The 113584-nt window shown below is 58.2% G+C and carries 111 protein-coding genes, 3 tRNA genes and 1 other RNA gene; 61 read left to right on the top strand and 54 right to left on the bottom strand.

The window, feature by feature from the left end; genetic code table 11:
* Positions 1-165: 165 nt before the first annotated feature.
* The 4 genes from HGT1_RS06780 to HGT1_RS06765 form a co-directional block, all read right to left on the bottom strand.
* Complete coding sequence (locus HGT1_RS06780; protein WP_176249179.1) at positions 166-942, bottom strand: DUF502 domain-containing protein; 777 nt, start codon at positions 940-942, stop codon at positions 166-168.
* Between the two features lie 87 nt (positions 943-1029).
* Positions 1030-1944, bottom strand: coding sequence for a pseudouridine-5'-phosphate glycosidase (locus HGT1_RS06775; RefSeq protein ID WP_176249178.1), 915 nt, complete (start codon positions 1942-1944; stop codon positions 1030-1032).
* A complete protein-coding gene (locus HGT1_RS06770) occupies positions 1941-2825 on the bottom strand; it encodes a PfkB family carbohydrate kinase (protein WP_176249177.1) in 885 nt (294 codons plus the stop codon). The genes HGT1_RS06775 and HGT1_RS06770 overlap by 4 nt, the downstream gene beginning before the upstream one ends.
* Before the next feature lie 69 nt (positions 2826-2894).
* Positions 2895-3710: a DUF4198 domain-containing protein gene (locus tag HGT1_RS06765; protein WP_176249176.1), complete on the bottom strand. Its 816-nt coding sequence runs from the start codon at positions 3708-3710 to the stop codon at positions 2895-2897.
* Here HGT1_RS06765 and HGT1_RS06760 point away from each other — a divergent pair.
* Positions 3709-5034: a HupE/UreJ family protein gene (locus HGT1_RS06760; protein WP_176249175.1), complete on the top strand. Its 1326-nt coding sequence runs from the start codon at positions 3709-3711 to the stop codon at positions 5032-5034. The genes HGT1_RS06765 and HGT1_RS06760 overlap by 2 nt on opposite strands.
* A 13-nt stretch (positions 5035-5047) precedes the next feature.
* Here the strand turns inward: HGT1_RS06760 and HGT1_RS06755 are convergent, their stop codons facing one another.
* Positions 5048-5668 carry a thiamine phosphate synthase gene (locus tag HGT1_RS06755; protein ID WP_176249174.1) on the bottom strand — a complete coding sequence of 207 codons (621 nt, stop codon included), beginning with the start codon at positions 5666-5668 and terminating at the stop codon, positions 5048-5050.
* A gap of 144 nt (positions 5669-5812) precedes the next feature.
* Here HGT1_RS06755 and HGT1_RS06750 point away from each other — a divergent pair, with 144 nt between their 5' ends.
* The 4 genes from HGT1_RS06750 (at position 5813) to HGT1_RS06735 (ending at position 9837) form a co-directional block, all read left to right on the top strand.
* On the top strand, positions 5813-6565 hold the full coding sequence (locus HGT1_RS06750; RefSeq protein ID WP_176249173.1) for an RNA methyltransferase: 753 nt from the start codon (positions 5813-5815) through the stop codon (positions 6563-6565).
* Between the two features lie 55 nt (positions 6566-6620).
* Complete coding sequence (ctaA, locus tag HGT1_RS06745; RefSeq protein ID WP_176249172.1) at positions 6621-7775, top strand: heme A synthase; 1155 nt, start codon at positions 6621-6623, stop codon at positions 7773-7775.
* Complete coding sequence (locus HGT1_RS06740) at positions 7772-9247, top strand: carboxypeptidase M32 (protein WP_176249171.1); 1476 nt, start codon at positions 7772-7774, stop codon at positions 9245-9247. Before ctaA ends, HGT1_RS06740 begins: the two co-directional genes overlap by 4 nt.
* A 266-nt stretch (positions 9248-9513) precedes the next feature.
* Complete coding sequence (locus HGT1_RS06735; RefSeq protein WP_176249170.1) at positions 9514-9837, top strand: hypothetical protein; 324 nt, start codon at positions 9514-9516, stop codon at positions 9835-9837.
* 196 nt (positions 9838-10033) lie between these two features.
* Here the strand turns inward: HGT1_RS06735 and gyrA are convergent, their stop codons facing one another.
* On the bottom strand, positions 10034-12805 hold the full coding sequence (gene gyrA, locus HGT1_RS06730; RefSeq protein ID WP_176249169.1) for a DNA gyrase subunit A: 2772 nt from the start codon (positions 12803-12805) through the stop codon (positions 10034-10036).
* A gap of 242 nt (positions 12806-13047) precedes the next feature.
* On the opposite strand from gyrA, the gene HGT1_RS06725 reads away from it, so the two are divergent.
* Positions 13048-14109, top strand: coding sequence for a DUF2855 family protein (locus tag HGT1_RS06725; RefSeq protein ID WP_176249168.1), 1062 nt, complete (start codon positions 13048-13050; stop codon positions 14107-14109).
* Positions 14110-14112: 3 nt separating this feature from the next.
* Here the strand turns inward: HGT1_RS06725 and HGT1_RS06720 are convergent, their stop codons facing one another.
* A complete protein-coding gene (locus tag HGT1_RS06720; RefSeq protein ID WP_176249167.1) occupies positions 14113-15060 on the bottom strand; it encodes a radical SAM protein in 948 nt (315 codons plus the stop codon).
* 177 nt (positions 15061-15237) lie between these two features.
* On the opposite strand from HGT1_RS06720, the gene zwf reads away from it, so the two are divergent.
* The 3 genes from zwf to pgi are packed head-to-tail and all read left to right on the top strand — an operon-like array spanning position 15238 to position 18961.
* Complete coding sequence (gene zwf, locus HGT1_RS06715; RefSeq protein ID WP_176249166.1) at positions 15238-16707, top strand: glucose-6-phosphate dehydrogenase; 1470 nt, start codon at positions 15238-15240, stop codon at positions 16705-16707.
* A complete protein-coding gene (gene pgl / locus HGT1_RS06710; protein ID WP_176249165.1) occupies positions 16704-17375 on the top strand; it encodes a 6-phosphogluconolactonase in 672 nt (223 codons plus the stop codon). Before zwf ends, pgl begins: the two co-directional genes overlap by 4 nt.
* Positions 17372-18961 (top strand): glucose-6-phosphate isomerase, encoded by a 1590-nt coding sequence (gene pgi, locus HGT1_RS06705; RefSeq protein ID WP_176249164.1) that lies wholly within the window; start codon positions 17372-17374, stop codon positions 18959-18961. Before pgl ends, pgi begins: the two co-directional genes overlap by 4 nt.
* An 86-nt stretch (positions 18962-19047) precedes the next feature.
* Here pgi and HGT1_RS06700 read toward each other — a convergent pair whose 3' ends face one another.
* From HGT1_RS06700 to HGT1_RS06690, 3 genes are read right to left on the bottom strand one after another with little or no spacing between them, the layout of a single operon-like run.
* On the bottom strand, positions 19048-20304 hold the full coding sequence (locus tag HGT1_RS06700; RefSeq protein ID WP_176249163.1) for a sodium:proton antiporter: 1257 nt from the start codon (positions 20302-20304) through the stop codon (positions 19048-19050).
* Positions 20305-20324: 20 nt separating this feature from the next.
* Positions 20325-20771: a GNAT family N-acetyltransferase gene (locus HGT1_RS06695; protein ID WP_176249162.1), complete on the bottom strand. Its 447-nt coding sequence runs from the start codon at positions 20769-20771 to the stop codon at positions 20325-20327.
* Positions 20772-20794: 23 nt separating this feature from the next.
* On the bottom strand, positions 20795-21274 hold the full coding sequence (locus HGT1_RS06690; protein ID WP_176249161.1) for a thioesterase family protein: 480 nt from the start codon (positions 21272-21274) through the stop codon (positions 20795-20797).
* 89 nt (positions 21275-21363) lie between these two features.
* On the opposite strand from HGT1_RS06690, the gene HGT1_RS06685 reads away from it, so the two are divergent.
* Positions 21364-22989 (top strand): long-chain fatty acid--CoA ligase, encoded by a 1626-nt coding sequence (locus HGT1_RS06685; RefSeq protein WP_176249160.1) that lies wholly within the window; start codon positions 21364-21366, stop codon positions 22987-22989.
* A 755-nt stretch (positions 22990-23744) separates the two neighbouring features.
* Here HGT1_RS06685 and HGT1_RS06680 read toward each other — a convergent pair.
* Positions 23745-23821, bottom strand: a tRNA-Ile gene (locus tag HGT1_RS06680).
* 136 nt (positions 23822-23957) lie between these two features.
* Between HGT1_RS06680 and purM the strand changes: the two genes are divergently transcribed.
* The 3 genes from purM to rnd all read left to right on the top strand — a co-directional run bounded on the left by purM (position 23958) and on the right by rnd (position 26829).
* Positions 23958-25004, top strand: a complete 1047-nt coding sequence (gene purM, locus HGT1_RS06675; protein WP_176249159.1) for a phosphoribosylformylglycinamidine cyclo-ligase — start codon at positions 23958-23960, stop codon at positions 25002-25004.
* A complete protein-coding gene (gene purN / locus HGT1_RS06670; RefSeq protein WP_176249158.1) occupies positions 25001-25597 on the top strand; it encodes a phosphoribosylglycinamide formyltransferase in 597 nt (198 codons plus the stop codon). The genes purM and purN overlap by 4 nt, the downstream gene beginning before the upstream one ends.
* 74 nt (positions 25598-25671) lie before the next feature.
* Positions 25672-26829, top strand: coding sequence for a ribonuclease D (gene rnd / locus HGT1_RS06665; protein WP_176249157.1), 1158 nt, complete (start codon positions 25672-25674; stop codon positions 26827-26829).
* A gap of 31 nt (positions 26830-26860) precedes the next feature.
* Here rnd and HGT1_RS06660 read toward each other — a convergent pair whose 3' ends face one another.
* The gene (locus HGT1_RS06660) at positions 26861-27382 is read right to left on the bottom strand and encodes a hypothetical protein (protein ID WP_176249156.1); all 522 of its coding nucleotides are present in this window, start codon (positions 27380-27382) and stop codon (positions 26861-26863) included.
* Positions 27383-27500: 118 nt separating this feature from the next.
* Between HGT1_RS06660 and HGT1_RS06655 the strand changes: the two genes are divergently transcribed.
* Positions 27501-27911: a SufE family protein gene (locus HGT1_RS06655; protein WP_176249155.1), complete on the top strand. Its 411-nt coding sequence runs from the start codon at positions 27501-27503 to the stop codon at positions 27909-27911.
* 68 nt (positions 27912-27979) lie between these two features.
* Here the strand turns inward: HGT1_RS06655 and HGT1_RS06650 are convergent, their stop codons facing one another.
* Both HGT1_RS06650 and HGT1_RS06645 read right to left on the bottom strand, forming a co-directional pair.
* Positions 27980-28618, bottom strand: a complete 639-nt coding sequence (locus tag HGT1_RS06650) for a DUF1638 domain-containing protein (RefSeq protein ID WP_176249154.1) — start codon at positions 28616-28618, stop codon at positions 27980-27982.
* 65 nt (positions 28619-28683) lie between these two features.
* Positions 28684-29382: a B12-binding domain-containing protein gene (locus HGT1_RS06645; RefSeq protein WP_176249153.1), complete on the bottom strand. Its 699-nt coding sequence runs from the start codon at positions 29380-29382 to the stop codon at positions 28684-28686.
* A gap of 216 nt (positions 29383-29598) precedes the next feature.
* Between HGT1_RS06645 and HGT1_RS06640 the strand changes: the two genes are divergently transcribed.
* Positions 29599-30678, top strand: coding sequence for a PA0069 family radical SAM protein (locus HGT1_RS06640; protein ID WP_176249152.1), 1080 nt, complete (start codon positions 29599-29601; stop codon positions 30676-30678).
* Here HGT1_RS06640 and bmt read toward each other — a convergent pair.
* The 3 genes from bmt to HGT1_RS06625 all read right to left on the bottom strand — a co-directional run bounded on the left by bmt (position 30675) and on the right by HGT1_RS06625 (position 34047).
* The gene (gene bmt, locus HGT1_RS06635; RefSeq protein WP_176249151.1) at positions 30675-31697 is read right to left on the bottom strand and encodes a betaine--homocysteine S-methyltransferase; all 1023 of its coding nucleotides are present in this window, start codon (positions 31695-31697) and stop codon (positions 30675-30677) included. The genes HGT1_RS06640 and bmt overlap by 4 nt on opposite strands.
* Positions 31698-31733: 36 nt before the next feature.
* Complete coding sequence (locus HGT1_RS06630; protein ID WP_176249150.1) at positions 31734-33596, bottom strand: phosphatidylglycerol lysyltransferase domain-containing protein; 1863 nt, start codon at positions 33594-33596, stop codon at positions 31734-31736.
* A gap of 133 nt (positions 33597-33729) precedes the next feature.
* Complete coding sequence (locus tag HGT1_RS06625) at positions 33730-34047, bottom strand: DUF1476 domain-containing protein (RefSeq protein WP_176249149.1); 318 nt, start codon at positions 34045-34047, stop codon at positions 33730-33732.
* Positions 34048-34230: 183 nt separating this feature from the next.
* Here HGT1_RS06625 and purC point away from each other — a divergent pair, with 183 nt between their 5' ends.
* The 5 genes from purC to HGT1_RS06600 are packed head-to-tail and all read left to right on the top strand — an operon-like array spanning position 34231 to position 39078.
* Positions 34231-34992, top strand: a complete 762-nt coding sequence (gene purC / locus HGT1_RS06620) for a phosphoribosylaminoimidazolesuccinocarboxamide synthase (RefSeq protein ID WP_176249148.1) — start codon at positions 34231-34233, stop codon at positions 34990-34992.
* A gap of 52 nt (positions 34993-35044) precedes the next feature.
* Positions 35045-35275 carry a phosphoribosylformylglycinamidine synthase subunit PurS gene (purS, locus tag HGT1_RS06615; protein WP_176249147.1) on the top strand — a complete coding sequence of 77 codons (231 nt, stop codon included), beginning with the start codon at positions 35045-35047 and terminating at the stop codon, positions 35273-35275.
* Positions 35275-35943 (top strand): phosphoribosylformylglycinamidine synthase subunit PurQ, encoded by a 669-nt coding sequence (gene purQ / locus HGT1_RS06610; protein WP_176249146.1) that lies wholly within the window; start codon positions 35275-35277, stop codon positions 35941-35943. Before purS ends, purQ begins: the two co-directional genes overlap by 1 nt.
* Positions 35944-35979: 36 nt before the next feature.
* Positions 35980-37740, top strand: coding sequence for an ATP-binding protein (locus HGT1_RS06605; RefSeq protein ID WP_176249145.1), 1761 nt, complete (start codon positions 35980-35982; stop codon positions 37738-37740).
* A gap of 3 nt (positions 37741-37743) precedes the next feature.
* Positions 37744-39078, top strand: a complete 1335-nt coding sequence (locus tag HGT1_RS06600; RefSeq protein WP_176249144.1) for a sigma-54 dependent transcriptional regulator — start codon at positions 37744-37746, stop codon at positions 39076-39078.
* A gap of 30 nt (positions 39079-39108) precedes the next feature.
* Here HGT1_RS06600 and HGT1_RS06595 read toward each other — a convergent pair whose 3' ends face one another.
* Positions 39109-39396, bottom strand: coding sequence for a hypothetical protein (locus HGT1_RS06595; protein ID WP_176249143.1), 288 nt, complete (start codon positions 39394-39396; stop codon positions 39109-39111).
* 578 nt (positions 39397-39974) lie between these two features.
* On the opposite strand from HGT1_RS06595, the gene HGT1_RS06590 reads away from it, so the two are divergent.
* Positions 39975-42791 carry a ribonuclease E/G gene (locus HGT1_RS06590; RefSeq protein ID WP_176249142.1) on the top strand — a complete coding sequence of 939 codons (2817 nt, stop codon included), beginning with the start codon at positions 39975-39977 and terminating at the stop codon, positions 42789-42791.
* 59 nt (positions 42792-42850) lie between these two features.
* Here HGT1_RS06590 and HGT1_RS06585 read toward each other — a convergent pair whose 3' ends face one another.
* On the bottom strand, positions 42851-43078 hold the full coding sequence (locus HGT1_RS06585; RefSeq protein WP_176249716.1) for a sulfurtransferase TusA family protein: 228 nt from the start codon (positions 43076-43078) through the stop codon (positions 42851-42853).
* Between the two features lie 102 nt (positions 43079-43180).
* Here HGT1_RS06585 and HGT1_RS06580 point away from each other — a divergent pair, with 102 nt between their 5' ends.
* From HGT1_RS06580 to HGT1_RS06565, 4 genes are all read left to right on the top strand, one after another.
* Entirely contained in the window at positions 43181-43933 is a 753-nt protein-coding gene (locus tag HGT1_RS06580) for a cytochrome c biogenesis CcdA family protein (protein WP_176249141.1), read from the top strand.
* Positions 43934-43988: 55 nt separating this feature from the next.
* Positions 43989-45215 (top strand): hypothetical protein, encoded by a 1227-nt coding sequence (locus HGT1_RS06575; RefSeq protein ID WP_176249140.1) that lies wholly within the window; start codon positions 43989-43991, stop codon positions 45213-45215.
* Positions 45212-46564 (top strand): cytochrome P450, encoded by a 1353-nt coding sequence (locus HGT1_RS06570; RefSeq protein ID WP_176249139.1) that lies wholly within the window; start codon positions 45212-45214, stop codon positions 46562-46564. The genes HGT1_RS06575 and HGT1_RS06570 overlap by 4 nt, the downstream gene beginning before the upstream one ends.
* A 68-nt stretch (positions 46565-46632) precedes the next feature.
* Positions 46633-47526, top strand: a complete 894-nt coding sequence (locus tag HGT1_RS06565) for a fructose bisphosphate aldolase (RefSeq protein WP_176249138.1) — start codon at positions 46633-46635, stop codon at positions 47524-47526.
* 284 nt (positions 47527-47810) lie between these two features.
* Here HGT1_RS06565 and HGT1_RS06560 read toward each other — a convergent pair whose 3' ends face one another.
* From HGT1_RS06560 to HGT1_RS06525, 8 genes are all read right to left on the bottom strand, one after another.
* Complete coding sequence (locus HGT1_RS06560; protein ID WP_176249137.1) at positions 47811-48044, bottom strand: ribbon-helix-helix domain-containing protein; 234 nt, start codon at positions 48042-48044, stop codon at positions 47811-47813.
* The gene (locus tag HGT1_RS06555) at positions 48041-48217 is read right to left on the bottom strand and encodes a DUF4169 family protein (RefSeq protein WP_176249136.1); all 177 of its coding nucleotides are present in this window, start codon (positions 48215-48217) and stop codon (positions 48041-48043) included. Before HGT1_RS06555 ends, HGT1_RS06560 begins: the two co-directional genes overlap by 4 nt.
* Positions 48214-49608, bottom strand: a complete 1395-nt coding sequence (fumC, locus tag HGT1_RS06550) for a class II fumarate hydratase (RefSeq protein ID WP_176249135.1) — start codon at positions 49606-49608, stop codon at positions 48214-48216. Before fumC ends, HGT1_RS06555 begins: the two co-directional genes overlap by 4 nt.
* A gap of 102 nt (positions 49609-49710) precedes the next feature.
* The gene (locus HGT1_RS06545; protein WP_176249134.1) at positions 49711-50178 is read right to left on the bottom strand and encodes an SspB family protein; all 468 of its coding nucleotides are present in this window, start codon (positions 50176-50178) and stop codon (positions 49711-49713) included.
* Positions 50179-50253: 75 nt separating this feature from the next.
* The gene (gene chrA / locus HGT1_RS06540) at positions 50254-51504 is read right to left on the bottom strand and encodes a chromate efflux transporter (protein ID WP_375708106.1); all 1251 of its coding nucleotides are present in this window, start codon (positions 51502-51504) and stop codon (positions 50254-50256) included.
* Positions 51501-51662 (bottom strand): hypothetical protein, encoded by a 162-nt coding sequence (locus HGT1_RS06535; RefSeq protein WP_176249132.1) that lies wholly within the window; start codon positions 51660-51662, stop codon positions 51501-51503. The genes chrA and HGT1_RS06535 overlap by 4 nt, the downstream gene beginning before the upstream one ends.
* A gap of 236 nt (positions 51663-51898) precedes the next feature.
* Positions 51899-52245: a transfer-messenger RNA gene (gene ssrA / locus HGT1_RS06530) on the bottom strand.
* Between the two features lie 41 nt (positions 52246-52286).
* Positions 52287-53021, bottom strand: coding sequence for a FadR/GntR family transcriptional regulator (locus tag HGT1_RS06525; protein WP_176249131.1), 735 nt, complete (start codon positions 53019-53021; stop codon positions 52287-52289).
* 91 nt (positions 53022-53112) lie between these two features.
* Between HGT1_RS06525 and HGT1_RS06520 the strand changes: the two genes are divergently transcribed.
* From HGT1_RS06520 to HGT1_RS06455, 14 genes are all read left to right on the top strand, one after another.
* Entirely contained in the window at positions 53113-53901 is a 789-nt protein-coding gene (locus HGT1_RS06520; RefSeq protein ID WP_176249130.1) for a DUF2182 domain-containing protein, read from the top strand.
* Between the two features lies 1 nt (position 53902).
* Positions 53903-54610 (top strand): DUF1326 domain-containing protein, encoded by a 708-nt coding sequence (locus HGT1_RS06515; protein ID WP_176249129.1) that lies wholly within the window; start codon positions 53903-53905, stop codon positions 54608-54610.
* The gene (locus tag HGT1_RS06510; RefSeq protein WP_176249128.1) at positions 54607-55116 is read left to right on the top strand and encodes a DinB family protein; all 510 of its coding nucleotides are present in this window, start codon (positions 54607-54609) and stop codon (positions 55114-55116) included. Before HGT1_RS06515 ends, HGT1_RS06510 begins: the two co-directional genes overlap by 4 nt.
* Entirely contained in the window at positions 55117-56220 is a 1104-nt protein-coding gene (locus HGT1_RS06505) for a dimethylsulfoniopropionate demethylase (protein ID WP_176249127.1), read from the top strand. It abuts the gene before it with no gap.
* 106 nt (positions 56221-56326) lie between these two features.
* Positions 56327-57319 (top strand): acryloyl-CoA reductase, encoded by a 993-nt coding sequence (acuI, locus tag HGT1_RS06500; protein ID WP_176249126.1) that lies wholly within the window; start codon positions 56327-56329, stop codon positions 57317-57319.
* A 174-nt stretch (positions 57320-57493) separates the two neighbouring features.
* Positions 57494-58915: a deoxyribodipyrimidine photo-lyase gene (locus tag HGT1_RS06495; RefSeq protein WP_176249125.1), complete on the top strand. Its 1422-nt coding sequence runs from the start codon at positions 57494-57496 to the stop codon at positions 58913-58915.
* A 70-nt stretch (positions 58916-58985) separates the two neighbouring features.
* Positions 58986-60194, top strand: a complete 1209-nt coding sequence (locus tag HGT1_RS06490) for a cyclopropane-fatty-acyl-phospholipid synthase family protein (protein WP_176249124.1) — start codon at positions 58986-58988, stop codon at positions 60192-60194.
* Positions 60195-60225: 31 nt separating this feature from the next.
* A complete protein-coding gene (locus HGT1_RS06485; RefSeq protein ID WP_176249123.1) occupies positions 60226-60666 on the top strand; it encodes a TrgA family protein in 441 nt (146 codons plus the stop codon).
* Between the two features lie 4 nt (positions 60667-60670).
* Complete coding sequence (locus HGT1_RS06480; RefSeq protein WP_176249122.1) at positions 60671-61804, top strand: NUDIX domain-containing protein; 1134 nt, start codon at positions 60671-60673, stop codon at positions 61802-61804.
* A 14-nt stretch (positions 61805-61818) separates the two neighbouring features.
* The gene (locus HGT1_RS06475) at positions 61819-62853 is read left to right on the top strand and encodes a cysteine synthase A (RefSeq protein WP_176249121.1); all 1035 of its coding nucleotides are present in this window, start codon (positions 61819-61821) and stop codon (positions 62851-62853) included.
* Complete coding sequence (locus HGT1_RS06470; protein ID WP_255200117.1) at positions 62850-65183, top strand: DUF3772 domain-containing protein; 2334 nt, start codon at positions 62850-62852, stop codon at positions 65181-65183. Before HGT1_RS06475 ends, HGT1_RS06470 begins: the two co-directional genes overlap by 4 nt.
* A complete protein-coding gene (locus HGT1_RS06465; RefSeq protein ID WP_176249120.1) occupies positions 65180-65899 on the top strand; it encodes an alanyl-tRNA editing protein in 720 nt (239 codons plus the stop codon). The genes HGT1_RS06470 and HGT1_RS06465 overlap by 4 nt, the downstream gene beginning before the upstream one ends.
* Positions 65900-65969: 70 nt before the next feature.
* Positions 65970-66059: transfer RNA gene (locus HGT1_RS06460), tRNA-Ser, on the top strand.
* 523 nt (positions 66060-66582) lie between these two features.
* On the top strand, positions 66583-67026 hold the full coding sequence (locus tag HGT1_RS06455) for a YqaA family protein (protein ID WP_176249119.1): 444 nt from the start codon (positions 66583-66585) through the stop codon (positions 67024-67026).
* A gap of 101 nt (positions 67027-67127) precedes the next feature.
* Here the strand turns inward: HGT1_RS06455 and HGT1_RS06450 are convergent, their stop codons facing one another.
* Positions 67128-67697 carry a DUF882 domain-containing protein gene (locus HGT1_RS06450; protein ID WP_176249118.1) on the bottom strand — a complete coding sequence of 190 codons (570 nt, stop codon included), beginning with the start codon at positions 67695-67697 and terminating at the stop codon, positions 67128-67130.
* 358 nt (positions 67698-68055) lie between these two features.
* On the opposite strand from HGT1_RS06450, the gene HGT1_RS06445 reads away from it, so the two are divergent.
* The 4 genes from HGT1_RS06445 to HGT1_RS06430 are packed head-to-tail and all read left to right on the top strand — an operon-like array spanning position 68056 to position 72267.
* Complete coding sequence (locus tag HGT1_RS06445) at positions 68056-69642, top strand: murein L,D-transpeptidase (RefSeq protein ID WP_176249714.1); 1587 nt, start codon at positions 68056-68058, stop codon at positions 69640-69642.
* A 26-nt stretch (positions 69643-69668) separates the two neighbouring features.
* Positions 69669-70760, top strand: coding sequence for a UDP-3-O-(3-hydroxymyristoyl)glucosamine N-acyltransferase (lpxD, locus tag HGT1_RS06440; protein WP_176249117.1), 1092 nt, complete (start codon positions 69669-69671; stop codon positions 70758-70760).
* Positions 70761-70795: 35 nt separating this feature from the next.
* Positions 70796-71053 (top strand): acyl carrier protein, encoded by a 258-nt coding sequence (locus HGT1_RS06435; protein ID WP_176249116.1) that lies wholly within the window; start codon positions 70796-70798, stop codon positions 71051-71053.
* Between the two features lie 5 nt (positions 71054-71058).
* Entirely contained in the window at positions 71059-72267 is a 1209-nt protein-coding gene (locus HGT1_RS06430) for a beta-ketoacyl synthase (protein ID WP_176249115.1), read from the top strand.
* 81 nt (positions 72268-72348) lie between these two features.
* Here the strand turns inward: HGT1_RS06430 and HGT1_RS06425 are convergent, their stop codons facing one another.
* Positions 72349-72993 carry an invasion associated locus B family protein gene (locus tag HGT1_RS06425; protein ID WP_176249114.1) on the bottom strand — a complete coding sequence of 215 codons (645 nt, stop codon included), beginning with the start codon at positions 72991-72993 and terminating at the stop codon, positions 72349-72351.
* Between the two features lie 448 nt (positions 72994-73441).
* On the opposite strand from HGT1_RS06425, the gene HGT1_RS06420 reads away from it, so the two are divergent.
* Positions 73442-74983, top strand: coding sequence for a helicase HerA-like domain-containing protein (locus tag HGT1_RS06420; RefSeq protein ID WP_176249113.1), 1542 nt, complete (start codon positions 73442-73444; stop codon positions 74981-74983).
* Between the two features lie 88 nt (positions 74984-75071).
* On the opposite strand, the gene HGT1_RS06415 is transcribed toward HGT1_RS06420, so the two are convergent.
* From HGT1_RS06415 to HGT1_RS06380, 8 genes are all read right to left on the bottom strand, one after another.
* Positions 75072-76376, bottom strand: coding sequence for a branched-chain amino acid ABC transporter permease (locus HGT1_RS06415; protein WP_176249112.1), 1305 nt, complete (start codon positions 76374-76376; stop codon positions 75072-75074).
* On the bottom strand, positions 76373-77383 hold the full coding sequence (locus HGT1_RS06410; protein WP_176249111.1) for a branched-chain amino acid ABC transporter permease: 1011 nt from the start codon (positions 77381-77383) through the stop codon (positions 76373-76375). The genes HGT1_RS06415 and HGT1_RS06410 overlap by 4 nt, the downstream gene beginning before the upstream one ends.
* Positions 77383-77829 carry a hypothetical protein gene (locus HGT1_RS06405; RefSeq protein WP_176249110.1) on the bottom strand — a complete coding sequence of 149 codons (447 nt, stop codon included), beginning with the start codon at positions 77827-77829 and terminating at the stop codon, positions 77383-77385. Before HGT1_RS06405 ends, HGT1_RS06410 begins: the two co-directional genes overlap by 1 nt.
* A 2-nt stretch (positions 77830-77831) precedes the next feature.
* A complete protein-coding gene (locus tag HGT1_RS06400; protein ID WP_176249109.1) occupies positions 77832-78653 on the bottom strand; it encodes an ABC transporter ATP-binding protein in 822 nt (273 codons plus the stop codon).
* A gap of 11 nt (positions 78654-78664) precedes the next feature.
* Positions 78665-79231, bottom strand: a complete 567-nt coding sequence (locus HGT1_RS06395) for a hypothetical protein (protein WP_176249108.1) — start codon at positions 79229-79231, stop codon at positions 78665-78667.
* Entirely contained in the window at positions 79228-80001 is a 774-nt protein-coding gene (locus HGT1_RS06390; RefSeq protein ID WP_176249107.1) for an ABC transporter ATP-binding protein, read from the bottom strand. Before HGT1_RS06390 ends, HGT1_RS06395 begins: the two co-directional genes overlap by 4 nt.
* 95 nt (positions 80002-80096) lie before the next feature.
* Positions 80097-81290, bottom strand: coding sequence for an ABC transporter substrate-binding protein (locus tag HGT1_RS06385; RefSeq protein WP_176249106.1), 1194 nt, complete (start codon positions 81288-81290; stop codon positions 80097-80099).
* 195 nt (positions 81291-81485) lie between these two features.
* On the bottom strand, positions 81486-82490 hold the full coding sequence (locus HGT1_RS06380; protein WP_176249105.1) for a GlxA family transcriptional regulator: 1005 nt from the start codon (positions 82488-82490) through the stop codon (positions 81486-81488).
* A 199-nt stretch (positions 82491-82689) separates the two neighbouring features.
* Here HGT1_RS06380 and HGT1_RS06375 point away from each other — a divergent pair, with 199 nt between their 5' ends.
* Complete coding sequence (locus HGT1_RS06375) at positions 82690-84060, top strand: class II 3-deoxy-7-phosphoheptulonate synthase (protein WP_176249104.1); 1371 nt, start codon at positions 82690-82692, stop codon at positions 84058-84060.
* Positions 84061-84165: 105 nt separating this feature from the next.
* Here HGT1_RS06375 and HGT1_RS06370 read toward each other — a convergent pair whose 3' ends face one another.
* On the bottom strand, positions 84166-84822 hold the full coding sequence (locus HGT1_RS06370; protein ID WP_176249103.1) for a PAS domain-containing protein: 657 nt from the start codon (positions 84820-84822) through the stop codon (positions 84166-84168).
* Between the two features lie 260 nt (positions 84823-85082).
* On the opposite strand from HGT1_RS06370, the gene HGT1_RS06365 reads away from it, so the two are divergent.
* From HGT1_RS06365 to phoB, 10 genes are all read left to right on the top strand, one after another.
* Positions 85083-85973: a YicC/YloC family endoribonuclease gene (locus HGT1_RS06365; RefSeq protein WP_176249102.1), complete on the top strand. Its 891-nt coding sequence runs from the start codon at positions 85083-85085 to the stop codon at positions 85971-85973.
* Positions 85974-85976: 3 nt separating this feature from the next.
* Positions 85977-86618, top strand: a complete 642-nt coding sequence (gmk, locus tag HGT1_RS06360) for a guanylate kinase (RefSeq protein ID WP_176249101.1) — start codon at positions 85977-85979, stop codon at positions 86616-86618.
* Positions 86615-87136 (top strand): gamma carbonic anhydrase family protein, encoded by a 522-nt coding sequence (locus tag HGT1_RS06355; protein WP_176249100.1) that lies wholly within the window; start codon positions 86615-86617, stop codon positions 87134-87136. The genes gmk and HGT1_RS06355 overlap by 4 nt, the downstream gene beginning before the upstream one ends.
* Before the next feature lie 3 nt (positions 87137-87139).
* Complete coding sequence (locus HGT1_RS06350) at positions 87140-88195, top strand: ATP-binding protein (protein WP_176249099.1); 1056 nt, start codon at positions 87140-87142, stop codon at positions 88193-88195.
* Between the two features lie 157 nt (positions 88196-88352).
* Positions 88353-89393: a substrate-binding domain-containing protein gene (locus tag HGT1_RS06345; RefSeq protein ID WP_176249098.1), complete on the top strand. Its 1041-nt coding sequence runs from the start codon at positions 88353-88355 to the stop codon at positions 89391-89393.
* Between the two features lie 115 nt (positions 89394-89508).
* Positions 89509-91005, top strand: a complete 1497-nt coding sequence (pstC, locus tag HGT1_RS06340) for a phosphate ABC transporter permease subunit PstC (RefSeq protein ID WP_255200116.1) — start codon at positions 89509-89511, stop codon at positions 91003-91005.
* Positions 91002-92339 carry a phosphate ABC transporter permease PstA gene (gene pstA, locus HGT1_RS06335; RefSeq protein WP_176249097.1) on the top strand — a complete coding sequence of 446 codons (1338 nt, stop codon included), beginning with the start codon at positions 91002-91004 and terminating at the stop codon, positions 92337-92339. The genes pstC and pstA overlap by 4 nt, the downstream gene beginning before the upstream one ends.
* A gap of 16 nt (positions 92340-92355) precedes the next feature.
* A complete protein-coding gene (gene pstB, locus HGT1_RS06330; RefSeq protein ID WP_176249096.1) occupies positions 92356-93153 on the top strand; it encodes a phosphate ABC transporter ATP-binding protein PstB in 798 nt (265 codons plus the stop codon).
* Between the two features lie 4 nt (positions 93154-93157).
* Positions 93158-93865 carry a phosphate signaling complex protein PhoU gene (gene phoU, locus HGT1_RS06325; protein WP_176249095.1) on the top strand — a complete coding sequence of 236 codons (708 nt, stop codon included), beginning with the start codon at positions 93158-93160 and terminating at the stop codon, positions 93863-93865.
* Between the two features lie 3 nt (positions 93866-93868).
* Positions 93869-94558: a phosphate regulon transcriptional regulator PhoB gene (phoB, locus tag HGT1_RS06320; RefSeq protein ID WP_176249094.1), complete on the top strand. Its 690-nt coding sequence runs from the start codon at positions 93869-93871 to the stop codon at positions 94556-94558.
* A 175-nt stretch (positions 94559-94733) separates the two neighbouring features.
* Here phoB and HGT1_RS06315 read toward each other — a convergent pair whose 3' ends face one another.
* Positions 94734-95558: an FkbM family methyltransferase gene (locus tag HGT1_RS06315; RefSeq protein WP_176249093.1), complete on the bottom strand. Its 825-nt coding sequence runs from the start codon at positions 95556-95558 to the stop codon at positions 94734-94736.
* Between the two features lie 131 nt (positions 95559-95689).
* Between HGT1_RS06315 and HGT1_RS06310 the strand changes: the two genes are divergently transcribed.
* Together HGT1_RS06310 and aroQ are read left to right on the top strand one after the other, a co-directional pair.
* On the top strand, positions 95690-96091 hold the full coding sequence (locus tag HGT1_RS06310; protein ID WP_176249092.1) for a rhodanese-like domain-containing protein: 402 nt from the start codon (positions 95690-95692) through the stop codon (positions 96089-96091).
* 54 nt (positions 96092-96145) lie between these two features.
* Positions 96146-96583, top strand: coding sequence for a type II 3-dehydroquinate dehydratase (aroQ, locus tag HGT1_RS06305; RefSeq protein WP_176249091.1), 438 nt, complete (start codon positions 96146-96148; stop codon positions 96581-96583).
* Positions 96584-96670: 87 nt separating this feature from the next.
* Here aroQ and tsf read toward each other — a convergent pair whose 3' ends face one another.
* Together tsf and rpsB are read right to left on the bottom strand one after the other, a co-directional pair.
* Positions 96671-97546, bottom strand: coding sequence for a translation elongation factor Ts (gene tsf / locus HGT1_RS06300; RefSeq protein ID WP_176249090.1), 876 nt, complete (start codon positions 97544-97546; stop codon positions 96671-96673).
* Positions 97547-97671: 125 nt separating this feature from the next.
* On the bottom strand, positions 97672-98541 hold the full coding sequence (gene rpsB, locus HGT1_RS06295; protein ID WP_176249089.1) for a 30S ribosomal protein S2: 870 nt from the start codon (positions 98539-98541) through the stop codon (positions 97672-97674).
* 323 nt (positions 98542-98864) lie between these two features.
* Between rpsB and HGT1_RS06290 the strand changes: the two genes are divergently transcribed.
* Positions 98865-99398 (top strand): GAF domain-containing protein, encoded by a 534-nt coding sequence (locus tag HGT1_RS06290; RefSeq protein ID WP_176249088.1) that lies wholly within the window; start codon positions 98865-98867, stop codon positions 99396-99398.
* Between the two features lie 2 nt (positions 99399-99400).
* Here HGT1_RS06290 and HGT1_RS06285 read toward each other — a convergent pair whose 3' ends face one another.
* The 3 genes from HGT1_RS06285 to HGT1_RS06275 all read right to left on the bottom strand — a co-directional run bounded on the left by HGT1_RS06285 (position 99401) and on the right by HGT1_RS06275 (position 101262).
* Positions 99401-100234: a 1-acyl-sn-glycerol-3-phosphate acyltransferase gene (locus tag HGT1_RS06285; RefSeq protein WP_176249087.1), complete on the bottom strand. Its 834-nt coding sequence runs from the start codon at positions 100232-100234 to the stop codon at positions 99401-99403.
* On the bottom strand, positions 100231-100995 hold the full coding sequence (locus HGT1_RS06280; protein ID WP_176249086.1) for a GNAT family N-acetyltransferase: 765 nt from the start codon (positions 100993-100995) through the stop codon (positions 100231-100233). The genes HGT1_RS06285 and HGT1_RS06280 overlap by 4 nt, the downstream gene beginning before the upstream one ends.
* 63 nt (positions 100996-101058) lie before the next feature.
* Positions 101059-101262, bottom strand: coding sequence for a DUF3553 domain-containing protein (locus HGT1_RS06275; protein WP_176249085.1), 204 nt, complete (start codon positions 101260-101262; stop codon positions 101059-101061).
* A 29-nt stretch (positions 101263-101291) separates the two neighbouring features.
* On the opposite strand from HGT1_RS06275, the gene HGT1_RS06270 reads away from it, so the two are divergent.
* Positions 101292-101888, top strand: a complete 597-nt coding sequence (locus HGT1_RS06270; RefSeq protein ID WP_176249084.1) for a histidine phosphotransferase family protein — start codon at positions 101292-101294, stop codon at positions 101886-101888.
* A 6-nt stretch (positions 101889-101894) separates the two neighbouring features.
* Here HGT1_RS06270 and HGT1_RS06265 read toward each other — a convergent pair whose 3' ends face one another.
* The 9 genes from HGT1_RS06265 to HGT1_RS06225 all read right to left on the bottom strand — a co-directional run bounded on the left by HGT1_RS06265 (position 101895) and on the right by HGT1_RS06225 (position 109586).
* Positions 101895-103172, bottom strand: coding sequence for a glutamate-5-semialdehyde dehydrogenase (locus tag HGT1_RS06265; protein ID WP_176249083.1), 1278 nt, complete (start codon positions 103170-103172; stop codon positions 101895-101897).
* Positions 103173-103250: 78 nt separating this feature from the next.
* Positions 103251-104360: a glutamate 5-kinase gene (proB, locus tag HGT1_RS06260; protein ID WP_176249082.1), complete on the bottom strand. Its 1110-nt coding sequence runs from the start codon at positions 104358-104360 to the stop codon at positions 103251-103253.
* On the bottom strand, positions 104348-105382 hold the full coding sequence (obgE, locus tag HGT1_RS06255; RefSeq protein ID WP_176249081.1) for a GTPase ObgE: 1035 nt from the start codon (positions 105380-105382) through the stop codon (positions 104348-104350). The genes proB and obgE overlap by 13 nt, the downstream gene beginning before the upstream one ends.
* A 28-nt stretch (positions 105383-105410) precedes the next feature.
* On the bottom strand, positions 105411-105953 hold the full coding sequence (locus tag HGT1_RS06250) for a GNAT family N-acetyltransferase (RefSeq protein WP_176249080.1): 543 nt from the start codon (positions 105951-105953) through the stop codon (positions 105411-105413).
* Complete coding sequence (locus HGT1_RS06245; RefSeq protein ID WP_176249079.1) at positions 105950-106552, bottom strand: LysE family translocator; 603 nt, start codon at positions 106550-106552, stop codon at positions 105950-105952. The genes HGT1_RS06250 and HGT1_RS06245 overlap by 4 nt, the downstream gene beginning before the upstream one ends.
* Before the next feature lie 186 nt (positions 106553-106738).
* The gene (gene rpmA / locus HGT1_RS06240) at positions 106739-107008 is read right to left on the bottom strand and encodes a 50S ribosomal protein L27 (RefSeq protein WP_008225807.1); all 270 of its coding nucleotides are present in this window, start codon (positions 107006-107008) and stop codon (positions 106739-106741) included.
* A 12-nt stretch (positions 107009-107020) separates the two neighbouring features.
* A complete protein-coding gene (locus HGT1_RS06235) occupies positions 107021-107737 on the bottom strand; it encodes a 50S ribosomal protein L21 (protein WP_176249078.1) in 717 nt (238 codons plus the stop codon).
* 197 nt (positions 107738-107934) lie between these two features.
* The gene (locus tag HGT1_RS06230; protein WP_176249077.1) at positions 107935-108744 is read right to left on the bottom strand and encodes a hypothetical protein; all 810 of its coding nucleotides are present in this window, start codon (positions 108742-108744) and stop codon (positions 107935-107937) included.
* Positions 108744-109586: a DUF2059 domain-containing protein gene (locus tag HGT1_RS06225; RefSeq protein ID WP_176249076.1), complete on the bottom strand. Its 843-nt coding sequence runs from the start codon at positions 109584-109586 to the stop codon at positions 108744-108746. The genes HGT1_RS06230 and HGT1_RS06225 overlap by 1 nt, the downstream gene beginning before the upstream one ends.
* A gap of 146 nt (positions 109587-109732) precedes the next feature.
* Here HGT1_RS06225 and HGT1_RS06220 point away from each other — a divergent pair.
* Positions 109733-109823: transfer RNA gene (locus HGT1_RS06220), tRNA-Ser, on the top strand.
* 99 nt (positions 109824-109922) lie between these two features.
* Entirely contained in the window at positions 109923-111275 is a 1353-nt protein-coding gene (locus HGT1_RS06215; protein WP_176249075.1) for a DUF6538 domain-containing protein, read from the top strand.
* Between the two features lie 472 nt (positions 111276-111747).
* Here HGT1_RS06215 and HGT1_RS06210 read toward each other — a convergent pair whose 3' ends face one another.
* Positions 111748-112908: a hypothetical protein gene (locus tag HGT1_RS06210; protein WP_176249074.1), complete on the bottom strand. Its 1161-nt coding sequence runs from the start codon at positions 112906-112908 to the stop codon at positions 111748-111750.
* Positions 112909-113584: the final 676 nt, after the last annotated feature.

The raw sequence follows: 113584 nt of genomic DNA, 5'->3' as shown, positions 1-113584 counted from the left end.
AGTTTTTCGCCTTCGGCGAGGATATTTAGGAGCCAGAGAAGGGACTGCGCCGGTCCTTCATTCTCTGGCTTTAAAATATCCCCGCCGGAGGCATCTGCCCTTTATTCCGGATCATAAGCTAAAGGTGGTCAGCGCGTGATTTGCCTTTTGGGCGATGCCGCGTCGTCAGGGTGCGGGCGATGAGTTCAGGGCGGTTTTGGACGGTTTTTGATCCGCTGTATCGATTTGCGCGCCTTCGACGGGCAGGGGCCGTTCGGCCGGATAGACAAGGCCTGCGGAGATGACCAGCTTGGCGGCATCCTCGACCGTCATAGCCAGTTCAATCACGTCTTCACGCGGGAAAAACAGCAAGAATCCGGAAGTGGGGTTTGGCGTCGTGGGGATGAACACGCCGACCAGTTCCTTGTCGACGCCAACGTGGCGGGCCACTTCGCCTTTGGCTGCGATCGAGATAAACCCGAGCGCCCATGCCCCGGGACGGGGATATTCCACCATGCAGGCGGTCTCGAAGCTGCGTTCGCCTTGCGCGAAAATCGTTTCGGAAATCTGTTTGATACCCGAATAAATGGTGCGCACGACGGGGGTGCGTTGCACCAGCCCTTCGGCAAAGCGGATGAAGGACCGCCCGATGATGCCTTTGGCCAGCCAGCCGACGATGATGGTGAACAGCAAAAAGATGATCACGCCGATCCCGCGGACGTTGATTTGCGCCGAAGGATCAAGCCCGAAATAGGTCTGGATCAACCGGTCGGGATGGTAGTTCAAGGGCACCATGGGCAGCACGATGCCATCGATCCAGCCGATGACCGACCAGATCAGCCAGATCGTCAGGCCCACCGGTGCAATCACAACCAGGCCCGTTAAAAACGATCCCCGCAGCCGGGCGAAAACCGTGCGTTTTGGCAAAGGAGGCGGGCTATGGGGCGTGAAAGGCGTGTTCATCGGCGTTTATGTCTTCCAAATAAGTGTCCAGCCAGAGCTAAGTGCTTTGATGTTAGCCTACAATGGACGGTGGATGGATTTCGGGCATCAATTGACTTTCAGGGCCAGTGCTGCCGCTATTCTGGACGCCAGACGTGCGTTATTGCGGACCAGTGCGATGTTTGCGCTCAGGGATTTGCCTTCGGTCAGTTCGAAAATCCGTTGCAGCAAATAGGGGGTGACGGCTTTGCCGGTGATCCCGTGGGTATTGGCGTCATTTTGTGCGGTGGCGATGATCGGGGCAAGGTCGGCGGCCGGGATTTCGTCGGCGGACGGGATCGGGTTGGCGACAAGTTGACCACCGGGCAGGCCCAATTGCGCCCGGGTCACGTGTGCTGCTGCGATCTGGGCGGGGTCATCCATGCGCAGCGGGGATCGCAGGGCCGAGGTGCTGCTCCAGAACGCGGGAAAGCTGTCCTGACCCACGGTGATCACAGGCACGCCTTGGGTTTCCAGCACTTCGAGGGTTTTGGCTACGTCGAGGATGGCCTTGGCACCGGCAGCAACCACGGTAACGGGGGTTTGGGCCAGTTCCAGCAGGTCGGCCGAGATGTCGAACGAGGTTTCGGCACCTTTATGCACGCCGCCGATGCCGCCGGTGGCAAACACACAGATGTCTGCCAGATGTGCCGCAATCATGGTGGCGGCCACGGTGGTGGCCCCTGTGCCACCTGTGGCGATACAGGCGGCCATATCGGCGCGCGACAGTTTTGCGACGCCTTTGGCCTGGGCCAGTTTCTCCAGCTCGGCGTCCTCGAGCCCGATGTGAAGCTGCCCGTTGATCACGGCGATGGTCGCAGGGGTGGCACCGGCTGCGCGCACGTCGGCTTCGACCTGGCGAGCGACCTCGAGGTTTTGCGGATAGGGCATGCCGTGGGTGATGATCGTGCTTTCGAGGGCGACGATCGGCGTGCCGTCACGGTGGGCTTTGGCAACTTCGGCGCAGCGGTGCAGGGGGATCATATTTTGGTCTCTCCGGAAACATATTGTGCAGCGGCTTCAAGGGCATGGGTCAAGGCAGCATCGGCTGTGGCCCCCTGGATCTCGGCCGCGATATGGGCCGCCATAAAGGTATCGCCAGCGCCGGTCACGCGGGTGACGGATACGGCGGGCGGGATCTGGGTGATCAGGCCGCTTGACTGGCCAACGGTCGCGGGGTTGCCGCCATCGGTGACAACGGCCCTGACAGCGCCGCGGTCCAGCAGGGAGGTGGCCGCATCGCGCGAATTGTCAAAGGTGGTCTGGCACAGCAGTCCGGCTTCCTCGAGGTTGACATAAAGCGTGCCGCGTTTGGCCTGGATAAAGGGGCTCAGGCGCATGGCCTTGCCGGGGCTGGCAGGTGCCACGCGCAGATCGGCATTTGCCAACAGCGGGCTGCGCGCCATTTCGGCCAGCAGATCAAGGGTCAGGTTGCCATCAAGGGCGACGGCCCCTGTGTAGGGCGTTGCCAGTGACCCGTCGGCAAAGGGGCGCAGGATTTTATCGCCGGCGGCCTCGAGCGAATGGGCGTCGGCAATGGCGGCGATCAGGCCGTTCGTGCCTTCGACCGCCATATATTGATCGGTAGGCAGATCGTCGGACCGGTAGACGTAATCGGTGTTCAGCCCGCGCAGCTTGCACGCCGCGATCAACTCGTCGCCTTCTGCGTCGCGGCCCACAGCGCTGATCAGCGCAGGCGACAGGCCAAAGCGGGCCAGGGCCATCGCAATGTTCAGGGCGACGCCGCCGGGCAGGCGCGTGATGCGGCCCGGCATATCCGAGCCCTGCCGCATTTGGGTTTCAGCGCGCCCGATGATGTCCCACAGGACCGAGCCGATGCAAAGAATTTCAGGTGTATCTGTCATGGGGTCCGTATTGCCCAGACCAGCGCCAAGGCGCAAGCCCGGTTGAATGTGTCAGGGAACAGACTGCGATCACTTTGGCACGGCAAAGGTCAAGGATGCCCAGAGGCTTTCCCAATGGGGGCTGGTGGCGGTTTTGCCTGCATCCGCTGCGGGGCGCAGGACCACTGAATCCACCAGATAGGTCATGCCGGCGGTCACCGGAAAGGTCAGATGGCCCGCGTCGTCACTGCGATACACGGTGACTGTCGGTTCGGTTTCGGCGGATTTCGCATAGACTTCGATCTGCACATCGCTGCGCGGTTCCCCTTGATAGGTCAGCGCGACCGTCATGTTTCCGTCGAAATCCGGGTCATAGGGGTTCGTCAACGCGGTCAGTTCGGTCTGGAGCCCGAGATTTATGTCGCTGCCGTGGCCGTCGCCAATGGCAATCAAAGCCTTGGAATGGCGGGTATAGCGTTCGCGCACCCTGTCTTGGGGGTAACCGGCGGCGCGGTGTTCGGCCACTGCAGTTTTGAAATCCTTGTGTTCGGTAAAGCCGACAAAGGTGTCCCAGTCTTTATACGTCAGCGAGGACGGCGATGCCTCGTGGGCGACGATCAGCAAACCGTCACGGGGGGGTGCTTTGGTCTGCAACGCGGGGGAATCGCCCATGCGGCTTTGGATCGGGAGGGTTTCCCCCTCGAACGTCAGGTCAAAACGATCTGTCCGGTTCGAGAAATAGGCGATATCGGTGCCTTCAAAAATCTGGCCGTTCTTTATGCTGGTTGTCAATTCCGCGCCGGGCTTTACTTGATATGTCGGCGCTTCGAGCCAGAATTCATGGGCAACGGCCGGAAATGCGGCAAAACCGACAGACATCACAAGCGCAAGACGGGACAGAAACATGATAGACACCTTATATAAAGTAATGCTCAAGCTGGTCTATGCGGTGCTTTTGTCAAGTGCTGTGACGGGGGCGGTGCGTGCACATGAGGTGGTCCCGACCATTGCGGATTTGACCGTGGCGGATGGCATCGCTGATCTGTCGTTGCGGGTCAACCTTGAGGCGCTGTTGTCTGGGATTGATCTGGATGCGGTCGCAGACACCAATGATGCCGAAAATGCAGGGGATTATGACAGTTTGCGCGCCTTGCCGGCCGAACAGATTGCTGCGCGAGTGCCGGAACTGCTGGCCGCATGGAACGCGGGCCCCTTGCTGCGCGTCGACGGGCAGGCGGTAGATCTGGAAACCGTGTCGGTCAGTGTTCCCGAAAATGTGAACGAAGAGCTGCCGCGGATTTCGCAAGTGCTGCTGCAAGCCCGGATCCCTGCGGAGGCGCGGGCCGTCGTGGTGGCCTGGCCTGCCGGATCGGGCGCGATGGTCTTGCGGCAACAAGGGGTCCAGGACCCCTATACCGGCTATCTGGAGGGCGGCGCGCAAAGCCCCGAGATCGTTCTGACGGGCGGCGGGCAGGAAACCGCATGGCAGGCGTTTTTGACCTATATTCCCGTGGGGTTTGACCACATCCTGCCCAAAGGTCTGGATCACATCTTGTTCGTGCTGGGCCTGTTCTTTTTGTCGACACAGCTGAAACCGCTGATCTGGCAGGTGTCGGCCTTTACGGCGGCGCATACGGTGACGCTGGCGCTTGGGGCGCTTGGGGTGGTGACGGTGCCGGGGTCGATCGTGGAGCCGCTGATCGCTGCATCCATTGTTTATGTCGCTGTCGAAAACATCTTTACCTCGGGGCTAAGCCGTTGGCGGCCCTTTGTGATTTTCGGGTTCGGGCTGCTGCACGGGCTGGGCTTTGCGTCGGTTCTGGGGGAATTCGGCCTGCCTGAAGACCAGTTCATTCCGGCGCTGATCGGGTTTAACATTGGGGTCGAGATCGGCCAGCTGACAGTGATCGCAATCATGGCGCTGTGCGTCTGGCAAGCCTTGCGCGTGGCGCGGGGTGCCGGCGGGGCGCAGGGGGCAAAGCTGCTTTATACCGGGCTGGCGATTGCCGCTTTGGCTCTGTGCTTTGTGCCGATGCCGGATGTTGCCGCCGCGCTGGAGGCCCCTGTGCCGTTGTTCCTGGTACCCTTTGCGCTGGTCTTTACGGCGTGCTTTCTGTCGGTTCAATTTCGCCAGACAGCCGCGCCATACCGGCGGTTTGTGGCGGTCCCGGCCTCTGTCGGGATCGCGGCCGTGGGGGCCTATTGGTTCATCGAGCGGGTGTTTTTATAACACCCGCCTGATCTCACTTCATCGCGGCGACGAGGGTGGCCAGTGCTTGGGCCGGATTGTCTGATGCCCAGATTTCATCGCCGATGCCAAAGAAATCGGTAAAGGGGGTGAGGGTGCGGATCAGCGCCTCGTCCAGACCACCTTCGGCGACGCAGGGCACTTCGATCACTTCGGACCACCACTGAAACAGATCAAGTTCAGCATAGGATCCGTCATCCAGCGCACTGGGGCGCACGGGGCCAAAGCTGATGTAATCGGCGCCGGCCTCGCCTGCGGCCATGCCGTCATGGCGCGATCCTGCGCAATAGCTGCCGACGATGGCGTCTTCTCCAAGGGTTTTGCGGGCATGGCGCACGGAACGCGCGGCATCCGTCAGGTGGACACCGTCCAACCCGATGCGTTCGGCCAGCAATGTGTGGTCGGCAATCACCATCGCAATGTCGCGCGCATCGGTGATTTCACGCACCGCATCTGCGGCGCGCAGCACCACATCTTCGTCGCGGGTGCTGAGCGCGAGGCGCACGCAGGCGAAGGGTTGGGTGTCAAGAACGCGGGCCAATGTCTGGGGAAAGGTTTCCAGCTCGAATTCGGGCGGGGTGATCAGGTAAAGCTGCGGCTGTTCGGGCGTTGTCATGGCAAGCGGTCCTTTGCTGTGTTGGTGCCAATTAACGGATCGCGCAGGGAAAGAAAAACTTTTATGCCTCCGGCGGGGATTTTTTACCATTTGGAAGCAGGGGGCGTTCTTGTGAGAGTAGCGTTGCGCGGGTAAGAGGCAGGCATGAATGATACTGTAGAGAACCCCAAGATACCGGCTTTTGTGTTGGTACGCCCGCAAATGGGCGAGAATATCGGTGCCGCCGCGCGCGCGATGTGGAATTTCGGTCTGGACCGGATGCGGATTGTCGCGCCGCGTGACGGCTGGCCGAACCCTGCTGCCGATGCCATGGCGTCGGGTGCGGGGCGGTTGCTGGACGAGGCGGTCGTTTATGACGATCTGGCGGGATCGTTGGGGGATGCGGCCTTTGTCTTTGCCACCACCGCGCGCGAGCGGGATTTGACCAAGCCGGTGTACAGCCCCGAAGCCGCGATGGCCAAGGCGGCTGAACTGATTGCCCAGGGCCAGCGGGTCGCGGTGATGTTCGGGCCGGAGCGGGCAGGGCTTGAGAATGACGATATTGCAAGGGCCAATGCGATTGTATCGGTGCCGGTGAATCCGCAGTTTGCATCGCTTAATCTGGCGCAATGTGTGCTGTTGATGGGCTATGAATGGATGCGCGCCCAATCCGAGGTGGTGCCCCAGCAGGTCGAGATGGCAGGCACCGATTGGGCCGACAACAGCGAGATCGAGCATCTGGCGCGGCATTTCGAGGAACGGCTGGATGTGGCAGGATTCTTTTATCCCGAACACAAGGCCACCAGCATGAAGGTCAATCTGCGCAACATGTGGTCGCGCCTGCCGTTGACCCGTGCGGATGTGCAGATGTTGCATGGCACCCTGCGACAGATGGTACGCTGGAAAGAGCGCGGCTAGACCTTTGGGCCTACGTGACCTATTTCTGCAACAAACCTAGCAGACAAGAGGCACCATGGCCGAGAAACGTAAGCTTTTTGAGGAAGTGGGCGATGCACAAGCGGCGCGCCCTGTTGCACATACCGGCGGGATTGATCGGGGGCGGGGCGGCGCACGCGGTGCCATTCGCATCTGGCTGTTCATGCTGTTCGCGCTGGTCTTTGTCATGATCGCCGTTGGTGGTCTGACGCGGTTGACCGATAGCGGGCTCAGCATCACCGAATGGCGGCCCTTTACCGGGGCGATGCCACCGCTGAACGAGGCGGACTGGCAATCGGAATTTGCCAAATACCAGGAGATCGACGAATTCCTCGTGCAAAATTCCTGGATGCAACTGAGCGATTTCAAACTGATTTACTGGTGGGAATGGGGCCATCGTCAACTGGGCCGCGTGATCGGGCTGGTTTGGGCGATCGGGTTCTTGTGGTTCTTGCTGCGCCGCCAAATTCCGACCGGCTGGACGGGGCGTTTGCTGTTGCTGGGCGGGCTTGGGGGCCTGCAAGGCGCGATTGGCTGGTGGATGGTATCCTCGGGCGTCACCACGGGCGAGGCGGTTTTGGATGTGGCCAGCTACAGGCTTGCCACGCATCTGGGGCTGGCGTTTGTGATCCTGGGGTTCATCACCTGGTACGCCTTGATGCTGGGCCGTCCCGAGAAGGACCTGATGCAGGCGCGTCGGGCTAAGGAAAGCAAACTGTTTGGCATGTCCACCGGGCTGCTGCATTTCGCATTCCTGCAGATTTTGCTGGGTGCTTTGGTCGCTGGCATTGATGCGGGGCGCTATTTCGTCGATTGGCCGTTGATGCAGGGGCAGTTCTTTCCACCCGATGCATTCAGCATCACGCCGGTCTGGCGGAATTTCTTTGAAAATCCGGGGCTTGTGCAGTTCATGCACCGCATGGCCGGCTATTTGTTGCTTGCTTTTGCCGTGGTCGTATGGCTGCGCGGGCGCACATCGGCACATCCAAACACGCGCAGCGCCTTCAATCTGATGATGCTGGCCATGGCGGGGCAGGTTGTGCTGGGCATCGTCACTGTTTTGAACGCGGCCCCGGTGCATATCGCCATTTGGCATCAGGTACTCGCTGTGGTCTTGTGGGTCCTTATTCTGCGGGCGCGGTTCCTAAGCGGCTATCCCATTCCAACTTCCCTGAGAGGAAAAACCAAATGAGTGCTTTTGATGATCTGATGGCGTTTCAACGCGAAACAGAGGCGCTTTCCCAGATTGCGGGGCGTTTGGGGTGGGACCAGGAAACCATGATGCCACGCGGTGCGGCCCCCCAACGGGGCGAAGAAATGGCCGCCATCGAAGGGGTCTTGCATGCACGGCGGGTGGATTCGCGCATTGCGGACTGGCTGGGGATGATCGACGAAGGCCATCTGGATGAGGCCGGAAGCGCGCAATTGCGCCATATCCGGCGGTCCCATGCGCGGGCCAGCAAGGTGCCTGCCGCATTGGCCGCCCGTCTGGCGCGGGTCACCTCTGAGGCGCAAGGCATCTGGGCCGAGGCGCGCGAAGCAGATGATTTCAAGGCGTTTGCATCGACCCTGTCCGAAGTGATCACGTTGAAACGTGAGGAGGGCATGGCGCTGGCCGCCGGTGGCGACGTCTATGATGCGATGCTGGACGATTATGAACCGGGTGCCACGGGGGCCGAGCTTGAGGCGATGTTTGGTGCATTGCGCCCCGAATTGACCCGCCTGCGCGAAGCTGTGCGCGCGGCAGAGGCACCGCCGAAACTGGAAGGCAAATTTGACGAATCCGCACAGATGAAGCTGACGCGGCAATTGGCCAAGACCTTTGGCTATGACATGAGCATGGGCCGTGTGGACAAGGCAGTGCATCCGTTTTCAAGCGGATCGGGCCTTGATGTGCGGATCACCACGCGCACCAACGAGACGGACCCGTTCAATTGCTTTTATTCGACCATCCACGAGGTCGGTCATGCCTGCTATGAGCAAGGGATCGACCGCGACCATTTGCTGACCCCTTTGGGGGCCGGTGTGTCGATGGGGGTCCATGAAAGCCAAAGCCGCATTTACGAAAACCAGCTGGGCCGCAGCCGCGCCTTTACGGAATGGCTGTTTGGCCAGATGAAAGATGCCTTTGGCGATTTCGGCGTCGCGGATGCGGATATGTTCTACCGGATCGTGAACCGGGTGTCTGACGGCTTTATCCGCACCGAAGCGGATGAGTTGCAATATAACCTGCATGTCATGATGCGTTTTGATCTCGAGCGGGCTTTGATGGGCGGCGATCTTCAGGTCGATGGCCTTGAGGCCGCGTGGAATGACCGTTTCAAGGCCGATTTCGGCTATGAGGTTGATAAGCCGTCCAACGGTGTCTTGCAGGATGTGCATTGGTCGGTGGGGCTGTTTGGCTATTTCCCGACCTATTCCTTGGGCAATGTCTATGCGGGCTGCCTGAACGCGGCGTTGCGCAAGGATGTTCCGGATCTGGACAGCCAGTTGGCCAAAGGGGAAACCGGATCTGCCACGGCTTGGTTGAAAGATAATGTGCAGACCCACGGTGGCCTTTATGAGCCCAAAGACCTGATCACCCGCGCCACGGGCACGGCCCCGACCGAGGCACCTTTGCTGGATTATCTGAAGACCAAATTCGGCGAATTATACAAGGTCTGACCATAAAATCAGGCTTTCCAAGGTGGGCGGAACGCGATTCGCTCACCTTTAGGTAAAGTTCGGCGGTATCATTAAACGGTCTGGTTTTAGGCGCGGGGATTGGGACGCTTTGGTAGAAACAGCCAATGGGCAGGCTGGAATTACCGGCCAAGCCATAAAATTGGGTGTTCAAGGGGCGTTTTGGCACTTAAACCCGTTTGCAATGGCAGGCAAATTATGCGAGAAAAAGCACGATGAATTCTTTTTCGAGATTTGGAGATCGACGAATGACACGTTTCACAGCAATCACAGCAGCACTTCTTTTGACTGCAGGCATGGCATCCGCCCAAGATACAACCGCAGTAGCAGTTGGTGGTGAAACAGGCATTCCTGGTTACCCAACAAGCGTTATCGGTGCAAATGGCGTTGCCTATGCATGTGGTCCGCTCATCGGCGGCGTATATAACTGCGTTACAGCAGCAGGCGCAGGTGCCGGTGCTGGTGCAGGCTTTGGTGGTATCGGCGCAGGTGGCATTGCCGGTATGGTAGCAGCTGTCGTAGCAGTCGCCGCGATTGCCAACAGCAGCAACGGTACAAACGGCACCAACTAAACAATAGTTTAGTTTCAGCTTAGAAAAAGCGTCCCGATCCGGGGCGCTTTTTTTCGTTTGTGCAACGGTTTTTCAGACCTGTGAAATTGCCAGACCTGTAAAATTCACTGCCCAGCGAAAGATGCCGCATCAAAGAAAAAAGCCACCCGGTATCAGACCGGGTGGCTTTTTCATGTTCTGTGCAGATATCGGCGAATTAGGATTCTTCGGTCGCCTCGCCCTCAATCTCGCCATCAATCTCGTCATCACCCTGATCGGCGATCCATGCGACGCTCACGACCACTTCGCCCTTGCCGGTATCGAACACTTTCACACCGCCGGCACTGCGCGACCGGAAGGAAATGCCCTCGACGGGGACGCGGATGGATTGGCCTTTGGACGTGGCCAACATGATCTGGTCGTCCATCTCGACAGGGAAGGAGGCGACGATATCGCCACCGCGCATGGCCTTGTCCATGGCTGTCACACCCAGACCACCACGCCCGCGCACCGGATAATCATGGCTGGACGACAATTTGCCCGAGCCTTTTTCGGTGATCGTCAGCAGCAGGTTCTCGGCGGCTGACATTTCGGCATAGCGTTCCTGGCTGATGGTCGCGTTTGCGTCTACTTCTTCTTCGTCCGAAACAACATCTGCATCATCGGCCAGACCCGCCATCGCGCGGCGCATCTTGAGGTAGGCCGACCGTTCTTCGGATGTCGCATCAAAGTGGCGGATGATCGACATGGAGACCACCTTGTCGTCGCCGCTTAGCTTGATGCCACGGACACCAACCGACGCGCGGCTGTTGAACACGCGCACATCTGTGGCAGGGAAACGGATCGCCCGGCCTGAATTGGTGACCAGCATCACATCGTCATCATTCGATGCAATGCGCGCATTGATCAGCGTGGTGTCGGCGTGATCGTCCTCGAACTTCATCGCGATCTTGCCGTTGCGCATGACGTTGGTGAAATCCGACAGCTTGTTGCGGCGCACGGTGCCTGCCGAGGTGGCGAATACCACCTGCAAATCGGCCCATTCGGCCTCGTCGCGGTCAACGGGCATGATGGCCGCGATGGATACACCAACCGGGATCGGCAGAATGTTAACGATCGCCTTGCCTTTCGATGTGCGGCTGCCCTGCGGCAAACGCCATGTCTTGAGCTTGTACACCATGCCATCGGTCGTAAAGAACAGCAGCTGCGTGTGGGTGTTGGCGACGAAAAGCGTGGTGACCACGTCTTCTTCTTTGGTCTGCATCCCCGACACGCCTTTGCCACCGCGGCGCTGGCTGCGGAAATCCACCAAAGGTGTGCGTTTGATATAGCCGCCGGAAGTCACGGTCACGACCATGTCTTCGCGCGCGATCAGGTCTTCGTCATCCATGTCACCGGACCAATCGACGATCTCGGTCCGACGTGGCACGGCAAACTGGTCTTTCACTTCGGCCAGTTCATCCGAGATGATGCTCATGATCCGCTCGCGGCTGCCCAGAATTTCAAGGTATTCCTGGATCTTCTTGGCCAGCTCTTCCAGCTCGTCGGTAACTTCCTTGACGCCAATCTGGGTCAGGCGCTGCAACCGCAGTTCCAGAATGGCGCGGGCTTGGGCCTCGGACAGGTTATAGGTGCCGTCATCATTGGCGGTATGGGTCGGATCGTCGATCAGCGCGATGTATGGCAAAATCGATTCCGCAGGCCAACGGCGCGTCATCAGTTTTTCACGCGCTTCGGATGCATCGGCAGAAGACCGGATGGTCGCGACGATTTCGTCGATATTGGTGACGGCCACGGCCAGACCACACAGGATATGGCTGCGTTCACGGGCCTTGCGCAGCAGGAATGCTGTGCGGCGGGCAACCACATCTTCGCGGAAATCAATGAAATAGGTCAGGAACTTGCGTAGCGTCAACTGTTCGGGGCGGCCGCCGTTCAGCGCCAGCATGTTACAGCCGAAATAGGTTTGCATCGGCGTATAACGGAACAGTTGGTTCATCACGACTTCGGCTGTCGCATCGCGTTTCAGCTCGATCACGACGCGCACACCGTTGCGGTCGGATTCATCCTGAACGTGGGCGATGCCTTCGATCTTTTTCTCGCGGACCTGTTCGGCGATCTTTTCGATCATGGTGGATTTGTTCACCTGATAGCAGATCTCGTCGATGACGATGGCAAAACGGTCTTTGCGGATCTCTTCAACACGGGTTTTGGCGCGCATGATGACGCTGCCACGACCCTCAAGATACGCTTTGCGCGCACCGGAGCGGCCCAGCATGATACCACCGGTCGGGAAATCGGGGCCGGGGATATATTCGATCAGGTCTTCGGAGGTCAGATCGGGGTTCACGATCAGCGCCTGACAGGCATCGATGACCTCGCCCAGGTTATGGGGCGGAATGTTGGTCGCCATACCGACGGCAATACCGCCCGCACCATTGACCAGCATGTTCGGGAACCGCGCGGGCAGAACCGTGGGTTCACGTTCCTTGCCATCGTAGTTGTCGATAAAGTTAACGGTGTCTTTGTCCAGATCGCTGGTCATGAACGACGCGACCTTGTCCAGACGCGATTCAGTATAGCGCATCGCCGCTGCGCTATCGCCGTCCATCGAGCCAAAGTTGCCCTGGCCATCAATCAGCGGCAAGGACATCGAGAAATCCTGCGCCATCCGCACCAAGGCGTCATAAATCGCGCTGTCGCCATGCGGGTGGTACGAACCCATCACATCGCCCACGGATTTCGCGGATTTGCGATAGGTCTTGTCGTGGGTGATGCCTTTTTCATACATCGAATAGATGATGCGGCGGTGAACGGGTTTCAGACCGTCCCGCAGGTCGGGGATGGCGCGGCTGACGATGACAGACATGGCGTAATCCAGATAGGATGTGCGCATCTCGTGTTCGATGGTGACCGAAGGGCCATCGTAAACGGGGCGCTCTGCCGGGATTTTGTCATCGTTTTCAGGTGTTTCTGGCGTGTCGTTCACGTGATCTGCCTAGCTCTTGCTGGTTCTATATATTGGGGTTTTGTATAGCAGACGGGGTATATAGGGTGCAATGCCTGTGGGCTTACTGGGTCGATTTGAATCGGAGAGAACAGCTAAGTCATTGAAAAACAAGCAGACTAATTCGTGCCCATTTCAGGTGGCGTAACGTCAATTTATTACGCTGCCCACAAGTGGCGAAATCGCGGCTAGGATGCGTGCAATTGTCAGAGGGAGAGCCGGAAATGCAGCGAATATTGGTGAATCAGACGTCTATCGCCCAAACCCGGCATCAGGACGTCGCCAGCGCGCCGCTTGAGGCGGGGCAGGCACGGCTTGTGCTCGAAAGCTTTGCGCTGACCTCCAACAACGTGACCTATGCGGCAGCGGGGTTTGACATCGGCTATTGGCAGTTTTTCCCAAGCGGAAGCGAAGGTTGGGGCATCGTCCCGGTCTGGGGCACGGCCAAAGTTGTGGAAAGCCGCAGCGATGCTTTGGCGGTCGGCACGCGGCTTTACGGCTTTTACCCGATGGCGGAGGAGATGGTGATAACGCCAAAATCTGCGCAGGGCGGGTTTGTGGACGCAGCAGAGCACCGCGCGAAACTGCCGTTGATCTACAACCAATACACGCCGGTACGATCCGGCAGCGATGCTGACGACCATCTGCGGGCGATTTTACAGCCTTTGCTGGCCACATCGTTTTTGCTGTTCGACTGGTTGCAGGACAATGACTGTTTCGGCGCGCGGCAGATCATCATCGGCAGCGCATCGTCGAAAACCGGTCTGGGGCTGTGCAAATATCTGGCTGAACCTGCGGATCGCGCCTATCGGATTGTCGGTCTGACATCTGCGAAAAACCGTGAGTTTGTGGAAAGCCTTGGCGCATGCGACAGCGTGCTGACCTATGACCAGATCGACGATATTGCGCAGGTGCCTTCGGTCTATGTGGATATGTCCGGCAACAGCGCGGTCAAGGCCGCGTTGCATGCGCATTTGGGCGCCGCGCTCAAGCATTCCTCGGCTGTGGGGCTGAGCCATTGGGATCACTTTGCGCCCGCGCAAAAGCTGGCAGGGCCAAAGCCCGAATTCTTTTTCGCGCCGTCGCAGGTGGCCAAACGGCGCGCCGAATGGGGGCCGGGCGAGATCGAGAAACAGATCACCGCGGCATGGAAGCGGATCGCGGCGGATGCATCAACCTGGATGAAAGTGCAGGTCCATCAGGGCATCGCGGCAGCCGAGGCCCCGTATCACGCGCTGGTCACAGGGCAGGCGGACCCGACGACAGGCGTGATTATCCGGCCCTAGAGGTCAGGCCGAACAGCTGGCACCGCCCAAAACGCAGAACTTGGCGCAATGGGGGTGGTTGAGCGCGACATCTTTTTCGGCTTCTTCAAGGCTGTTGCCCAGTTCGAATTCCGCGCTGTAGGGCAGCAGGGTGCAGGCCAGCACGGCAGGCTTTTCAGCGCCCTTGCGTTTGACCACCATCCGCGAAGATGAACACATGATCACATCAGGAGACTTGTTTAAGATACCCCAGCAAGCCGTTGTAATCTCAGGAACTTCTACGGTTTCGTCCATCTCGGGGAACAGCACGGTCATGCCCGGATCATTGGCGTCGATGTCAAACCCGTGTTCGGCGTAAAACGCGCCATATCCGGCGCGGCTGTCTTCGTCACTGGCCCCGAAAACCGACCTGCCGGCAACCGCCATGCGAAGGCCGTTGTCGCGCAACCATTCCATGCCGGTGACCGTCTTGGCCAGCGCGCCTTGGCCACGTTCAGCATCATGCAGATCAGCGCGATAGTGATCGACCGAAATCCGCAGGGTCAGCTTGCCGGGGTAGGCGGCGTTCAACCGTTTCAGCCCTGCCAGCACCGGTTTGCGCATCATCGGACGCATCGCGTTGGTCAGGATCAGCACATCATAGCCGGCGGCCAAGGACGCCTCGGTCATTTCGATCATTTGCGGGTTCATAAAGGGTTCACCGCCGGTAAAGGCGATTTCCGTCACGGGCCAGTTGCGCGCCGTGATCTGCCCCAGATAATCGCGGACCTCGTCAGCCGTGATATAGACCAGCGCATCATTGGTGGGGCTCGACGCGATATAGCAATTCACGCATTCGATATTGCACAGCGTACCTGTGTTAAACCACAAGGTCTGCGGATGGGTCAGACTGACGGTCGCGCGGGTTTCGCCCTTGGCAGTCACCAGGGGGTTTTCGAATTTTCCGGCGTTGGCCTGTGCAATATCTTTCATCGACAATGCGCCCCTTAATGGTTTGTGCAATTTCTTTGTCTAGGCGAATGGTAAATTCAAGAAAACCCTGTGTATTCTTTCGCACATACTTGTGAAGTGCAGAAAATCCTGTATGTTTGCGCTAACATTGAATGAACCGCCCATAAATGCTGTGCCCGTGCAGCAAGGAGTTGCCCCATGGTCTCACGCGTTATTCCGGTCGATCCGTTCGATCTGGTGATTTTCGGCGGTACCGGTGATTTGGCCCGACGCAAGATCTTGCCCGGTCTGTTCCGGCGTTTCTGTTCCGGTCAAATGCCTGAGAACGCCCGGATTATCGGTGCTGCGCGCACAGATATGGATGCCGATGGCTACCGGGTGATGATTGCCGAGGCGATTGCTGAATTCAACGCGGATTTCGAGCATGAAAAGGGCCAGCTTGAAGGGTTTTTGACCCGTCTGGAATACGTCACCATTGATGCCAAGGGCACGGATGGCTGGGCCGATCTGCAAAAGCTGATGTCGGGCAAGGACCGGGTCGAGGCATATTATTTCTCGGTTTCTCCGGCGCTTTTCGGTGATCTGGCAGAGCGGTTGCAGCAATGGGGCATGGCCGATGCGAACAGTCGCATCGTGGTTGAAAAACCCTTTGGCCGCGATCTGCAAACCGCACGCGCCTTGAACGCCACGCTGGCCAAATATTTCGACGAAAGCCAGATTTACCGGATCGACCATTATCTGGGCAAGGAAACCGTCCAAAACCTCATGGCTGTCCGCTTTGGCAACATGCTGTTCGAGCCGCTTTGGAACAGCCAGTATGTCGATCACATCCAGATCACTGTGGCCGAAACCGTGGGCGTCGGGGGCAGGGGTGAATATTACGACAAATCCGGTGCCATGCGCGATATGGTGCAAAACCACCTGATGCAATTGCTGTGTCTGATCGCGATGGAACCACCGGCGCGGTTTGATCCTGACGCGGTGCGCGATGAAAAGCTCAAGGTGATCCGCGCGCTGGATCCGGTGTTGCCACATCACATTTCGCGCGGGCAATATCAGGCCGAACCGTGCAACGAGACCGAACATCCCGGCTATCGCACCGCCGTCGGCGACCCCCGTTCGCGCACCGAAAGCTTTGTCGCGCTGAAAGCCCACATCAGCAACTGGCGGTGGGCGGGCACGCCTTTCTATCTGCGCACCGGCAAACGCATGGCGGCGCGGTCCTCCGAGATCACAGTGGTGTTCAAGGAAACCCCGCATTCGATCTTTGCCGAAGACGCAGGCCGGCACCGCAACGTCTTGTCGATCCGGCTGCAACCGAACGAGGGGATTACGCTGGGCGTGACGATCAAGGAGCCCGGCCCCGGCGGCATGCGTCTGATCGACGTGCCGCTGGACATGACCTTTGCCGATGCATTGGGGGCTGAAGGGGCCGAACAGGTTGACGCCTATGAACGGCTGATCATGGATGTGATCCGTGGCAACCAGACCTTGTTCATGCGCGGCGACGAGGTCGAAGCCGCCTGGGCGTGGACCGACCCGATCATCCAGGGCTGGGAGGCCCGCAACGACGTGCCCAAACCCTATGACAGCGGCTCTGACGGACCTACGGATGCGATGGAAATGATGCGGCGCGACAACCGTAAATGGCGGGAGCTTTCGGCATGAAACTGATCGAATACGCAGACCGGGACATTCTGGCGCTGGATGTGGCGAATATTCTGGCAGGAGAGTTGGAAAACGCGCTGCTGTCCCATGACAGGGTCAGCCTGGCCGTGCCCGGTGGCACCACGCCCGGCCCGATTTTCGACAGTCTCAGCGCTGCCAGCCTTGACTGGTCGCGGGTGCAGGTGATGCTGACCGACGAACGTTGGGTCGCCCCCGATCACGATATGTCGAACGCACGGTTGCTGCGCCAGCGTTTGCTGGTTGGTCCGGCGGCCGCGGCGGGGTTCACGCCGTTTTACCTTGACGGTCTGACCGCCGCCGAAGCATCCGAGCAATTGTCAGAAACCATCACCCGGCATCTGCCGATTTCCGTGCTGGTTCTGGGCATGGGGGCCGATATGCACACGGCCTCGCTTTTCCCCGGATCGGACGGGCTGGCAGCGGCGATGGCCGATGATGCACCCGCAGTCTGCCCCATTAACGTCGCTGGCCAAGACATTGGCCGCATTACACTTTCCCGACCGGTTCTCGAGGGGGCCATGTCGAAACATCTGGTCATCTTCGGTGATGAAAAACGCGCAGCGGTAGAGCGGGCCTTGACCCTCCCGGCCCATGAGGCCCCCATCGGCGCAGTATTACAAGAGGCGGTGGTCCATTGGGCAGCATGACAAAATTCGACGCTCTTATTGCGATGCAGGCAGCGGTCAAGGACCGGTCGATCCTGTCCCTGTTCGACGATGCCGACCGCGCGGCGACATTCAGCGCGCAAACCGGCGACATGCTGTTTGATTTTTCAAAGACCAACCTTGACCGCGAAACGATGGATGCGCTGCTGGCGTTGATCGACGGGGCCGATGTTCAGGCGCGGCGCGACGCGATGTTCGCAGGCGACAAGATCAACGAAACCGAAGGCCGCGCCGTCTTGCACACCGCCTTGCGCAACCTTGATGGCGGGCCGGTGATGGTTGACGGGGCGGATGTCATGCCGGGCATTCTGGCGACGCTCGACCGGATGCGCGATTTTGCCGACAATATCCGCGCCAGCGACATTACCGATGTTGTGAATATCGGCATCGGCGGGTCCGACCTTGGCCCTGCGATGGCCGTGCAGGCGCTGTCGCCCTACCATGACGGGCCGCGCTGCCATTTCGTGTCAAATGTGGATGGTGCGCATATCGCCGATACGCTGCGCGGGCTCGATGCAAAAACCACGCTGGTCATCGTCGCCTCGAAAACCTTCACCACGATCGAAACCATGACCAATGCCCGCACCGCGCGGGCGTGGATGACAGAAAATGGCGGCGACCCCGCACAGCAGTTTGCCGCCCTCAGCACAGCCCAGGACAAGACAGATGCGTTCGGCATCAATCCCGCACAGGTCTTCGGCTTCGAGGATTGGGTCGGCGGGCGGTATTCCGTCTGGGGCCCGATCGGGCTGTCTTTGATGATCGCCACCGGCCCGCGCGCCTTTCACGCATTCCTGCGCGGCGCGCAATCCATGGACCGTCATTTCTGCGCCGCTGCCCCCCATGAAAACATGCCGATGCTGCTGGCGCTTGTGGGCATCTGGCACAACCAGATCTGCGGCTACGCCACCCGCGCCGTGCTGCCCTATGATCAACGTCTGGGCCAGCTCCCCGATTACCTGCAACAGCTTGAAATGGAATCGAACGGCAAAACCACGCAAATGGATGGCACCACCGCGCCGTTCCACACAGGCCCCGTGGTCTGGGGCGCGCCGGGCACCAATGGCCAGCACGCGTTCTACCAGCTGATCCACCAAGGCACCCGCGTGATTCCCTGCGAATTCCTGATTGCCGCCAACAGCCACGAACCCGACCTTACCCACCACCACAAACTGCTGATCGCCAATTGCCTCGCCCAATCCGAGGCGCTGATGCGCGGGCGCAGCCTGCAAGAAGCCTCGCAAATCATGGCCGCCAAGGGCCTGACAGGGGCCGAACTCGACCGTCAGGCGCGCCACCGCGTATTCCCCGGCAATCGTCCGTCAACGACCCTCAGCTATCCGCTGCTTGACCCTTTCACGCTGGGCCAGATCATCGCGCTCTACGAACACCGGGTCTTTGTCGAAGGGGTGATCCTCGGCATCAATTCCTACGATCAATGGGGGGTGGAACTGGGCAAGGAACTGGCCACGTCGCTGCAACCCGTCGTAGACGGCTCAGAACCCGCCACCGGAAAAGACGGCTCCACCGCCGCCCTTGTCGCCTTCATCGCCAAACACGCAGACTGATATTTCGGCATTTCATTTTGCCAAATAAACTCCGGGGAGTTTGAGGGGCAGCGCCCCTCATCCTTTCTGCAAAACAATGTCCGGCCTCAAACCAGATCAGGATTGCGCCCCATCCGGTTTGCAACCTTGGCCACGGTCAACCCTTGGGCGATGATCGAAAACACCACCACAATATAGGTGCAGGTCAGGATCACCGGCTTCCAGTCCCCGTCGGGCAAAGACAGCGCCAAAGCCACCGAAATCCCGCCCTTGAGGCCGCCCCAGGTCATAATCGGGATCACACCTTGGTTGAAATTCCGGAACGGGCGCAGGATCAGGATCGGCACGGCAACCGCCACCAAACGCCCCAGCAGGGCAAGGATGATCGCCGCCATACCGGTCAGGAACAGATCGCCGTTAAAGGCGATTGCGAACACCTCGAACCCGATCATCAAAAACAGCACCGCATTCAAGATCTCGTCGATCAGCTTCCAGAACGCATCGACATAGCTGCGGGTTTCTTCCGACATGCCCCGCGCGGCCCCCACATCGCCAATCAGCAACCCCGCACAGACCGCCATAATCGGGGCCGAGACATGCAGGGCGACCGCCAGCTCGTAGCCGCCGAATGCCAGCCCCAGCGTCAGCAGCACCTCAAGCGAATAATCGTCAATCCGGCGCATGATCCGAAAGGTCAGCCAGCCCAGTACCAGACCCAGCACGGCACCGCCCAAGGCTTCCTGAAAAAACAGCCGTCCCGCGCCCAGCACCGCGTTGCCCTCGGCCCCGTGGCTGTCAAGCGCCGGAAAGGCGAGGCCCACAAGGATCAGAAACACCACATAGCCGACGCCGTCATTGAACAGGCTTTCGCCGGCAATCTTGGTTTCCAGCGACTTGGGCAAATCCGCCTCGCGCAGGACGCCCAGAACAGCGACCGGATCAGTGGGCGAAATCAGGGCACCGAACACCAGTGCCGTGAGCAGGGGCATCCCCGTGAGCCATGAAAAGCCAAATCCGACCACGGCCGTCGACAGCGCCACACCAAGGGTCGCCATCAGGGCCACAATCCCCCATTCGCGCCGCAAATCCGAGGTTTTGACATGCAAGGCACCGGCAAACAGCAGCAGGCCCAACATGCCCTCCAGCAGCGCTTCGGAGAAATCGATCCCCTTGACCACGCCGCGCACGGTGTCGGCCATCCCCAAGGCGGGCCAGATCAGATCAAGCCCCAGCAGCCCGAAAGACGCGATCAGCGCCACCACCAGAATGCCAATGGAAGACGGCAGCTTGAGAAACAGGTAGTTGATTGCCCCGAACCCACCGGCCATGACGATCAAAAGCGAAGCGATTTGCAAAACGGTCATGGCGGGACTTTCTTTCAGGTCTAAAGCTTGATGTCGTAGGTGACCCAAGGCGTGCGGGTGGCGAGCTTGTCATACACCGCGCGGCCGCGATAATTGTCTTCGGCGGTGATCCAGCGCACGGTGCCCCAGCCTTTTTCCTCGGCCACGGATTTCACCGCACCGATCAGCGCTTGGGCGGCACCCGATCCACGTGCGGCGGGGTCCACGAACAGATCATCCAGAAAGCAATTGGTAATCGCCCGCAACTGGCTGACAAAGGGGCGGTAATGGGTCAGCCCGATGAGCTTGCCCGATGCGTCCTGGGCGACAATGCAATTGCTGCTGTGGGTTTCGTCCATCAGCCATCCAAACACGGTCTCGCGCATGTCCGGTGTTTGGTCAACTTTGTAGAACGCGGCATATCCGGCAAAGAGCGTCTCCCAGGCGGCGCGGTCTGACGCAGCGAGCGGGCGTGTTGTTACGGTCATGGCGAATTCCTTTCTGGCAGCGCTCAGCTGTCGGCGGTTGCTTTGTCGTGGGTCTTGAAATGGTGTTTCAGGCGGTCGGGCAGGGCGAAGCGACCTGTGCCTTCGCGGTCCAGCAGGACCAGCACGCAGTCAAATGTCGCGCGCAGCTGGCCGCCTACCCAGACTTGCTGGCTCAGGCTGTAGGATGTGTTGCGAAAGCCGGTGCAGCGGCAGGTCACGATGTAATCTTCGCGTTCCAGCAATTCGTGCAGATACCGGATCGACCCCGACCGGATAACCACCTTGGGGCCCGGTGCGTCCAGCAGGCCCTGTTCAACAAGCGATTGCGTATAGCGGATGCGCAGACGTTCGAACCATTCGAAATAGGTACAGTTGTTGACGTGGTTGTTGGTGTCCAGATCGGAAAACCGCACCTGATCTGCCATTGCCAAGGGCTGTGGTTCGGTCAGACCGGCATCGCGTTGCTGATCGGCTGTCAGGGGGGTGTGGTATACTAGTTTCATTCACCCTGCGTAAGCATGTGTTTGGGCGCTTGCAAGAGGGGGATGGATTGTTCAGGGTGTTGGAAAAATCGCAATCGGGAGGATGCGCCATGCTTGGCCAAATGATGAAAAAATCGCTGACGATCTCCAGTCTGATCGAACACGCGCAACGCTATCACGCGGGCGGAGAGATATATTCGGTCAATACCGGCGGCGGTGTGGAGGAAACCAGCTGGGGGCAGGTCGGGCGTAATTCACGGGCACTGGCGTCTGCGCTGACCAAGCTTGGTCTGGACCAGCAGGCGCGCTGCGGCACGATCGCATGGAACAACCGCCGCCATCTTGAGATCTACTTTGGTGTGTCGGGCGGTGGGTTTGTCTGCCACACGATCAACCCGCGCCTGTTTCCTGAACAGCTGGTCTATATCCTGAACCACGCCGAAGATAAGGTGCTGTTTATCGACAAGACCTTTGTGCCGCTGGTCGCCGCGATCATGGACAAGCTCGAGCATCTGGACCACGTCGTTTTGATGGAAGGCACCGATGCCGAAGCCGCCAAGCAGATCCCCGGCCTCAAGTTCTATGACGATCTGGTTGCCAGCGGTGATCCCGAATTCGACTGGCCCGAACTGGATGAAAACACCGCCTCAAGCCTGTGCTACACCTCTGGTACCACGGGCAACCCCAAGGGCGTGTTGTATTCGCACCGCTCGACCGTTTTGCACAGCTTTGGCATCAACCTAGCCGACAGCATCGCGATTTCCGCCAAAGAGGTCGTGCTGCCCGTTGTGCCGATGTTCCACGTCAACGCATGGGGCGCGCCTTATGCCTGCGCCATGGTCGGCGCGCGTATGGTGATGCCGGGGCCGGGTCTGGATGGTCCGTCGCTGGTTGCCTTGATCGACACATACAAGGTCACGCTGGCGCTTGGGGTGCCGACGATCTGGCTGGGTCTGCTGGGCGAGGCCGACAAGATCGGATCGACGCTGAGCAGTCTGAAACGCACCGTCGTTGGCGGCTCTGCCTGTCCGCCGTCGATGATCACTGCCTTCCGCGAGAAATACGGCGTCGAGACGATCCATGCCTGGGGCATGACCGAAATGTCGCCCGTGGGCACCATCAACCAGCCGCTGGCCAAACATCTGGAACTGCCCGAGGCAGAACAGCACCGGCTGCGCGAAAATCAGGGCCGGCCTGTGTACGGGGTTGAACTGGAAATTCTGGACGACGAAGGCAACCCTGTCGCCCATGATGGTAAAACCCAAGGCGATCTGGTCACCAAGGGGTTCTGGATTCTGGACGCCTATTTCCGCAAGACCCGCGAGGAAACACTGACCAAAGACGGTTGGTTCGACACCGGCGATGTGGCGACGATGGATGCCGACGGCTATGTCACGATCCGCGACCGGTCCAAGGACATCATCAAATCGGGTGGCGAATGGATCAGTTCGGTCGAACTGGAAAACATCGCGATCGCGCATCCAAAGCTGTCAGATGCCGCCGTTATCGGTGCGCGTCACGAGAAATGGGACGAGCGGCCGATTCTGATTGCTGTCATCCGCGAAGGCCACGCGCCCACCGAAGAAGAAATTCTGGCGGTGTTCGACGGGAAGATTGCAAAATGGCAAATCCCCGACTGCGTGGTCTTTACCGATGTTCTGCCCCGCAATGCGACGGGCAAAGTGCTAAAACGCAATCTGCGCGACGCCTTCGGAGAGGTGTTGATCAAGATGTAAGAACTTGCGCTGCTGGTCTGTTAATTCAGATCAGCAGCGTTCTTTTTACCAAGCGGTGCGTCAGACGTAGGTGCGGCGGCGCTTGTGGCAGCATTTGCAGACATCTTCGGGCATTGCGCGGCTTGGGCGCCAGCGGTGAAGACCAAAAAAGCAGGGAACGCGCAAAAACGCGCGAATAAGTGAAGAGGGCATTTGATAACCTGTGGAGTTTTATTGGGTTTGTAAAATAAAGATCGAAATTTAAGTCATTAAACTCGGCAACTGGTTAAGCGTTCGGGGTTAACGATTGAAATGAAATAGTCAAAATAATTCGGCGTTTCTTCAATCCAAAGTTATTCCTTTTCAAGGGGATACAACTTGGAGCGGGTGTAATTCAGGATTAGCGTAATATTTAGGCTTTAATAATATCCGAAGATACTCGGTGCTTTGGCCGCTGTTGTCGAGCGATAAATTTTGCAAAGGGCCCATCCTCAAATTGGCTTTGGCGAGCGGATTGGGGTCGGAATGAAACAGCGCAATTGCCAAAGAATTTCGCAGGTCGAAGGCTTTTTTGCCCCCCGCGTTTTGGGTGAAGTGATGAACTGCCTTGGCGTGCTGTGTGGGGCGGGGTGACCTGCGGTGGCATTGCCGGATTTTGAAAGGGCACCATCTGCGGTGTCTGCCGGGGCATTCCGCTTAATCCATTGAAATAACGCCATTTTTCATCCGAAATAAATTCCGGTTTCATAGGCTGTGATGGCGGTGATTTGGAAAGGTGGTAGGCCCGGCAGGACTTGAACCCGCAACCAAAGCGTTATGAGCGCTCTGCTCTAACCAGTTGAGCTACAGGCCCGCCATAGCGGTTTCGTAAGGGTGCGGGGGTGCCGCGTCAAGACCAAGATAGGCTGCAATGGCGTCTCTTGCATTGCGCGCCCGCGCGCGGTGCTGTAACCCGCTGTCGCAAAGGCAATAAGCGGCGGGGCCCGACGATGACCAACTCCAAAAACGGAATCACCTATGCGGACGCAGGTGTAGATATTGACGCTGGCAATGCGTTGGTTGAACGGATCAAGCCGGCGGCCAAACGGACCAAGCGCCCCGGCGTGATGTCGGGCCTGGGTGGATTTGGTGCGTTGTTCGATCTCAAAGGGGCAGGGTACACGGACCCGATCCTTGTGGCGGCCACGGACGGTGTGGGGACCAAGCTGCGGATCGCGATTGATACAGGCAATGTCGACGGCGTCGGCGTTGATCTGGTTGCGATGTGCGTCAACGATCTGGTCTGCCAAGGGGCCGAGCCGCTGTTCTTTCTGGACTATTTTGCCACGGGCAAGCTGGAAACCGAAGAAGCCGCCCGCATTATCGAAGGTATCGCGCGCGGCTGTGAAGGATCGGGTTGCGCATTGATCGGTGGCGAAACCGCCGAGATGCCCGGCATGTATTCCGACGGTGATTTCGACCTTGCAGGGTTTGCGGTTGGCGCAATGGAACGTGGTGCCGATCTGCCAAGCGGCGTTGCGGCGGGCGATGTTTTGTTGGGGCTTGCCAGCAACGGCGTGCATTCCAACGGCTACAGTCTGGTGCGCAAGCTGGTGACGATGTCCGGCCTTGGCTGGGATGCGGAGTGCCCCTGGGCCGACGGGTCATTGGGCGAGGCGCTGCTGACCCCGACACGTCTGTATGTAAAACCGGCCTTGGAGGCCGTACGGGCAGGCGGCGTTCATGCGCTGGCCCATATCACAGGTGGTGGTCTGACCGAAAACCTGCCGCGTGTATTGCCCGAAGATCTGGGCGCTGACATCAATCTGGACGCGTGGGATCTGCCCGGTGTGTTCAAATGGATGTCGCAGATTGGCAGCATCTCCGAGACTGAAATGCTCAAGACTTTCAACTGCGGTGTCGGGATGATTTTGGTCGTGGCCGCAGATCAGGCTGACAGCCTGCAAAAACTGCTGACCGACGCGGGCGAGACCGTCTATCCCATGGGTCATGTGACCACGGCCGCGGGCGTTGAATACACAGGCCAGCTGCTGTGACCAAACGGGTCGCGATTTTTCTATCCGGTGGCGGCTCAAATATGCGCGCGCTGGTCGAGGACATGACCGGCGACCACCCCGCACGCCCCTGTGTGGTGGTGTCGAATGTGGCTGATGCGGGCGGTATCGCATGGGCCAAGGCCCGTGGCATCGCGACCGAAGTGGTGGATCACAAACCGTTTCAGGGGGACCGCGCGGCGTTCGAGGCCGAGCTGTCATCGCGCCTTGCCGCATATGCGCCCGATATCATCTGCCTTGCGGGGTTCATGCGAAAACTGACGGCTGAGTTTACCGACGCCTGGGCAGGGCGCATGATCAACATTCATCCGTCATTGCTGCCGCTCTACAAAGGTTTGCACACCCACGCCCGCGCGCTTGAGGCAGGCGATACCGTGCATGGCTGTACGGTTCACGAGGTGACAGCCGCGCTGGATGACGGCCCTATCTTGGGTCAGGCGCGGGTGCCGGTCTTGCCCGGCGATACCGCCGATGATCTGGCAGCACGTGTTCTGGTTCAGGAACACCGGCTTTATCCTGCGGTATTGCGCCGTTTTGCCGCCGGCGACCGTAGTCTTTTGACGCTCGACAGTTAAGCATCGGGCTTTTTGGCCTGTCATGTTCCGATTTCACATTGCCTGTTGGCACAGCTCTGGTCAAAGTAACTTCTATGAAAACAATTACCACAACCGCCGCGCTCGAAGCGTTTTGCCTTGAAGCGGCGAGATATGATTATGTGACCGTCGACACGGAATTTCTGCGTGAACGGACCTATTATTCAAAGCTTTGTCTGATCCAGCTGGCGATGCCGGGCACCGACGATTCCAATGCCGTGCTGGTTGATCCGCTGGCCGGGGATATGTCGCTTGAACCGCTCTATACGCTGTTTCGCGACACGTCGGTGGTCAAGGTGTTCCACGCCGCGCGTCAGGATCTCGAGATCTTTTTTGTGGATGCAGGCGTGTTCCCCGAGCCGCTGTTTGACACACAGGTCGCGGCGATGGTCTGCGGTTTTGGCGAACAGGTCGGCTATGAAACCCTTGTGCGCAAGATTGCAAATCAGGCCGTTGATAAAACCTCGCGCTTTACCGATTGGTCGCGCCGCCCGCTAAGCGATGCACAGGCCAAATACGCTTTGGCGGATGTCACGCATTTGCGTCAGGTCTATGAATATCTGGCGACCAAGCTGGCAGACAGCGGCCGCGCACGGTGGGTCGCGGAAGAGCTTGAGACATTGACCAGCCCCGACACCTATACGACAGCCCCGCGTGATGCCTGGAAACGCGTCAAAACACGGACCAATTCATCCAAGTTTCTGGCGATCGTGCGCGAGCTGGCTGCCTTTCGCGAGGAATATGCCCAGACCCGCAACGTACCGCGCAGCCGGGTCTATAAGGATGATGCGCTGGTTGAACTGGCCTCCAACAAGCCCAAAAACCACGAAGAGCTGGGCCGCGCGCGGCTGTTGCTGCGCGACGCGCGCAAAGGCGAGATCGCGGATGGTATTCTCAAGGCTGTGGCGGCTGGGGTGCAATGTCCTGCGTCAGACATGCCGCAACCCGATCGCAGCCGTGACAAGCTGCAGGTGAACCCGGCGCTGGCAGATTTGTTGCGGGTCCTGCTCAAGGCGAAAACCGAAAGCGCGGGGGTCGCGGCCAAGTTGATTGCGCCTGCTGCCGATCTGGATGCCATCGCCGCAGGTTTGCGCGATGTTCCGGCGCTAAAAGGATGGCGGCGTGAAGTGTTCGGGGATGATGCGTTGCTGCTGTGTGAAGGCAAGATCGCATTGACCGCCGTTGGTCCGAACGTAAAAGTGGTTGAGCTTTAAGGCTCAACCCATTGTTATAATTCAGGAATGCCTAGCGACGAGAGGTCAGCGCATTGCGCTGCCCTTCGACGCGGATCGTACGGACACCGGCAAGCTGCTGATCGGTCAGCTTGCGACCGGCCACGACCTCACGGGTGGGGTTTGTGCCGACGGGGGTGTTCTTGGTTGGCTCGACCCCTTCAAGACGGTAGGTCAGCACGCCATCAACGGGCAGTTCGTCTTCGTTCGCGGGCGTCAGTTGCACCTTGTAGATGCCCTGCCGCGCCGCCAGCCCGGTCGCGTGAATAATCGCACCGCCCGGAACCCGTTCGACGGTCAGGTTGGTGATCTGGTCAAAGGGCCGCCCGGCATAGGTTGCCTGCCGTGTGCGGGCCGATGCAAACAGCCCCGAGGACTGCGGGATCAGCGGGTTGGTGTTGACCTCGGTCTGGCCAATCGGTTCTGAGCGGGAAGAACCGAACCAGTTAAACGGGTTAACCCGGCTATCGCGCAGTGTCGCACAGCCAGTCAAAACAAGAGTAGATACCAAAATGGCTGAAAATGATTTGCGCATGGGGTCCGCCGTAAAATTACCGTGCTATTTGACTAACCCATCCCAAGGCGGTTGGGAAGGGGTGGACCTTTGCCAATGCGCAACCTACCTGTAACGCGCGAACAACGAGGGCATCATCGTGGCGACACAAGCGTTTGAAGAACTGGTCGAGGATTTTGAATTCCTGGACGATTGGGAAGATCGGTACCGGCATGTGATCGATCTGGGCAAGGCGATGGACCCGCTGGAACAAGCGCTTTGTGTGCCGGCCACCAAGGTTGACGGCTGTGCCAGTCAGGTCTGGCTGCACGCGCGTTTCGAAGACGGAGCGCTGCATTTTGACGGCGCAAGTGACGCGATGATCGTGTCGGGGTTGATCGCTGTTTTACGGTCGCTTTACAACGGGTTAGCGCCTGCTGATGTGCTGGCCGTCGATGCCCGCGCGGAAATGGGACGGCTTGGGTTGAACGAACATCTGTCGGCGCAGCGGTCGAACGGGCTGACCGCCATGATCGAACGGGTGCGCGAAACGGCAGCCGCGCAGGGATAGTGGCTGTGAGACAGGCTGGCGCATCGGGCTGGTCTGCGCGCAGTTGAGTTTATTTGGCAAAATGAAAATCAAAGGGTTTTGAGTGTGCCCTCAAGATCACCATAGCCAGTGAACCGCCGTTCAAAGGCAAGGCCAAGGGTTTTCGCACAGATTTCGGCCTTGGCCGTCAGGGCCGGATCATCGGTCTGGGCCTGATAGACCAGTTTTTCGTAATTGCCGAAATACATGTCGCGCAATTCGGGGTGCCGGTCGAGGCCCATGGGTTTCATGATGAATGCGTCAAATTGCCGGACCAGAAAATCGGTCAGGTAAAAGGTTGTGATTTCGGTTTCGGCGGTTTTGGCAAAGCGGTCATTGCCTTCGAAAAAGCTGTAGCAGTGGGGGCCTGCCACCATTTGAACGCCCATGTCGTCGCAGGCCGCTTGCAGCAATCCGCCGGTGCCGCAATCGGCATAAACCACAAAGATATCATCATATTGGCTGCGATATTTGGCGACGGCAGCGCGCACGGCATCGGTGATTTTTTCAGGGTAGAGATGCAGATTGGCGGGCAGGCAGGTGAGGTCCAGATGGGTCCAGTTGTTGGCGGCCTTGAGATCGAGAATTTCGCGGGCCAGCGCACCACAGGCGATCAGCAAGATGCGCCCTTTGGCTGCCGTGAGCGGCATGCCTGTTTCGGTAAGCTGACTGTCTGAAGGCGTATCCATCATATCCCTTTAACACAAAAGGCCCCTCCGGTCAGGAGAGGCCTTTTACGCACAATATCAAATTCTTAGGCCTTGGCGCTGTTATGCTTGCGACCGACCCATTCTTTGGCGGTTTCCACGGCAACGGCCGCGTCACGGCAATAGGCGTCTGCGCCGATGGCCTTGCCGAATTCTTCGTTCAGAGGGGCACCGCCGACCAACACGATGTAATCATCGCGAATGCCTTGTTCGATCATCGTGTCGATCACGACTTTCATATAGGGCATTGTGGTCGTCAAAAGCGCGGACATCCCAAGGATATCAGGCCCTTCGGTTTCCATCGCTTCGAGGTATTTTTCGACCGAGTTGTTGATACCAAGATCAACCACCTCAAAGCCCGCGCCTTCCATCATCATGGAGACAAGGTTTTTGCCAATGTCGTGAATGTCGCCCTTAACGGTCCCGATCACCATCTTGCCCACGCGCGGCGCGCCGGTTTCAGCCAGAAGCGGTTTGAGAATGGCCATGCCACCCTTCATCGCATTGGCGGCCAGCAATACTTCGGGGACGAACAAAATACCGTCGCGGAAGTCGGCACCCACGATTGTCATGCCGCCAACAAGCGCTTTGGTCAGGACATCATAAGGAATCCAGCCGCGACCGATCAGGATGTTTACACCTTCCTCGATCTCTTCGCGCAGACCATCGTAAAGGTCGTCAAACATTTGTTGAACAAGGTCTTCGTCGTTCAGATCAGCAAGGATAATTTCGTCTTCGTCCGACATAGTCTTTCCTCATCGGTTAGCGTGCCCACCGGGCTTTTGCCCTTGTGTCACGAAATCGCACCGGATCGCGTGCAATTTGCGACACGGTCCGTATCACAAACGACCCGTTCCATAAACGCCGCTTTCGTCCGGATAAATTAACGCCAATGGTCCTGTAAAACAATGGCTTGGCGATCATATCTTGACGATGTTCCGTATTTGTTCCAGAAGAATTGAATGGATCGCGAAGACGTCAGATATAAACTTGCCGGGCGGGGGACATCGTCAAACCATTCGGGCCGGTTTGAGCGGTTTTCCACGACCGCAATCGATGACGGTTGGGCCGGTGATGATGAACCGCTGCCGGTGTTGCGCACCCAAGTGAGCGAGGAAATACCGCGCAGTGTGATCACCTATAACCGGTCACCGGATTTGCCCTTTGACCGGTCGATCAACCCTTATCGCGGTTGCGAGCACGGCTGCGTCTATTGTTTTGCCCGCCCCAGTCACGCCTATCTGGGCCTGTCGCCGGGGCTTGATTTCGAAACCCGGTTGATTGCGCGGCCCGGCGCGCCGGATGTGTTGCGCCGCGAACTGGCGGGCAAACGCTATCAGGTGGCCCCGATTGCGATTGGCACCAACACCGATCCCTATCAACCGATCGAGAAAGACCACCGGATCATGCGCGGCCTGCTTGAGGTGTTGTCGGAGGTGAATCATCCCGTGGCGATTGTCACCAAGGGCAGCCTGATCGAGCGGGACATTGATATTCTATCGGATATGGCGCAGCGCGGGCTGGTGCGGGTCGGCATTTCGGTGACCACGCTGGATGCAAAGCTAAGCCGCTTGATGGAGCCGCGCGTGCCTGCGCCAAAGCGGCGGTTGCAGATTATCGAGCGGTTGACGGGGGCGGGCATTCCGGTGCGGGTCATGGCGTCGCCCTTGGTGCCAGCGCTGACAGACCCCGAGTTGGAAGCGATCTTGACCGTGGGGCGCGACGCGGGGGCGCAATCGGCCAGCTGGATCATGTTGCGCCTGCCGCGCGAGGTGTCGGTCTTGATGCAGGACTGGTTGGCGCAGCATTATCCCGATCGGGCAGGGCGCATTATGGCGCGGTTGCGCGAAATGCACGGGGGCAAGGAATATGACGCAAACTGGCACAGCCGGATGCGCGGGGAAGGCCCCTATGCCGAGATGATCGGGCAACGGTTTGATCTGGCGGTTAAGCGGTTGGGGCTTTCGACCCTGCTGCCGCCGATGCGCTGCGATCTGTTTCGCCCGCCCAAACGGGCGAGCGCACAGCTGGATCTGTTTTAGCTGGACTTTGCGCCCCGGCGTCCACGGCGCGGGCCACGCACCGGACCTTCGCCATCGGTGCCGTCGCTGGCCGAAGTGAACGGGCCCAATGCGGCGACGATCTGTTCCAGCGTGGGGGCATCGCCTTTGGGGCGGCTATCCAGGGCGGCGCGCATGTGAACCAGATGTTCGGGCATGGTGCCGCAACAACCGCCGATGATCGACGCGCCGCAGTTGCGCGCCATTTCGGCATAATCAGCCATCAATTCGGGCGTGCCATCATAGTGGATGTGCCCTTCGACATATTTTGGGATGCCGGCATTGCCCTTTGCAACGATCGGCAATGGCATCCCCTTGGAGGCAAAGCCGAGAACCGTACGCAAGACGTCGGACGCGCCGGTGCCGCAGTTGGCACCATAGGCCAGCGGCATGTTGTCAAGCGCATGAACCATGTCGACCATCGCTTCGGATGTCATGCCCATCATGGTGCGTCCGGCGGTGTCAAAGCTCATCGTGCCGACCCAATCAAGACCCGCCAGTTTGAACCCTTCGGCAGCGGCGCGGTATTCTTCGGGGGCGCTGATGGTTTCCAGCCAGCCCACATCGGCCCCACCAGCCTTTAGACCATCGGCGGTTTCGTGAAACATCTCGACGGCCAGCGCATGGGTCAGCGGGCCGACGGGTTCCATGATTTCGCCCGTCGGGCCGACCGATCCGGCCACGATGACCTTGCGGTCTGCCTTGTCGGCAACTTCGCGGGCCAGTTCGGCGGAAACGCGGCTCAGCTCGTGCGCGCGCTTTTCAGCGCCGTGCAGCTTGAGCCGCGAGGCATTCGCGCCAAAGGAGTTGGTCAGGAATATGTCGCTGCCTGAATCAACGGCACCTTTGTACAGTTTGATGATATTTTGCGGCTCGTCCGTGTTCCACATCTCGGGGGCGTCGCCAGACATCAACCCCATGTTGAACAGGTTGGTGCCCGTGGCACCATCGGCCAGCAACGTGCCTTTTTCAGCCAGAAGGTCGGTCAGGGGATTGGACATGAAAAAGCTCCGCTAAAGGTGTGATTGCGCGTCATCTCACGATGCCAAACGTGAGGCAACCTCATAATTTTCATCATCGTAATGAGGTTGACCGACATCCGCCAGAGGCAAAGGGCGCTGCACAGCGCGGGCGATATCCGCCAGAGCCAGCACCAAAAGCGCGCGATTGGGGGCAGCGGCATAAAGCGGTTGCCAGCGCGGACGGAAATTGGATTTGAACTGGCGCAGACCCGCACCGCCCATTTTGCGCAGCACGATCAGTGACAAACGCCGCATCAGCGCCGAGGACGGATCGGGGCAGGCGGGGACAGCGGCAAGGCTGAAACGGGGGATGTCATCGCGCGCAGCACTGCGGATGGCGGCGTGTACAAGGCTGTGCATGGTGCCATCGGGCGCGGCGGGGTCGTGGCGCATCAGGTCAAGGCACCATTCGCGGCTGCTGTGGTGAAAGCTGGCAAAGGCAACAAGGTGATCGCCCTCATGGGCCAGAAACACCTTTTGCTGCACCAGATAGTCTGGGCTGAAAATACCAATCGTTCCCCCGCGCGCCTTGCCATGTGCGTGCTGCCACAACCGATCAATCCGGGCCATTTCGGCAATTGGCAAACGGGTGGCTTGTGTGATGCTGATATGCGCCTTGCCGGCCGCGCGCAGTTTGCGGCGCAGGGTGCGGTAGGGGGCGGTGGCGGTGTCAAAGGTGGGAGGGGTCACGACAGCCTCGTCCGCGATGTGGGACAAGAACCAGTTACGCTGCCGCGCCAACACGGCCGTTCGGGCGGAACATTTATACAGGCAAGGGATCAGGTTCCGGGCGCGCGCATGGCTTGAGACGGTTTTAACCGGGTCCGCCGCCGCCGGTGAAACCGGGTCGAACAGATTGCAAAGCGTCTGGCCGGTGTCCCAAACTGCGCAGTGATCCGCGACAAAGCCGCCGTTTTGCCGGATCACCCCGATCTCTGCCCGCGGGGCGGTTGATATATCGTTCTGCGGGACCGGTTTTGCACCGCGCTGGCCTGCAAAGGGGCGCAACATCAGCACAATCGCAATCAAGGCCGGACCCGCATAGTAAATCGCGCGAAACGCAATGACACCGCTCAAAACCTCGATCGCGTCGCCTTGGGGCAGGCCGGTAAACAGCACCAGTTCAAACGGCCCCACACCCCCCGGCGTGCCACTGATCAACGCAGCCCCAAGCGCGACCAGAAACAAGGGAAGCAGGACCGCGAAACCGACATCGCTGCCCGGAATAAGCAGGTAGAGCGCGGTGCATGCCGCCAGCACATCAATCGCCGTCCAGATCAGGATGGACCCGAAGGCGCGCAGGCTGGGCAAGCGGATGGTGAAACGGCCCAATGTCACCACCGGATGGGAAAACAAGGCAATAACGGCAACGGGAAGCGTCGCGATGATAAGGATACTTGGCCAGAACAGGGCGGGCGGTGCGGGAAGGGCTAGGCTGACCGCTGCCGTGATCACCAGCAAGGCCACCATAAAGCTCAGGCACACAAAGACGGAAAGGCGCAGCGCCAGTGCCATTGTGATATCGGGCAGCATCCGCCAGCGCGCCAGTGCCCCGGTCAATACCCCCAATCCGAGCGTCTGCGCCAAGGCGATTGCAGCGGTGCCCGCGCCGCAGGCTTGCGCCGTGGGGATGTCGCTTCCCAGATGGCGGTGCGCCACGGTGTCATAGCGGCCAAGTGCAAAAAAGCTGATGCAGGTGCAGCCGATGGCCAGCATCACCGCCCCGGCATCAAGCCCGCGCAGTTCAACCGCAACATCGTGCCAGAAACCGGCAGACAACCGACCGTGCAAAACCCAAAGACACACCGCACCGATCGACACAGACACAGCCAATTGGACGGCACGCGCGCCTTGCCCCGAAAGAAGGCGTTTCATCATGGTGCTATCCCCTGACCCGATTTAGGCCGCAGACTGCCCCGCAAGGCCCTGCCAACGGGTTAAGGGCACAAAAAAACGCGCCTCGGATTTTAATCAAAGGCGCGCTTTCCGGTTATGGATGGTAGATTGGTGGTCAGGTCAGGTCTTGCATCAACTGCGATTTGGCCTCGACCATCAGTTCGGCCATTTTGCCGCGAATGGTGGTCTCGTCGGCGCGATCACCAAGATCACCGGATACTTTGCGATAGACGTCTTCTTCACCCGCTTCTTCGAAATCGGATTTGACCACTTCGGCAGCATAGGCCGATGCATCATCGCCGGTTTTTCCCAATAGGCCAGCGGCCCAAAGACCCAGCAACTTGTTGCGCCGCGCTTCGGCTTTGAACTGCATTTCCGAATCGTGGGCGAATTTGTTTTCAAATGCATTTTCGCGGTCATTGAAGGTCGTCATTGTTGATCTCCTCGAAGTTGAACTCTTGTTCACAGTACATGGGAATGGCTGACGCTGCCAACAAGTATCAGCCCCCAACGTGCACCGGGGCCATATGCTTGCACGAAAGGGATGGTTACACTATGTGACACCCCAAAGGACCGGCGGCCCCTGCCGTTCACCTGAAGACTGGAAGGTATGCGCATGGCCCGTCGCACCAAAATCTATGAAGGCAAGGCGAAGATCCTCTATGAGGGGCCGGAGCCGGGGACGATTGTCCAGTATTTCAAGGACGATACCGCAGCTGTCGGTGCGGGCAAGCAAGCCGTGATCGAGGGCAAGGGCGTGCTGAACAACCGCTTGTCCGAGTTTTTCATGACCGGGTTGAACAATATCGGGGTGCCGACGCATTTCATCAAACGTCTGAACATGCGCGAGCAGCTCATCCGTCAGGCCGAAATCATTCCGCTTGAAATCGTCGTGCGTAACTATGCCGCAGGCAGTTTATCAAAGCGCTTGGGGATCGAAGAGGGCACGCAATTGCCCCGGCCCATCGTCGAATACCATTATAAAAATAACGATCTGGGTGATCCGCTGGTCACCGAAGAACATATCGCGGCCTTTGGCTGGGCCGGCCAGCAGGACATGGAAGACATCCTGAGCCTGTCGTTGCGGGTGAATGACTTCATGTCCGGCGTGATGATGGCCGTCGGCATCCGCTTGCTGGATTTCAAAATCGAGGTCGGTCGCGTGTATGACGGTGATTTTCAGCGCCTGATTATCGCGGACGAGATCAGCCCGGACAGCTGCCGTTTGTGGGATATCGAAACCGGCCAAAAGCTGGACAAGGACGTGTTTCGCCGCGATCTGGGGTCGCTGGCGGATGCCTATACCGAAGTCGCGCGCCGTTTGGGAGTAATGCCCAAGACGTCGACACCGATGATGAAACCAACGTTGATCAACTGAGGATGGCGTTGGATATGAGTTTATTTTGCAAAATGAAGCAGGGGGACGCGCCATGAAAGCACGGGTGCATGTGATGTTGAAGACAGGTGTTCTGGATCCGCAAGGCGAGGCCGTGCGCCACGCGCTTGGGGCGATGGGTTTTGACGGCGTCAAGGGCGTGCGTCAGGGCAAGGTGATCGAGCTGGATCTGGACGCCGGTGTGACAAAGGCCGATGTCGAGGCGATGTGCGAAAAGCTGCTCGCCAACACGGTGATCGAATCCTACAGCGTGGAGATGGTCTGATGCATGCAGCCGTCATTGTTTTTCCGGGCTCTAACTGTGACCGTGATCTGGCGGTAGCATTCGAGGCTGCGGGGGCCAAAGTGTCGATGGTCTGGCACAAGGACACGGCATTGCCCGAGGGCGTCGATATTGTCGGCATTCCGGGCGGCTTTTCCTATGGCGACTATCTGCGCTGCGGCGCGATTGCCGCAAATTCGCCGATTTGTGGTGAGGTGGCCGCCCACGCAAATCGTGGCGGATACGTCATGGGGATTTGCAACGGCTTTCAGGTGTTGACCGAAACCGGTCTGTTGCCGGGGGCGTTGCTGCGCAATGCGGGGCTGAAATACATCTGCAAGACCGTTGGTCTGAAGGTGGCGACATCCGACAGCGATTTCACATCGGGTTACACTGCGGGATCGGTGATCAACATTCCGATCGCGCATCACGACGGCAATTACTATGCCGATGCCGACACCATCGCCGAATTGCTGGCCGAAGACCGGGTTGCATTCACCTATGAGGACAACCCGAACGGGGCGCTGGCCGATATTGCGGGCATCCTGTCTGCCAACCGGCGCGTGCTTGGCATGATGCCGCACCCCGAGCGGATGGCCGACCCTGTACATGGCGGCACCGACGGGGTGGCGCTCTTCCGCGCATTGGCGGGGGCACTGGTCACAGCGTGACTTGAGTGCACCGCCGAGGTTGCGTAGATTGGCACAATGACCCAATCTACGCCCTCAAGCGCGAATTCCATTTCAGTCAGCTGGCGTGTCCGGCTGGCTTTGGCGTTATTGCTGGTCATTGCAGTCGCCACCATATCCATCACCAACAAGCTGCTGACCGACCGGTTCACCGACAGCACCCGCAACCGCGCCGAGCTGCGGATCGCGCTGTATAGCGGCAACCTGCTGGCCGAGCTGCGCCAGAACGCCATTGTGCCGCAGCTGCTGGCCCGTGATCCCGCGCTGATCCAGGCCCTGATCCAGTCCGACTATTCGCTATCGACCCAACGGCTGATTTCCTTTGTCGAGGAAATCGGTGCTGCGTCCTTGATGTTGTATGACATTGACGGGCGCGTGGTGGCGGCGACGGATCGCAACCGTTTGGGGGCATCGCACCGGTCGGACGCCTATTTTGTGGATGCCTTGCGCTCGAACTCTACGGTTTTCAGTGTCATTCCGCGCGAAACAGGCGGCTATCAGTTTTTCTATTCCCGCCGCATCCAGGAAGGCGGCACCACCTTGGGTGTCATCGCCGCCGAGGTGGATTTACAGCGGTTTGAACGGGCCTGGGCGGGCATTTCGGACGCGGTGATCGTGACCGACAGCACCGGCGATATCATCATGGCGACCGAACCGCGCTGGCGCGGGTTGACGGAATCCGAGGCCCTGTCGAACCAGACCCCGCAAAGCGCCATCGAGCGCGCGATCAAGGCGACTGCGGATTGGACGGCGCTGCCGCCCGACGCCTATTTGCAGGGCGAGGCCGTGATGCGGCTGTCGTCGCGTATCCCGTTTCGCGGCTGGCGGATCGCAAGCTATACAACCTATGCGTCGGTGCGCGAAAAGGTAAACGGGGTACTGGCGCTTGAAGTCATGGGCTTTGCCATCCTGCTGGCTTTGACATTTTATGCGCTGAGCCGGCGGACGGCGGGCAGGGCGGCCCTGTTCCAGCGTGAATCCGCCGAGCTGCGGGCGCTGAACGTGGCGCTGCAACGCGAGATCGCCGAACGCAAACGGGTGCAGGAAACTCTGGCCGTGGCCGAACAAACGCTTGAGCAGTCAAGCAAACTGGCGGCCTTGGGCGAGATGTCGGCGGCGGTAAGCCACGAGCTGAACCAGCCGCTCGCTGCGATGAAAACCTATCTGGCGGGCGCGCGGTTGCTGATGGGCCGCAACCGGCTGGACGAGGCATTGTCGTCTTTCGGGCGGATTGACGACCTGATCGAACGGATGGGCGCGATCACGCGGCAGCTGAAAAGCTATGCCCGCAAGGGGCAGGAGAGTTTCTCGCCCTTTGATATGCGCGATGCGCTGGCATCGGCCTTGTCGATGATGGAACCGCAGTTGCGCCAGCGTCAGGTGCACATCAGCCGGATCCTGCCCGACGTCCCCGTACGGGTGATGGGCGACCGGATGCGGGTGGAACAAGTGTTGGTCAACCTCTTGCGAAATGCGTTGGATGCCACCAAATCAGAACGGAACCCACAGGTCGAGATTATCCTATCGGCTGGCGAAACCGCCACCTTGACCGTGCGGGACAACGGCCCGGGCATCGAAGACCTCGATGCGCTGTTCGAGCCGTTTTACACAACCAAGCAGCCCGGCGATGGCGTCGGGTTGGGGCTTGCCATTTCCTCCGGCATCGTGACCGAATTGGGGGGCAGGCTGACAGCGCGCAACGGCCAGAACGGCGGCGCGGTCTTTGAAATGCAGCTGCCCATTATGGCCAGCTCGGAAAACACACAGGCGGCAGAGTAAATTATGGCTCAGGCAATGAAAATCGCGATTGTTGATGATGAACAAGACATGCGGCAGTCGATCAGCCAATGGTTGGCACTGTCCGGCTATGACACCGAAACCTTTCCAAGTGCTGAAGATGCGTTGAAAAAACTGGGGCCCGACTATCCGGGCATCGTGATTTCCGACATCAAGATGCCGGGTATGGGCGGGATGGAGTTCCTGAAAAAACTGATGGGCAGTGACAGTGCGCTGCCGGTGATCATGATCACCGGTCACGGCGATGTGCCCATGGCGGTCGAGGCAATGCGCGTCGGTGCGTTTGATTTCCTTGAAAAACCGTTCAACCCCGACCGGATGAGCGAGCTTGCAAAAAAGGCCACCAATGCACGCCGTCTGGTGATGGACAACCGTGCCCTGCGCCGTGAATTATCCGATGGCAGCCAGTTGATGAAAAAGCTGATCGGCGGGTCGCCGGTCATGGAACGCCTGCGCGAGGATATCCTTGATCTGGGGCAGGCGGATGGTCACGTGTTGATCGACGGCGAAACCGGTACCGGCAAGACGCTGGTGGCCCACGCGCTTCATGCGGTCGGGTCGCGGGCGGGCAAGAAATTCGTGCTGGTCAGCTGTGCCGCCCTTGAGGAAGACGCCCTGAGCAAACGCCTGTTCGGCCCGATGATGCCCGAAGACGCACAATTGCCCGCGATCGAGGAAGCCCGCGGCGGGACGCTGGTGCTTGAGGGGATCGAGGCGCTGAGCGAGACCCTGCAAGCGCGTCTGTTGAGCGCGATCAACGAGCAAGGCACCCCGGCCGAAACGCGGATCGTCGCGATTTCGAACCTGCAAGAAGCCGGACGCACGTCGGAAGACGCGCTGCGGTCGGACCTGTTCTATCGTCTGGCGGCGTTGCGCATCACGGTGCCCCCCCTGCGCCAGCGCGGCGAGGATATTCTGACGCTGTTCACACGGTTGAGCGAGGAATTCGCCGATGAATACGGCTGTGAGGCCCCGCAGGTCTCTGCGCAGGAAGCGGCGCAACTGTTGCAGGCCCCTTGGCCGGGCAACGTGCGTCAACTGATCAATGTGGCCGAACGTGCGGTGCTGCAATCGCGGCGCGGGTCGGGGTCGATTGCATCCTTGCTGATGACCGATCACGAGGAAATGCAGCCGGTGATGACCACCGATGGCAAGCCGCTCAAGGAATATGTCGAAGCGTTTGAACGGATGCTGATCGACAACACCATGCGTCGCCACAAAGGGTCAATCGCCAGCGTGATGGACGAATTATGCCTGCCGCGCCGGACCTTGAACGAAAAGATGGCTAAATACGGTTTGCAGCGCTCAGATTATCTCTGAACGCTGGCGTTTCTGGATCGGGGCGCGGGGTTACAGCCGGGTCTCGATCAACTGCTTTGCGGCACCGGTTTCATCGGTGTAGCAGGTCCAGGGCGCTTTGCCGGGCAGATCGATGATAAACTGGCCTGTCTCGACGATCGGAATCGTTGTGTTGATGGAAGCGCCAGACACGCCGGTGTGTTTTTCGACCGCGCGAATACAGCTTTTCTGAGAGGCCAGTTCGGCACGTGCTGCGGGATCGCCCGTTGTGGCCATATCTTCGCAAGCAGCAAGCGCCATAAACGGCAGGCAAAGCGCAAAACGCAGGGAAAAGTGCATCGTATCTTCCTTATTTCCGGGGTGCAGTCCAAAACGGACCTGATCCTCATACCGAGCAAAAGGCCCGATATGACTGTTTCCCACACGGGGGCGTGATGTCAAGCGGTGGTGCTGCGTCAACCCGCGGCCCTGAATTGATCCACGACAAACCTGTCCAATACGCGATTGACCATTGTCATTTGATCACTTCTGGCATTAATTGGTGGGAAGGGTCGATTGTGCATTGATACGCAATCAAAGGCCCTTTGACAGTTTCGCTGCCTCGGTTACCCGTACACCGGTGTCCAGGCAGACCGATGAGGCCCTTAAAAAAGGCCAGAGAACCGCTGACGGATGGCATGGGCCAAGGCCCTGATCAAATGCAGTAATTAATGGACGTGAACCGCATTTAGGTGCCTTTCACGTCGGAGAAGAACCGCGATGACGCGCGCAGACGCCACGAGCAGACAGACAGGCGGCCTTTTGGGCCCTGTTTTAGCCGCGTCACCCATCGCCCTGACAAGACATACCCTGCCGCGCGGTGCCCCACCGGGACGCTTGCGTGCGCAGCTGTGCAAAATGGATTTATGCCTAAGAAAATGCTTATCGATGCCACCCACGCTGAGGAAACTCGCGTTGTTGTGGTTGACGGAAACAAGGTCGAGGAATTTGACTTTGAATCAGAGAATAAACGCCAGCTAGCTGGCAACATCTACCTCGCGAAAGTCACGCGGGTAGAGCCTTCGTTGCAAGCGGCCTTTGTGGATTATGGCGGAAATCGCCATGGTTTTCTGGCGTTTTCGGAAATTCACCCCGATTACTACCAGATCCCCGTCGCCGATCGTATCGCGCTGATGGAGGAAGAGCGTGCCTATGCAGAAGCGCAGGCCGCCAAGGAAGATGACGACGAGAAACCCAAGCGCCGCACGCGGTCGCGCAGCCGTGGCAAGCCCAAGGCCGAAGACACCGTCAGCGATGACGCCGTTGCCAGCAAAGAAGCTGACAGCGACCAGATCGAAGGCATGGAAACGGTTGATCTGGATGACGAGGACGAAGGGTCTTCGCCGATGGAGCGTGTTGCCGAGACGCCTGTCGAAGAACCCGATCAGGACGATGATGTCTCGGACGCGGATGAAGATGATTCCGATGATAACGGGGATGACAACGGCGCGTCGAGATCCAAGGGACTGGACGCATCCTCCAAGGATGACAGCATCGAATCTGTTGCCGATGATGATGATCAGGACGACCTGCGCCCTGCGCGCAAGCCACGTCCCAAGCGCTATAAAATTCAGGAAGTCGTAAAAGTACGTCAAATTCTTCTGATCCAGGTGGTCAAGGAAGAACGCGGCAACAAGGGCGCTGCCCTGACGACCTATCTGTCGCTGGCCGGTCGTTACTGTGTCTTGATGCCAAACACGGCGCGTGGGGGCGGGATCAGCCGCAAGATCACCAACGCAGCAGATCGCAAAAAGCTGAAAGAGATCGCGAACGAGATTCAGGTGCCCAAGGGTGCCGGTCTGATCGTGCGCACAGCCGGTGCACAGCGCACCAAAGCCGAGATCAAGCGCGACTATGAATATCTGCAACGTCTGTGGGAGCAAATCCGCGAGCTGACGTTGAAATCCATCGCGCCTGCCAAAATCTACGAAGAGGGCGACCTGATCAAACGGTCGATCCGCGACCTGTACAACCGTGATATCGACGAAGTGTTTGTCGAAGGCGAACGCGGCTATCGCATCGCCAAGGACTTCATGAAGATGATCATGCCGTCCCATGCGAAAAACGTGAAGCTGTACAGCGAAACCATGCCGTTGTTCGCGCGCTATCAGGTCGAATCCTATCTGTCGGGCATGTTCAACCCCACGGTTCAGCTGCCGTCGGGTGGCTATATCGTGATCGGTGTGACCGAAGCTTTGGTTGCGGTCGACGTCAACTCGGGGCGGGCCACCAAAGAAGGGTCGATCGAACAGACAGCGACCAAAACCAACCTTGAGGCCGCCGCCGAAGTCGCACGACAGCTGCGCCTGCGCGATCTGGCGGGTCTGATCGTCATCGACTTTATCGACATGGACGAGCGTCGTAACAACATCGCCGTCGAAAAGATGATGAAGGACAAGCTCAAGACCGACCGCGCCCGCATTCAGGTCGGCCGCATTTCGGGCTTTGGCCTGATGGAAATGTCGCGCCAGCGTCTGCGCCCCGGCATGATCGAGGCAACGACCCAGCCGTGCCACGCCTGTCATGGTACAGGTCTGATCCGGTCGGATGACAACCTTGCCCTGTCGATCCTGCGCGAGATCGAAGAAGAAGGCACACGCAAACGGTCCCGCGAGGTGCTGGTCACGGCACCCGTCGGCATCGCCAACTTCTTGATGAACCAAAAGCGCGAGCATATCGCCCATATCGAGGGCCGCTATGGCATGTCCGTGCGGGTCGAAGGCGACCCGACCTTGGTCAGCCCCGATTTCAAGATCGAAAAGTTCAAGACTGCCACCCGTGTGGTGACACCGATCGAACATGTTGTTTCTGTTGATACCACCCTGATGGACGAGATCGACGAGCAAGAAGCCGAGATCATCGAAGTGGAAGAAGAAGAGGCCGAGGAGCAGACCTCGACCCGTGAAACCACACGCAACACGGATGCCGATGGCGATGACACCGATGGAGAGGGCAAACCGAAACGCCGTCGTCGGAGGCGTCGGCGGCGCGGTGGCAAATCCAACGGGGATGATGCCGCAAACGGTGAAAACAACGGTGACGGCGACGACGACGCCAAGTCAGACAACGGCCAATCCCAAGAGGACGCTGGTTCCACGGCTGATGATGCGGATAAAGCGCCTGCTGACGCGGAAGTAGCGGCGGCAGATGCTCAGGACGCGCCGGTTGAAAAGCCCAAGCGCACCCGCAGCCGGTCTCGCAAGCCGAAGGCCGAAGCGGTCGCAGAGGGTGCGGAAAGCGCCGATGCGACGGCGGCGTCTGACGCGGCAGATGCGCCCGAAGAAAAGGCTGATGAAAAGCCTGCGCCGAAAAAGCGGACCCGCACGCGCAAGCCCAAGGTCGCAGCCGAGGAGAAACCGGTTGAACCTGCGGAAGGTGCAGAGGCAAAGCCGTCGGATCAAGCCGAGGAAACACCTGCGCCAGCCCCTGCGGCTGAACCAGAGCAGGCGGCTGAACCGGCACCTGAACCCGCGCCAGAGCCTGCTCCGGTAGCTCAAATGCCGGCCCCAGTCGAAGTTCCAGTCGAAGTTCCGGTCGATGCGGCCCCGGTTGAGGTTCCTGCGACCCAAGAGGTGGCCCCTGCGCCTGTGATCGAAGAACTGCCTGAACCGACCGTTGCCCCAGAACCTGAAAAGGTCGTGGAAAAACCGGCCAAGCCAAAACGGCGCGGCTGGTGGTCACTCGGCGGCTCCTGAGGTGCTATGATATAAAAAAAGGCAGACCTTCGGGTCTGCCTTTTTCGTTTCAGGGCCTGTTACTTTTTGCGGATCACATAGATCTGGGGGCTGTCATCAGAGTCGAGACTGACCAGTTCATGACCTGCCTCGGCGCAAAAATGCGGGATATCAATGATCGCGGCGGGGTCATCCGCCTGCACTTTCAATACCGCGCCAGAGGCAAGACCCTGCAATCGTTTGCGTGCTTTGAGCACGGGCAAGGGGCACAGCAACCCCGTCGCATCTAGGATATGTTCTTCATTCATATGCCCCAAATACGGCAGATGTTTCAAAGCGTCCACAACCTTGTGACGCGGGCCCGTGCAACAGGGCGTGACGCCACCGCCAAAGCGCAGTAAAGGTGTCGTATGTTTGGTATTGATCTGATCGACGCGGGCTTGCTGCCTGCCATTTTCATCGCATTGACGGCGGGGGTTATCAGCTTCCTCAGCCCTTGCGTCTTGCCGATTGTGCCACCCTATCTGGCCTATATGAGCGGCGTGACCCTGAACGATATGTCTAATGTCGGATCGGCACGGCGCAAGGCGGTGATCGCAGCGCTGTTTTTCGTGATGGGCCTCAGTACAGTGTTCTTGATTCTTGGCTTTACCGCCTCGGCTTTTGGCGCGTTTTTTCTGCAAAACCAGGTGCTTTTCGCCCGTGCCTCCGGGGCGGTTGTGGTTATTTTCGGCCTGCATTTCCTTGGGGTGTTCCGCATCCCCTTCCTTGACCAGGAGGCGCGTCTGGATGCGGGTGACAAGGGTGGATCGTCCTTTGGGGCCTATGTGCTGGGGCTTGCCTTTGCCTTTGGCTGGACGCCGTGCATCGGGCCGCAACTGGGGGCGATCCTGTCACTGGCCGCATCGGAGGCATCGGTCGCGCGTGGCACATTGCTGCTGGGGGTCTATGCGGCGGGGCTTGGCATTCCGTTTCTGCTGGCTGCGATGTTCATCACCCGCGCGACGCTGCTGATGAATCGGATCAAACCCTATATGAAGCTGATCGAGCGGATCATGGGCATCTTGCTGATTGTCGTGGGGCTGGCGCTTTTGACCGGTGCGTTTTCGGCGTTTTCCTTCTGGCTGCTTGAAACATTCCCCGCGCTCGGATCACTGGGCTAGGGGCCTTACTCTTGCCAAAAAACCTGTCTAAACTGATGCGAACGACAGGTGGGACATGGCCGAAGATATCGAACAAACAGTCAAACGGCGCCGGGTGTTCTACATTCCGGGCTATGACCCGATCCATCCCCGCAGATACCGCGAATTATACCGCGAGGAATCCACCGATCAGGCGCGGATTTCCGGCTATAAAATCGGGCTGAAACCAAAAACCACCAAGGGCAATTACGGCTGGTCCGTTAATGCCGAAATCGACGGGGTGCAGGTCGATGCGCAGGTCGAGGTGCTGGTCTGGTCCGACATCGTACGGATTTCGATGCGCAATTCGATTCTGGCCACCTACGGGCAACTGGTTCAAACCGCCTGGGTCTATATCGCGTCGGGGGCGCTGTGGCGGCTGATGAAGCTGCGCAAGGGGCCGGTGATTGCGGCGCTGTATCCGGTGGGCATGTTGCTGGTGCAGCTGTTGATTGCGGTGCTTGCGGGCAGGGTGGTCTTTGCCGCGCTGACCTATTTCGGCGGGCCGTTCTGGTTCAAGGGCCTTGTCGCGTCGGTTGGCGTGTTTGTCGGTTGGTCGGTGCTGGAGTGGTTCAAGAAACACGACGGCAAGTTTTTCGCCTATTACCTGATGCATGACTATGCTTTCGGGGCTGCAACACGCGGCGCGAACCCGCCCGCCTTGGAAAGCCGCATGGCCGAATTTGGCGAGGTCGTCGCCGAGGCCCTGAAATCCGACGTGGATGAGGTTCTGGTCGTTGGCCATTCATCCGGTGCGCATTTGGGGGTGTCGATACTGGCCGATCTGGTGCGTGCAGGGCTGGTGCCTGACGACGGGCCTGATCTGGGGTTTTTAACCTTGGGGCAGGTGGTGCCGATGGTGTCTTTCCTGCGCGATGCGCACCGTTTGCGGGCCGATCTGCGCTATCTTTCCCAACGGGATGAATTGACATGGGTTGATGTAACGGCTCCCGGCGACGGCTGCGCCTTTGCGCTCTGTGACCCTGTGGCGGTGTCCGGTGTCGCGCCGGAGGGCAAGAAATGGCCCTTGGTGTTCTCGGCGGCCTTTACCCAATCGCTGAGCCCCGCGCGGTGGAAGGAATTGCGCTGGCGGTTTTTCCGTCTGCATTTCCAGTACCTTTGCGCGTTTGATGCACCCAAGGATTATGATTATTTCCAGATCACCGCAGGCCCGCATTCCCTTGCCGAACGCTATGCCCACCGGCCCGCATCAAAGTCGCGGATCGTGAAGCCGGTGAATAAATTCACCTCGACCGCGCCATGACCTTGCCGCCCAAACCCGACAGCCGCCCTGAAAAGGTATCGCTGTGGCGCTATGCCCAGCTGTTTCGCCAGGACATCCTGTCGGCGCAGCCCGCCCGTTTGTACCGCGCCTGGATGGCGGAATTCAAAACGCCGTTCTTTCGCAGCTATCTGATCAACCAGCCGGAACTGATCAAAACGGTCCTGAAAGAACGGCCCGGCGATTTCCCCAAATCCGACCGTATCGGCGAAGGCTTGCGCCCCTTGTTGGGCAATTCAGTGTTTTTGACCAATGGCGAGACCTGGAAACGGCAACGGCGCATCATTGATCCGGCCTTTGAGGGGGGGCGGCTGCGCGACAGCTTTCCCGCGATGTGGGACGCGGCCGAGGCGATGGCCAAACGGCTGGAACCGCGAACCGGGCAGGTGATCGAGATCGAGGCCGAAACCAGCCATGCAGCGGCCGATGTGATCTTTCGCACGTTGTTTTCATTGCCCATCGACCATCATCTGGCCCGCGAGGTGTTTGAAGAATTCAAAACCTACCAACGCAGCCAGCCGATCCTGAACATTGCCGCGTTTATCCCGCTGCCGCGCTGGCTGCCGCGCCTGTTTCGCAAAGACACCCGGTCAAGTGCGGCCAAGATACGCCGGCTGATCACACAGTTGACCGAAGACCGCATGGCGCAGATCGCCCAAGGCACGGCCCCGCAGGATCTGGCGACCAAGATCATGACGACTGTCGATCCCGTCGATGGCGATACCTTCAGCACCCAGGAAATGGTCGACCAGGTCGCGATCTTTTTCCTTGCCGGCCACGAGACCAGCGCCTCGGCGCTTGCATGGACGCTGTATTTGATGGCCACGCATCCCGACTGGCAGGACAAGCTGGCCGAGGAAGCGCAGCAGATGGGGGGCTGTGATTTCTCGGTCATGTCCAAGCTGCGCCTGAGCCGCGATGTGTTTCGCGAGGCGCTGCGGCTGTATCCGCCCGTCCCGATGATGGTGCGCGAGGCAACATGCCCCGAACAGTTCCGCGACCGCACGGTGCAGGCAGGCGCGCAGGTGGTGATCAGCCCGTGGCATTTGCACCGTCAGGAACGCCTGTGGGATAACCCCGACGGCTTTGACCCCGCGCGCTGGCACACCGACAATGGCCAGAAATGCCAACGAGAGGCCTATCTGCCGTTCAGCGCCGGGGCGCGGGTGTGTCCGGGGGCCGGATTTGCCATGATCGAGGGGCCTTTGATCCTGTCGCGGCTCTTGCGGGATTACCGCATCGAAGCTGTCGCCACCAAGGTGCCTGTTCCCGTCGCGCATCTGACGGTAAGGTCGAAAGATGGCATTTGGCTGCGATTTGTCCGACGCTAACGATATATCATCGCGCGGATAGATGCATTAGACCATGCGAAACGGAATCAATAAGGGCCTGCACCACCATGAGCACGACAGACGCACAACGCACACAAATGGCGACCGGCAAGGGATTTGTAGCAGCCCTGGATCAATCCGGCGGATCGACCCCCAAAGCGCTTAGCTTGTATGGCGTTGAACCGTCAGATTATTCAGGCGATGCGCAGATGTTTCAGGCCATGCATGACATGCGCGCCCGGATCATCCTGGCAGATGATTTTACCAGCGACAAAGTCCTGGGTGCCATCCTGTTTGAACGCACCATGGACGAGACGATCAACGGCAAACCCGTCGCAGATGTGCTGTGGAACGACCGCGGTGTTGTGCCCTTTCTGAAGATCGACAAGGGTCTTGAGGACGAGACAAACGGCGTTCAATTACTTAAACCTATGCCTGATCTGGATGTCTTGCTGAAGCGCGCCAAGGCGGCGGGTATCTTTGGCACAAAAGAACGCTCTGTCATCCAGTCTGCCAATGCTTACGGTATCCGCGCCGTGGTCGCCCAGCAGTTCGAAGTGGCCAAAGCGGTTTGTGCGGCGGGTCTGGTTCCGATCATCGAGCCCGAGGTGAATATCCATTCCGCCAGCAAAGCGGAATGCGAGGATATCCTGAAGGCAGAGTTGGAAAACCACCTTGCGCTGCTGGCACCGGACGAGATTGTCATGCTCAAGCTGACCCTTCCCGAAAAAGCGGGGCTGTATGACAGCCTGGCGGACCTGCCGAATGTCTTGCGGGTTGTTGCCCTGTCGGGTGGGTATTCGACGGATGATGCCAGCGCGCGTCTAAGCCAGAACGCCAAGATGATCGCCAGCTTTTCGCGTGCCTTGACCGAAGGGTTGAACGTGAAAATGACCGATGCAGAATTCAACGCGGCATTGGGCGCGAATATCGACAAGATTTACAAAGCATCGGTGGCGTAACGCGGCGGAATTTTCAAAAAATCCGGTCCGATTTTTTTGAAAAATCGACTACAAAATCAGACGTATGGGTTCTTGATTGCAAAAGATGATCAATTGCCCTGCGTTTTCAACGGCGTGATACCCGCGCCGTTGCAGCTCTGCTTCGAATACATCTCGACCGACGTATCTCTCGATATCACGTAGGTTTCGGCGAACCACACCACCTTGTCGCGCGGTTTTTGCACTGAACAAGTGGGTGATCCAAGCTTGGGGTGAAAGTTCACAGGGAATAGCCATATGAAATGCTATTCCGCCCTTGGTAAACTTTCCTTTAAGGTGCGCAGAACAAACACCCGAATGGCCGAGGCAAGCCCGGCTTCCAGTCCGCGATCTGCATCGATCTGCGCCACCAGCGCATTGATCGGAAGGTCCATATCGTCTGCTATTCTTTTGAATTCATTCCAGAATTCATCTTCCAGAGAGATGGATGTCCGGTGACCCCTTAGGGTCACCGAGTGTTTGACGGGCCGTGCGCTCATGTCTCGCGCTTATGGGCTTCCAGGTTGCGTGCAATTTTCGCCAGACGTTCTTTCAGAACCTCTTTTTGGTCCTTGCTTTGACCGAATTGCACTGCGTTTTCGTCAGCGCGGGCCTTGCGAGAGGCGCGGTTGCGCTCTTTCTTGACCTTGTTGAGGTTGATGGGGGCGCTCATTCTTTTGGTCCGATCATTTGCTCCGGCCGCACCACGCGGTCGAATGTTTCAGCGTCGACAAACCCCAGGGCGATTGCTTCTTCCTTGAGGGTCGTTCCGTTCTTATGGGCTGTTTTTGCAACCTTGGTTGCGTTGTCATAGCCGATTGTGGGGGCCAGCGCTGTGACCAGCATCAGGCTTTCTTTCATCAGCTTGTCGATGCGGTCGACATTGGCTTGGGTGCCGACGACCATATTATCGGTAAAGGCCGATGCGCTGTCGCCCAAAAGCTGCATGGATTGCAAGACGTTATAGCTCATCATCGGGTTATAGACGTTCAGCTCAAAATGGCCTTGCGATCCGGCAAAACCGACGGCGGCGTCATTGCCCATGACATGGGCACAGACCATTGTCAGCGCTTCGGCCTGTGTAGGGTTTACCTTGCCCGGCATGATCGACGATCCCGGCTCGTTTTCCGGCAGGATCAATTCGCCCAGACCGGACCGCGGGCCGGAGCCCAGCAAACGCATGTCATTGGCGATCTTGAACAGCGATCCGGCAACGGTTTTCAGCGCGCCCGAGAACATGACCATCGCGTCATGGGCGGCCAGCGATTCAAACTTGTTGGGGGCGGTGACAAATGGCAGATCGGTGATCTCGGCCATATGGGCTGCGACCGCTTCGGCCCAGCCTTTCTTGGTGTTCAGCCCGGTGCCCACCGCCGTGCCGCCTTGGGCAAGCTCGTAAATGTCGGGCAGGCAGGCGTTGACGCGTTCAATGCCCTTTTTCACCTGATGCGTATACCCCGAGAATTCCTGGCCCAGCGTCAGGGGCGTCGCATCCTGGGTGTGGGTGCGGCCGATCTTGATGATGTCCTTGAATTCAACCGATTTGGCGGCCAGCGCATCGTGCAGCTTTTGCAAACCGGGCAGCAACACATCACGGGCCTGCATGGCAATCGCCACATGCATTGCCGTGGGGAATGTATCGTTTGACGACTGGCCCATGTTGCAATGGTCATTGGGGTGAACGGGTTTCTTCGATCCCATCTCGCCGCCCAGCATCTCAATGGCACGGTTCGAGATCACTTCGTTGGCGTTCATGTTGGACTGGGTACCGGACCCGGTCTGCCACACCACCAAAGGAAAGTTATCGTCAAACTTGCCCTCGATCACCTCAGTGGCCGCCGCGACAATCGCATCGCCAATCTCGGCGCTCAGATCCCCTTGCTTGAGGTTCTCCATCGCACAGGCTTTTTTCACCACACCCAAGGCGCGGATGATCGGCACGGGCTGTTTTTCCCAACCGATCGGGAAGTTGATGATCGACCGCTGGGTCTGGGCCCCCCAATATTTATCGGAAGGGACCTCCAACGGGCCAAAGCTGTCTGTTTCTGTGCGTGTACCGGCCATGTGCAGGCTCCTGATCTTGGCAATATGTTGGATCAGGGTTTAGCCTGCGCAGGGGCGCTGCGCAATCAAGCGATCGCGCTAACGCGGCTGCAATAGGCGAAGTTATTTGCGAAAACTGTCCAAAGACACGATTTCGGCGGCTTTGGGTGCCTCTTCTGGTACCTCAAGCTCGCTTTCTTTCTTTTGCGGCAAGGTCCCGCCATCGTCACCGGAGGGCTCTTGCTGTTCGAATTTCAGGCCAAACTCGACGGAGGGGTCCACAAAGGTGCGGATCGCGTCATAGGGGATATACATCGGCTCCGGTGCATCGCCGAAATTCAACGTGACAGAGAATCCCTCGTCCGTGACTTCCAGCTTGTCGTACCAGTGTTGCATCACCACGGTCATCTCGCCGGGATAGCGGTCCGAAAGCCAGTCGGCCAGTTCGGCATCGGGGTGTTCGGTGTCAAATGTAATGAAAAAATGATGATTTCCGGGCAAACCATTGGCTGCCACATCCAAAAGCACCTTCCGGATCAGTCCGCGCATCGCGTCATGCATCAGGTTGCCATACTCAATGGTTCGGCTCATTTTATCTGTTCAACCCCCAGTTTGATCGCCCTAGCATACGCCATTTACCAACAGTGAAAAGGGGGCTCTTTGGAATTATCCGACGACAGCGGGCCCAACTGCGACCACTCCCAAAACGCACATGGTGAAAACAAAGCCGCGGTTGAACACCAACATCAAAATTCCGGCCAGGACCGTCAGTCCAAGGGCGGTGGCGTCAAAGCTGGACCAATCGGGCAGGGGCATCGCCAAAACGCCCCCCGGCGTGACCCGTTCAAATACCACATGCAACGCAAACCAGACCGAAAGATTGGCAATCACACCGACGACAGCGGCTGTGATGGCGCGCAATGCAGCGCTTAACCTTGGCATCCCCGAGAGCGCCTCAAGATAAGGTCCGGCAAGGAATATCCAAAGAAAACAGGGGGTAAACGTCACCCACAGCGCCAGCGCCCCCGCCGCAACCGCCCCGCTGATGCCGCTTTGCGCAAACCCGGTCAGCAGCGCCACGAATTCGGTTACCAAGATCAGCGGGCCGGGGGTGGTTTCGGCAAGGCCCAAGGCGTCAATCATCTGCTGGGTGGTGATCCAGCCGTGATCCTGCACCACGCTTTGCGTCATATAGGCCAGCACCGCATAGGCCCCGCCAAATGTCACCACCGCAAGCTTTGAGAAAAACAAACCCAGTTGAAGCAAGAACTGCTGACCCAACGCCCAAACCAGCAGCAAAGGGGCCGCCCATAGCCCGCCCCAGATCACCAGCGTCCTTACGGGATGCGCAGACCCGGTCGGGGCAGGGTCAAGCGGCACACGGGTCGTGGAATGGTGCAAAAACCCCCAAATCCCAACGGCCAGAATGATCAGCGGAAACGGTAGCCCCAAGACGAAAAGCGCAACAAACGACAGCGCGGCCAAAGCCACGCCCTCTAGCCCGGTCAGCGCCTTGGCGGCAACTTTGCGCAGCGCCTGAAAGACAACGATGATGACGGCCGCCTTGATCCCCAGAAACGCGGCCTGAACCAGCGGAAGCTGCCCGTAATAGGCATAGCCCAGGGCCAAAACCCCGATCACAACCGCCCCCGGCACGACAAACAGCACCCCCGCCAGCAGCCCGCCCGCAGTCCCGCGCAACCGCCAGCCGGCATAGGTGGCCAGCTGCATCGCTTCGGGGCCGGGCAACAGCATACACAACGACAATGCGCGCAGATATGCGGCTTCGCTTAGCCATCCGTGACGCTCCACCAGCTCGCGGTGCATCAAGGCGATCTGCGCTGCAGGCCCGCCAAAAGACAACAGCCCGATACGCCCGAAAACACGCAGCATTTGTGGCCAGCCCGGCACGCTCACGCGCCACGCCCCGCACCCTTGATCGGCACCAGGGCGGCAAACGAAACCTGATCCGCGCTGATGCCGTGATCTGCAAGGAGTTCAACAGACACCAATGCATCGGTCGGAAATACAAGGTTTTGAAAAGGCGGGGCAGTCGTCTTGTTCGGGGCAGCCATGGCATGCATCCTTTCAAACCGGAAACATGCGAACCTCTGGCTGGCGCCTCACGGGGCGTTCGCGAAAATCCCCATCTAAAACTTCTGACACAGCACGACACAACAGGTCAAGTCACGCGACACCTGTCTTCCAAATGGTTTAAAATCCTCGCCGAAGGCATCTTTTGGACCAGCGTCAGCAACATGCTGGGCGCAATCGGGCTGAACCACAGTCATCAAAATAAAGGGGGGGGTAAAGTGCAGGTTTCTGTTGCCAGGTACCTGCGAACCCCGCCTTAGGTCGCTAAACCCAAGGACTTAAGTTTCAACAGTTCCGGTCGCTTACGCGGCCATCGCCATTGGAGCACGATTGTCATTTGCAATTGTACATTTTACGCCGATAACGGTGGCAGTCAGCCGAGATAAGGCTACATCTTTAGACGTTCGTCGATCCTGTTTCGACCCCATGATCCGCAAATGACGGATTATTGGTGGAGTCGCCGGGTACCGCCCCCGGGTCCGAACCGCTTATTACATGCGCGTTTATACCCATAGTCCCGAAGGACAAATATAACATAGGAACCCCTGCGCGGTTTGCAAGGGCTCTTTAATCTGCGACAGGTGATAAAAGGCGGGCGGGCAAGCTCAGCCGGTGTGCCCCTTGCGCTGCGCAAAGACGCGGCGGGCAAGGGTTTGGGTTTCAGCCTCGAGTGCGGTCAATCCTGCGCTGGCAGCGGGGCCGTCCTGGGCCTCGATCGCATCGGCGATGGCGACGTGCAGCGCGATGATCGCGTCGCGGGACCGGGCGGTAAAGGTGATCATGTTCATCAGGGGCTGCATCGCCTCGACGGCACCGGCCAGTTGGTATGACAGCACCGGATTGCCCGCGCCATCGACCAGCGCGCGGTGAAAGGCGACGTCGGATGCGCAGAACGCTTCATCGCTCAATTCCACTTCACCTTGCGCTTTAATTTCGTCGCGCATCACATTGATATGATTTGAATTTCGGCGCATTGCGGAAAGCGGCGCACAGGCGCGTTCCAGGGCATAGCGCGCCTCGCAGGCGGTCTCGAAGCTCACGTCATTCATCGACAACAGCAAGGTTGAGGTGGTGATTTGCTGGGCTTGGGCGGCCTCGAAACTGATGCGGTTCACGAATGCGCCACCCGTGGCACCACGCTGTGTGCGGATCAGCGATTGCGCAGCCAGCCGCTTGAGCGCCTCGCGCACGGTGGCGCGGGACACATCGAATTTCAGCGCCAGTTCGGCCTCGGACGGCAGGCGTTCGTCCACAATCAATGCACCGCTGACGATGGCATCGCGGATATTCGCAGCGATCTGGGCTGACAGATCGGCAGAGGGGACGAGGCTGGTTTTCATATGTCTTACATTTAGGGTTTGGAAAAACTTTAAATGTCTGACATTACTTTTTCAAGTACCGAGTCGCGCATATCAGGGAGGATCGCGTCACATGGCACCTGTCATCCGTTCTGCGCTCTGGCTTGGCTTTTTCGGTCTGATCCTTGCGGCTTGGACGATGATGTATGCCATGAGCACGGGCATGGGGCTGGATCTGCTGGGCCGTCCCAATGACATGGGCCAGTTGATGCGTACCATGGACCCCCGCATGGATATGTACATGCCGATGGCCAGTTTCGGGCCTTTGGCGGTGATGTGGGCCGCGATGATGGCCGCGATGATGTTGCCCACGATGATCCCGACCTTGCGCAGCTACGAAGACCTGATGGTCAGCGCCAATGGCACGCGGGCGGGCTGGTTTGGCGTGCTACTGGGCTATTTCATCATGTGGATCGGCTTTGCCCTTGTCATCACGGCCACGCAGCTGGCGCTGCTGTATGGCGGGGTGATCGACATGCTGGGCATTGCGAAATCCCGCTGGTTTGCTGCGGGATTGTTGCTGGCCGTGGGCGTGTTCCAATTCACCCGCGCCAAGGAAATCTGCCATGGCGTGTGCCATTCCCCGATGATGTATTTTATCGGCCATTGGCGTTCCGGCTTTGCTGGCGGTTTGCGCATGGGGCTGGGGCTTGGCACGTTTTGCGTGGCCTGTTGCTGGGGCTTTATGGCGCTCGGTTTTGCGGGCGGTGTGATGAACCTGGCCTGGATGGGATTGGCGACCTTGTTCATGGTGCTCGAAAAATTGCCCCAGATCGGGCATAAAGTGGTAAAACCCATGGGTGTTTTGCTGATCCTTGGCGCATGCGCTGTGGCGGCTTGGCCCTTGTATTCAGGAGGATAAGATGGCGACCAACAAAAGAGCCGATGCAGACCGTTTGCCGATCAGTCAGCGGATCGACCAGCGGATGCCGAACCCCAAACGCCGCGAAGCGACCCCGACAAACTGGCAGATCAAGGGCGAGCTGTTCCTCAATTGCTCGTGCGAGATGTTCTGCCCCTGTGTTGTCAGCCTTGGCGCACACCCGCCCACAGAGGGGCATTGCCACGCGTGGATGGCCATTGCCATCGACGAGGGCCATTACGAGGGCGAAGACCTGTCGGGGCTGAACGTGGGCCTGCTGGTCGATATTCCGGGCCGCATGGGCGAAGGCAACTGGAAAGTCGCGGCTTACGTCGATGAAAACGCCAGTGGCAAAGCCTATAACGGGCTTTTGCAAATCTTTTCCGGCGCGGCGGGCGGCACCACGGGCCTGTTCACCATGCTGGTATCCGAGATCATCGGGGCCGAACGCGCCCCTGTGAAAATCATCCGCGACGGTACCAAACGGTCGATCCAGATCGGCCGCAAGATCGCCGGCGAGATCGAGATGATTGCGGGCAAATCGGCGGATCATCCGGTGATGATCTCGAATTCGAAATACTGGATGGGGCCGGATATTATCGCGGCACGCGGGCTGAAATCGAAGGTCCGAGATTACGGTCGCGTCTGGGATTTCGGCGGCAAATCAGCCGAGATTTGCCCGATCAACTGGCAGGGCCCCAACCCATGATAAACACAGGCTATGTCCGGACAATGGCGCGCTATAACAGTTGGCAGAACGACCAGTTGATGCCGCTGTTGCTGGACATGCCATTGGCCGAATTGACCAAGGATCGCGGGGCCTTTTTCGGGTCGATCCTTGGCACCGCGAACCATCTGCTATGTGGGGACATGTTGTGGATGTCGCGGTTTGACCCGTCGACGGAGCCGCCCTTCGAGGCGTTTGACAACTGGCCCAAACTGCACAAGGACGCACGGGCCTGGGCCGCAGACCGGCACCGGGTGGATGGCAAAATCCGCCATTGGGCAGGGGCCCTGCGCGAGTTGGACCTGCTGGGGGATCTGCACTGTGTGCCCGCCAGCGGAGGCGACCCCTATAGCCTGCCCATCGGTCTTGCTGTGGTACAACTGTTCAACCACCAGACCCACCATCGGGGTCAAATCCACGCCATGCTGACTGCCGCCGGTGAAGCGGCACCTGTCAGTGACATCATCTATCTGCCGGAGACCGCATAAATGGCCCTCATTTCCCCATCGCGCCGGATCAGGCGCACGATGTTTTCCGAAGGCGTCGAAGCCGCAGGCGTATCGGCTTATACGGTCTATAACCACATGCTGCTGCCCACGGTCTTTAAGAGCGTGCAGGAAGATTACCATCACCTGAAAGAGGCGGTGCAGGTCTGGGATGTGGCCTGCGAACGGCAGGTCGAATTGCGCGGGCCGGATGCGGCAAAGCTGATGCAGATGCTGACGCCGCGCGATCTGCGCGGGATGCTGCCGGGGCGGTGTTTCTATGTGCCGATCGTCGATGAAACCGGCGGGATGCTGAATGATCCGGTGGCGGTGAAACTGGCCGAGGACCGCTGGTGGATTTCCATTGCCGACAGCGATCTGATGCTCTGGGTCAAGGGGATCGCCAACGGCTACCGGCTGGATGTGCTGATCGACGAACCCGATATCAGCCCGCTGGCCATTCAGGGCCCCAAGGCCGATGATCTGCTGGCACGGGTTTTCGGCGACGCGGTCCGCGACATCCGTTTCTTCCGCTTTGGCATGTTCGACTTTGAGGGGCGGTCGATGGCCATCGCGCGGTCGGGCTATTCCAAACAGGGCGGGTTCGAGATTTACGTCGATGGCGAAGACAAGGGGATGCCGCTGTGGAACGCGCTGATGGAGGCCGGGCGCGATCTGGATGTGCGCGCGGGCTGCCCCAACGGGATCGAGCGTGTCGAGGGGGGATTGCTGAGCTATGGCAATGACATGACCGACGACAACACGCCCCATGAATGCGGCTTGGGCCGGTTTTGCGACACCCAGACGGCGATCGGCTGTATTGGCCGCGACGCGCTGTTGCGGGTGGCCAAGGAAGGCCCCACCAAGCAGGTCCGCGCGATTGATATCCCGGGCGATGCGGTGCCGCCCTGTGATCGGGCGTGGGACATCGAAGTGAAGGGCAAGAAGGTCGGGCAAGTGACCTCGGCTGCGTATTCGCCGGATTTCAAGACCAATGTGGCCATTGGCATGGTGCGGATGACCCATTGGGACGACGGCTGCGAGGTGCAGGTCCGCACGCCCCAGGGTCTGCGCGATGCGGTCGTGCGCGAGAATTTCTGGGCGTAAGCGTCTGGATCAGAGTTGGGGACCGAGGGGCCAGCCCCTCGGGCTCCCCGGAGTTTAGCTGGCAAAATGAAAAGGGTGACGAAATGTGACCCGGATAGGAGAGATTATGTTTGATGCGTTGATGGTGACCAAGGACGAAGAGAGCGGCAAGACCTCTGCGGCGGTGACGCAGATTGATCTGGACCAGCTGCCAGCGGGTGAAGTGACGGTTGCGGTGGAATATTCGACGGTGAACTATAAAGACGGTTTGTGCATCGGGCCGGGCGGCGGTTTGGTACGCAAATATCCGCATATTCCCGGCATTGATTTTGCAGGCACGGTCGAGGCGTCGGATGATGACCGCTACAAGCCCGGCGACAAGGTCGTTTCGACCGGCTGGCGCGTGGGCGAGGCGCATTGGGGCGGGTATTCGCAAAAGGCGCGGGTCAAGGCCGACTGGCTGGTGCCATTGCCCGAGGGGCTTGATACGCGTCAGGCCATGGCTGTCGGCACGGCGGGTTTTACCGCGATGCTGGCGGTGATGGCGTTGGAAGACCACGGGCTGAAAACCGGACATGGGCCTGTGTTGGTTACCGGTGCTGCGGGTGGTGTCGGGTCGGTCGCTGTGGCGATTTTGGCTGCATTGGGCCACGAGGTTGCCGCTGTGACCGGACGCCCCGAGACGGCGGATTACCTCAAGGCGCTTGGGGCCAGCCAGATCGTTGCACGCGAAGAGATCAACGAGACCGTCAAACGCCCGCTTGAAGGGGAAACCTGGGCGGGCTGTATTGATGCCGTCGGTGGCGCGATGCTGGCGCGGGTCCTGGGGCAGATGAAATACGGTGCATCGGTTGCGGCGGTTGGTTTGGCGGGCGGTGCCGGTCTGCCTGCGACGGTGATCCCGTTCTTGTTGCGCGGCGTGAACCTGTTGGGGATCGATTCCGTGATGCAGCCCTATGAGAACCGCTTGCGCGCCTGGGAGCGGATCGCAAAGGATCTGCCGATGGCCAAGCTAGAGGAGATGGTCGTGCCGGCAACGCTCAAGGATTTGCCGCAGTTGGGCAAGGACATCCTGGCCGGGCAGGTACGGGGCCGCGTTGTTGTGGATGTAAACGGCTAGGCGGCGCATCCTGACAGAGTTTGACGCCACTTCGGGTCGCATTCAAAAGATGCGGCCCGTTCTTTTTCAAGGACAAAAACGGGCACGACGGGAATTTTGCCGAAAATGCGAAATTCTCCTTGAAAGCGGGGGCGTTGGGCTATGTCTCATCTTACCTAACAAAGAAGTTTTGCCTTGTCTGATACATCCCCGATCCTTGTGTGGTTTCGCCGCGATTTACGGCTGAGCGATCATTCCGCGTTACATGCCGCGGCACAAACGGGCCGTCCTGTGATCCCTGTTTTCATCCACGATGGCCTTGTTGAGGCGCTTGCCGCCGCGCCGAAGTGGCGTTTGGGTCTGGGGGTTGGCAGCTTTGCCGGGGCGCTGCGGGACAAATCCAGCCAGCTTGTGTTGCGCAGGGGCGATGCGCTTGCGGTGCTGCAAGAGCTGATCGCGCAGACCGGGGCGGGGGCGGTCTATTGGTCGCGGCTTTATGATCCGCAAACCACTGAACGCGACAGCAGCGTCAAGCAGGCGCTGAAAGAGGCGGGCGTCGATGCGCGGTCCTTTGGCGGGCATCTGATGTTCGAGCCCTGGACGGTAGAGACCAAGACCGGCGGCTATTACAAGGTCTACACGCCCTTCTGGAATGCGGTGAAGAACAGGGGCGTCGATGCGCCGCTGGCGGCACCGTCAGACTTGAAAGCGCCTGTGCAATGGCCTGAAAGCGACGATCTGGATGACTGGAACATGGGCGCGCAGATGCGGCGCGGGGCCGATGTGGTGCGGCCCTTTGTGCAGCTGGGCGAGAAGGCAGCGCAGTCCCGTCTGGGGGCTTTCATGGCCCATGGGGTGGCCGAATATAAGCAGAACCGCGATCTGCCAGGGGTGGATGGTACATCGAACCTGTCGGAAAACCTGTCGCTGGGTGAAATCAGCCCGCAGCAATGCTGGCATGCGGGGCAACGGGCCTTGCATGATGGGAAGCAAGGGGCGGAAACCTTTCTTAAGGAGCTCGTGTGGCGCGAGTTTGCCTATCATCTGATGCACCACACCCCGCGCATTCTGGATCAGAACTGGCGCGAGGAATGGGCGGGTTTTCCCTGGAACGAGGACGAACGGCTGGCCGAGGTCAAGGCGTGGAAACAGGGCCGCACCGGCGAGCCCTTTGTCGATGCCGCCATGCGCGAGCTTTATGTGACGGGGCGGATGCACAACCGTGGCCGCATGATCGTGGCCAGCTATCTGACCAAACATCTGATGTGTCATTGGCGTATCGGGCAAAAATGGTTCGAGGACTGCTTGATCGATTGGGACCCCGCCAGCAATGCGATGGGTTGGCAATGGGCAGCAGGGTCGGGGCCGGATGCTTCGCCGTATTTCCGTGTCTTCAACCCCGAGACGCAATTGGACAAATTTGACAAGAACCGCGATTATTCCAGCCGTTGGATCGCCGAAGGCCGTGCCAAGCCGCACAAGGATGCGCTGGCCTTTTTCGACGCCGTGCCACAGCGCTGGAACCTGTCGCCTGACGATGATTATCCCGACCGGATCATCGCTTTGGACAAGGGGCGCGAACGCGCGCTTGATCTGTACAAGAACCGAAACTTTTAACGCTTGGTGAACGTGCGTTGTGCACTTAAACTTTAATTCCGCGATTAAATCCGCGTTCAGGGAGCCTGAAATGATTTTAACCAGTACCGAAGGACAAGTATCCCTTCCCAGATATTTTGCGCGTGTGTTTGCGATGGCACAAGAGATGCACAAGGGGCAGGTGGATTTTGTCTTGCCTGACGGTCGGCGGTTCAGGGCCAAGGGGGCTGATCCGTTTCCGGTGGCCGAAATCCATATCAACAATGCGGATCTGTTCGCGCGGCTGATCCGCGACGGGGATCTGGGCTTTAGTGATGCCTATCTGGATGACTGGTGGAGCACGCCGGATTTGCAGGCGTTCATGGACGTGGTTCACGCCAACGAAGATATCTACGATTCATTTCCCGGCATGGGGCTTGTGCGCAAATATGAATCCCTGCGGTTCTGGCTGCAGCGCAACAGCAAGAAGCAGGCGCGCAAGAACATCAGCTATCACTATGATTTGGGGAATGATTTCTACAAATTGTGGCTGGATGACACGATGACCTATTCCAGCGCTTTGTTCGAGGACGGCCCGCAACAATCGCTTGAGGCGGCGCAAACTGCCAAATACGCGTCGATGGTCGACCAGATGGGCGTTGAACCGGGCGATCATGTGCTGGAAATCGGCTGCGGCTGGGGGGGATTTGCCGAATATGCCGCAAAAGAACGTGGTTTGAAGGTGACTTGCCTGACCATCAGCAAGGAACAGTTTAAGTACGCGAAAGAACGCATTGAAAAGGCTGGTCTTTCCGATCTGGTAGAGCTCAAGTTGCAAGATTACCGGGACGAACGCGGGGTCTATGACGGGATCGCCAGCATCGAGATGTTCGAAGCCGTGGGCGAGAAGTATTGGCCGTCTTATTTCAACACCTTACGCGACAGACTCAAACCTGGAAAACTGGCGACCCTGCAGATTATCACCGTGCAGGACCGCCGCTGGAAGGTCTACAAGCGAGGCGTTGATTTCATTCAGAAATACATCTTTCCGGGGGGCATGTTGCCCAGCCCCACAGTGCTGCGTCAACAGGTGGAAAAAGCCGGGCTTGCGGTCGAGAAATCAATCGAATTCGGCAAGAGCTATAACCTGACCTTGCGGCGGTGGCATGAGACCTTCAATGAAAAATGGGACGATATCGCCGCTATGGGATTTGACGAGCGGTTCAAGCGGATGTGGAATTTCTACCTGACCTCCTGTGCTTCAACCTTTGACAGTGGCAATTGTGATGTGACACAAATCACGGTGAAGCGCCGTGTTTGACAGCGCAACCTTGTGAGCTAAGGAGCACTCAATGCCCACTGCTGCCAAATTGATGGCCGCCTTCTGTCTGGCTTCATTAGCTTTTGTTGTGTCTCAGATGATTATGCCGCTCATGCCGGAGCGGTCTGAATTTGGCTATTTCGTGCCGATCAACATGGCAGTCGGGGCGTTGGTGGGCTGGGTCATTATGGCCCCGCGCTCGGGGCATGGCATGGGCGCGGGCATTACCAACGGGCTGACAGGCGCGTTCATGCTTGTGTTGTGGGGCTTGGCGACCCATGCGGTGATCCGGATGCTCGACCTGTCCATGCAGCGCCGCTATGACGGCATGGGCGAGGCGCTTTTGGCGGTTTTGACGATCAGCGCGGAATACTTGCTGGTGATGGCCACAGTGCCGATTGGGATTGCCTTGATCGTCGGGGGCATTATCAGCGGTATCGCGACCAATTATGCCGAAAGAAAATGGCCCTAACTCCATGAAAAATCTGTTTTTTTACGGCACTCTCAGGCATATTCCACTGCTTGAGATCGTGCTGGGCCGTCCGGCGGCCGACATCGCACTCACGCCGCAAGGGCTGGCGGATCATGCCGCACTTGCCGTGGCCGAAGGGCCGTTTCCTTGTGTGGTGGAACAGCCCGGCGCGGTCACCCAGGGGCTGCTGGTCGAAGGGTTGAGCGACACCGATATTGCACGGCTTGATTTCTACGAGGGCAGCTTTGCCTATGATCTGCGCGATGTGACGCTGCAAGGTGGCCAGCGCGCACAGGTCTATTTCCCGACGCCGGGGGTATGGACAACAGCCGCGCCTTGGGATCTGGCCGAGTGGGAAAAGGACTGGGCCGCGCTGAGCTGCTTTGCCGCGCGCGAGGTGATGGATTATTTTGGCAAATATTCCGTGACACAGGTCGGCAGGATGTTCCCGATGATCCGCACACGGGCCGCGGCGATGGTAAATGCGGCGCAGTCCAGACACGGGGCAGGGACATTTGATGGCACTGTTGATGTGCAGCGGATCGACCGCGTTTACACCAATTTCTTTGCGCTGAACGAATACCAGCTGCGACATGAACGGTTTGATGGCACCATGACGCAGGTGCTGGAGCGCGCGGTGTTTGTGGCGTCGGATGCGGCACTTGTGCTGCCCTATGATCCGCAGCGCGACTGCGTGATGCTGGTGGAACAGTTGCGCATGGGGCCGATTGCGCGGGGTGACACAGCGGTTTGGCAGTTCGAGCCCATCGCAGGCCGTGTCGATCCGGGCGAGACCCCCCAAGAGGCCGCGCACCGCGAGGCCGCCGAGGAAGCGGGGATAACCTTCAATTCCCTGGAACTGGTGGCCGAGGTCTATGCGTCACCGGGCGATTCCACCGAATTTTTCTATATCTACGTGGGGCTTGCCGACCTGCCGGACAAATCCACCGGCGTCAGCGGGCTGGACACCGAAGACGAGGACATCCGGTCGCATCTGATGTCTTTTGAGGATCTGATGGCGATGGTGGATACGCAACAAGCCGCCAATGCGCCGCTGGTGATTGCTGCATATTGGCTTGCACGGCACCGCGACCGCTTGAGGTTGGCCCCCCCCGAGGCTACACCTGATGTAACTTGAATTAGGAGCACCCCATGCACGTCGCATCTGATCTGGCGCAAGCCATTGGCAACACACCCCTTATCCGTTTGCGTCAGGCAAGCGAGGCAACCGGCTGTGAGATCTACGGCAAGGCCGAATTCATGAACCCCGGTCAATCGGTCAAGGACCGTGCGGCGTTGTTTATCATTCGCGATGCCATTGCAAAGGGCACGTTGAAACCGGGCGGCACGATCGTCGAAGGGACGGCTGGCAACACGGGCATCGGTCTGGCGCTGGTCGGCGCGTCGATGGGGTTCAAGACGGTGATCGTGATCCCCGAAACCCAAAGCCAAGAGAAAAAGGACATGTTGCGCCTTGCCGGGGCCGAGCTGGTGCAGGTGCCGGCCGCGCCTTATCGCAACCCCAACAACTTTGTGCGCTATTCCGAACGGCTGGCGAATGAACTGGCCCGCAGCACCAACGAAGGTGTGATCTGGGCCAACCAGTTTGACAACGTGGCCAACCGTCAGGCGCATATTGAAACCACCGGCCCCGAAATCTGGGAACAAACCGGTGGCAAGGTCGACGGGTTCTGCTGCTCAGTCGGTTCCGGTGGTACGCTGGCGGGCATTGGCATGGCGTTGCAGCCCAAGGGCGTGAAAATCGCCTTGGCCGATCCCGATGGCGCGGCGCTGCACAGCTATTATACCAAGGGTGAGCTGGTGGCCGAAGGCGGGTCTATCGCCGAAGGTATCGGGCAGGTGCGCATCACCAAGAACCTCGAAGGGTTCACCCCCGACTTCAGCTATAATATCCATGATGCCGAAGCCTTGCCGATCGTGTTCGACCTGTTGCAGCACGAAGGGCTGTGCCTTGGCGCGTCGTCCGGCGTGAATGTTGCCGGTGCCATGCGTCTGGCCCGCGATATGGGGCCGGGCCACACCATTGTGACCATCCTGTGCGACTTCGGCACGCGCTATCAGTCCAAGCTGTTCAATCCCGAATTCCTGCGGGAAAAAGGTTTGCCGGTTCCGGGCTGGCTGGACCGCGCCCCACAATCCATCCCCGGCGTTTTTGAGGACCAATGACACTGACCATGCGCGCGCTGTTCACGGGGCTGTGCCTTGGGTTGTGGCTGGCTGTCGGGGCGGTATTCGCACAAGACGAGCCGTCCCAAAATATTAATCGCTGGGAAAACGTCGCGACAAGCGCCGAGACGGTGGTGGATGAAAAGACCGCCAGCGACACGGTGCTTGAGACGTTGCGCGCGCGCATCGTCGGCTTCCGGGCGGAATTTGATACGGCGCGCCAGAATAATTCGGAGCGTATTGCAACGCTGCGCAGTCAAATCGCGGCCCTTGGTGCCCCGCCCGAAGGTGAGAACGCCGAACCCGAGGCCCCCGAACTGGCCCAGACCCGCGCGGATTTGAACCAGCAGCTCAACGCGCTGTTGGTGCCAGTCCAGATCGCGGAGCGTGAGTATCTGCGGGCCGACGGATTGGTCCGCCAGATCGACCAGATCGTGCGCACCCGGCAGACCGAAAAGCTGCTGACAACGACCCCGTCACCGTTGAATCCGCAACATTGGGCACCGGCGCTGAAAGATCTGGAAGCCGCCTTTGGGGCCATGTGGATCGACCGGAGCGAGGTGAGCAACGCGCAGAAATTCACGGCACTTCGGGAAAACCTGCCCTTGGTGTTCTTTAGCAGCCTGCTGGGGTTGTTGTTGCTGTTTCGCGGGCGTCGCTGGGCCGTGATGATGGTCACCGGATTGCGCAACCATCAGGCGCGCGGTTTGGGCATCTGGCGGTTTGTTGTCTCGCTCTTGCGTATCTTCCTGCCGCTGGCGGGGCTATTCCTGCTTGCGACCGCGGCCCGTCAAACCGGATTTCTGGGGGTCCGCGGGACCGAAATCACCCGGCTGTTGCCGGTGTTGGGTCTGGTTATCTTCGGGTTCCGCTGGGTATCGGAAAGGGTATTCTCGCGCGATGACGAAGAGGCATTGCTGTTGCTGGATCAGGAACAACGGCGCAGGGCGCGGTTTTATGTGAACGGCATCACGATTGTGATGATCGTGCAGATCCTGACCCTCAAGGTTGTTGAATTCGATCTGCCCACGGCGGCGACCACTGCGGTGGTGGCTTTCCCCTTTGCGCTGCTGATCAGCTTTGCGCTGTTCAGGGTCGGACAAATCCTGCGCAGCTATCAAGACCCCGAGGAAGAAACCAGCGAGCCTGAAACGGTGCAACGCAGCTCGACCCTTGCGCGGATGGTGCGCAGTCTGGGCTTGGGGGCGATGGCGATCGGTATTCTGGCGCCGCTGCTGTTTGCCTTTGGCTACGAGGATCTGTCCGACGCAATCTTGCGGCCCTATGTGACCACATTGGTCGTCTTGGGGCTTGTGATGGCGCTGCAACGTTTTGCAGCGGATGTGTATGGCGCGATCACGGGGCAGGGTGTCGCCGCCCGCGAGGCCCTGATGCCGGTGTTTTTCGGCCTGATCCTGTTGATCCTGGCCATGCCCGTTCTGGCGCTGTTATGGGGCGCGCGCCTGACTGACCTGAGCGAGCTTTGGGCAACCTTTGCAAGCGGGGTTGCGATCGGAGACACACGGATTTCGCCGTCAAACCTGCTGACCTTTGCGATCATTTTCTCGGTCGGGTATCTGTTGACGCGGCTGTTGCAGGGCACCTTGCGCTCGAACGTGCTGCCGAAAACCCAGATCGACATTGGCGGGCAGAATGCCCTGCTGTCGGGGCTGGGTTATGTGGGGATATTTCTTGCGGCCTTGGCTGCGATCACCGGGGCGGGCATCGACCTGAGCTCGCTTGCGATCGTGGCGGGGGCATTGTCGGTTGGTATCGGTTTCGGTCTGCAAAACATCGTCAGCAACTTTGTCTCGGGCATTATTCTGCTGATCGAGCGCCCGATTTCCGAGGGCGACTGGATCGAGGTGGGTGGCAAAAGCGGCTATGTGCGCGATATCTCCGTGCGTTCCACCCGGATCGAGACCTTTGACCGCACCGACGTGATCGTCCCCAATGCCGATTTGGTCAGTGGCACGGTAACCAACTTTACCCGTGGCAATACGGTCGGCCGGGTCATCATTCCGGTCGGCGTGGCCTATGGCACCGATACAAGGCGCGTCGAGACGATCTTGCGTGAAATCGCCGAAGATCAACCGATGGTTCTGGCAAATCCGGCCCCGAATGTATTGTTCGTGAACTTTGGCGCGGATGCGCTGGAATTCGAAATTCGCGCCTTTTTGCGGGATGTGAACTGGATCATGCAGGTCAAAAGCGACATCAACCACGCCATTGCCAGCCGGTTTGCCCAAGAGAGCATCGAAGTGCCTTTTGCACAGCGCGACATATGGCTCCGCAATCCCGAGGCGTTGAAAGGAAAATCCGACACATGACCGCAGCGCTGTATCTGGAAGATGCCTATCAACGCGATGCCCACGGCATTGTCACCGCAATCACCGAGGAAGGCGGGATCGTGCTGGATGGGTCGATCTTTTACCCCACCGGTGGCGGTCAGCCCGGTGACAGCGGCTGGTTGACCTGGGATGGCAAACGGCTGCCTATCGCCACCACGGTCAAGGGGCAGGGCGATGACATTGCCCTTGTCCCCGCCGAGCCGTTGCAAATGCCCGAGGTCGGCACCCATGTGACCCAGGTTCTGGACTGGGACCGGCGGCACAAACACATGCGCGTTCACACGATGTTGCACCTGCTGTCGGTTGCCGTGCCCTTTGGGGTGACGGGGGGGCAGATTTCGGCCCGCCACGGCAGGCTGGATTTCGACATGCCCGACGCGCCGGAAGACCGCGAAGGGATCGAGGCCGTGTTGAACAATTTTGTCGAGGCCGATCTGCGTGTCAGCACAAGCTGGATCACCCAAGCCGAACTGCAAGCCGCACCCGAGTTGGTCAAGACGATGGCCGTCAAGCCCCCCAAGGGCCCGGAAAAGGTGCGTCTGGTCCGGATCGGCGACGGGGCAAGCTGGATCGACTTGCAGCCCTGCGGCGGCACCCATGTGGCGCGCACAGGCGAAGTCGGCGGGCTTGTGCTGGGCAAGATCGAAAAGAAGGGCCGCCAAAACCGTCGTATTTACGTTCATCTGGATGGTTAGTCATCATGTTGAAATTGAGGTGATTTAGCTCTTGCACCCCGACCGCACCTCACGCTAAACACCGCCTCACGGACAGGTGGCCGAGTGGTCGAAGGCGCACGCCTGGAAAGTGTGTAGGCGGGAGACCGTCTCCAGGGTTCGAATCCCTGTCTGTCCGCCATTACCCCATATTTTATTGATGACGTATTGAAATCAGGCGGTAATTTCTCGCCTGCATTTCTTTTTGTATGGAAAAATGTAAAGTATTTTGCGGATTCACCGCGATTTAGGGGGCTGGTGTTTAGATACCACCCTGTATGGAGCGCTGAATGTTAGGGGCGCATTGATCTGCTCAGGTTTGATGCAAGGGGCGATATTCCCAAGGATTGGGATTTTATCGTGGGGTCTGTTGATCCGGGTCAGTGATCGCGTCGGCACGTCCTTGTTTCTGGGACAGAATTCTTGACATCAAAACGGTTCTATCGCTAATGCAGGGCCTTGCCGGACGGGTTCCGCAGGCTGTCGATCCGGCTTTATCCCTTTTGCTCAATCGCACCGCGCCCCAAGGCGGGCGTGCAAGGGGTGACATCTTCCAGGCTGTTTTACGGTGGGTGGGTTGGGAAACCGTTCATGATATCAATGTGTTAGAGGTGCGTAAAAACGTTGGAATACGGGGTGAAGATGAGCGTGGGTAAGGCCGCCCGATGATCGGATATCTGGGCCTGTTTTCGGCGGCCTTCATTGCCGCGACGTTTCTTCCGATGCAATCCGAAGCGTTGTTGGTCGCGTTGATGTTGAACAACCAGCATTCGCTTGTGATCTTGCTGGTGGTTGCAACGGCGGGCAACGTGTTGGGATCGGTTGTGAATTGGGTCTTGGGGCGCGTGGCGTTGCGGTTCAAACACAAACGCTGGTTTCCTGCCAATGACGCGCAACTGGCGCGCGCAGAGGTTTGGTATCACCGCTACGGGCGGTGGTCGCTTTTGGCCAGCTGGTTGCCCATCGTCGGGGATGCGCTGACGATTATTGCGGGTGTGTTGCGTGAACCGCTTTGGTCGTTCGTGGCGATTGTCACAATCGGCAAAAGCGCGCGCTATGTGGCCTTGGCGATGATCACAGTTTACTGGTTTCCTGTCGGGCCGGCCTGAGATGTTTACAGGTTTTCGGGGCGACAGGTCAGTGGACGGCACCCGCCAGACATGAAAAAAGCGCCTCTCGGCGCTTTGTTTTCAACGGGTTGAGTGATCTTTCAACCACCCCAGGTGCGGACCACGCCGCAATCCATGTGGACAAAGTTGGAGCCCGAATACCGGCCAACACCGCCACCCCGACATGCCGCAGCAGCCTTTGCCATCTGGTTGACCGACCGGGAGGCCAGACGCAAATCAGCAGCTTGACCGCGCATATGGAGCGAGTTTTTCGCCACACCACGAGACCGCGACCGCAACATCGCATTTGTCTGCGGGCTGCGGTAACCGGATAACAGCATATAGGGTTCGTTCACGTCCAAAAGGTTGTGGGAGGCGGCCATAATGTCGACGGTGCGCAAATCCATGGATTTGACGCCATCGGTGCGCCAGTCGCGCATAAAATGGTTCACTTCCTTAACTGCGTCTTTGATATATTCGCCTTCGATCCAGTAGATCATATCTATGCGTTCGCCGGTGCGACCCGAAAACATCTTGATGCGGCGGATGTCACCGGCACCACGCAGGAAACCTGCTGCATTTGCGAATGTCGGTGCGGCTGTTACGGCTGTCGCTGCGAAGGCACCCAGCAGGGCGCGGCGGGTCATGCCCGAAGAATTCGTACCACTCATGCGTTCAACGTCCTGTATTATACCTGATCTTCCATGATGTTACATGGAGTTTCTCGATCGTCCCCAGATGCAACGCTTATATGCCATAGAGCGATTCCTTAACCAAGTGCTGAATCAGAATGGTTCCATCTATCAAGGATTTTAGGCGAAAATTTGCGCAACAGATAAGAGGGTACTCATTTTTGCCACATCGAATGATGCCAAAACGCACCATTACAAGGGTTTATGGCGTGATCACACGGATTGTTATTGGACAAAATCCAGTGGTTCCACGCGTTATCGGAACCAATTGTATTTTAGGCTTTCGGAGGAATCGATGATTAGAAATTTGGGAACTGTGGCAGGTGCCACGCGCGGCATGACCGGCATTCTGGCCGCCGCTGCGACAGCCCTTCTGATTTCCACCTTGCCTGCACCTGTATTTGCGCAGGTGACCGCCTTTAAACAAGCCGTGGCCGAAGCTGCGGCGCGCGATGCCGATATTGCTGCCTATTACCGCACCCATGATTACGAGGCGGTCTGGACCGAAGGGTCAGACACCCACCGTGCGCGGCGCGCTGCACTGATGGCTTCCATCACAACGGCAGACAAACACGGGTTGCCGCTGGCACGCTATGATCCGACCGGGCTGATGGCGACGTTGAAGAATGCCAAAACCCCGCGTGATCGTGGCCTGGCCGAAGTCGAGATGACCCGGGTATTCTTGCAATATGCCCGCGATCTGCAAACCGGCGTGCTGATCCCGTCGCGCATCGACAGTTCAATCGTGCGCGAAGTCCCGTATCGCGACCGCCAGACCTATATTGCGGATTTCATCAAATCCGAACCGATGCCATTTTTGCGCAACCTGCGCCCCCGGACGTTGGAATATAACGCATTGATGCGCGAAAAGCTCGAGATGGAAGCGCTGCTGGCCAAGGGCGGTTGGGGTCCTGTTGTGCCTGCGCCCTCGCTCAAACCCGATGCCCAAGGCAATGCGGTTGTCGCATTGCGCAACCGTCTGATCGCGATGGGCTATCTGAAACGCTCCAATTCGATGACCTATGACAAGGTCATGCAAGAAGCCGTGCGCGCGTTTCAGCAAGACCACGGTTTGAACGACGACGGTGTTGCCGGTGCCGCCACCATGTCCGAGATCAACAAAAGCGTCGAAACCCGTTTGAAATCCGTGATCGTCGCGATGGAGCGCGAACGCTGGCTGAACAAGGAACGTGGCGCGCGGCATATTCTGGTGAACATCCCTGCCTTTACCGCAGCCGTGATTGATGACGGTCGGGTCACCTTCGAGACGCGTTCGGTGGTCGGGGCCAATGAAGACGGCCGCCATACGCCCGAATTTTCCGATACGATGGAATATATCGTTATCAACCCCACATGGACGGTGCCGCGGTCAATCGTGACCAAGGAATATCTGCCCTCGATGCAGCGCAACGCCGGTGCGGCAGGTCACATTGATCTGATCGACGGCAATGGGCGCGTCGTTAATCGGGGATCGGTGAATTTCAGCCGCTATAATGCGCGCAACTTCCCCTTTGGGATGCGTCAAAAGTCGGGGGTGCGCAACGCGCTTGGGCTGGTAAAGTTCATTTTTCCCAACAAATACAACATCTACCTGCATGACACGCCGTCCAAAAACCTGTTTGCCCGTGATGTGCGCGCGTTCAGCCACGGCTGCGTGCGTCTGGCCGATCCGTTTGATTTTGCCTATACGTTGCTGGCCGCTCAGGTCGATGATCCGGTGAAATTCTTCAAGGCGCAGCTGGCCACGGGCCGCGAGACATTTGTGCATCTGGATAATGAACTGCCGGTCCACCTGATCTACCGCACCGCCTTTACCACGCCGCGCGGGCATACCCAGTATCGTGACGATATCTATGGGCGTGACGCCAAGATCTGGGATGCGCTCAGCAAGGCAGGGGTAGCATTGGGCGCTGTTCAGGGTTAATTCATCCCCGACAAGGGGAATGAACCATGCGCCATACCATTCAAGAAATTGCCGTGTCACTGGGGGCGACAGCCGTTGGTGACACTTCGATTAGGATCGAAAAACTGGCCGAGCCGGCACAGGCCGGACCCAATGATCTTGCCCTCGCGATGAGCCCCAAATACGCCGAAAGCCTATCCGAAGGGACGGCACAGGCGGCAATGCTGTGGCCCGATGCAGATTGGCAAGCGCTTGGCCTGAAGGCCGCGATCCTGCCGGACCGCCCGCGCTATGCCATGTCGGGCCTCACGAAAATGATGGACCCCGGACAGGGCTTTGCGCCGGGCATTCACCCGATGGCGGTCATTGATCCCACGGCGGAACTGGGCGCAGATGTGTCGGTCGGGCCTTTCACGGTCATCGCGGCGGGCGTGAAAATCGGCGCGGGCAGCATGATCGGGCCGCAGTGCCACATCGGCAAGGATGCGCAACTGGGCCGCAACGCCTATCTGCGCGATCATGTCAGCATCGGGGCGCGGGTCACCATTGGTGATGATTTCATCGCGCAGCCGGGGGCCTGTATCGGCGGCGACGGGTTTTCGTTTGTGACGCCAGAACCCAGCACTGTCGAACAGACCCGCAAGACGCTCGGCGATCGCGGTGACACAAAAGCGCAACAATGGACGCGTATCCACAGCCTTGGCAGTGTGACCATCGGGAACGACGTTGAATGTGGCATGAATTGTACGATCGACAGTGGCACCATCCGCGACACGGTGATCGGTGATGGCACCAAATTGGATAATCAGGTCCATCTTGGGCATAATGTGGTGATCGGCACCAACAGCCTGATTTGCGGGCAGGTGGGCATCGCGGGGTCAGCGACCATTGGCAACAATGTCGTGCTTGGCGGGCAATGCGGCGTCAGCGACAATATCTTTGTGGGCGACGGGGTCATTGCGGGCGGCAGTACCAAGCTGATGTCGAACGTGCCTGCCGGGCGGGCCATGCTGGGCTATCCCGCAACAGAGATGAGCAAGCAAATCGACAGCTACAAAGCGTTGCGGCGTCTGCCCCGTTTGCTGCGCGATTTTGCGGCCTTGAAGAAAGAATTGTCCAAACCCGACGCCGATGCATAACGCGCAAGGGGGACAGATAAGAAGGAGAGCCCGGAGTGAGCATTCAAGATCAGGTCATTGCCATCCTTGCGGAACAAGCCGTGTTGGAGCCATCAGACGTCACGATGGCAAGCACGCTTGAGGATCTGGGCATTGACAGTATGGGCGTGGTCGAAAGCATCTTTGCCATCGAAGAAGCCTTTGACGTCTCGGTGCCGTTCAACGCCAACCAGCCCGGAGCGTCGGATTTCGACATCTCGAGCGTGGCCAGCATTGTCGCGGGCATCGAACGTCTGAAAGCCGAGCAGGGTTAGAACCTGTGAAACGTGTAGTCATCACCGGGGCCGGGACGATCAACGCGCTTGGCCTGAATGTGCCAGACACGATGGCCGCCATGCAAAACGGTGTCTGCGGCATTGGCCCGCTTGAATTTCGCGATGTCGATCGGCTGTCGATCCAGATCGGCGGTCAGGTCAAGAATTTCGAAGCCGAAGCCCGCTATAACCGCCAGCAAATGTCGCTATACGATCGCTTCACGCAATTCACCCTTGCCGCTGCAAAACAGGCGATTGATCAATCCGGCCTGACGTTTTCTGGCGAATTGTCTGCGAAAGCGGGGGTTGTCTTGGGAACGGCTGGCGGCGGTGTCAGCACCTGGGACGACAATTACCGCGCCGTCTATGAAGAAGGCAAAAACCGCGTTCACCCCTTTGTCGTGCCCAAGCTGATGAACAACGCGGCCGCTGCCCATGTGAGCATGGAACATAACCTCAAGGGGCCGTCGTTTACGGTTTCGACGGCATGTGCGTCCTCCAATCACGCGATGGCTCAGGCCTTCGCGATGGTGCGCTCTGGCATGGCCCCGGTGATGGTCACCGGCGGGTCTGAATCAATGCTGTGCTTTGGCGGGGTCAAAGCCTGGGAAGGTCTGCGCGTCATGAGCCGCGATGCCTGCCGCCCGTTTTCAGCCAACCGCAACGGGATGGTCCAGGGCGAAGGGGCAGGGGTTTTCGTATTCGAGGATTATGACCACGCCCGCGCCCGCGGTGCCGATATCCTGTGCGAGGTGATCGGCTTTGCCATGACATCGGATGCCAGCGATATCGTGATGCCATCCAAAGCAGGGGCCGCCCGCGCAATGAAGGGCGCATTGCAAGACGCGCAAATCAACGGGGATCAGGTCGGCTATATCAACGCCCATGGCACGGGCACGACAGCCAATGACAAAACCGAATGCGCGGCTGTGGCGGATGTGTTCGGGGCCCATGCAGACCGATTGATGATCAGTTCGACCAAGTCAATGCACGGGCATCTGATCGGTGGCACGGGCGCTGTTGAATTGCTGGCCTGTATCATGGCGCTGCGTGACGGGGTCATTGCCCCCACGATCGGCTATCAGGAACCCGACCCCGAATGCGCCCTTGATGTGGTCCCCAATGTCGCCCGTGATGCCAAGGTTACGGTCGCCCTGTCGAATGCCTTTGCCTTTGGCGGCATGAACGCTGTGATCGCGTTACGCAAAATCTAGCGGCATAACCTAGGGCAGGGCGCATAAAAAAGACCGCCCCGGTGACGAGACGGCCTTGGATCATGTGAAAGAGAACCAGATTTACTGTTCAATAACCGATGACTTGTCAAAGGATGCTGTAAAGCCGTCCAGCGACAGGGCCAGTTCTACAGTCTGGTCAGGTGCCAATGCCGGCACGATGGTGATCACCGCCTCTTTGCCACGCTTGAAGGCTGCAATATCGTCGGCGGTCAGACCCATGCGGACATAGCAACCAACGGGGTTACAAAAGGCATAAGGGTAGCGGCGCGCTTTGCCGCCATCGACAGAAATGCTCAGCTGGGAGGTCAGGGCTGTTTCCAGCGGAACAACAACCGTTGCACCTGCCGTGGCCTTGCCGCCATCGGGCAAGCGGAACAACGAGAATTCGGCCACGGGCACGCCCTGGCCGTCATCCATCAACTGATACATCTGGCAGGGGTCGGTCTCTTGCTCGGTCTTGATGCAGCGCATTTCCCACGAACCGATCACCTCTTTGGTGTAAGGCTTGCCAACATCGGTATTGGCCTCGGTCTCGTCACCCATGCTGAGCTGCGATTCAATCGTGCTGGTCACCGGCGCGGTCTTTGTTTCCGGAGCCGGTGTTTCTGTTGTGGTTTCAGTCGTTGCGGTTTGCGCGAAAGACGCCACAGGCAGGGTCATAGCCAATGCTGCACAAAGGGGAAGGATGTTCAAATACTTGTTCATGCTTGGTCCAAATCAGTTAAATTTAATAGCATTTACCATGTCATAAAATGAATGTCAGGCAAGATACGCTGGCATTGCAAAACGATCCGGCAGTTTCTTGCTGATGTCACAAGAAAATCCGGGGCCCGAAAAGAAAAAAGGACGCAAAGCGCCCTTTTCCCTGTTCTTCTTTTCTCCCCGTCGGACTGGGCCGACTTATTGAGGGAAGGTTACGAAAGCGCACAAGGGCGGTCAATAGGAAATATGCAACATTGTCGGATACTTATGCTGCGCCGCAGCAAAAAAAGGCCGTACCCGAAGGCACGGCCAGTCTGACAGGGAGGAAGTGTTCACGGATCAAAAGGACATGTCGATCCGGAACATATTCACTATGGTACACAAACGTTAAGTTTGTATGCTTATGCGGCACTTTGCCCGCTGCGGCGGGACCTAAAAGGATGATGAATACGTGACAAATGATATCTTTATCGGGGGCGGCGGCCCAGACTATGCCACGCAGCAGTTTCTGAGCCTTGGCTATGCCAACCGCCACGGGCTGATTGCGGGGGCGACGGGGACGGGTAAAACCGTAACGCTGCAAATTCTGGCCGAAGGGTTTTCGGCCCAGGGCGTGCCGGTGTTCCTGTCTGATGTCAAAGGTGATCTTTCCGGCCTCGCCAGTGCCGGTTCCGAGACCCACAAGCTGCACGGTCCCTTTACGGAGCGCGCCAAGAAAATCGGCTTTGACGATTTTGCATATGCGTCTTTCCCGGTCGCGTTCTGGGATATGTTCGGCGAACAAGGCCACCCGGTGCGCACGACAGTCTCCGAGATGGGACCGCTGCTGCTGGGGCAGTTGCTGGGCCTGAGCGAGGCGCAAGAGGGCATTTTGAACATCGCCTTTCGCGTGGCAGACGAAGACGGCATGCCGCTGCTTGATCTCAAGGATCTACAGGCGCTGCTGGTCTGGGTCGGTGAAAACGCCTCCACCCTTGCCCTGCGTTATGGCAATGTCTCTGCCGCATCGGTGGGCACGATCCAACGCCGCTTGCTGGTGTTGGAAAACCAGGGTGCCGCCGATCTGTTTGGGGAACCGGCGCTCGAACTCTCCGATCTGATGCGCACCGATTCCGACGGGCGCGGGTTCATCAACATTCTGGCCGCCGACAAGCTGATGAGCTCGCCCAAGCTCTATGCCACCTTCCTGTTGTGGCTGCTGTCAGAACTGTTCGAAGAACTTCCCGAAGTCGGCGATCCGGATAAACCCAAGCTGGTGTTCTTCTTTGACGAAGCCCACCTGCTGTTCGACGACGCCCCCAAAGCCTTGGTGGACAAGGTCGAACAGGTCGCGCGGCTGATCCGCTCCAAAGGTGTCGGCGTCTATTTCATCACCCAAAACCCTGCTGACGTCCCCGAAGACATCCTTGGCCAGCTTGGCAACCGCATCCAGCACGCCTTGCGCGCCTTTACCGCCAAGGACCGCAAGGAACTGCGCATGGCCGCGCAAACCTACCGCGAGAACCCGCGCTTCGACACCGAAGAAGCGATCCGCGAGGTCGGCGTCGGGGAGGCCGTGACCTCGATGTTGCAGAAAAAAGGGGTGCCGGGGATTGTCGAACGTACACTGATCCGCCCGCCGTCCTCCCAGCTTGGCCCGATTGATGACGCGACACGCGCCGCCCTGATGGCGCAAAGCGCCATGGCCACGAAATACAACACCCGCCTAGATCGCGAATCCGCCTTCGAGATGTTGGCCAAACGTGCTGATGACGCCGCCAAAGCCGCCGCAGCCGAAGCGGAAGCAGAAGAAGCCACACCCACCTTGCGCGAATTCAATGCCGCGCGCCGCTATGCGGGCAAAGGCGTTGACCGCTCGACCTCCAAACCCGCCGACAAAAAAGGCGAAAGCTTCGGGGGGGCGATTGCAAATGTTGTGATAAAGGAACTGAAAGGCACCACAGGACGGCGCATCGTTCGCGGTATCCTGGGCGGCTTGTTCAAAGGGCGCTAGGCCCCATTCCAAATGGACTAAAATCCTCGCCGAAGGCTGGCCTTATCCCCCGGGGGATAAGGCCTTTTCTTTGTTCAGACTCTGAACCCTATTTTTCGGGGATCAACCCGCGCGGGCTGAACCGCAAGACCAGCAACAGCACCGCACCCATGGTCATCAACCTCATATGGGCGGCGGATTCGATCAGGTGGTCTTTCAACCAATAGCCGTCGTTCATGCCATAGGTGATCATGTTCATCAGCCAAAGGCCCATCGGCTCTACCATGACCCACAGGTACCACATCAGGAACCCGCCCAAGACGGCCCCGAAGTTGTTGCCGGACCCGCCGACAATCACCATCACCCAGATCAAAAAGGTAAAGCGCAACGGCTGGTAAGACCCCGGTGTCAGCTGGCTGTCCAAGGTGGTCATCATAGCACCCGCAATCCCGCAGATGGCAGAGCCAAGGATGAACACTTGCAAATGCCGCGCGGTGACGTCCTTGCCCATGGCTTCGGCGGCGACTTCATTGTCGCGGATCGCGCGCAGCATCCGGCCCCAGGGGGAGTTCAGCGCCCGCTGGCTCATCCATAGCAACAGCAACAGCACCGCCGCGAACAGCACGATGTACAGGAACTTGACCCAAAGCGTTGACCCTTCGACGGGATCAAATCCGAAACCGGCGGCGCGTTCAACAAAGCCGGGATTGTTTTGCAGGTCGATCTCGTAGGGAACGGGACGCGGGATGCCGATGACGTTTTTCACGCCGCGCGACAGCCAGTCTTCGTTCTTGAGGACGGCAATGATGATCTCGGCGATGCCAAGGGTCGCAATGGCCAGATAATCCGACCGCAAGCCAAGCGCGGTCTTCCCGATCACCCAAGCGGCCCCGGCGGCGAACAAGCCGCCCACGGGCCAGGCGATGATCACAGGCAGGCCAAGCCCGCCAAGATATCCGGTATGCGCAGGATTGACGGCTTCGACCGCCGCGACCGACGGGTCAAACACGGCACGGAACAAAAAGAACCCGCCGATCAGAACCACCAGAACCACAACAGTGCGCCGCCAGCCCTTGGCCATGCGTTTCATCACCTGAACGGCTGCAATCACGGTGCCAGCCCCCAGCAGCAGGGCACCCAGAATACCCCAGCCCCCCGCAGACCACGCGCCTTCGGTGGCGGGCATGCCGATCAGAACCGCCGCCAGCCCCCCCAAGGCGACAAAGCCCATGATGCCCACGTTAAACAGGCCGGCAAAACCCCATTGCAGGTTCACGCCCAAGGCCATGATGCTGGAAATCAGCCCCATGGAGATAATCAGCAGCGCCGCGTTCCAGCTTTGTGCAAAGCCGGTATAGACGATCAGGGCTGCAATAATCGCGAATAATGCGGTGTTTCTAAGCGTCTCGTTCATACCGATTGCCCCTTGAACAGACCTGTGGGTTTGAACAGCAACACGATCAACAAGATCACAAAGCTGACGGCGAATTTATAGTCGGTGGACAAGAGTTGGACCAACCCGTCCGGCTCCATGCCTGCGGGCATCATATACCCCAAAACCTTTTTCCACGCATAGGTGATGGTGACTTCGGAAAAGGCGATGACGAAACCACCGGCGATGGCCCCCACAGGGTTGCCAAGACCGCCCACAATAGCCGAGGCAAAGATCGGCAGCAGCAGTTGGAAATAGGTGAAGGGTTTGAACGACTTATCAAGGCCATAGAGAACGCCCGCGGTGGTCGCCAGGCAGGCCACGATGATCCATGTGATCATCACCACACGTTCGGGGTTGATCCCTGACAGCAGCGCCAGATCCTCGTTATCGGAATAGGCGCGCATGGATTTGCCCGACCGGGTTTTGTTCAGGAACCAGAACAACACCGCAACCACGATAATGGCGGTGATCACGGTCAGCCCCTGGGTGGTCTTGATCGCCAGACCTTCTTCCAGACCGGTCATCTTTTTAAAAGTCCGTGCCGAGATGATGAAACGTTCGCCATCAAGGAAATTCTTGTCGTCAGACCCGATGATAAACCGCGTGATGCCGTTATAGATGAACGTCACCCCCAGTGACACGATCACGAAAATCACCGGCTTGGCCTTCTTCTCGCGGTAAAAGCGATAGACGACGCGGTCGGTGCCTAGCAGCAACCCGATGGTCAGCAAAATCGCAAAGGGCAGGGCCAGCAATGCGGTTGGCAGCACCCACAGGTGCAGACCGATGGCCTGAAACCCCCAGGTGATCAGCACCGCCGACATCGCCCCAAGCGCCATGGTATCGCCATGGGCAAAGTTCGAAAATCGCAAGATGCCGTAAACCAGTGTCACCCCAAGCGCACCAAGCGCAAGCTGCGAGCCATAGGCGATGCCGGGGACCAGCACGTAGTTGGCCAGTGCTACAAAAGCGTTCAAAAAATCCATCAGTTGCATGTCCCTAGATAGCTGATGACGAAAGGCCCGTCAGCATAATGCACGGTATAGCGCGTGGCACCGTTTTCAGTGATCGTGATCAGGTGGCGCGCTGCAAAAGTCCCCCCCGACAACGAGATCGATTTTCCCGAAGTAACGCCCAGCATTTCTACCGTTTCCGCGTCGGTGACCATTTGGGCCTGAACCACCAGATCATCCGGAGATAATCCGCCGCCCATGCCTGTAATCACAGGGGTGAATTCGGTTTCGGTGCAGGGTTCGTTTTCAACGCATTCGGTGACGAAATTGCACTGGCGCTTGATTTCCTGCCGGAAGGGGGCTGTCTCGATCGTGAGACTGTCTGCGGGCGCGCTGTCGGCATGATCATCGACGACATCGCTGGCCTGCGCGAAAACGGGCGCGCAGGCGATCAACGCAAGGGAAAGGATCAGTCGCATTCTCATCCCCCCAAGAACGATTTGCGGACTTCGGGGTCGTTCAGCAGTTCCTTGCCAGTGCCGGTAAACGCATTGGCCCCTTGCACCAGAACATAACCTTTGTCCGCGATTTCAAGCGCTTGGCGGGCGTTTTGTTCCACCATGAGGATCGGGATACCGGTGCGCGCGACTTCGATAATGCGGTCGAACAATTCATCCATCACGATGGGGCTGACGCCTGCGGTGGGTTCGTCCAGCATCAAAACCTTGGGCTGGGTCATCAACGCACGGCCCACGGCGACTTGCTGGCGCTGGCCGCCCGACAATTCACCCGCCGCCTGATAGCGCTTGTCCTTGAGGATCGGGAACAGGTCATAGACCTGCGCCATGGTATCGCGGAAATCGTCGCGGCGGATAAAGGCACCCATCTCGAGGTTTTCCTCGACGGTCATCGAGGTAAAGATATTCGAGGTTTGCGGCACGAACCCCATGCCCTTGGCCACGCGGTCCTGCGGCGACAGGGCGGTGATGTCTTCGCCGTCCAGCCGCACGTGACCCTGACGCACGTCCAGCATCCCGAACACGGCCTTCATCGCGGTGGATTTGCCCGCGCCATTGGGGCCGACGATCACGGCGATTTCGCCTTTTTCCACGGCAATGGTGCAGTCGTGCAGAATATCGGGCCCTTTGCCATAGCCGCCCGTCATGGCCTCGCCAATCAGGAAGGGGCCACCGGGGGCCGCATGGCTTTTGCCGCCCTGTCTGACGGGCTGCGCCGTGCCTTGGCCTTTGGTATTGCCGATCGAGAGGTCTTTGTTACCTCGATCACCATATGGGTCGCTCATGTCAGCCTCTTTCAGTCGGTGCCGCTGGTGGGCGGGTCTATGTTGTCAGCGCAAGACAGAGCGTCCTCGCAGGTGTCGCGCAGCATCATCGCCACGTCAAAGGACATCTTTTCCATGTCCTCAAGCGGTGTTGTGTCAGCCGTATCCAGATACAGCATGATCCGTGCAGGGCCGACCTGCGACAGCATCACCGCGCTGAGGGTACGGTCGCCGTTGATCTTGTCATATTGCAGGTGGCGCAGGGTCAGCCCGCGCGGGGTTACGATCTTGTCGACCTGCAAAACTTCCAAGGGGGCACTGTCGTCGGCCGCAACCCATTGGGAATAGGTCGCGAATTGTTCATCAAGGGTGGCCACGCTGTCGGTGATCTCGAACCCCGGCCATTCCTGAGTGAAGTTCAGGATATAGTCTTCGATATAGCGCGTGGATCCATCGCCAATGACGTCCCATTTGGCGGCTTCCCACGCGGTGCCCCGGTCGCACATCCACACGTCCGCAGACAGTTGCGCACAGGCAAGGGACGCCTGCGGCAACGCCAAAGCGGCGGTGAGTGTCAGAAGTGCGAAACGGTACTTCATGCGGTCTTGTTCTTGAGGCCCGTGCCAAGATAGGCTTCGATGACTTGTTCGTTGGCTTTGATCTCGGGCAGGGTGCCTTGGGCCAGAACCTTGCCTTCGGCCATGCAGATCACCGGATCACACAGGCGGCCGATGAAATCCATGTCGTGTTCGATAACCACAAAAGTATAGCCGCGTTCCTGATTGAGCCGGATAATCGCGTCGCCAATGGTATTGAGCAGCGTGCGGTTCACGCCTGCGCCGACCTCGTCCAGAAACACGATCTTGGCGTCAACCATCATGGTGCGGCCAAGTTCCAGCAGTTTTTTCTGACCACCCGAGATTTGACCGGCCTTTTGCTCGGCCAGATGTTCGACGGTCAGAAATTCCAGCACTTCGTCGGCCTTGGCGCGCAGGGCGCGTTCCTGATCGGCGATGCGTTTGCGGCCAAACCAGGTGTTCCAGAGTGTTTCGCCCACCTGATCGCCGGGCACCATCATCAGGTTCTCGCGGCAGGTCATCGAGGAAAATTCATGGGCAATCTGGAAGGTACGCAGCAACCCTTTGTGGAATAATTCGTGGGGCGGCAGGCCGGTGATGTCTTCGCCATCCATCGTGACACGGCCCGACGTTGGTTTAAGAACGCCTGCGATCACATTGAAAAGAGTGGTTTTTCCCGCGCCGTTGGGGCCGATCAATCCGGTGATTGTGCCTTTGCCAATGGTCAGGCTGGCCCCGTCGACGGCATGAAAGCCACCGAAGTGTTTGTGTACATCGTCAACGACGATCATATGACTATCCCTGTGTCCGCGTCGTAGATGCGCGGTAAACTTTTGAAAACAGCAGCCCGGTTGCCCGGACTGCTGTCATTTTAGCGTCTAAAGGCTTATTTGAAACCGATGGTTTCGATCACGCCGTCTTTGACTTCGATCATGCGGTAGGTACCCGCAGATTCACCGGGTCCGATCAGTTCGACCGCGGATGCGCCGACATAGTCGATATCCGTGCCAGCCGCGATCAGCTCAAGCGCTTTTGCCAGTTCACCAGGATAGATTTTTTCGCCCGGTGCGTTGGCAACGTCGAGGATCTTTGGGCCGTAAGCCGCTGGATCGGTCGAGTTTGCCGCCTGCATGGCCAGCAAGAACAGCGCCGCTGCGTCATACGATTCTGGTGTGTAAGGCGATGTGCCGTTAAAGCCCGCGTCTTCGGCCATTTTGGTGAAGACTTCGATGCCTTGACCTTCGGAACCGGCGATCTGGCCGTAGGAGCCGTTCAGATCGTCACCGATACGACCGGGCAATGTGTCACCGATCATCCCGCCGGGCAGGCCGAATGTGTCGAATGCACCTGTGTCCAGCGCGGCGTTGATGATGCCAGGACCGCCTTGGTCAAGGTAACCCGCAACAACCAGGATTTCGCCACCGGCAGATGCCAGCGCGCCAACTTCGGCAGAGTAATCGGCTTTGCCGTCTTCATGGGCTGCAACGATGGTGACTTCACCGCCGATTGCCTCGAACGAAGTCTGGATCGCGTCAGCAAGACCCTTGCCATAGTCGTTGTTGGTGTAGGTCAGCGCGATGGATTTCACGCCACGCTCTTGCAGGATTTCTGCCATAACCTGACCTTCACGCGCATCCGATGGGGAGGTGCGGAAGAACAAGCCGTTGTCTTCCATTGTGGACAGACCGGGCGATGTGGCGGAAGGCGAGATCATTGCCATGCCGTTTGGAATAGCGACGTTTTGCAAAACCGCACCGGTTACACCGGAACAATCCGCACCGATCAGACCGTTGATGCCTTCGGCGATCAGACGTTCAGCACCGGCCACGGCCAGCGCGTTATCAATACAACCCGAATCCGCACGCAGGGGCGTTACGGTTGCGCCGCCCATCAGCTTGCCGCTGTCGGTGACTTCTTTCATGGCCATTTCGGCACCGGACGCCATCGGCCCGGTCAGGGATTCAATCGGGCCGGTAAAGCCGAATACGATCCCCAGTTTAACTTCGTTGGAATGCGAGCCCGCGTAAGCGCCCGTCGCAAATAGTGCTGCAGCCGTTGTGGCCATAAGCATCTTTTTCATGGTTGTCTCCCGTGTTGGAACTTTATGTTCAAAACGGAGCCTATGCGGGGATATTGGAAAAGAAAAGTGCTATCAGGCGTTCACGATGGGTCATCTGGGGGTGATTTACGAGAAAACCGTTCTTCTGGTGTGGGATTCACCTTTGAGGGGCGTTCCCCTTGTCCGATCCGGTTTTCCGGCGCTCTGGCTTTGTTCTCAGATCGACAATCGCGCCGCATGGGACCCGCGTTCGCGGTAGGGCGTGGTGTCGTAATGCGCGCGGTAGCATTTGGAGAAATGCGAGGGCGAGGCAAAGCCGCAGGCCAGCGCCACGTTGATCACGCTCATATCGGTTTGCATCAGCAGGTTGCGGGCTTTTTGCAGGCGCAGTTCCATATAGTACCGCTTGGGACTGCGGTTCAGATAGCGGCGGAACAGGCGTTCAAGCTGGCGGGTGGACATGCCCACATCACGGGCCAGGGTCGAGGGGCTGATCGGCTCTTCGATATTGCCTTCCATCATCTGGATGACCTGGCTGAGCTTGGGGTGGCGCACGCCGATGCGGGTGGGCACGGACAGACGCTGGGTATCCTGATCGGTGCGGATCGAGGAATAGATGAGCTGGTCGGCGACCGCATTGGCCAGATCTTCGCCCAGATCATCGGCAATCAGTTTCAGCATCAGGTCGATTGAGGACGTGCCGCCTGCGGTGGTCATGCGGTTGCCATCGACGACAAAAACCGACTTTGTCAGGTTCACCTCTTCGAATTCTTCAGTGAAACTGTCCTGGTTCTCCCAATGGATCGTCGCTTTCTTGCCATCCAGCAAACCGGCTTTGGCAAGGGTAAAGGCCGCCGTGCACAGCCCGCCGATCATCATGCCCTTGCGGGCCTCGCGGCGCAGCCAGCCCAGCAGTTTCTTGGTGGTGGCCGATTGCACGTCGATGCCGCTGCACACCACAAGCGTGTCTTCGCGGCGCACGTCGCCCAGATCGCCATCGAGGGTAAATTGTGCCCCCGCAGAGCAGCTGACATAGGTGCCGCTTTCCCCGATCAAACGCCAGTCATAAGCAGTTCGGCCCGCCATCCGGTTCGCAATGCGCAAACATTCAACCGCCGAAGCAAAGCTCAGCAAAGTGAAGTTTTCGAGCAAGACAAACACAAACAGCTTGGGTTTGTCTTCATTGACCGGAACGCGGATGGCCGATTTGACGTCTGTCATCGTTGCCCTTTCAGGAAATACAGAGTTTTAGGTGTCCAGGTTTTTCTCCCGTAAAACCCGACGAAAACATTGCCCACGGGGCGGGCGCAAGGTCAATAGGTGGAATTCCGTTCTGGTCACCGGGCGCAGGCTTTTGTATACGATAAATTCAACCGTTAGCGCTGGACACCCGGCGCAATTCCTACTTCGGAGAGATGAGATGACCGATTGGACAAAATCAAGCTGGCGCGACAAACCGCGGATCCAGATGCCCGACTATCCAGACCAGACTGAATTGCAGGCGGTCGAGGCCGAATTGTCCCGGTATCCATTGTTGGTTTTTGCAGGCGAAGCGCGCCGGTTGAAAAAGCATCTGGCGGCGGCTGGCCGGGGCGAGGCGTTCTTGCTTCAGGGGGGCGATTGCGCCGAAAGCTTTGAACAGTTCAGCAGCGACATGATCCGCGATACGTTCAAGGTCATGCTGCAAATGGCGATCGTTCTGACCCATGGTGCAAAGGTACCGGTGATCAAGGTGGGTCGTATGGCCGGCCAGTTCGCCAAGCCGCGGTCGGCCCCGACCGAAGTTGTCGATGGTGTCGAGCTGCCCAGCTACCGCGGTGATATCATCAACGGCTTGGACTTCACCCCCGAAGCCCGCATTCCCGACCCCAAAAAGATGTTGCGCGCTTATACGCAGGCGGCGGCAACCTTGAACCTGATCCGCGCGTTTTCGACCGGTGGTTATGCGGATGTGCATCAGGTGCACGGCTGGACCTTGGGCTTTACCGAAAGCGAAAAGGCCGAAAAATACCGCGAAATCGCCAACCGTATTTCCGACACGCTGGATTTCATGGCGGCTGCCGGTGTGACGTCAGAGACGGCGCATACCCTGCAATCGGTTGAATATTATACCAGCCACGAATCGCTTTTGCTCGAGTATGAAGAGGCGCTGTGCCGTCAGGACAGCCAGACCGGCAAGTGGTTGGCGGGTTCCGGTCACATGATCTGGATCGGCGACCGTACCCGTCAGCCCGACGGTGCGCATGTTGAATTTGCCCGTGGCGTACAAAACCCCATCGGGTTGAAATGCGGCCCGACCATGACCAGCGACGACTTGAAAAAGCTGATGAAAACCCTGAACCCGCAAAACGAAGAGGGGCGTCTGACCCTGATCGCGCGGTTCGGTGCGGGCAATGTGGGTGAACACCTGCCGCGCCTGATCAAGACGGTTCAGCAAGAAGGCGCAAATGTGGTTTGGACCTGTGACGCGATGCATGGCAACACCATCAAGTCGTCCAGCGGCTATAAAACACGACCCTTCGATTCCGTGCTGCGTGAAGTGCGCGAATTCTTTGGGGTGCATGCCGCCGAGGGCACCGTGCCCGGTGGCGTACATTTCGAGATGACCGGCCAGGACGTGACCGAATGCACCGGCGGCGTGCGTGCCGTGCAGGACGAGGACCTGTCAGATCGCTACCACACCGCCTGCGATCCACGTCTGAACGCCAGCCAATCGCTGGAACTGGCGTTCCTTGTCGCCGAGGAACTTTCGGCGCGCCGGACGGCACACCAGGCCAAAGCAGCAAGCTAAGCCTGCGAAAACCGAGACAAGGAAAAAGCCGCGTATCTTCCCGATACGCGGCTTTTTTGTGCCTGTGAAACGTTGTGCCTGTGAAACATCGCTGTGAAACGGGGCCTATGTGTCGGATTTCACCAGTCTGAGATAGGGGACACTGCGTTTGCCGCCCGCCAGGCGCGTGCTGGTGGGAGTTATTGGCGGTGGTGCCGGTTCGACTGCCGGTTGGGGCTGCGGGCGTTTGACCGTGATCGGCCTGATCTGGATATTATCGATCTCGAACCGGCAGGGGTCGTCAGAGACGCCGCCCTTGGTGACAAAGCACCCCAACATGCGGCTGACATCGCCCATGTCGCTTTTCAACGGCAGCAAGATCATGCGCCCTTCGGAGCGGCCAATTTCGTTTCTGAGGGACAGCGTGCCGATTGCGGGTGTCTCAAAGAGTTCCTCCATCATGTCGCTGAAGCGGCGGCGCGACTGGGTCGATAGAAACGCAGTAATCGGCATGCCGCGCACTTCCATGCCCATCAGATCGCTCAGATGGCTGCCCGCAATGCGCATCCGCGCCACGCCGGGGGCGACCCGTTCAAGGATAAAGGCATATTCCAAAGCGGATTCGATCCCGCGCGGGTCGATGTCAGATCGCCGCGGCAGCAGTTGATCCTGACGCAACGCATCCCAATAGGCTTCGACCTGGGACGTTGCCGAAAAACTGTGGCCGCTGTGAAAATCTGTCATATTCAGAATATTCCGGGGGTCTTGGGGGTCGTTATCCATGAATTTGGCTCGTCTCTTTCACTGTATTCGTTTACCCAGGCGACCGCAGGGCATCGCAATCGCGGAGCGTTGTTTCGAAACGGCCTGCCACCGCCTTGGGATATCCATAGCGATTTCGTTACAAATTTGCAGTTAAATCGCACGAAGTGGTTAATCTCTTGCTAGGGTTTGCCCGAAGCCCCCCACGGCTTTCGACTTGCCCAAATTGGCGCTTTGGCTTTTAAGGCACCCAAAGACACCACAGCCGACAGGATCTCTTTATGATACGTTCAATGACCGGTTTCGCCTCTGGAAATGGCGCGTTGGCCCCCCATAGCTGGGGATGGGAAGTGCGGTCGGTGAACGGCAAGGGGCTGGATCTGCGCCTGCGTGTCCCCGATTGGGTGGACGGGCTTGAGGCGGGGTTGCGCAAGCAGTTGGGCGACGCGGTCGCGCGCGGGAATGTGACCTGCAACCTGCGGATTGCGCGTGATGAAAACACAGGCGGTCTGACCGTGAACGCCGCCCAGCTTGATACGGTGCTGGACGCGCTGCACCAGATCGAAGCGCGGGCCATGGATGCAGGCGTGTCGCTGGCCCCGTCCAAGGCGACCGATATCGTGACCATGCGCGGCGTGCTGGAACAGGCCAATACGGTTGATGATGTGGCGACCCTTGCCAAAACCCTGCTGGCGGAATTTGCGGCGGTTCTGGCTGATTTCAACGCCATGCGCGCCAGCGAAGGGGCGGCTCTTGAAATCGTGTTACAGGCCCAACTGACCGAGGTTGAAACCCTGACCACCCAAGCCGCAGCCATGGCACAGGACCGCAAGGCCGAGATGGCCCAAACGCTGCAACGCAATCTGGCGCGGGTGCTGGAAAACAGCGACGGCGTTGATGCGGACAGGTTGGCACAGGAACTGGCGCTGATCGCTGTCAAATCCGATGTGACCGAAGAAATCGACCGTCTGCACGCCCATATCGGTGCCGCCCGCGAACTGCTGGTGCAGGGCGGGCCGGTCGGGCGCAAGCTGGATTTCCTGATGCAGGAATTCAACCGCGAGGCCAATACATTGTGCTCAAAGGCGCAGAACAGCGCGTTGACGCGGGTTGGGCTGGCGCTCAAGGCCGTGATCGACCAGATGCGCGAACAAGTACAGAATGTGGAGTAAACCATGAGCGACCGCCGCGGCCTTTTGATCATCCTCAGCTCGCCCTCGGGGGCGGGGAAATCCACCCTTGCACGCAAGCTGCGTGACTGGGATGCATCGCTGCAATTTTCCGTCTCGGCCACCACCCGCGCGCCGCGTGTGGGCGAAATCGACGGCAAGGATTACTTTTTCACCAACGAAGACAAGTTCCGCAGCATGGTCAATGACGGCGAGATGCTGGAACACGCGCGGGTCTTTGGCAATTACTACGGCTCGCCCAAAGGGCCGGTGCAAAAATCTATCGACAATGGCCGCGACGTGTTGTTCGACGTCGATTGGCAGGGCGCACAGCAAATCAGCAATTCGGCGCTGAAACAGCATGTCTTGTCGATCTTTATCCTGCCGCCTTCGATCAAGGAACTGCGCCGCCGCCTTGAAACCCGCGGTCAGGACGATGCCGAAACCATCGCCTTGCGGATGGAGAAAAGCTGGGACGAGATCAGCCATTGGGATGGCTACCATTATGTTTTGATCAACGACGATCTGGTCGATACCGAGGCCCGGCTCAAGGCGATTATCACCGCCGAGCGTTTGCGGCTTTCACAACAGCCAAATCTGGTGGATCATGTTCGCGCGTTGCAAGCTGAATTCGAGGAAACGAAATGACCCTATATGCCCTGGCCGATTTGAGCCCCACCGTAGATGCCGATGCCTGGGTGGCACCCGATGCAAATGTGATCGGCAATGTCGTGCTCGAGGCCGGAACGTCAGTCTGGTTCGGCTGCACCCTGCGTGGCGATAACGAGCTGATCAAAGTCGGCAAAGGCAGCAATGTGCAGGAAAACAGCGTGTTTCACACTGATCCGGGCTGCCCGCTGACCATTGGCGAAAACTGCACCATCGGTCACAAGGTGATGCTGCATGGCTGTACCATCGGGGATAATTCGCTGGTCGGTATGGGGGCTACGATCCTGAACGGGGCCAAGATCGGCAAGAATTGTCTGATCGGGGCAGGGGCGCTGATTACGGAAAACAAGGTGATCCCTGACGGGTCGCTGGTCATGGGTGCGCCGGGCAAGGTCGTGCGCGATCTGGATGCGGCTGCCATTGCCGGTCTGACCGCCAGCGCGCTGCATTATCAGGAAAACGCCCGCCGGTTCCGCCGCGATCTAAAGCCAGTCTAGCACATGGCGATCCGCCCGCTTTTGCCTGATCTGCTGGCGGCTTTGCCTTTGCCGACCCTTGCAATTGACCGTGCGGAACGGATTGTTGCGATGAACGCGGCGGCGCAGGCCCTTGTCGGGGCCGCCGCCTTGGACCGCCATTATATCAACGTCTTGCGCCAGCCCACGTTGGTGGATGCGGTGGAACAATGCCAGCGCGATGGCACCCCCCGCGAGGCCCATTATCTGGCCACTAACGGCGGCAATGACACGCGGTTTCAGGTCCATGTCAGTAAGGTCGCCGGCACCGATTATGTCTTGCTCAGCTTTCAGGACATTACCCAAGTGACCAAGGCCAGCCAGATGCGCCGCGATTTTGTGGCCAATGTCAGCCATGAATTGCGCACGCCGCTGACCGCGCTGATGGGGTTCATCGAAACCCTGAGCGGCCCGGCACGCGATGACGCGCCCGCCCGCGACCGTTTTCTGGGGATCATGACCGGAGAGGCGGAACGCATGAACCGTCTGGTGGGCGATCTTTTGTCCCTCAGCCGGGTCGAATCCGAAGAACGCCTGCGGCCCACGCAAAAGGTCGATCTGCGCTATGTGGTGCAATCGACCTTGCGCAATCTGAACCCCTTGGCGGTCGAGGCTGACGTGACGCTGGTATCTCGCATGGCCGATGATGAACTGCCGTTGATCGGGGATTCGGACCAGCTTTTGCAGGTGTTCACCAATCTGATCGAGAACGCGATAAAATACGGTGGCAAGGGCAAAACCGTCGAGGTTGACGTGGAAACCACCCTGCGTGATCCGTCGTTGCGCGGACCTGCGGTGCGGGTGACGGTCACAGACCACGGCCCCGGCATTGACCCGTTGCACATCCCGCGCCTGACCGAACGTTTCTACCGCGCCGACAGCCACCGCAGCCGTGCGCTTGGCGGTACGGGGTTGGGGTTGGCGATTGTGAAACACATCCTGAACCGGCATCGCGGACGGCTGAAAATCACCAGCGAGCTTGGAAAAGGCAGCCAATTCACGGTTATCCTGCCTTTGGACATGCCTTTGGGGGCTGCATAAGCTGCATCAGGCGCAGCGGGGCCGTGAAATCTTTTTGATTTCTTGCCATGTCATAAAACTGTAACACTGGTGTCACAAAAGCCAAACGTAGCCCCCGTAGTGCTGCACCCAGATCACCATGGGGGTGGTCAAGAATTCAAAGCTGACAGGAGACATCATGTCGCTCGTTAAAATCACTACATCCGCTCTGGCCATTTCCGCCGTTTGTGCAACAGCTGCCGTTGCCCGCGATCAGGTACAGGTTGCCGGTTCTTCCACCGTTCTGCCCTATGCGTCCATCGTCGCCGAAGCGTTTGGCGAAAACTTTGATTTCCCGACACCGGTCGTTGAATCCGGCGGCTCCTCGGCGGGTCTCAAGCGGTTTTGCGAAGGCGTAGGCGAAAATACGATCGACGTGGCAAACGCATCGCGTCAGATCAAATCCTCCGAAGTTGAAGCCTGTGCCGCCAACGGCGTGACCGACATCATCGAAGTGCGCATCGGCTATGATGGCATCGTGTTTGCATCCGATATCAATGGCAACACATTCGAATTCACACCCGAAGACTGGTACAAAGCGCTGAGCGAAACCATCGTTGTTGACGGTGAAATCGTGCCAAACCCCAACAAGAACTGGAACGAAGTCAACGCGAGCTTCCCTGACCAGCCGATCCAGGCCTATATTCCGGGCACCAAGCACGGCACACGCGAAGTATTCGAGGAAAAAGTGATCCTGGCCGGTTGTGAAGCCACAGGTGATTTCGACGTGTTCAAGGCGGCCAATGGCGACGACAAGAAAGCCGCCGAGAAAGCCTGTATCGCGATCCGCACCGATGGCACATCCGTGGACATCGACGGTGACTATACCGAAACTCTGGCCCGTATCGAGAGCAACAAAGACGGCATCGGCGTATTCGGTCTGGCGTTCTACGAGAACAACACAGACAAGCTGAGCGTTGCGACAATGAGCGGCGTCGAGCCAACCGTCGAAAGCATCTCGACCGGTGATTACCCTGTGTCGCGCCCGTTGTTCTTTTACGTCAAGAAAGCGCATATCGGCGTTATCCCGGGCCTGAAAGAATACGCTGAATTCTTCGTTGCCGATGAAATCGCGGGCCCTGATGGTCCTTTGGCTGAATACGGCCTTGTGTCCGACCCGGAGCTGGTCACAGTTCAAGAAACAGTTGCAAATGAAACTGTTTTGGGCGGCGGTTCCTAAACTTCTTTGAAATGACCCGGAGGAGCGTTACTGCTTCTCCGGGTTGTCTGCTGCTGACTGCCAAGATTTGAAATACGACAACCCGTTCTAGACGGGTACGACCGGGGGGCCATACGTGAGCAACTTTCTAAATGTGGCACCAACCACGCTGCTGGTTCTTGCGGTTCTGATCCTGACCGGCATTGCCTATGTTTCCGCGCGCAGCCGCGCGATGTCATCGGCCGGGGGCGACGCCCGAAAACTGCATTCCTTGCCCGGCTACTATGGCTATAACGCCGCGATGCTGACGGCGATCCCGGCCTTGTTCGTGCTGGTGATCTGGATGCTGTTGCAGCCAGTGCTGATCCAGAATGCCGTGATTGAAATGATCCCTGCCAGTGCTGTTTCCGAAGGGTCTTCGGTCAATCTGGTGATGAGCGATGTGCGCCGCGTGGCCGACGGGTTGAATGGCGCGGTCAAGTCCGGCGCGCTGACGGCGGATGCGGCCAAGGCCCTGACGGCGGCGGATGACGTGCGCTCTGTCCTTGCGGGGACGGGGGTTGCTTTGGGGTCGGATGTCACCGCCGAGGTACTGGCCGCCGCACAGCGCTACCGCGGAATGCAATCGACGGGGCAAGTGCTAATGACCGCAGTCGTGTCATTGATTGCGATTGCCGGCTTGCTGATCGCATTGCGCGCAACCACCAAAACATTCCGCGCCCGCAATATGGTCGAACGCTTTGTCCTGAGCCTGCTGATCGTCGCGGCGTCACTGGCGATTTTGACAACCGTTGGGATCGTGTTCTCGATGCTGTTCGAGACAATCAATTTCTTCAAGCTGCACCCGTGGCAGGACTTCTTTCTTGGCTCCAAATGGGCCCCGAACTTTCGCGGGGATAGCGATCTGTCGATCCTGCCGCTGCTGTGGGGCACGCTTTATATCTCGATCATCGCGCTGCTGGTGGCGGTGCCCATCGGGTTGTTCGCGGCGATCTATCTGTCGGAATATGCCAACAGCAAAGTCCGCGCCGTGGCCAAACCGCTTCTGGAAATCCTCGCCGGTATTCCTACAATCGTCTATGGTCTGTTCGCGCTGCTGACGGTGGGGCCGTTTCTGGTCAACCTGTTCGGGCGTGGCGAAGACGGCATTCTGGGCGTCGACTGGATGAGCGGGGCCACATCGGTGCTGACCGCCGGTCTGGTCATGGGCATTATGCTGATCCCCTTTGTGTCCTCGCTGAGCGACGACATCATCAACGCGGTGCCACAATCCTTGCGCGACGGGTCATTCGGGCTGGGTGCCACCCATTCCGAAACCATCCGCCAGGTGGTGCTGCCAGCGGCGCTGCCGGGCATCGTGGGGGCGATCTTGCTGGCGGCCAGCCGTGCGATTGGCGAAACCATGATCGTGGTGCTGGGGGCAGGGGCCATCGCCCGCATATCGCCGAACCCGCTCGAGGCGATGACGACCATCACCACCCGCATTGTCAGCCAGTTGACCGGCGATACCGACTTTGCCAGCCCTGAAACCCTTGTGGCCTTTGCCCTTGGCCTGACGCTGTTTGTGCTGACGCTGGGGCTGAATGTGCTGGCGCTTTATATCGTGCGCAAATACCGGGAGCAGTACGAATGACCGACATGCCAAACGCGACGCCAAAGAATTCGCTGCTGCGTCAGGACGCGCGCACCGTCAAACGCAACCGCGCCGAAACCCGTTTCAAGGCCTATGGCATTGCCGCGATTTCGGTGGGCCTGCTGATGCTGGTGATCTTGCTGGTGACCATCATCGGCCGCGGGACAGGTGCGTTTCAACAGACGTTTCTGACGCTGGATGTGCAATTGCTTGAGGCAAAGCTGGACAAAAAGGGCAACCGCGATCTGCAGGACATCAAAAAGGTGTCGACCTTTGGATACGCCCCCCTGATGGCTGCCGCGCTAGAAAAAAAGGTCGCTGAAAGCGCTGTCGAGAGCGATCTGAAACCCAAGGAAATGGCCGCGTTGCTGTCCAAGGACGCCGCCGCCCAATTGCGCGACTTTGTGCTGGAAAACACCGATCTGATCGGGACGTCGGTTCAGTTCCGCTTCCTGACCAACAGCCGCGTTGACGGGTATATGAAGGGGCGTGTGACCCGCGAAAGCATCGCCAACGACAAGAATATCAACGCCGCTCAGCTGGATCTGGTCGATGCGCTGGTCAAGGACGGTGCCCTGGAAAAGCGCTTTAACCTTGCGTTCATCACCGGTGCCGACGCATCCGATGCCCGGCCAGAGGCTGCTGGCATGGGCGTGTCGATGATCGGGTCGCTGTTCATGATGCTGGTGGTGCTGGCGCTGGCGCTGCCCATCGGTGTGGCCGCGTCGATCTATCTTGAGGAATTCGCCCCCAAGAACCTGATCACCGATATCATCGAGGTGAACATCTCGAACCTCGCGGCGGTGCCGTCGATCGTGTTCGGTATTCTGGGTCTGGCCGTGTTCATCAACTACATGCATTTGCCAAACTCCGCCCCCTTGGTGGGCGGGCTGGTGTTGACGCTGATGACCTTGCCCACGATCATCATCTCGACCCGTGCATCGCTGAAATCCGTCCCGCCCAGCATCCGCGATGCGGCGTTGGGGGTAGGGGCGTCAAAGATGCAGTCGGTGTTCCACCACGTGCTGCCCTTGGCCGCACCGGGCATTCTGACGGGAACGATCATCGGTCTGGCGCAGGCCTTGGGTGAAACCGCGCCCTTGTTGTTGATCGGTATGGTGGGCTTCATCGCATCGAACCCGCCAGACGGGATCGCATCGGGGCTGATGGACCCGAACTCGGCCATGCCAGCGCAGATCTATGAATGGGCCAAACGTGCCGACCCTGCCTTCTATGAGCGGGCCTGGGGCGGGATCATCATCTTGCTGGTGTTCCTTGTGACCATGAACGCCATTGCCGTCATGCTGCGGCGCAGGTTCGAGCGGCGCTGGTAGAATGGGCGGTAAGGCTATGAAAGATAACTATATTCCGGAGGTCGACGTGACGACAGACAAGATCAAAATCTCGGCCCGTAACGTACAGGTCTATTACGGCGAAAACCACGCCATCAAGGATGTCTCGGTCGAGATTCAGGATAAGACGGTCACCGCCTTTATCGGCCCGTCCGGCTGCGGCAAGTCGACGTTCTTGCGCTGTATCAACCGGATGAACGACACGATTGATATCTGCCGCGTCGAAGGGGACATCCTGATTGATGGCGAAGACATCTATGACCGCAATGTCGACCCCGTACAGCTGCGCGCCAAGGTGGGGATGGTGTTCCAAAAGCCGAACCCGTTCCCGAAATCCATCTATGATAACGTCGCTTACGGCCCACGCATCCACGGTCTGGCCCGCAACAAAACAGAGCTGGATGAAATCGTTGAACGTGCGCTGAAACGTGCGGCGATCTGGAACGAGGTCAAAGACCGCCTGCAAGCGCCCGGTACGGGCCTGTCAGGCGGGCAGCAGCAGCGTTTGTGCATCGCCCGCGCCATTGCGACCGAACCCGAAGTGTTGCTGATGGACGAGCCCTGTTCGGCGTTGGACCCGATTGCCACCGCACAGGTCGAAGAACTGATCGACGAGCTGCGCCAGGATTATTCGGTGGTGATCGTAACCCATTCGATGCAGCAAGCCGCGCGTGTCAGCCAGAAAACCGCGTTTTTCCACCTCGGACATCTGGTTGAATACGGCGAAACAGACAAGATTTTCACATCGCCCGAGGACCCTCGGACGGAAAGCTATATCACAGGCCGGATTGGATAATATCATGTCAGATCAACACATTGCCTCAGCTTTTGACCGCGATCTGGAAGCCGTACAAGCGCAGATCATGAAAATGGGCGGCATGGTCGAAGACGCCATCCGGCTGGCCGCACAATCGCTTGAAACCCGCGACGAAGAACTGGCCGCACAGGTGCGGGCAGGGGACAAGGCCATTGACGCCCTCGAAGAGCTGATCAACGAACGTGCCGCCCGCATCATCGCCTTGCGCGCGCCCACAGCGATTGATTTGCGTCTGATCCTGAGCGTGATCAAGATCAGCGCCAGCCTTGAACGCATTGGCGATTATGCGAAAAACATGGCCAAGCGGAATACGGTTCTGGCGCAACTGCCCGAAGTCAGCGACAGCACCGGTGCGATCCGGCGGATGTGCAAAACCGTCGAGGCGATGCTGAAAGACGCGCTGGACAGCTATGTGCAACGTGACGCGGCCTTGGCGATGGATGTGATCGCGCGCGACACCGATGTTGACCAGATGTACAATGCGCTGTTCCGTGAATTCCTGACCTTTATGATGGAAGACCCGCGCAATATCACGTCGTGCATGCACCTGCATTTCATCGCCAAAAACGTGGAACGCATGGGTGATCTGGTCACGTCGATTGCCGAACAGGTCGTTTATCTGGTCACGGGCACGCATCCCGACGAAGACCGGGTGAAAGCCGACGATACATCGACCCAGCTCAAGGGGTAGGTCATGTCGGTGGCGCAGCCTCAGATCTTGCTGGTCGAAGACGAACCGGCACAGCGCGAAGTTCTGGCCTATAACCTGTCGGCCGAGGGGTTCGAGGTTCGGCGCGCCGAGAATGGCGAAGAAGCGATGCTGCTGGTCGCCGAAGCCTTGCCCGATCTGGTGATCCTGGACTGGATGATGCCATTGCTGAGCGGCATCGAAGTTTGCCGCCAGCTGAAAACCCGCGAGGATACGCGCCATATCCCCGTGATCATGCTATCCGCGCGATCCGAGGAAGTGGACACCGTGCGCGGGCTTGAGACGGGCGCGGATGACTATGTGGTCAAACCCTATTCCATGCGCGAGTTGATGGCGCGTGTACGCACCCAGTTGCGTCGTGTACGGCCTTCGACAGGGGGTGCGACGCTGAGCTTTGACGACATCACCCTTGATCCCGAAACCCACCGAGTGAGCCGCGCCGACCAGCCGTTGAAACTGGGGCCGACAGAATACCGGTTACTGGTGACATTTCTGGAAAGACCGGGCCGCGTGTTCAGCCGCGATCAATTGCTGGATCACGTTTGGGGCCGCGACATCTATGTTGATACGCGCACCGTTGACGTGCACATCGCGCGGCTGCGCAAAGCGTTGACCCAGAATGGTGGCAATGATCCGATCCGCACGGTGCGCGGTGCAGGGTATGCGTTAGGGTAAGCCCGCAAGGCTTTGATCTGAATATATAAAACTAAGTGCGTCTAGCCGTGTGATGCATGACGGGATTGCATCAAACAGGCTGCACGTATTTGCGGGGTGCTGGTGGTTGGGAGTTACTTATAATCAGTATTATGTAATGTAAGGGGGTGCTAAGCCCGCGCTGATTAACCTTACCTTATGCATTAGCTTCTGGCGTGAAGCTCTTGATCCTGTTTATAAAACCGCCTTTTATGTCTGCCAGTTTCTGTGGCTTGATAAGCGCCCCGTTCACAAAGATCACGTTATGCTGTGTCGGCATATACTCACTGTCGCGCAAGAACGGATAGAAACCCAGATCGGCAAATTGTTTGGCGACATGCTCTACGGTTTTTTGTCCTTCGAACCGTTCGACGCGTTCCACCTCGGCCATGGCGAACAGGCATTTGGGCAGCGCGGTCTTTGCGCCATCCAGCAATTGGCTCAGCGCCCCTTCGACGTCGATCCACAAGGCAGCGCGCGTGTCCGTCAATGACGGCAGATATTCCTTGAACGCGGCTTCGTTTTCCAGATCGTCAAAGGTGATGCCCGGCACTTCGACTTTTTTCGTGCGGCCGAAATCAAGATTCAACAGGATCGAGTTCGACGTCTTTGTGTGGCCGCGTTTGCGGTCGCGGTCTGAATCGCTCAGCACCAGATTCAACGGGCCTGTTTTATCGGTCAGCGCATAGTTCAGGTACAAAACGCCGACATCCTCGGCCAGCGGCCCGAATTTCGCATAGTTAAACGGGTTCGCCTCAATCGCGACGGCTTTGCGGCCTTCCTGGGCGCGCACAAAGCGTTTTGATGTCGGCGCACGGTGCGCGCCAAGTTCAAGGATGCATGTGACGTCTTCCAAAGCGATCATTTCATGGAAAACGCGAACCAGTTCCTGATTGGAAAACTGCCGGAATGCGCGGTCGTATCTTTCTACCATATCGTTCTGGAGCGCGAATTGATCTGCCTCGAAAGCGGGATAGTTCATCTGCTGTGCATTTCCTTGTCTTTACGTCCTGTGATCTGCTGTCATAGTCCACAACACCGCTGCCAATGCAATGTTTTCGCAGGTTTTGGTGCGGGTTTCAGCCCAGTTGATCTGCCTTGAGAGGATAAAGAATGACCAGATTAAAAGTAACGGCTGCGCAGATGGTGGATGCTGCACGCGCTCGGATTAACGAGGTCGAAACCCCCGATCTGATCGCGATGATCGACGCCCCCGATGTGGTGATCGTTGATTTGCGCGACATCCGCGAACGCCAGCGCAGCGGCTATATTCCGGGCAGTTTCCATGCGCCACGCGGCATGATCGAATTCTGGATCGACCCCGAAAGCCCGTATTTCAAGCCGGTTTTCGGCGAGGATAAGGCATTCGTCTTTTACTGCGCGTCGGGCTGGCGGTCGGCCATCACCACCGCGACCCTGCTTGATATGGGGTTCGAGGCGGCACATCTGCGCGAGGGGTTTTCGACATGGGAAAAACACGGGGGACCGGTCGAATTCCCTGAAAAGAAAGACTAAACAGGGTTTCGCGCCTGTGATAGGCGTGCGGCACAACGATAAAAGGCATGGCACATGACATCTATTCTTATCCTGAACGGACCAAACTTGAACCTTCTTGGCACGCGGCAGCCAGCGGTTTACGGCTCAACCACTTTGGCAGACGTCGAGGCCATGTGCCGGACCCACGCTGACACGCTTGGCTTTGCGCTTGGGTTCGAGCAATCGAACCATGAAGGTGTGTTGATTGATCTTATTCACGCGGCCAAAGGCACCCATGCCGGGATTATCCTGAATGCGGGTGCATATACACATACGTCGATGGCGTTGATGGATGCGATTTCGTCGGTTGAACTGCCGGTGGTCGAAGTCCACCTGAGCAATATTCACGCCCGCGAGGCATTCCGTCACAAATCCTATATCGCGCCCGTTGCATTGGGGCAGATTTGCGGGTTCGGGGCACAGGGCTATGTGATGGCGTTGGATGCTCTGAAAGGGCATTTTGCCAAGTAATCGGCTGATCTGAAACGGAAAAAGCCCGAAACGAAAAAGGCGGAAGCGCATCTGCGCCCCCGCCCCTCAATCTTGGTATCGGATTGCTTAGCCTTTGGCGGCTTTTGCAACTTCTGCCGCGAAATCTTCTTTGACGACTTCGATGCCTTCGCCAACTTCCAGACGTACGAAACCTGTGATGGTCGCGCCGGCTTCTTTTGCAGCGGCACCAACGGTCAGATCAGGGTTCACAACGAATGCCTGGTTCAGCAATGTCACTTCGGACATGTACTTTTGCATACGGCCAATGATCATCTTTTCGATCACGGCTTCTGGCTTGCCGGATTCGCGTGCGATGTCCATCTGAACCTGCTTTTCCTTCTCGACAACTGCCGGGTCCAGATCTGCTTCGGACAAGGACGCAGGGTTAACAGCGGCGATGTGCATCGCGATCTGTTTACCAAGCGCTTCGTCGCCGCCGGTCATTGCGACCAGAACACCGATTTTGCCCATGTTAGGTGCAGCAGCGTTGTGCACATAGGATACAACAAGGTCGCCATCGAGCGACTGCATGCGGCGCACCGACATGTTTTCGCCGATTGTCGCGATTGCGTCTGTGATGACGGTCGAAACGGGCTTGCCGCCCATGTCGGCCGCGTTCAGCGCGTCAAGGTCGGAAACGTTGATCGCAACATCTGCGATGCCGGAAACCATTTTCTGGAAATCAGCGTTCTTGCCAACAAAGTCGGTCTCGGAGTTAACTTCGACTGCAACACCGTGGCCGCCTTCGACTTTAACCGCGACCAGACCTTCAGCAGCAGTACGGCCGGATTTTTTGGCCGCTTTGGCCAGACCCTTGGTCCGCAGCCAGTCAACGGCCGCTTCCATGTCGCCGTCTGTTTCAGTCAACGCCTTTTTGGCGTCCATCATGCCTGCGCCGGTGGAATCGCGCAGTTCTTTGACCATGGATGCTGTGATTGCCATCGCTTTGGTTCTCCTTGAATTGGGATGATACGAGGGGCAGGTGATGCCTGCTCTCATGTCTCAAAAATGATTGGTGTGTTTGGCGGGCAGAGAATGGTCCCCTGCCCGCCTGTCAGCACAGTCGCTTAGGACTTAGCTGCTTCAACAGTGTCCTGCTTGGATTCGATGTCCAGTGGTGCATCTGCGCCCATTGCATCGTTGGAAACAGTTTCGGAAGATGCTGCGCCGACTTCAACGCCTCCGCCGATCAATGCTTCTTCTACAGGTGCTTCTTCCATTGCGCCGATGTCTACACCAGCTGCACCCAACTGAGCGGACATGCCGTCAAGTGCTGCACGTGCTGCAAGGTCGCAATACAGGCCGATGGCGCGTGCCGCGTCGTCGTTGCCCGGGATGATGTAGTCGATGCCGTCTGGCGAACAGTTGGTGTCGACAACCGCAATAACCGGGATACCCAGTTTGTTGGCTTCGGCGACTGCCAGTGCTTCTTTTTTCACGTCGATGACAAAGATCAGGTCAGGACGGCCGCCCATTTCGCGGATACCGCCAAGGGATGCTTCCAGTTTGAACTGGTCACGCTCCATGCCAAGACGCTCTTTCTTGGTCAGGCCGGTAAAGCCGTTTTCGGACTGCTCGTCGATGGACTTCAGACGCTGGATCGACTTGGAAACAGTCTGCCAGTTGGTCAATGTGCCACCCAACCAGCGGTGGTTCATGTAATACTGTGCGCATTTTTCGGCGGCATCGGCGATAGGCTGTGCGGCCTGACGCTTGGTCCCGACGAAAAGAATGCTGCCGCCTTTGGCGACGGTGTCACGGATGACCTGCAGGGCCTGGTCCAGCATTGGAACAGTCTGTGTCAAATCCATGATGTGGATGCCGTTACGCGCGCCGTAGATGTACGGACCCATACGTGGGTTCCAACGCTGCGTCTGGTGGCCGAAGTGTACGCCTGCTTCAAGCAATTGGCGCATGGAGAACTCTGGAAGAGCCATGTCTTTATACCTTTCCGGTTTTGCCTCGTCGGGGGTCTCGATCCCTGGTGGGACCAACCGGCGGACGTTCAAGGATTTCTCCCTCAAAGGCCCAACCCCGACTGCGGGTTTAAGTAGCGCGCGTATAGGCCGGAATTCTGCCATGTACAAGGGCTGTTTCCGGGCGGCTGGCTTTCTCGGGTGAAATATACACGCGTTGATGGGATCTATTGCTGCGCTTCTAGGTAGAGTTGATCTGCGTCAAAGATTTCGGGGACCATAGCCTGATACCGGTAACGGGTCGCACTCGCTTGCGGATGGAGTGGCTAAGAAAGGAGTGTCCTTTGGATCATCAGACCCCCCCCCTTTTTTTCCAAGAAGATATGCAAACGGCGGACGGGATCATCGGGCCATTCGCCAGCAAGGTGCAAAATATCTTTGGGGCAAAGGGAATATCGATCAACGACCGTCTGTTGATGGTGCTGCTTGCGGCCTGTGAAACGCTGCGGATGGACCATGCCTGTGTCACGCAGGTCAAGGACAAGCAGCTCACGGTCCTTTGTGCGACCTCGTCCGAGATATTCCCGCTGCATGTCGCGCTCAGGGATATCGCGAAGTATACGACCGGGCTGGTTCTTGCGCGAAAATCACTGGTCGTGCTGGAGAAGACAGCGGCAACCCCGATCGAAAAGCCGGTCGATCTGACCGGACAAAGCCCGGGCCGCTTTCTTGGGGTGCCCATTTTGTTTGACGGCGCGGTATGGGGCACGGTCGAGCTGTCAGGCACCGCGCAAAACCGGAGATTTACCAGCGATGAGATCGCTTTGGCCGATGTTCTGGCCACGGTTCTGGCTGTGCCTGTGGCGCTGCTGACCTGATCCTAGCCGCGCCCCATATCTATCTGGTGCCCCTGCCGGACCAGCGTTTCGCACGCCAGTGCCAGTGTCTTGCGGTCGGTGAACGTGTTTACCTTCAGCGGCGGATGGTAGCGGGTTATGACGGTGCCGTGGTCCTTGGCTGCCAGTGTCGCCAGCAAATGCGCGCCAAAGGTCATATCCCCCCACCAGCCATAGAACCGGTCATCGGACCCGTCGGGCGTTGTATAGGTGACGCTGACGGGCTGTATCCAGATCACGTCGCGCAGCTCGGGGGCCATGAATGCCTGAAACAGGGTCGTCTTGAAGGGCAAAACCTGCTGGCCGTCGGTGCTGGTGCCTTCGGGAAAGAACAACAGCCGGTGATTGTGCAAAAGCCGCTGCTGGAAAACCTCGGTCTGTTCGCGGGCGCGTTTGGGGTTGCGTTCGATAAACACGGTACCCGTGGCGCGGGCCAGCCAGCCAATTCCGGGCCAACCGGCGACCTCGGATTTGGCGACGAAATAGATGCGCTGGCTGGCGTTGAGCGAGAAGATATCCAACCAGCTTGCGTGATTGGCAACAACCGCGCCGGGATGCTGCATGGCGGACCCGATCCGGCGGCGGCGCAGCCCGATGATCCAAAAGGCCGTGCGGCAAACCGATTGGGTCAGATGCGGCGTGACCGGTCTTTCTTGGCCGAACAGCGGGCGTTCGATCAGGCGCAGCAGCAGCAAAATGAACAGCCCAAAGAAGACAACAGCCCCCAACAGCAGCCCGCGCAGCATAACCCGCAGCCATCCCATCGGGCCGATCCGGTGTTCCGGCAGGGTTTCAGTGCCATCCCAACGTGTGCTCATTTCGGTGCTCCGCCATAGATTCGGGCCTGTCTGTCGTTCAGTTTGGTCGTGTCCATGATCAGGCAGACATCGGTGGTGTTAAAGGCGTGATCAATAAAGGCCCCGTCCCCGACGCAGCCGCCAAGGCGCAGGTAGGCCTTGATCAGGCTGGGCACCTGAAGCATGGCCTGGCGACGGTCCAGCTGGGCGGCAGGGATCATGTCCATGTTCTGATAGGCGTCCTCGCGGGCGCGGACCCGCAGCTCTGGCGGGGCGAGATGGTTCTGACACAACAGCGACAAGGGCTGCGCGAGGGCTGACAGGTCGGTTCCATGAAAACTGGCCACACCGAACAGGATTTCGATCCGGTGTTGTGCAACATATTGGGCAAGCCCGGACCAAAGGTAATGCATGGCGGCCCCGCCCCGGTAATCGCGGTGCAGACACGAGCGCCCCAATTCAAGGATCTGCCGGCCAGAGCGTTTGAGCAGGGTCAGATCATATTCGTTTTCAGAATAGAACCCCCCGGCCTTTTCAGCCGCCCCTGCCCGCAAAAGACGATAAACGCCAACCACTTGGCCGGTTTTCTTGCAGGTCAGGATCAGGTGGTCGACAAAGGCATCATACTGGTCTTTCTCGAGCCTTTGATCATGGTCGACCAAAGGCCCGCCAGCGCCCAGTTCAGACACGAACACATCATAGCGCAACCGCTGTGCGGCGTGCAGCTCGGACGGTGTGCGGGCCAGCCCGACCTCGAAATTTGCGTTTTTTTCAATGATCATCAGGTCATTCCTTGGTCGCGAGGTGACCGAAACCCCGTCGGTCTGCCAGCCTTGCCGGTGATATTAACCGTTTGCTAACGAAGACCTGCCATCAAACACAGGAGTCAAACCGACCCGAAAGCTGTCTATGACCATTTTGCCCTCGCTTCGAAAGTTCACTGTTAACTTGCCATCTATGTTACTTTGGACCTGTCCGACACCCCAGTCCGGATGTTCGGGATGGCGAACTAACATGCCCGGCGTCAATATGGCGTTAAGATCATCCATGGGCGGTCCTTTAGCAGGGTGGGCAAAAAATGCCTGAGTCAGAGATCGAATTCGCAGCCTTGATTGGCAGCCGCATCTGTCATGATCTGATATCGCCCATAGGCGCTGTCAACAATGGCTTGGAACTTCTTTCCATGACCGGTGTCAGTCCCAGCCCGGAACTGGCCTTGATCGGGGACAGCGTTGACAGTGCCAGCGCGCGCATCCGGTTTTTCCGCGTGGCATTTGGTGCGGCGGCAAACCAGATGCTTGGAGCGGGCGAAATCAACGCGATTTTGCGCGACTATTATCGCGGCAGCAGATGGTCGGTTGAATGGGCACCGGTTGACCCGCAAAAACGCATAGACGTCCGGATGTGTTTTCTGGCGTTGCTCTGTCTGGAAACCGGCATGCCCTATGGCGGGTCAATCCGGGTCGAAACATCCGGTGACAGGTGGGTTTTGCGCGGGCAGACGGAAAAGCTGAACATTGATCCCGATCTTTGGGCGGTTCTGGCCACGCCGACATGCAGCATCAAACTGTGTCCGGCGCAGGTGCAATTCGGGTTGCTGCCCGTCCTCGCTCGCGACGCCGGGCAGCAGATTACATCGAATATCTCACAGACCGAAATTACCCTGTCGTTTTAGACCCGCCTAGCCGCGCACGGTGCCGTCACCGCGCACAAGGTATTTGAACGAGGTCAACTGCTCTGCCCCGACAGGGCCGCGCGCGTGCATCTTGCCTGTGGCGATGCCGATTTCCGCACCCATGCCGAATTCCCCGCCATCGGCGAATTGCGTTGATGCGTTATGCATCAGGATTGCTGAATCCAGCCGGGTCATGAACTTGGTCGCCGCGGCATCGTCTTCGGTGATGATGCAATCGGTGTGGTTGGACCCGAATTCACGGATATGCGCGATGGCACCGTCGATGTCGGGCACGGTTTTGGCGGCGATGATCATATCAAGATATTCGTGGCCCCAGTCGTCCTCGCTTGCAGGAACGGTGCCTTCGATCTCGGACAAGGGGGCTGCGGCGCGGACTTCGACGCCAGCATCGATCAGCGCCTTGATCACACCCTTGCCGATGGTACGGGCAACTTTTTCATGGATCAGCAGACATTCGGCCGACCCGCAAATGCCCGTGCGGCGGGTTTTCGCGTTCAACACTACCTTGAGCACTTTTTCAGGGTCGGCGTTTTCATCAATATAGATGTGCACGATCCCTTCGAGATGGGCAAAGACCGGCACGCGGGCCTCGCGCTGGACCAGCCCCACCAAACCCTTGCCGCCACGTGGCACAATCACGTCAATCGTATCGGTCATGGTCAGCATTTCGCTTACGGCGGCGCGGTCACGGGTGGGCACCAGCTGGATCGCGTCCTTGGGCAGGCCCGCCGCCTCAAGACCGCTTTGCAAGGCCGCGTGAATGGCGCGCGAGCTGTGGAAGCTTTCGGACCCACCGCGCAAAATCACCGCATTGCCCGCCTTGAGACACAAGGCACCGGCATCGGCGGTCACGTTGGGGCGCGATTCATAGATCACGCCGATCACCCCCAAAGGGGTGCGCACGCGCTGGATATGCAGGCCGGAGGGTTGATCCCATTCGGTCAACACCTCGCCCACAGGGTCCTTTTGCGCGGCAATGCTGCGCAGGCTGTCTGTGATCGCCTTGATCCGGTCCTCGTCCAGCAAAAGCCGGTCCATCATCGCATCGGACAGGCCCTTTTCACGGCCATAGTCCATGTCTTGCGCATTGGCGGCCAGAATATCGGCGCGCGCGGCCCACATGGCGTCGGCGGCGTTTTCAAGGGCGGCTTGTTTCTGTTCGGCGCTGGCAAAACCAAGGGTCGCGGCGGCCGCTTTGGCGCGGCGGCCAATCTCTGCCATCAACGCGGGAATGTCGGATGTCTGTGTCATGTCCAAAGTCATAGTCTCAGATCTACTTTTATTCATTTCGGGTAAAGCACTACCTAAGGCCTTCGGCGAGGATTTAAAACCATTTGGAATTCAAGACAGCGCCAGATCGTCCCTGTGGATTAATGCCGCGCGGCCCGGTGATCCTAAAAGCTCTTCAATTTCAGAGCTTTGGTGGCCCTTGATAATCTCGGCCTCGCGGGAGGAATAACGGGTGAGCCCATAACCGATCGTATGTCCGGCGGGCGTCAGGATCGAAATACTGTCGCCGCGGGCAAAGGGGCCCTGCACGGCTGTGACGCCCGCCGGCAGCAGGGATTTGCCCCGCGACATCGCCGCGACCGCGCCCGCATCAAGGGTGACGCTGCCGCGCGGTTTCATCGCGGTGATCCACAATTTACGGGCGGTTTGGGGGTCGGATTGCGCGGTAAACCAAGTGGCATTCGCGCCGTTTTCCAGCGCCAGAAGCGGCCGCAAGGGCGAGCCTTCGGAAATCGCCATCGCGCAGCCGGCGGCGGTGGCGGTTTTGGCGGCCATCAGCTTGGTCTTCATCCCGCCCTTGGACAGGCCAGACCCCGCATCGCCGGCCTGGGCTTCGATTTCGGGGGTAATGGTGGTGACGGTCTCATAGCGGATGGCATCAGGGTCATCATTGGGGTTGGCGGAATAGAACCCGTCAACGTCAGAGAGCAGGATCAGCTGGTCCGCCGCGACGGTCACCGCGATCTGTGCGGCAAGGCGGTCATTGTCGCCAAAACGGATTTCATCGGTGGCCACGGTATCGTTTTCATTCACGATCGGCACGACGCCCAAGGACAAAAGCTGCTCCATCGTGGCGCGGCTGTTGAGATAGCGGCGGCGGTCGGCGCTGTCTTCCAAAGTGACCAGCACCTGCGCGGTGGTGATGCCGTGGGGTTCAAGCGCTTCTTCATAGGCGCGGGCAAGGCGGATCTGGCCAACGGCTGCCGCGGCCTGGGATTGTTCCAGCGCCAGGGTGGTCGCCGGCAGCCCCAGCACGCCGCGCCCCAAGGCGATGGAGCCGGAAGAGACCAGCACGACGTCTTTGCCCTGCCCTTTCAGCCATGCCACATCTTGCGCCAGCGAATGCAGCCATTCGGCGCGCAGTTTGCCGGTTGCCCGGTCCACCAACAGGGCCGAGCCGATTTTGACAACGATACGTTTGCCGTCGCTTAGGGTTGCCAAGGTGCTTCTTCCTCGGCGGGGCGGAAACGCAGGCGGTCATCGTCAATCTGGCCGCGCAGGGCGCGCAGCACGTCGGTGACGCCTTCGCGGGCCACGCCCGACATCATCATGACCTCGCGGCCGCAGGCTTTTTCCAATTCATCACGGGCCGTTACACGCTCTTCTTCATCCAATGCATCAATCTTGTTGAGCACCGTAATGCGGGGCTTATCCGCCAGATCGCCGCCGTATTTTTCCAGCTCTGTGATGATGGTCTGGTAATCTTCGGCGATGGTCTCAGAGGTTCCGTCAATCAGATGCAACAGCACGGCGCAGCGTTCGACATGGCCCAGAAACAGATCGCCAAGGCCGCGCCCCTCAGAGGCACCTTCGATCAGGCCGGGGATATCGGCGACCACAAATTCGGTATTGTCCACGCCCACAACGCCCAGGTTGGGGTGCAGGGTTGTGAACGGATAGTCGGCGATTTTCGGGCGCGCGTTGGAGGTTGCGGCCAGAAACGTGGATTTACCCGCATTGGGCAGGCCCAGCAGGCCCACATCGGCGATCAGTTTCAGACGCAGCCAGATCGTGCGTTCCACGCCTTCCTGGCCGGGGTTGGCGCGGCGGGGGGCCTGGTTGGTGGCGGATTTGAAGTGCAGGTTGCCCCAGCCGCCATTGCCGCCACGGGCCAGTTCAACACGCTGGCCCAATTCGGTCATGTCGGCCAGCACGGTTTCCTGATCTTCGTCCAGCAATTCGGTGCCGACGGGAACGCGCAGAATGATATCGTCGCCATCCTTGCCGGTGCGCTGTTTGCCCATGCCGGGTTGGCCGTTGCGGGCGAAAAAGTGCTGCTGGTAGCGAAAATCGATCAGCGTGTTCAGACCATCCACGGCCTCGGCCCAGACGGAACCGCCGTTGCCACCGTCACCGCCGTCAGGGCCGCCATATTCGATGTATTTCTCGCGACGGAACGACACACAACCGCCCCCGCCTGCGCCAGAGCGGATATAGACTTTGCACAGGTCGAGAAACTTCATTTCAGGGGCCTTTCCGGGGCGCAGGTGGTTACAGCTTGATGCTATAGGTCCATGTAGGTACGCAGGTCTCGCGTGCCAGACAATAGGTTTCGGCATTGCCAAGATAGCGGAAACCCGCATTGGTTAATACTTTGGCCGAAGCCGGGTTATCGCGGAACACCGAGGCGAACATATTCTGGTTGCCCAAAGGGTTGGCCTGAACCAGCGCTTGTACGGCTTCGGATGCCAGATGGGTATTCCAGAACGCAGGTGCAACCCAATATCCGACTTCGGATTGGTCACGGTCCATTTTAACAAGCGATATCACGCCCATCACTTCGGAACCGCCGGTCTTGAGGCCATCCATGACCCAGACATCTTCGGTCCGCGGATCTGCGGTGGCACGGGCGATATAGGCCTCGATCACGCCGGGGGGCAGCGGATGGGCGATCGACACCGTGTTCAACGCGACGCGCGGGTCGCTGGCATAAAGTTCGATCAACCCCTGATCCGAGCGGCGCACGGGGCGCAGGTCAAACCGTTCCGTCTCGATCACGGGCTGGGGCGGTATTTTCAAGGCTTCCACCGTCATGTTCCTCCTCCGAACAATACGAATAGGACTGATGCGACCGTCAGACATGCCAGCGTCCACATCAGGTATCTTTCCCAGATGGTGCCGGCAACGGTCTTGGCAATACCAGCACCTGCCAGCGTCCACAACGGATGCAGGATGATCTGACAGCCCAGCAATATCGCAGCGATTGTCGCGGTCGCGACCAGGGTTGGCGTGCCGGGGGTGACAAAGGCGGTAAAGCTGCCGAAAATCATCGCCCAGGCTTTGGGATTCAGGGGGTGCACAATCAGGCCGGCTGCAAAACCGGGGGCGTTTTCGGTCTGATGTCCCTGCCCCAAGCGCAGGTTCGCAACCTTCCACGCCAGCCAGATGATATAGGCCGCCGAGGCGAATTTGAGCGTGGTAAACAAAAGCGGCGCGCGTGCGGCAAGCTCCATCAAGCCGAAACCGATGGGCCAGATGATCAGCTGCTTGCCAAGGGCCACACCGGCCACAAACGGCAATGCCGCGCGAAAGCCAAAGCGCGCGCCGGTGGCCATCATCGCCATATTGGCGGGGCCCGGCGTGCCGACCTGGCTGACGGCAAAAACCGCCAGGGATGCAACTGCGACGCTCATGATGGTTTCCTTGCGGCGCTCACGTGACCGGACGCGCAGCAGATCCCGGCAAACAGGACGGGGCATGGTATCAGTATCATATCGGCCCCTCCTTTCCGGATGGGTAAAACATCAATGAATGAATAGCAAAAAAGGACCGGCGTTTCCGCCGATCCCTGAATTTTTCAAAACCCTATAAGGTACGGCTTACTCTGCGGCTTCTGCCACTGGCAGAACCGAGATAAACGTGCGGTTTTTCAGGCCCTTGTGGAACTGTACCTTGCCGTCAACCTTTGCAAAGATTGTGTGATCCTTGCCCATGCCAACGCCTTCTGCTGGCCAGAATTTTGTGCCGCGCTGACGCACCAGGATGTTGCCTGGGATAACAGCTTCGCCGCCATATTTTTTAACGCCAAGACGACGTCCAGCGGAGTCGCGACCGTTACGGGATGAACCGCCTGCTTTTTTATGTGCCATTGGTGTCTCTCCTTAGCCTTTTGCGAGTTCTTTGGCCTGTGCGATCCAGTCTTCACGACCCACACGACCTTTGAACGACAGTTTCTCTTCAATCGCTTCTACGTCAGCGTCTGTCCACTCTGCGATTTGTGCAAATGTGGTGATGCCTTCCGCGTGCAGCTTGCCAACGATAACCGGGCCAACGCCAGAGATCTTGCTCAGGTCGTCTGCGCCTTCAACGGCGGCTGCCTTTTTGGCGGGCTTTGCTTTGGCGGGCTTTTCAGCGGCTGGTGCTGCTGCTTTCTTCTCTGCTTTGGTTTTCTTCGCAGGCTTGGCTGCGTCAAACTTGGCAGCGGCGTTGGCTTCGATGGCGGCAACGGCTGCTGCACTTACCGAACCGGTACCGATGGCTGCTTTCGCGCCGGACTTGCCTGCGCCAGATGCCATGATCTCGCCGATTTTAACCAGCGTCAGCTTTTGACGGTGGCCCTTGGTGCGCTTGGAAGAGTGCTTCCGGCGGCGCTTGACGAAGTGGATGACTTTGTCGCCCTTGATCTGGTCAACAACTTCGGCCTGAACGCCGGCATCGTCTACCGTAGGGGAACCGACAACGGGGCTGTCGCCGCCCAGCATCAGAACTTCGTTGAATTGTACTGTGTCGCCCGCGTCAGCAGCCAAACGTTCTACCCGAAGCATATCGCCGGATTGAACTTTGTACTGCTTGCCGCCTGTCTTGATGACCGCAAACATGCGTATTCCTTTTTCGTTTCCGCATCCTGTGGTCCCCGTATCGGGTGTTTTCGGGTCGAAACCCACCTCGGACAGCGCACCCCATTTCGGGATGATCATAAAATAATAAAGGCACCCGAAACGGATACCCTTGGTTAAGAGCTGCCAAATGCACCACCGCTCCCTTTATGTCAAGCGCCGAACCGGGGTTTTCAGGGTTAAAGCTCCTCTGCGACCATATTCAACGCGACGGCACGGCCCAAGGCATAGGAAATCTCGGCATAGGCGGCACCATAGCCGTCAAACAGCGCCCTGTTCAGCGCAATACCGGCTTTGGTTTCGGCAAATGCAATGTACTGGTCCAGCGCCGCATCCTCCAGCGGCGAATAGGCCAGCAGCAAATACCCGTAAAGCCAACCGGTGGTGTCCTCGGTAATCGCGTCCTGCTGATCGGTGACTTCGGCCAGCATTTCATCGTCGGTCATGTCCATCGCACCGCCATCGCCCAGACCCCGCATGAATTGATAGTTCGAATTCATCGCGGCGGTGACATTGCGGTTGATCATGTCGCCACCGTCGATCAGCGCAGTGATCCGGGCCAGACGCGAGTCGTTGGTCCCTTCGAGTTCGGCGAATTTCGTGCGCGCGGCATCCTCGATATCCTCATTGCCAATGGCGGCACGGGCGGCATTTTCCAGCTTGATGACCTGCGCCCCTGGCTCCGTCGCGAAAAAGCGGATCACCTCTTCGCGCATGTCGCCTTGCACTTCTGCCTCAAGATGGGCGCGCAAGGTTTCGGTCAGCCGTTGGGGGTTATAGATCGCATCGACCTGCAACTGCCAGCCTGCGCCCCCCTGCCCGCCCAGCATGTCCTGATTGATGGTCTCGGCATATTCGACCCCCTCGGCCTGCAAGATCACTGCGACCTCGTCGATCCTGAGGACATCCATCAGAACCTGCGCACGCGCATCGGCCCAGACCGGCGCGGCCAGCACCCAGAGCAGCGGGATTAAAAACAGCTGGCGCATCACAGATCCTGACTGGGCTGCATGCCCGCCAACCTTTGGGCCACAGCCTCATAGCGGTTCGCCATGATCTCGTACTGAACGGCATTCATCAGGGCATAGACCTTCTGCATCTTCGGGTCTTCCAAAGCCTGCGCATAGGTCAGGACCTCGTCATCCGAAAAGGCCTGATAGGTATAGGCCGACCCCGCCAGCGCGTTTTCCTTGATGGATACGCGCATCTCGGGTTCCTGACGGCGCACAGCCTCGCGCAGGTCGGGTTCTTCCATTTGCAAGCGGATCACCCCTGCGCCTGCGGCGGCCATCAGAAACCTGATCTGCACCTCCTGGATCGCCCGGATCGAGCTGTCTTCGACGTCGCTTGCCGCGTTCAGCTTGGCCAGCAAGGCGACACGGGCGGGATTGATGCGGCGCAGCCCCTCAAGGATCGCGGTGCCTGCTTCCGACTTGGCATCGGAATCCTCTTTCATATGCGACGCGTTTTCAGCAGCAACCAGCCGTTTGCCCAGATCGGTGGCGTAAAATGCCGCCGCATGGTCCAACGCGTCATCATCCAGCGTTTCCGACAGAATATCGGAGCCCATTTGCAGCATCACATCGGTGTCAAATACCTCGCGGACCAGCCGTGACCATTCAGACCCGAAATCAGCGGCATCAATGCCCAGCATCTGCGGGGCCGAATCTGCCGACAGCCGGATGCTTTCCAGCGCCACGTCAAAGCCCGTCACCTCCAGAAACGCATCGACGCGCTGGTGGTCGGCTGCCTGTGCGGGCGGTGCAAAACCCGCGATCCCGATGGCCGTCGCCAAGGTCACATACTGACAAATTCGTAAGAGCGCCCGCATCACACTGCATCCTTTTGTTATTTACGCCTCTGATCTTAGAAGAAATCCGCCGGGCAACAATGAAAATCCCCGTGACCCAGAATTCTGCCCCTGCCCCCCTTGCCAGCCCGTCCAATCGGGACTAAACGAGCGCACCACACCGATGCGGAGAGGTGCCGGAGTGGTCGAACGGGACGGTTTCGAAAACCGTTGAGCCTCTAAAGGGTTCCCAGGGTTCGAATCCCTGTCTCTCCGCCAACACTCCCCTGCCCCCCTTATATATATGAAAATAAGGACTTACAGGGTATACGGATGTTAGTTTGGAGGTTATCACGGAGGTTATAGTAACTCTCCTAGGTGGTCTTAACGCAGTATCCAGCGGCTACACTCAGCTTCCAAAAAGGCAAGTACTACGCCGTTGTCACAATCCCTGAACCACTGAGAGAATATTTCAAAGGGCGCAAGCAGCTCAAGCGCTCTACTGGGACGTCAGACAGGAAGCTCGCTGAGCAAAAACTGCATCGGAAGACATCAGAGATTTATGGCGAGCTAGAGAAGGCCAATCAAAAACTTAGCCCCATCTATGTTGCGTTAAGAAGTTACATTGAGACGATTGGCACCAGCGACATCCTAAACCTGTCCACAAAGAATTTAGCTGATCCACTTGTGGTTGAGGATATCCTTTTTCAGCTTCGTCGGGACGCTACCGAAAGTAAGCGTGGCGATGGCAGTGATGATGCGAGGTTTCATGCAGAGGTCCGGATCGAAGCCGTGGAAGATGCGATAAATCGTCTCAATAGCCCTAAGCTAGCCCAGATCGAGAAATCAAAGAAGAAGAAATTTTCCGACGCGGCAGCGGAGTACTTGGTAAGTAACTCATGGGGTCGAGACAAAACAAAGGCTGCGGCTCAGAAAGCGTGGTCAGAATTCATAGAGATTATGGGTGACTTGCCTGTTTCTAGTATCACTAAACCAGTTGGCTATAAATACGCCAAAAAGCTCGCTGAGACGCTAGCAAATAAGACGATCAAGAACCGCATCGGTTACGTGTCACAAGTCCTTATATTCAATGAGAAAGAAGGATTTATAGACATCAACCCACTCAAAGGACTTGAACTAAACAGATACGGTAAGAAATCTGAGCGTTACAGAAGTTTTACGACAGATCAACTGCACGAATTATTTAAGCAAGACCTACCTAAGGACGTAAGACTTCTTCTGTCTGTATTAGTAACCACAGGTATGCGGATAGACGAAGCCGCACTGCTTACCTCCGATGATATAAAGATCGATGGTGTCATCCCTTTCTTTGATCTTACTGCCAGTGACAAGGTAATCAAGAACATCGGCTCAGCGCGGCAAGTACCAATCACACCAGAGATATTTACTAATATTGGAACTGCTACTGGACGGCTGTTTCCAAGGTTTAAAGTGGATGCTGACGGCAAAGCTCAATCAGGCGCATCAAAGGCTTGCATGACTTTTATCAGAAAAGTTACCAACGATCGTAAGTTAGTGGTTCATTCCCTCAGAGGAACACTGAAAGACAAGTTGCGAGATGCAGGTGTTCAAAAAGAGATCAATGACTTCATAACAGGACATGGCTCAAGTGACGTTGCTGGCAGTTATGGCTCTGGTCCCTCTCTGAAAGTGAGGTATGAGGCACTGTGCAAGGTTGACCATCCTTGGTTAGAGAGGAAAGCACCCTGATCTGGTCTTAATTGCACTGATAGACTTCTGAGGCCACTATGGGCTTCTATCACTACGTTAGCTCTCTCTTCTAATTATCTTTAATAAAAGAGAAAAGGAGGAGAGTTAAGGTTGCTATGGCAGATCCTTTGAACGAAGGAGTGATAAGGGTTTAGGCATCTATAACCAACAGACCACCCCCTACTGCATTACTAGGAAGAGTTGAGCTTTTTGTCCTGAGCTGTCTGATCCAGATGGAGAATGCCACACCGACAAGCCAAGCGACCGCCACACCCCCTCACAGCCACCCTAAAGTCCATCAAGCTCCATTGCCTCTTACCCTGCCTAACGAGCCTAAGAGCCTCTCGTGGACTCCTACCATGCGCAGAGGTTGGCGGGATGAGGATGCCGCGCAATTACTGCAGGAAGAGACGAACGATGATGCACAAGGCAGATTGTTACGCTGTCCGGGGCAGCTTGGTGAAATAAAAATCTATTGGCAGGTACGCGGTAATATATGCATCCCATCGAAACCATCTGGCAGACTAAAGCTAAGCTGCTCTGCAGCTCGAGTGGCATAGCGACTGTTGTAATCCCAGAAATCAAAATGCCTGAGATTAACAAGATTCCGAGCCTCAGCTCCCTTAATGGAGAATGTCATTTGGATGACTTCGATATCCCCTTCCCAATTTGATGTGTGTTTAGTCAATTGGACATGCGGACCGTCTTTTCCTAATCTCATATTCTCATATAGTCGCCATTCGGTCCCTGGAGCCAGAACAGCTCCACCCTTCCAACTTAGGGTAGCGAGCATCTGCAACTTACCATCACGGCACCAAATTTCATTTCTTACTGCGGCATCCATCCTCTGGTATTTAAACTCAATTATTGCAACACCGTTTTTGTAAGCCTCAATAAATGTCATCGCGAACGATGCGTTATCAACATTTGTCACGCGCAGTTCATCTGCAGTCATCCAGTGCATATCCTTTGGGTTCGTTATAGAAGCCAATTGTAACATCTCTGCAGAAATTCCCATTTCCTTTAGGTAGCTCAGAAGACGGGAAATAGTTTCTTGGTCATCTTTTTTATCATTTGCTGAGTACACTTTCTCATCTGGTTTCATAAGTGCAACAGGATTGTAAAATTGATGGACTCCAACTCTCCCAATCTTCTGAAATCCAACACGCTCAGGGCGAACGTTTTGGGTTGCATATCTCTCAACACCGCCGACAAAAGAAAACGAACAAGCCGAAGCACACATTGCACCGCTCCCATCGAACTCAGGGTCTAAAAGGTGCCAGTGGTTATCTTTATATTTTTCCTTAATCTTTGACTGCGAGACAACTGTGGAAACCCCTAAAGTCCGAAAAATCACTCCAAGCTGGACTCCAGCTATCAAGTTCCCGCCAGGCGAGTTGAGGTGTATGTCAACTCCATTGAAATTAGAGTATCCGGATTGATCTACAAATTTTCGGAAGTGCTCAGGTGTATCAGCAGTAATTTTCCCATCAGCTCTAATAAACGAACACGTCAGGCAGTTCCCGCCCGTCGTAACTTGCTTGAAATCCATCTCACCATTTTGATCAGCTGCAAGAGAAACCGAAGGGAGTAGAGAAGCTGCAAAGGTTATGACAAATAATAGTAGTCTCAAGAAAAATTACTCCTACACCTCTTGAAGTGCAAATACTAAAATAGCAGATAGCGATCAGCATTTCTTAATGAAAATAGTATGACGCTAGCTATTGCGTAAATCTGGCGAACATGTGGGGAATGGCAGGCAAAATTAAGGCTAGGAGGGGAAAATTCTTGAATGTCCACCTCGCGTTCAGACTTTCTTCTAATCATCTTTAATATAAAAAGAAAGAAGGACGGTTGAGGTAGCTAAGGCAGCTCCTCTGAACGAACGGAGTGCCAAAGGTGTAGAACCACCAGACCACCCCCTACTGGATTACTAGGAAGAGTTGAGCTTTTTGTCCTGAGCTGTCTGATCCAGATGGAGAATGCCACACCGACAAGTCAAGCGACCTACAGCCCCTCATGGCCACCCTAGATTCCACCCAACCCCATTGCCTGACACACCCCGCCTAATGGGCTTGATGGCGCTCTCATGGACTCTGATGGCGTGCGTGTTGGATGTCACTTAAAACTGACCCGGTAGAGGTCAGAATTGTCACTGAGAAATGACCCATGTGCAACCGTGCCCCTGACGGGATTTGTCGGGGGTCATTGGAGTGATAGACATGGGATTTTTGAGCGTAATTCGACGGTGGGCTTTAAGGGACAAGATGCCCATTCGCGAGATTTCACGGCGGACTGGGGTGGCTGGG

Origin of the sequence: Sulfitobacter sp. HGT1 (genome assembly GCF_013282155.1) — a bacterium.
In the GTDB taxonomy this organism is placed as follows: domain Bacteria; phylum Pseudomonadota; class Alphaproteobacteria; order Rhodobacterales; family Rhodobacteraceae; genus Sulfitobacter.
Note: the sequence above shows the minus strand (reverse complement) of the source record. Positions and strands in the feature narration are given on the sequence as shown.

Excerpts from the sequence above, each read along its gene's own strand:
- HGT1_RS06780 (WP_176249179.1), bottom strand. The coding sequence starts at position 942 with ATGAACACGCCTTTCACGCCCCATAGCCCGCCTCCTTTGCCAAAACGC.
- HGT1_RS06775 (WP_176249178.1), bottom strand. The coding sequence starts at position 1,944 with ATGATCCCCCTGCACCGCTGCGCCGAAGTTGCCAAAGCCCACCGTGAC.
- HGT1_RS06770 (WP_176249177.1), bottom strand. The coding sequence starts at position 2,825 with ATGACAGATACACCTGAAATTCTTTGCATCGGCTCGGTCCTGTGGGAC.
- HGT1_RS06760 (WP_176249175.1), top strand. The coding sequence starts at position 3,709 with ATGATAGACACCTTATATAAAGTAATGCTCAAGCTGGTCTATGCGGTG.
- HGT1_RS06765 (WP_176249176.1), bottom strand. The coding sequence starts at position 3,710 with ATGTTTCTGTCCCGTCTTGCGCTTGTGATGTCTGTCGGTTTTGCCGCA.
- HGT1_RS06755 (WP_176249174.1), bottom strand. The coding sequence starts at position 5,668 with ATGACAACGCCCGAACAGCCGCAGCTTTACCTGATCACCCCGCCCGAA.
- HGT1_RS06750 (WP_176249173.1), top strand. The coding sequence starts at position 5,813 with ATGAATGATACTGTAGAGAACCCCAAGATACCGGCTTTTGTGTTGGTA.
- ctaA (WP_176249172.1), top strand. The coding sequence starts at position 6,621 with ATGGCCGAGAAACGTAAGCTTTTTGAGGAAGTGGGCGATGCACAAGCG.
- HGT1_RS06740 (WP_176249171.1), top strand. The coding sequence starts at position 7,772 with ATGAGTGCTTTTGATGATCTGATGGCGTTTCAACGCGAAACAGAGGCG.
- HGT1_RS06735 (WP_176249170.1), top strand. The coding sequence starts at position 9,514 with ATGACACGTTTCACAGCAATCACAGCAGCACTTCTTTTGACTGCAGGC.
- HGT1_RS06725 (WP_176249168.1), top strand. The coding sequence starts at position 13,048 with ATGCAGCGAATATTGGTGAATCAGACGTCTATCGCCCAAACCCGGCAT.
- HGT1_RS06720 (WP_176249167.1), bottom strand. The coding sequence starts at position 15,060 with ATGAAAGATATTGCACAGGCCAACGCCGGAAAATTCGAAAACCCCCTG.
- zwf (WP_176249166.1), top strand. The coding sequence starts at position 15,238 with ATGGTCTCACGCGTTATTCCGGTCGATCCGTTCGATCTGGTGATTTTC.
- pgl (WP_176249165.1), top strand. The coding sequence starts at position 16,704 with ATGAAACTGATCGAATACGCAGACCGGGACATTCTGGCGCTGGATGTG.
- pgi (WP_176249164.1), top strand. The coding sequence starts at position 17,372 with ATGACAAAATTCGACGCTCTTATTGCGATGCAGGCAGCGGTCAAGGAC.
- HGT1_RS06700 (WP_176249163.1), bottom strand. The coding sequence starts at position 20,304 with ATGACCGTTTTGCAAATCGCTTCGCTTTTGATCGTCATGGCCGGTGGG.
- HGT1_RS06695 (WP_176249162.1), bottom strand. The coding sequence starts at position 20,771 with ATGACCGTAACAACACGCCCGCTCGCTGCGTCAGACCGCGCCGCCTGG.
- HGT1_RS06690 (WP_176249161.1), bottom strand. The coding sequence starts at position 21,274 with ATGAAACTAGTATACCACACCCCCCTGACAGCCGATCAGCAACGCGAT.
- HGT1_RS06685 (WP_176249160.1), top strand. The coding sequence starts at position 21,364 with ATGCTTGGCCAAATGATGAAAAAATCGCTGACGATCTCCAGTCTGATC.
- purM (WP_176249159.1), top strand. The coding sequence starts at position 23,958 with ATGACCAACTCCAAAAACGGAATCACCTATGCGGACGCAGGTGTAGAT.
- rnd (WP_176249157.1), top strand. The coding sequence starts at position 25,672 with ATGAAAACAATTACCACAACCGCCGCGCTCGAAGCGTTTTGCCTTGAA.
- HGT1_RS06660 (WP_176249156.1), bottom strand. The coding sequence starts at position 27,382 with ATGCGCAAATCATTTTCAGCCATTTTGGTATCTACTCTTGTTTTGACT.
- HGT1_RS06650 (WP_176249154.1), bottom strand. The coding sequence starts at position 28,618 with ATGGATACGCCTTCAGACAGTCAGCTTACCGAAACAGGCATGCCGCTC.
- HGT1_RS06645 (WP_176249153.1), bottom strand. The coding sequence starts at position 29,382 with ATGTCGGACGAAGACGAAATTATCCTTGCTGATCTGAACGACGAAGAC.
- HGT1_RS06640 (WP_176249152.1), top strand. The coding sequence starts at position 29,599 with ATGGATCGCGAAGACGTCAGATATAAACTTGCCGGGCGGGGGACATCG.
- bmt (WP_176249151.1), bottom strand. The coding sequence starts at position 31,697 with ATGTCCAATCCCCTGACCGACCTTCTGGCTGAAAAAGGCACGTTGCTG.
- HGT1_RS06630 (WP_176249150.1), bottom strand. The coding sequence starts at position 33,596 with ATGATGAAACGCCTTCTTTCGGGGCAAGGCGCGCGTGCCGTCCAATTG.
- HGT1_RS06625 (WP_176249149.1), bottom strand. The coding sequence starts at position 34,047 with ATGACGACCTTCAATGACCGCGAAAATGCATTTGAAAACAAATTCGCC.
- purC (WP_176249148.1), top strand. The coding sequence starts at position 34,231 with ATGGCCCGTCGCACCAAAATCTATGAAGGCAAGGCGAAGATCCTCTAT.
- purS (WP_176249147.1), top strand. The coding sequence starts at position 35,045 with ATGAAAGCACGGGTGCATGTGATGTTGAAGACAGGTGTTCTGGATCCG.
- purQ (WP_176249146.1), top strand. The coding sequence starts at position 35,275 with ATGCATGCAGCCGTCATTGTTTTTCCGGGCTCTAACTGTGACCGTGAT.
- HGT1_RS06605 (WP_176249145.1), top strand. The coding sequence starts at position 35,980 with ATGACCCAATCTACGCCCTCAAGCGCGAATTCCATTTCAGTCAGCTGG.
- HGT1_RS06600 (WP_176249144.1), top strand. The coding sequence starts at position 37,744 with ATGGCTCAGGCAATGAAAATCGCGATTGTTGATGATGAACAAGACATG.
- HGT1_RS06595 (WP_176249143.1), bottom strand. The coding sequence starts at position 39,396 with ATGCACTTTTCCCTGCGTTTTGCGCTTTGCCTGCCGTTTATGGCGCTT.
- HGT1_RS06590 (WP_176249142.1), top strand. The coding sequence starts at position 39,975 with ATGCTTATCGATGCCACCCACGCTGAGGAAACTCGCGTTGTTGTGGTT.
- HGT1_RS06585 (WP_176249716.1), bottom strand. The coding sequence starts at position 43,078 with ATGAATGAAGAACATATCCTAGATGCGACGGGGTTGCTGTGCCCCTTG.
- HGT1_RS06580 (WP_176249141.1), top strand. The coding sequence starts at position 43,181 with ATGTTTGGTATTGATCTGATCGACGCGGGCTTGCTGCCTGCCATTTTC.
- HGT1_RS06575 (WP_176249140.1), top strand. The coding sequence starts at position 43,989 with ATGGCCGAAGATATCGAACAAACAGTCAAACGGCGCCGGGTGTTCTAC.
- HGT1_RS06570 (WP_176249139.1), top strand. The coding sequence starts at position 45,212 with ATGACCTTGCCGCCCAAACCCGACAGCCGCCCTGAAAAGGTATCGCTG.
- HGT1_RS06565 (WP_176249138.1), top strand. The coding sequence starts at position 46,633 with ATGAGCACGACAGACGCACAACGCACACAAATGGCGACCGGCAAGGGA.
- HGT1_RS06560 (WP_176249137.1), bottom strand. The coding sequence starts at position 48,044 with ATGAGCGCACGGCCCGTCAAACACTCGGTGACCCTAAGGGGTCACCGG.
- HGT1_RS06555 (WP_176249136.1), bottom strand. The coding sequence starts at position 48,217 with ATGAGCGCCCCCATCAACCTCAACAAGGTCAAGAAAGAGCGCAACCGC.
- fumC (WP_176249135.1), bottom strand. The coding sequence starts at position 49,608 with ATGGCCGGTACACGCACAGAAACAGACAGCTTTGGCCCGTTGGAGGTC.
- HGT1_RS06545 (WP_176249134.1), bottom strand. The coding sequence starts at position 50,178 with ATGAGCCGAACCATTGAGTATGGCAACCTGATGCATGACGCGATGCGC.
- HGT1_RS06535 (WP_176249132.1), bottom strand. The coding sequence starts at position 51,662 with ATGGCTGCCCCGAACAAGACGACTGCCCCGCCTTTTCAAAACCTTGTA.
- HGT1_RS06525 (WP_176249131.1), bottom strand. The coding sequence starts at position 53,021 with ATGAAAACCAGCCTCGTCCCCTCTGCCGATCTGTCAGCCCAGATCGCT.
- HGT1_RS06520 (WP_176249130.1), top strand. The coding sequence starts at position 53,113 with ATGGCACCTGTCATCCGTTCTGCGCTCTGGCTTGGCTTTTTCGGTCTG.
- HGT1_RS06515 (WP_176249129.1), top strand. The coding sequence starts at position 53,903 with ATGGCGACCAACAAAAGAGCCGATGCAGACCGTTTGCCGATCAGTCAG.
- HGT1_RS06510 (WP_176249128.1), top strand. The coding sequence starts at position 54,607 with ATGATAAACACAGGCTATGTCCGGACAATGGCGCGCTATAACAGTTGG.
- HGT1_RS06505 (WP_176249127.1), top strand. The coding sequence starts at position 55,117 with ATGGCCCTCATTTCCCCATCGCGCCGGATCAGGCGCACGATGTTTTCC.
- acuI (WP_176249126.1), top strand. The coding sequence starts at position 56,327 with ATGTTTGATGCGTTGATGGTGACCAAGGACGAAGAGAGCGGCAAGACC.
- HGT1_RS06490 (WP_176249124.1), top strand. The coding sequence starts at position 58,986 with ATGATTTTAACCAGTACCGAAGGACAAGTATCCCTTCCCAGATATTTT.
- HGT1_RS06485 (WP_176249123.1), top strand. The coding sequence starts at position 60,226 with ATGCCCACTGCTGCCAAATTGATGGCCGCCTTCTGTCTGGCTTCATTA.
- HGT1_RS06480 (WP_176249122.1), top strand. The coding sequence starts at position 60,671 with ATGAAAAATCTGTTTTTTTACGGCACTCTCAGGCATATTCCACTGCTT.
- HGT1_RS06475 (WP_176249121.1), top strand. The coding sequence starts at position 61,819 with ATGCACGTCGCATCTGATCTGGCGCAAGCCATTGGCAACACACCCCTT.
- HGT1_RS06470 (WP_255200117.1), top strand. The coding sequence starts at position 62,850 with ATGACACTGACCATGCGCGCGCTGTTCACGGGGCTGTGCCTTGGGTTG.
- HGT1_RS06465 (WP_176249120.1), top strand. The coding sequence starts at position 65,180 with ATGACCGCAGCGCTGTATCTGGAAGATGCCTATCAACGCGATGCCCAC.
- HGT1_RS06455 (WP_176249119.1), top strand. The coding sequence starts at position 66,583 with ATGATCGGATATCTGGGCCTGTTTTCGGCGGCCTTCATTGCCGCGACG.
- HGT1_RS06450 (WP_176249118.1), bottom strand. The coding sequence starts at position 67,697 with ATGAGTGGTACGAATTCTTCGGGCATGACCCGCCGCGCCCTGCTGGGT.
- HGT1_RS06445 (WP_176249714.1), top strand. The coding sequence starts at position 68,056 with ATGACCGGCATTCTGGCCGCCGCTGCGACAGCCCTTCTGATTTCCACC.
- lpxD (WP_176249117.1), top strand. The coding sequence starts at position 69,669 with ATGCGCCATACCATTCAAGAAATTGCCGTGTCACTGGGGGCGACAGCC.
- HGT1_RS06425 (WP_176249114.1), bottom strand. The coding sequence starts at position 72,993 with ATGAACAAGTATTTGAACATCCTTCCCCTTTGTGCAGCATTGGCTATG.
- HGT1_RS06415 (WP_176249112.1), bottom strand. The coding sequence starts at position 76,376 with ATGAACGAGACGCTTAGAAACACCGCATTATTCGCGATTATTGCAGCC.
- HGT1_RS06410 (WP_176249111.1), bottom strand. The coding sequence starts at position 77,383 with ATGGATTTTTTGAACGCTTTTGTAGCACTGGCCAACTACGTGCTGGTC.
- HGT1_RS06405 (WP_176249110.1), bottom strand. The coding sequence starts at position 77,829 with ATGCGACTGATCCTTTCCCTTGCGTTGATCGCCTGCGCGCCCGTTTTC.
- HGT1_RS06400 (WP_176249109.1), bottom strand. The coding sequence starts at position 78,653 with ATGAGCGACCCATATGGTGATCGAGGTAACAAAGACCTCTCGATCGGC.
- HGT1_RS06395 (WP_176249108.1), bottom strand. The coding sequence starts at position 79,231 with ATGAAGTACCGTTTCGCACTTCTGACACTCACCGCCGCTTTGGCGTTG.
- HGT1_RS06390 (WP_176249107.1), bottom strand. The coding sequence starts at position 80,001 with ATGATCGTCGTTGACGATGTACACAAACACTTCGGTGGCTTTCATGCC.
- HGT1_RS06385 (WP_176249106.1), bottom strand. The coding sequence starts at position 81,290 with ATGAAAAAGATGCTTATGGCCACAACGGCTGCAGCACTATTTGCGACG.
- HGT1_RS06380 (WP_176249105.1), bottom strand. The coding sequence starts at position 82,490 with ATGACAGACGTCAAATCGGCCATCCGCGTTCCGGTCAATGAAGACAAA.
- HGT1_RS06375 (WP_176249104.1), top strand. The coding sequence starts at position 82,690 with ATGACCGATTGGACAAAATCAAGCTGGCGCGACAAACCGCGGATCCAG.
- HGT1_RS06370 (WP_176249103.1), bottom strand. The coding sequence starts at position 84,822 with ATGGATAACGACCCCCAAGACCCCCGGAATATTCTGAATATGACAGAT.
- HGT1_RS06365 (WP_176249102.1), top strand. The coding sequence starts at position 85,083 with ATGATACGTTCAATGACCGGTTTCGCCTCTGGAAATGGCGCGTTGGCC.
- gmk (WP_176249101.1), top strand. The coding sequence starts at position 85,977 with ATGAGCGACCGCCGCGGCCTTTTGATCATCCTCAGCTCGCCCTCGGGG.
- HGT1_RS06355 (WP_176249100.1), top strand. The coding sequence starts at position 86,615 with ATGACCCTATATGCCCTGGCCGATTTGAGCCCCACCGTAGATGCCGAT.
- HGT1_RS06350 (WP_176249099.1), top strand. The coding sequence starts at position 87,140 with ATGGCGATCCGCCCGCTTTTGCCTGATCTGCTGGCGGCTTTGCCTTTG.
- HGT1_RS06345 (WP_176249098.1), top strand. The coding sequence starts at position 88,353 with ATGTCGCTCGTTAAAATCACTACATCCGCTCTGGCCATTTCCGCCGTT.
- pstA (WP_176249097.1), top strand. The coding sequence starts at position 91,002 with ATGACCGACATGCCAAACGCGACGCCAAAGAATTCGCTGCTGCGTCAG.
- pstB (WP_176249096.1), top strand. The coding sequence starts at position 92,356 with ATGAAAGATAACTATATTCCGGAGGTCGACGTGACGACAGACAAGATC.
- phoU (WP_176249095.1), top strand. The coding sequence starts at position 93,158 with ATGTCAGATCAACACATTGCCTCAGCTTTTGACCGCGATCTGGAAGCC.
- phoB (WP_176249094.1), top strand. The coding sequence starts at position 93,869 with ATGTCGGTGGCGCAGCCTCAGATCTTGCTGGTCGAAGACGAACCGGCA.
- HGT1_RS06315 (WP_176249093.1), bottom strand. The coding sequence starts at position 95,558 with ATGAACTATCCCGCTTTCGAGGCAGATCAATTCGCGCTCCAGAACGAT.
- HGT1_RS06310 (WP_176249092.1), top strand. The coding sequence starts at position 95,690 with ATGACCAGATTAAAAGTAACGGCTGCGCAGATGGTGGATGCTGCACGC.
- aroQ (WP_176249091.1), top strand. The coding sequence starts at position 96,146 with ATGACATCTATTCTTATCCTGAACGGACCAAACTTGAACCTTCTTGGC.
- tsf (WP_176249090.1), bottom strand. The coding sequence starts at position 97,546 with ATGGCAATCACAGCATCCATGGTCAAAGAACTGCGCGATTCCACCGGC.
- rpsB (WP_176249089.1), bottom strand. The coding sequence starts at position 98,541 with ATGGCTCTTCCAGAGTTCTCCATGCGCCAATTGCTTGAAGCAGGCGTA.
- HGT1_RS06285 (WP_176249087.1), bottom strand. The coding sequence starts at position 100,234 with ATGAGCACACGTTGGGATGGCACTGAAACCCTGCCGGAACACCGGATC.
- HGT1_RS06280 (WP_176249086.1), bottom strand. The coding sequence starts at position 100,995 with ATGATCATTGAAAAAAACGCAAATTTCGAGGTCGGGCTGGCCCGCACA.
- HGT1_RS06275 (WP_176249085.1), bottom strand. The coding sequence starts at position 101,262 with ATGGATGATCTTAACGCCATATTGACGCCGGGCATGTTAGTTCGCCAT.
- HGT1_RS06270 (WP_176249084.1), top strand. The coding sequence starts at position 101,292 with ATGCCTGAGTCAGAGATCGAATTCGCAGCCTTGATTGGCAGCCGCATC.
- HGT1_RS06265 (WP_176249083.1), bottom strand. The coding sequence starts at position 103,172 with ATGACTTTGGACATGACACAGACATCCGACATTCCCGCGTTGATGGCA.
- obgE (WP_176249081.1), bottom strand. The coding sequence starts at position 105,382 with ATGAAGTTTCTCGACCTGTGCAAAGTCTATATCCGCTCTGGCGCAGGC.
- HGT1_RS06250 (WP_176249080.1), bottom strand. The coding sequence starts at position 105,953 with ATGACGGTGGAAGCCTTGAAAATACCGCCCCAGCCCGTGATCGAGACG.
- HGT1_RS06245 (WP_176249079.1), bottom strand. The coding sequence starts at position 106,552 with ATGAGCGTCGCAGTTGCATCCCTGGCGGTTTTTGCCGTCAGCCAGGTC.
- rpmA (WP_008225807.1), bottom strand. The coding sequence starts at position 107,008 with ATGGCACATAAAAAAGCAGGCGGTTCATCCCGTAACGGTCGCGACTCC.
- HGT1_RS06235 (WP_176249078.1), bottom strand. The coding sequence starts at position 107,737 with ATGTTTGCGGTCATCAAGACAGGCGGCAAGCAGTACAAAGTTCAATCC.
- HGT1_RS06230 (WP_176249077.1), bottom strand. The coding sequence starts at position 108,744 with ATGCGCCAGCTGTTTTTAATCCCGCTGCTCTGGGTGCTGGCCGCGCCG.
- HGT1_RS06225 (WP_176249076.1), bottom strand. The coding sequence starts at position 109,586 with ATGCGGGCGCTCTTACGAATTTGTCAGTATGTGACCTTGGCGACGGCC.